Here is a 113,008-nt window from a genome sequence, read left to right on the forward strand (position 1 = left end):
TACCAGGGTCATAGACCAGCTTCGCAGGTGTCGGATCGTCCACGACGCGTGCCACTTTCACACCGCCGGTCGCTGAACCCGGAGCCGCATCGGTCTGGAAGACGACCTGCTTTGCCACGTAAGGCTTGCCATCGGGACCGGTGACGCTGTCGGCGTTTGCCAGGTTACTGGCACTGACGTTTAATCGCTGTGATTGCGCGGTCATCGCTGAGCCGGCAATGTCAAAAATATTCAGCAAGGCCATAATTATTGCCCTTGTAACACGCTCATCATGCCTTTGATCTGGCTACTGATGAGGGTGAGGTCGGTTTGATATTTCAGGCTGTTATCCGCGAACTGCGTACGCTCACGGTCCATATCTACGGTATTGCCGTCGGCAGAAGGCTGATCGGGAATGCGATAAAGCATATCCATCGATGGCGCTCCGTTTGTCTGTGCTTCAATGTGGCGAGCTGACGTGACTTTTAACGCCATGCTGCTGCCTTCCGCACGACCATTGGACATCACCCGACTCAGCTCGCTGGCAAAGTCGATATCCCGGGCCTGATAACCAGGGGTATCGGCGTTGGCAATATTTGACGCCAGGATCTCCTGACGTTGAGCACGCAGGTTGAGGGCCTCCGTTCCAAATTTCAGCGCCGCATCCAGTTTGTCGAGCATGTTTCCTCCGCGTATGAGAATTTTGAGTTCGCAGCTTAATTTGAAAAAGCAAGCCGTCATCGTCTGAATAACGCCTTAAATGACCGCTATTTTGACAATTGAGGATTTTTCTTAACGGGTACACTCGTCGCCATCATCAGTGAGGAACTGCACAATGCGTCGATATCTGACTCTGCTGACCAGCCTGCTGGTCGTGATCGCCCTTCCGGCTTCTGCCGGGGATCTCAATGCACAACTGAATCAATTTTTTAAAGCGCGTGACGCTCAGCATGCTGCAGGCATGGTGGTCGTGGTTCGCACCCCTAAAGAGCAATGGCCAGCCTGTGACATGCCAAAGTTCACTCTGCCGGGCAATAGCCGGTTATGGGGCAACATGAGCGTGGCGGCAAACTGCGATGAGAATCGCCGTTATATCCAGGTACAGGTTCAGGTCACCGGCTCCTATCTGGTGGCGACCCGGCTGCTGAGCCAGGGCAGTAGCGTCAGCGAAAGTGATTTCACGCTGCAAACCGGCCGCCTTGATGCCCTGCCTGCCCGCGCCCTGCTGAATGCGGACGCAGTCGCAGACGCCGTAGTGCTGCGTGATATACAGCCAGGACAGCCGATTAATCCCTCCACGCTGCGTCAGCCATGGCGTGTTAAAGCGGGTCAGAATGTGATGGTGATTGCCAGCGGAGACGGCTTTGACGCCAGCGGTGAGGGCAAGGCGCTGAACAACGCCGCCCGCTCGCAGTCGGTTCGCGTGAGGATGGCAAATGGCCAGATTGTCAGCGGTAAGGTGCGCGAGGATGGGAATATTCTTATAACGCTGTAAAGTGTTAAAGAAGCCCGTAGTGCTGCCGATAGAAGAATCAACAAAGCGATAACGCTATTATGATTCAGGTGGCAGACTTCCCCTGACCGTACAGGAGCCCGAATATGAGCATTGACAGAACGCAACCTCTGAAACCCGCCAGCACCGTACAGAGCCGCGACAGCAGTGAGTCTGGCAGCAGCAAAGTGCGTCAGAGTGCCAGTCCGGTATCAGCCACGACCCCTGCTGCAGCCCAGGTGAGCCTGAGCAGCGCGCAGTCGCAGCTGATGCAGCCGAGCAGCAAAGATATTAACGTCGAGCGCGTTGAACAACTGAAAACTGCCATTCGTAATGGTGAACTGAAGATGGATACCGGCAAAATCGCCGATGCGCTGATTGCCGACACTAAGGCGTATTTAGAGGGTAATTAATTCCCATGAGTAATTTGCAGACCACATTAGATAAGATGCAGGACGTGCTGGCGTCGCTTTCAGCGGTGCTGGAAGAAGAGCAGCAGCAACTGGCAGCGGGCAGTATCAACAGCAACCTGTTGCAGCGCATCACCGAAGATAAAAGTGCGCTGCTCAGTACGCTGAACTATCTGGATGAGATGCGCCGCACCGCTGAACAGAGTCAGGCGACATCGGCACCTTATCGTGGTCAGAACGACATGGCACGCCGCTGGGACAGCATTCAGCAGCATACCCGTCGTCTGCAGAATGCCAATGTTCATAATGGCATGCTGCTGCAGCATCAGATTCGCTACACGGAAAATGCACTTGAAGTGCTGAAGCCGCATCAGACTCAGGCCTTTTATGGTCCCGATGGGATGGGTAAAGGTCAGGCAACGTTAAGTCGTAAAGCCTGAGCCGAAAAGTAGCGAAAAAATCCCGCCTGGTGCGGGATTTTTTATGGGTTTAGTTTATTGTCAGTTAATCAGGCTTATACAGCCGTGCGCCGTGCATAGTCGCGTAGCCGGAAGCCCAGCAGCCCCAGCGCCAGGAAATAAGCGCCTCCGCCGACAGCACACACCGCCGCCAGACGCAGCAGTCGCCACAGCATAGCGCCCTGTTCCCAGGCCGGCATCCACTGCAGCATGCCAAACAGCGCGCCAGCCATCACCACCACGGCAATCAGCAGGCGGAGCAGGAAACTACCCCAGCCCGGCTGCGGCACAAAGATATTCTTCTTACGCAGCTGCCAGTAGAGCAGCGACGCATTCAGACAGGCCGCCAGACCAATCGACAGTGACAGACCGGCATGTTTCAGCGGGCCAATAAACGCCAGGTTCATGAGCTGCGTCATGATCAGCGTGACAATCGCGATTTTCACCGGCGTTTTGATGTCCTGACGGGAATAGAAACCGGGCGCCAGCACCTTAACCACAATCAGGCCCATCAGTCCGACGGAGTAGGCGATCAGCGCACGCTGCGTCATCAATGCATCAAAAGCTGTGAATTTACCGTACTGGAACAGCGCCACGGTCAGCGGACCGGAGAGCATGCCAAGCGCCACGGCACTCGGCAGCGCCAGCAGGAAGCAGAGTCGCAGGCCCCAGTCCATCAGTCGGGAATATTCATCATGGTTGCCGCTGGCAAAACTTTTAGCCAGCGACGGCAGCAGAATGGTGCCCAGCGCCACGCCCAGCACACCCGAAGGAAACTCCATCAGGCGATCCGCGTAGTACATCCAGGAGACCGAACCCGAAACCAGAAACGAGGCGAAGATGGTGTTGATGATCAGCGAGATCTGACTGACGGAAACGCCCAGAATAGCCGGGCCCATCTGACGCATCACTCGCCACACGCCCGCGTCGCGCAGATTAAGACGCGGCAGCACCAGCATTCCCAGCTTTTTCAGGTGGGGAAGCTGATAGCCGAGCTGCAGCACACCGCCCGCGACCACCGCCCAGGCCAGAGCCATCACCGGTGGATGAAAGTGCGGCGCAGCAAACAGCGCAAAACCAATCATGCTGACATTCAGCAGGGTTGGCGCAAACGCCGGTACCGAGAAGCGGTTCCAGGTGTTCAGCACCGCCCCCGCCAGCGACGCCAGCGAAATCAGCATAATGTAGGGAAAAGTTACCCGCAGCAGCGAACTGGTCAGTGCAAATTTATCGGCACTGTCGGCAAAGCCAGGAGCCGTGACCATAATGACCCAGGGCGCAGCGATCATCCCCGCCACCGTAACCAGCGCCAGTACCAGCGTCAGCAGGCCCGAGACATACGCCAGGAACAGTTTCGTCGCCTCTTCACCCTGCTTACTTTTATATTCAGCCAGAATCGGCACAAATGCCTGAGAAAATGCGCCTTCAGCAAAAATACGGCGCAGCAGATTGGGCAGTTTAAACGCAACAAAGAAGGCATCAGTCGCCATTCCGGCACCAAACACCCGCGCCACGATAGCATCACGGGCAAAGCCCAGTACGCGGGAAAACAGGGTCATAGAACTGACCGCTGCCAGCGATTTCAACAAATTCATAATTGACGGCGCATCCTGAAAAGAATCGGCAAAAAGGAGAATTAGCGCGGGCACCCGAGGATGCCCGGCGACAGTCTACTGCCACGGAGGGAAATGACCAGCACGGAGTGTTACAAGGCGTTATTCCTGCGTCGCCTCACGCCACAGTTTTTCCACCACACGCTGCGCCATCAGCGCCTGCTCACCGCTGGTTTCAGGCTTCGTCTGATTTTGTACGCAGTCGATAAAATGGCGTGCTGCACCGCTGAAGCCGCGCTGCGTCAGATGGCTCTGCCAGGCTGGCGGCGGGGTGATAAGCAGGCCATCACTGCGTTCTTCCTGCCAGTCACGCATCTCGCTGATGTCGATGCATTTACCGTCACACACTGCGCTGACCCGCTCGCGCTGACTGCCTGCGCGCCGGTGCATACTGGTGGTGATCGCCAGACCTTCAACAGCGAAATGGTGTTCGGCATAGAGCATCTGCCCCTGTTCATTGGTATCAATGCGTCCGTGAACCTGGCGAACAGGCTTGCCGCCCAGCCAGAGCGCGGTGTCCACCACATGCAGGTAGTCATCAAGCAGGGTAAAGCGAAGATCCCGTGGCCCGACGCTGTCGCTGCGGTGCTTTTCAATCCGCAGAGAGGCGGCATCAGCCATCTCCGTCTGCAGCTGCTGATAGCGCGGCGCGAAGCGGCGGTTAAATGCCACCATCAGTTTACGCTGACGTTTTTCTGCCAGCGCCACCAGCGCTTCAGCCTGCTCCAGGGTTTCAGCCAGCGGCTTGTCGACGCAGACATCTTTTCCTGCCAGCAGCAGCACCCTGACCACTTCATAGTGGGTGGCGGTGCTGCTGTGGACAAACACCGCGTCGCAGGCTGCGGCTAATTCATTCAGTGATCCAAAGCACTGCATGCGATAGCTGTCACAGATCGGGCGGGCTTTGGCCTGATTCGGGGAAAACGCCCCTACCAGTGTCCAGTCCGTCGCGGCCGACAGCACCGGCAGCCAGGCTTTCTGCGCAATACCACCCAATCCCACCACGCCTATACGTAATGTCATCTCAGCTCTCCGGTTGCAGCAATTGGGTAAGTTGCGCCTGAAGTGCTGCAACCTGCTGTTCCAGCGTAGTGACGCGCGCCGCCAGATCACCCTGCTCGTCAGGCGCGTCGGCAGCCTGATGCGCGTCATCTTCATCGCCCAGCAGATGCATAAAGCGGCTTTCACGCTTGCCTGGCTCACGCGCCAGGCGGATGACCTGTGCACTGTCGTCACGCTGCATCAAGCTTTCCAGCGTCTGTTCCACGTCGCCGACATCGCTGAACTCATGCAAGCGACCGCTGCGGGTTCGCAGTTCACCTGGCGTCTGGGGGCCACGCAACAGCAGCAGGGTGAGAAGAGCCACTTCCGCACTGTTGAGTTTCAGTGTGCCAAACGCGGAGTTACAAAAACGCTGCTCATATTTTACCACCCGCTGTCCGGCGGCGCTGCTGCCGGTGACCAGATGACGCTTTTCCAGCTGATCGAGCTGATTCTGTACCTCGCTTTCACTCAGCTCCATCACCGGCTCGCGATTCGATTTCTGATTACAGGCCACCACCACGCCATTCAGTGACAGCGGATACTGCTCTGGCGTGGTGACCTGCTTCTCCAGCAGGCAGCCCAGCACGCGCAACGCCTGCGCTGATAAAGCCATCTTCATGCTCACGTCCTCATTATTGTCCACGCCGGTCAGGCGTCCATTCCCGCAGAGTTAAGGCTGTCAGCACGTGATCCTGCCAGCGTCCGTCGATCAACAGATAATCTTTCGCGTAACCCTCTTTCTCAAAACCGAGTCGCGCCAGCAGATCGCCGCTGCGCTGGTTGTGCGGCATGTAGTTCGCCATGATGCGGTGAATATGCTGCTGGCGCTGCATATAACGGATAGCCGACTGCAAGGCTTCGAACATCAGCCCCTGCCCCTGCCACTTTTCACCCAGTGAATAGCCGAGATAACAGGCGTGAAAGGAACCGCGCAGCACGTTACTGAAGTTCGCCACGCCCCGCACTTCGGTTTCATCGCTGTCCATGAGAATAAAATAGAAGGCCGTTCCCTGCTTGTGCATGTCGGAAATCAGCCCGAGGCGCGCCTGCCAGCCCGAAGGGTAGCAGTGGCTATCGTCGCGCACCGGCTCCCATGGTTTTAAAAACAGTCGGTTTTCCGAATAGTAATCTGCCATTCGCCAGGCATCACGTTCGTGAACCAGACGGACCACCAGACGATCGGTGGTTAATCGCACCCGGGGCGCGGCAGAACGATAGCCAAACATCCTGACTCCTGAAATCAATGGCTGTGAGTGATAGCCGTCATTACCCGGCTTTCACTATAACCGCCGCCTGGGCTGCGGTAAAACGTTACAGCGGTTTAGCTTTAAAGAGGTTGATTTTGCTCTGTTATCACAGCGGCGAACAGTTGGTTTGTCCTACTACAGCACACATGCTGGCTGGCAGGTTTGCCCTGCAGGGTAATCTCTTCCATACTTTTTACGCGCCCGAAACAGGATGAATTGATTCACTCTGTTAAACACTAAACCTGTAAAAATCCGGGAGATCAGGATGAAACTCTATATCTATGACCATTGTCCTTTCTGCGTTAAAGCGCGAATGATTTTTGGTCTGAAAAATAAGCCGGTTGAGCTGGTGGTGATGCTCAACGACGATGAAGAGACGCCAAAACGACTGATCGGGCAGAAAATGGCACCGATTCTGCAAAAGCAGGATGGCAGCGCAATGCCTGAGAGCATGGAGATCGTGCATTACGTCGATCAGCAGGATGGCGCGCCGCTGATCACTGGCGCGCTGAACCCGGCAATTGGCGACTGGCTGCGTCACATGAACAGCTATGTCAATAAACTGCTGCTGCCGCGCATTGCCGAAGCGGCGTTTGCCGAGTTCGCGACGCCTGAGGCGCGTGACTATTTCCGCAGCAAAAAACAGGCGAGTATCGGTGATTTTGAGACGCTGAAAAGCCACTCGGCCGGGCTGATTAAGAATGTAAGTGAGGATCTGCGCAAACTGGACAAATTAATCGTTCAGCCCAATGCGGTAAACGGCGAGCTATCGCAAGATGATTTTAATCTCTTCCCGCTACTCCGCTCTCTGACGCTGGTCGCCGGAATCGACTGGCCGAGCCGGGTCGCGGACTACCGCGATAACATGGCGAAACAGACTCAGGTTAATCTGCTCTCTTCGATAGCGCATTAGTCCCGCCCCAGATGAGAGACGCTGCGGCGTTTCTCATCCCTTTCCTGATGACACCCGCCACGCATTCAGGCAGGCTATGGCCTGTTTACTGGCTCTGATATTCAGGATAAAGATCGATGAAAAAGGCTTTTTTCGGGCTGACTGCCCTGTTGATGGCGCTGCTGGTTAGCGGATGTAATCAACTGACGCAATACACCATCAGCGAACAGGAAGTAAACCAGGCGCTGCAGAAGCACAATAACTACGAGAAAGATATTGGCGTTTCCGGGCTGGTTAACGCACACATCGTGCTGAACAACCTGACCAGTCAGATTGGTCGCGAAGAACCGGGTAAAGTGACGCTCTCCGGTAATGCAAAAATCAACGTTACCTCACTGTTTGGCCCGCAGCAGGCCGATATGCAGCTGAAAATGCGTGCTCAGCCGGTTTATGATCAGCAGCAGGGCGCAATTTATCTGCGCGATCTGGAGATTGTAGACGCCCAGGTGGCCCCGGAAAAAATGGCATCCATCATGAAGACACTGACGCCTTATCTGAATCAGTCGCTGAAAAGTTATTTTGATCAAAAACCCGCCTATGTGCTCAGCGCAGACCGCAGCAAAGGCGAGTCGCTGGCGAAGAAATTTGCCAAAGGACTGGAAGTGAAGCCTGGCGAACTGGTCATTCCCTTTACGCAGTAATCCCGATTTCCGCGCCATCCGGCGCGGATTTTCTCTGGCGGCATAAAAAGCAGGTGCAAACGGTTGCCTGAATCCCTATGCTTAGACCCCGGCCAAAACATGCCTTTTGTTTCCTTTCTGCCGGAGCTTCACAGATGACAGCACAACCTCAGCAACTTACCCTGCGTCGCCCTGACGACTGGCATATTCATCTGCGTGATGATGAGATGCTCAAAACGGTCCTGCCCTATACCAGCGCGGTGAATGGTCGTGCCATTGTGATGCCAAACCTGGTGCCCCCGGTAACCAGCGTGGCGGCCGGTGAAGCGTACCGCGATCGCATTCTGGCGGCGCTACCCGCCGATCACGCCTTTACGCCGCTGATGACCTGCTACCTGACCGACTCGCTGGATCCTGATGAGCTTGAGCGCGGTTTCACCGCCGGTCTGTTCACCGCGGCGAAGCTCTATCCGGCGCACGCCACCACCAACTCCAGCCATGGCGTGACCAACATCGCGTCCATTGCTCGCGTGCTGGATCGGATGCAAAAGATCGGTATGCCACTGTTGATCCATGGTGAAGTCACTGATGCGCATATCGACATTTTTGACCGTGAAGCCCGCTTTATTGAAACCGTGATGGTGCCGCTACGCAGCCAGTTTCCGGCACTGAAAGTGGTGATGGAGCACATTACGACGCAGGATGCCGCTCAATATGTTGCCGATGCCGGTGAAACACTGGGCGCAACTATTACCCCGCAGCATCTGATGTTTAACCGCAACCACATGCTGGTGGGCGGTATTCGCCCGCACCTCTACTGTCTGCCAATCCTTAAGCGCAACGTGCATCAGGAAGCGCTGCGTAAAGTGGTGGCAAGCGGGAATCCACGCTTCTTCCTTGGCACCGACACCGCGCCGCATCTGCGTCATCTCAAAGAGTCCAGCTGCGGCTGTGCGGGCGTATTTAATGCACCGACGTCGTTGCCCGCCTACGCCACCGTTTTTGAAGAGCTGAACGCGCTGGAACATTTTGAAGCATTCTGTTCTGAAAATGGCCCGCGTTTTTACGGCCTGCCGCTGAATGAGGGGACGATCACGCTGGTGCGTGAGCCGTGGCAGGTGCCAGAGTCAATTGCACTCGGCAGCCACTCACTGGTGCCGTTCCTGGCCGGTGAAACGCTGAACTGGCGCATTGCATAATTTTACTTGCCTCCGGCTCAATGATACTGTAAATATATACAGTATCTTAATCGGAGGCTATTATGCGCGTTGAAATTACCGTATCCAATACCCGACCTCTTCCTGCTGGCGCGATTGAAGCGTTAAGCGATGAATTATCGCGCCGCATCGACGAACAGTTCCCTGATTCGACCAATCACGTCAAGGTACGTTACGCCAGTGCCAACAATCTCAGCGTGCTGGGCGGTGGAAAAGAGACGCGCGACCAGATCAGCGAAATCCTGCAGCAGACGTGGGAAAGCGCTGACGACTGGTTCATTACTGATTAACCGCCACTGTGCTTTTTTTCCGGGTGTCGCCACCCGGTTTTTTTATCTTTTCTCCCCTCTCGCACTTCTCCCTCTCTGCATCTAGACTCTTAATGATCAATGCCCTATCCTTGCGCTCGTCACGCATAACAGGAGGTGCGACACCATGACTACTGATAAACCGGAAGAGGCGATGACCTTTGGTGAGTTGTTAGCACTGATTGGTGATCAAAAGCGTCGTTTAACGGTGCTGGAAAATGCCTTTTCCAGTCTGATTTTCTGTCTTGACGATCGTGCCAGTCAGTTGCTGGTGCACAATCTGTCGCTGGAAGCCCAAAATCAAAATCATGATGAGCAGCTTCAGCAGCACTTTGCCCGTCTTGCAGAAACACTGCAAAAACGTGGCGGTGGCATTGTGCCGGAAACCCCGACACTTTAAGTTCGCTCACGCGGCTTAACCCGCTTTTACATGCCCATTGAACAGTGATAAAAATGCCTGCCCGCCAGGCATTTTATTTTTCAACGTCCTCCTTTCAAACACAAATATTCTGTGAGAAGCTGGTTCACGGCATTTTTTAAACAGTGATACCCACTTTTACTGTTATAATTGTCTCGCTATCGCAATAAAAAAGCCGCATTGAACCTCATCATGCACTTCGTTTAACGAGTAATAAGGAGGTTATAATGGACAGAAGAAAAGACGTTATCCAGACCCATCCGCTGGTGGGCTGGGACATCAGTACCGTTGATAGCTATGATGCCATGATGATCCGCCTGCACTCGCTGTCGTCGCAGGATCAAAAAGAAGAAGAAGCGGATGTTGGCCCAACCTACTGGCTGACAACGGATGTGGCAAGGCAGTTTATCTCGATCCTCGAAGCGGGCATCGCCAAGATAGAATCAGCTGAGCAACCAGAACGACTTCTTAATAAGCATTAATATCTGCCGCATCAAAGAGGCGCCCTCAGGGGTGCCTTTTTCGTTTCTGTTTCTGGTATGCTTTTGATTATCTGACTCTTAGAGTGTCGTTATCATGATTTATGATCTTATCGTCGTCGGCAGCGGTTCAGTGGGCGCGGCGGCTGGCTACTATGCTACCCAGGCAGGTTTATCGGTATTAATGATCGACAGCGGTCATCCTCCTCACAATCAGGGAACGCATCATGGTGAGAGCCGGCTGATTCGTCACGCCTATGGTGAAGGCGAACATTATGTTCCGCTGGTTCTGCGGGCGCAGACGCTGTGGGATGAGCTGGAACAGCGCGCCAGTGAGCGCATCATGCATCGCAGTGGCGTACTTAACCTTGCTCCTGAGCACTCCCCCTTTATCCGGAACGTTATCGACAGCGCGACCCGCTGGCAGCTCAATATCGAGGTGATGCAGCCTGATGAAGTACGTAAGCGCTGGCCGCAAATCAACGTGCCAGAGGGTTATCTGGGCATCTTTGAGCCGCAGTCCGGCTTTCTGAAATGTGAACAGGCGGTTCGCAGCTGGATCCAGCTGGCGGAACAGGCGGGCTGTGCGCAACTATTTAACTGCCCGGTCTCAGAGATTGGTCGTGATGGTGACCTGCAACAGGTCACTACCCTGGATGGCATCTATCGGGGCCGCAAAATGCTGATAAGCGCGGGCACCTGGGTCGGCAAATTAATTCCTGGCCTGCCGGTCGCCCCTACCCGCAAGGTATTTGCCTGGTATCAGGCAGATGGCCGCTACAGCGAGAATAATAAGTTCCCCGGCTTTACGGTTGAGATGGCAGATGGCAGCCAGTTTTACGGCTTCCCGGCGGATAACAACGCACTGAAGGTCGGTCGCCATGATGGCGGTCAGCTGATGCAGCAGCCTGAAGATCGTAAACCTTTTGGCGCAGTAGCGGCGGACGGCAGTGAGGCCTTTGGTTTTCTCCGACAGTTTTTACCTGGCGTCGGCGTCTGTCTGCATGGCGAAGCCTGCAGCTACGATTTCAGCCCGGACGAAGATTTTATTATCGACACCCTGCCGGGTGAACCTGACCGCCTGTTAATCACCGGACTCAGCGGACATGGGTTTAAATTTGCCAGCGTCTTAGGCGAGCTTGCTGCGGAATTCGCACAGCAAAAACCGTTCTCCTTTGATTTGTCCCCCTTCTGCCTCTCGCGTTTCTGACTCTGGTAACGGGTGGCATCAGTGTGATGCCACCCGGCTGACATAATCTGACGAAAACTGATTTTTCTTGACATAATGAGTGTCTTTATTTCGCCCATAGTGTTAATTACCGCCATTTAACGTTGACAACTTTCCCGCCAGAAATATCTCATTCAGTAATATTGGTCATTTCGCCATAGTTTTATTCAACCTTTTCATCCCGGAAATTAAAATTTATAGAAGCGTAAGGACGATTGCTTTTATATTTCATAATGTGGATGCTTATTTCAGATTATGTCACCATGAAATCCACATTATGTTATTACGTAATACACCTCATCAGTTTGGACTGGTTGCTGTGCTATTGCACTGGTCAATGGCGCTGGCGATTTATGCCATGTTTGCGCTGGGACTCTGGATGGTTGGCCTGGGCTACTATGACAGTTGGTATCACGACGCGCCGGAAATCCATAAAAGTATTGGCGTCATTCTGATGCTGACGCTGATTATTCGCCTGCTGTGGCGCGTTATTTCACCGCCGCCAAAGCCGCTGAGCAGCTATTCCCCGCTGGTGCGCCTCAGTTCAGTCGTGGCGCACCTGCTCCTTTATACCCTGCTGCTGGCCATTCTGATCAGTGGCTATCTCATCTCTACCGCCGATGGCAAACCCATCGCTGTATTTAACTGGTTTACGCTGCCCGCGCTGTTCAGCGGCGCAGGCGAACAGGCAGACCTGGCAGGCGACATTCATCTCTGGCTGGCCTGGACGGTTGTGGTCCTGTCGGGACTGCATGGTCTGGCTGCGCTAAAGCATCACGTTATTGATCGCGATATCACCCTAAAACGGATGTCAGGTTTCCGTCTCCCCTTACCCTCTGAAAAGGATAAATAATATGTTTAAGAAGACCTTGCTGGCGATGACCGGTGCCAGCCTGCTGCTCGGCTCAATGACTGCCGGTGCCGCAGACTATAAGATTGATAAAGAGGGCCAGCACGCCTTTATTCAATTCCGCATTCAGCATCTCGGTTACAGCTGGCTCTATGGCACCTTCAAAGATTTTGACGGCAGCTTTACCTTCGATGAGAAGAACCCGGCCGCAGATAAAGTTGACGTGACCATCAACACCAGCAGCGTTGACACCAATCATGCAGAGCGTGACAAGCACCTGCGTAGCGCTGACTTCCTGAACAGCAGCAAAAACCCACAGGCAACGTTCAAATCCACAGCAGTGAAGAAAGAGGGTGATGAGCTGAAGATTACCGGCGATCTCACGCTGAATGGCGTGACTAAACCGGTGACGCTGGAGGCAAAAATGCTGGGTGAAGGCAAAGACCCGTGGGGCGGCTACCGCGCTGGTTTTGAAGCCGAGGGAGAAATTACACTGAAAGATTTTAACATTACCAAAGATCTGGGGCCAGCTTCGCAAAAGGTGGAGCTGATGATCTCGGTTGAAGGTGTGCGCCAGTAAAACAGCAAGCCGCCTGAAGCTGACTTCAGGCGGCCACGCTTATTTCTTCACTGGCGACGGAATGGTCATGTTTAACAGGCCACGCGACTTGTTAAAGATCTTGTTGCCATTCTCACGTCCCGCCCGACGAGCGCGCTGCTCCTCCGGTGAGAGTTTCGCTTCTTCCTGACAGATCGGACTACAGCAGTTCTCAAATTTCTCTGCGCAGCTTTTGCACTGGATAAACAGCAGATGACAGCCGTCATTCACGCAATTGACATGGGTATCACAGGGTTCGCCGCACTGATGACAGTTCGACAGCACGTCGTCAGAGATCCGCTCACCCATCCGCTCATCAAACACAAAGTTTTTGCCTTTGAAGCGAACCGGTAGTCCCTGTTCACGGGCGCGTCGGGCATACTCGATGATGCCGCCTTCAATGTGGTAAACATCCTCGAAGCCGTTATGCCGCATCCAGGCGCTCGCCTTTTCACAGCGGATCCCGCCGGTGCAGTACATGACGATCTTTTTGTCTTTCTGATCCTGCAACATATCAACCGCCATCGGCAGCTGATCGCGGAAGGTATCAGCAGGTACTTCCAGCGCATTATCGAAGCGGCCCACTTCATATTCGTAGTGGTTACGCATGTCAACGAACAGGGCGTCAGGATCGTCCAGCATGGCGTTAACTTCTGCCGCTTTAAGATACTGACCCACGTCGCTGGCATCAAAACTGGCGTCATCGATACCATCCGCGACAATGCGATCGCGCACTTTAAGGCGCAATACCCAGAATGATTTTCCATCATCATCCAGCGCAATATTCATTCGCAGGTTGTTCAGCGCCGGATCAAAGCCATACAGCCACTCTTTCATCTTTTCATACTGGCTGGCGGGCACGCTGATCTGTGCATTAATACCTTCGTGCGCGACATAGACGCGGCCAAAGACCTTGAGTGACGTCAGGCCAAGGTAGAGCGCATCGCGGAATGCTTTAGGGTCGGCAATCTGGAAATATTTATAAAAAGAGACTGTGGTACGCGGCTCAGTTTCAGCCAGCATGCGCGCCTTCAGCTCTTTATTGGAAACGAGGTTATGTAACACTGGCATGGTGTTCTTTCCTGTTATCAATAGGAGAAATTTAGCGGGCACATGATACCTGATTTCACCGGGATGCAAAGACCAGTCTCGGAATCAGGCACGGGTTGCTGTTTTTTCCGGCACTATCTGACTATTTAACAGCAGCCTGCAGTAGCCTGTTCTGTCAGTGATATTTATACGCACGATAAAAACTGGCACAATGTCGTAAATCAATGAGATATCAGCACTGCATGGTGCGCGACGCAGGAAAATTAATCTTCACATGACTCAGTTGCCTCAGTTTTCACGAGAACTGCTTCACCCGCGCTATTGGCTGACCTGGCTGGGTGTCGCTTCTCTTTATCTTTTAGTGCTACTTCCTTATCCCCTGCTTTATGTGCTCGGCTGCAATATTGGTCGTATTGGGATGCGTTTTATGACGCGACGCGTCAGTATCGCCCGACGTAATCTGGAATTAACATTCCCTGATATGCCGGTTAACGAACGCGAAGCGATGGTTAAGCACAATTTTGAATCAGTCGGCATGGGGTTGATTGAGACCGGTATGGCGTGGTTCTGGCCAGACTGGCGCATCAACAAATGGCATAAGCCTTCGGGTCTGGAGCATATCCAGCAGGCGCGAGATAGTCAGCGTGGCGTGCTGCTCATCGGCATGCACTTTCTGACGCTGGAGATTGGTGCACGCATGTTTGGCATCCATAATCCTGGCATTGGTGTCTACCGCCCCAATGACAATAAACTGATCGACTGGCTGCAGGTAAAAGGTCGGATGCGGTCAAATAAAAGCATGATCGACCGTAAAGATCTTAAAGGCATGATCCGCGCACTGAAGCACGGTGACATCATCTGGTACGCACCCGATCATGATTATGGCCCGCGTAGCAGCGTCTTTGTGCCCTTTTTCGCTGTAGAAAAAGCAGCCACGACGGTGGGCACTCATCTGCTGATCCGCACCGGTAAACCGGCGGTTATCCCCTTTGTGCCGCGTCGTCTGCCCGACGGCCGGGGTTATGAACTGATGATACTGCCTGACATCAGCGCCGAATTTACGCTGGAAAGCGATGAAGTGACCGCCGCCAGGATGAATAAAGTGGTCGAAGAGGGCGTCCTGTTGGCTCCCGAACAGTACATGTGGCTCCACCGCCGCTTTAAAACACGCCCTGAAGGCGAGCCTTCACGTTATTAATCAGTGCGCGCTAAATGTCCGCCGGGCATTTAGCGCGTTTCTGACCCGACATCCTGCTAAATAAATCAGTTACTCAGCACAGAAGAATCCTTTCAGCCATATTTCAGAGCCAGCGATGAGTATGGGACTCTAACCGGAATATAATTTCTTTCTGATTACCGTTAAACTCGCTAACCAATTAATTCACCGCAAAGCGCTGCATGCTCACTTTAGCTTTTTATTAATTAATATTGCAGCGATCTCTGTTTAATTTTATCTGGCGCTATTTATTCCGTCTTCCAGGCCTAATCCTATTTAGCCGACCTTAATGATATCCCTGCGCTTATGAATCAACAAAAATTAACTTATTTTACAAACGATTAGTCAGTTAATCTGGCTTATATTCCATTTTTTATTTTTTTAACGTACTGATAGATCGTTATGGAATTTGAAGTCGTTTGTGCTTATCGGTAATTTCATTTGTAACAGTCAGACCTTTAATAGACCTGGCTAAAACTATAAAAAAGACAATACACAGCAACCTCTAACGGGACAGATGATATGAACAAAGGTCTCTACTATTACGTTACTATCGGCACCGATCAGGATAATTATCATTTTCTCCATCGAAAAGGGTGCAAACGCCTGCCAGATAAAGAAGAGCTGATATTTATCGGCACCTTATATAATCTGAGCCAGGCACTTTCGATCGCCAGAATTAATTTTAAGAAAGTGAAGCCCTGTATAAAATGTTGTATCCGCTACTCCGCACCGGTGATTCATGAGTCTGTTCAACCCGTCCTGCACTTTCCACAAAAGATGATTTGACCCAGGCTGGCGGAAAATGGCTTATTTCCCGCCAGTTGCAACGCCCTGCCCTTTCCCTCCCTCAGATTTCGTCTATCCTTCACTGAAATCAAAATAATCCGTAGTTAATGAACCCGTAAGGAGAAGAGCGATGAGCATGTACAGTACGTTAGAGGAAGCGATTGATGCTGCACGTGAGGAGTTCCTCGCTAACAACCCTGAAGTGGATGAAGAAGAAGCTTCGATCGGTCAGTTTGGTCTGCAGAAATATGTGATGCAGGATGGCGATATCATGTGGCAGGCTGAGTTCCTGGCAGATGAAGGTGATGCGGGTGAATGTCTGCCTTTCCGCAGTGGCGAAGGCGCACAGGCTATTTTTGATGCTGACTTTGATGAAGTGGAGCTGCGTCAGGAGTGGTTAGCGGAAAATACGCTGCATGAGTGGGATGATGGCGAATTCCAGCTGGAGCCGCCGCTTGACACCGAAGAGGGTGAAGCTGCGGCACAAGAGTGGGAGGATGATAACAGCGACTCCGATCGCAGTTATTCGTAAGGACCGTGACTGGCATCCACCGGTAATAACAGGGTGTCCACCACCAGTGACAGCGGCAGATCAAGGATGGTCAGAACCCGCCACCCGCTGTCACGCACATCCCACTGCACGCCGGGATAATACTGATTACCGTGCCCCTGTCCGGGCACGGTACGGCTGATAATACTGCCGCATCCGCTTAAACAGAGCACAGCCGCAATGATAACGCCTGCCTTAAATAACCCTTTCACCACTGATATCCGCCCTGATTAACCGTTTAAATCGTCACACGCTGCCTGCGATGACGCCAGCACTCAATTTATCATCCTGATGCTGTTTTAATCCGATAAAAAAAGCGGCATCGCTGCCGCTTTTTCAGATTACGCGTTTTTTGCCAGCGCGTGAGGGTTAAGCGTGAGTTTCTGATAACTCTCTACCCACTGATGATACTTGTCCGCATTTTCCCACAGTCGGGTATGAACACGGGCCAGCACCACCGGATCGCTGATCAACTGCAAACGCTGCTCGCGACCCAGTTTATCCGGAGCATCGCTCAGCGCCTGATCGACACGGCGATCGCGGGCATAGTCCAGTAACTGACTCTGCTTATGACGTGATGTCGCCAGTGCCGTTGCCAGCGCGTTAAAGGCGGGATGGAACAGGGCATGCATAAAGCCATTTTCCAGCGCGCGTTCGCGGTTCAGCAGCACGTAGCGGTCGGTATCCACCAGTTCCTGCGGCGGCGAGTACTCTTCCGGGATCAGGAACAGCTTCGCTCGCTTGCTTTTGAGGCCCAATGTTGCGCGGCTCGACATGACCGAGACAAACGGCGACAGGATCAGTGAGAAGACAATCGGTGCCAGCCACCACAGGAAGTTAAGATCCAGCAGTCCCATACCAATTGCCCATACCAGGCCCAATGCCATCTGTGAACCGTGACGTTTAAACGCTTCGCTCCACGGCGTCGCATCGTCATCACGCTGTGGAGAGTTCCAGACGACTTCCCAGCCAAGGAAAGCACTGGCCACAAACACCGTGTGGAACAGCATGCGCACCGGTGCCAGTAGCACCGAGAACAGCGTTTCCAGCACCAGTGATGCCAGCAGACGCAGTGGACCACCGTAGGCCTTAGAGCCTTTAAACCAGATCAGCACCACACTCAGCATCTTCGGCAGGAACAGAAGCACCATCGTGGTCGAGAAGAGCGCTATGGCCAGCTCGGGACGCCACTGTGGCCAGACCGGGAACAGCTGCCTGGGTTGCAGGAAGTAGGTCGGTTCCATCAGCGTATGCACCACCTGTAAGGCAGTGGAGAGCGCCAGGAACATGAACCACAGCGGAGCCGACAGGTAAGACATGACACCGGTCAGGAACACCGCACGGTGAACCGGGTGCATCCCTTTTACCAGGAACAGGCGGAAGTTCATCAGGTTGCCGTGACACCAGCGGCGATCACGCTTCAGCTCATCCAGCAGGTTCGGTGGCAGCTCTTCATAGGAACCCGGCAGGTCATAGGCAATCCAGACGCCCCAGCCGGCACGACGCATCAGCGCGGCTTCAACGAAGTCATGCGACATGATTGAACCGGCAAAGGAGCCTTCACCCGGTAACGGGGCCAGCGCGCAGTGCTCAATAAAGGGTTTCACGCGGATAATGGCGTTGTGACCCCAGTAGTGAGACTCGCCCAACTGCCAGAAGTGCAGACCAGCAGTAAATAACGGACCGTAGACGCGGGTTGCGAACTGCTGACAGCGCGCATAAAGCGTATCCATACCCGAGGCTTTCGGCGACGACTGGATGATACCGGCATTCGGATTCGCATCCATCATGCGTACCAGACCGGTGAGACACTCACCGCTCATGACGCTATCGGCATCCAGCACCACCATGTAGCTGTAGTTGCTGCCCCAGCGACGGCAGAAGTCATCAATGTTACCGCTTTTACGCTTCACACGACGACGGCGACGGCGATAGAAGATCTTGCCTGCCCCGCCGACGTCACGGACCAGTTCCATCCAGGCTTTCTGTTCGGCAACGGCGATATCCGCATCGTAGCTGTCACTGAGGATGTAGACGTCAAAGTGCTCTGCGTTACCGGTGCGAACCACAGACTCCCAGGTCGCACGCAGACCGGCGTAAACACGCTCTACGTCTTCATTACAGATCGGCATAATCAGCGCGGTGCGATGCGCCGGATTCAGCGGCTCATCCCCGACTGTGGAGTAGGAGATGCTGTATTTATCGCGCCCGATCAGCAGCTGCAGGAAGCCCATCAGGGCGGTCCAGAAACCGGCTGACACCCAGCAGAACAGAATGGCAAACAGGAACAGGATGCCGGTCTGCAGCACATACGGCAGGATCTGCATCACTGACTGCTGCCAGTTCTGGTTGATCATCTCCATCGGGTCCAGCAGCGTCCAGCCCTGATAGGGCAGAATGCTTTTCATGTACCAGGTGGCAACCACGGTCTGGAAAAGGGTCAGGATCAGCAGGATGTAGCGGCGAATCGAACCGACATGACGCCACTTCTCTTCAGCACGCTGCTCTTCCGCATTGGCATAACGCGGCACCGATTTGTGACCACGCAGTGAGTCCCAGGCACGGGCAACCGGGTTGGTACGCCAGGCTTCCGGGAACATCAGTGAGCGTTTAACCTTCGGCATCGCTTTCAGCGTGGTACGGTCAAGATAATCTTTACCCAACTGCTGGCCGTCGGCCAGCGAATCGGGCCAGGCCATTTCGACCCGCGATGAGACCGATTTTAACGGCGCATCGTCGGGGCGATCACTGGCTGCGACATCCCTGCCCAGCGCATCATGGATGAAGTGGAACTCGCCGGCATTCTGCAATGAGACGCTCAGGCGGGCCTTCCCTGCCGCATCCAGCGGCAGAGATTCCACATAACGTTGAGGTGTAAAAGTGGATTTATTCATTGGCAGGTAACTGATAGCTCCAGGTTTCCGTCAATGTCTTGTCGCCGCTTACCAGGGCCGCACGCATTTCGGTGGACTGTTTGGCATCTTTTACACGCAGACGCAACACCAGACGCCAGCCTTTGGTGACCGGGTTATAACGTACGCTCTGCTCGACCACATCAGCATTTTTGCCGACGCTGACCTGCGGTGCCACCTGGCTGTTTTCCGCCATCTTACTCATGTCTTTACCCACGAAGTCGATGGTGAAAGCCACGGTGCCATCCGGCTGACGCACGAGATTAGACTGCTTCACGTCACCCGCTGAACGGAGGGTGTTTTTGACCCAGGCCGTATCGTCGGAGTGCAGCTGGTTTTCATCGCGTGAGAAGTGCAGACGATATTTGAAGTTCATCTCTTTGCCAGGCTCTGGCAGCGTCTCTGGCGTCCAGAACGCAACGATGTTGTCGTTGGTTTCGTCGGCCGTCGGGATTTCAACCAGTTCGACCCGGCCTTTACCCCAGTCGCCGATTGGCTCAACCCAGCCGCTTGGACGCAGATCATAGCGGTCATCAAGATCCTGATAGTTGTTAAAGTCACGCCCGCGCTGCAGCAGACCAAAGCCTTTTGGATTCTCGATAGTATAGGTGCTCACCGCCAGATGACGCGGGTTATTCAGCGGACGCCAAATCCACTCCCCGTTGCCATTGTGGATTGAGAGACCGTCAGAGTCGTGCAGAGCCGGACGGAAGTTGTTCACCGTAGATGGCTGGTTCTGCCCGAACAGGAACATACTGGTCAGCGGCGCAATACCCAGTTTGCCAACGTTATCACGCAGGTAGACTTTTGACTGCACATCAACGGTTGACGCCTCACCCGGATGCAGCACAAAGCGATACGCACCCGCCGCGCGCGGCGAATCGAGCAGTGCATAGATCACCAGCTGTTTGTCCTGTGGTTTCGGACGCTGAATCCAGAACTCTTTGAAACGCGGGAACTCTTCACCAGACGGCAGCGCCGTATCGATGGCAAGTCCACGCGCCGACAGGCCATAAACCTGACCGGCACCGATCACCCGGAAGTAGCTGGCACCCAGGAAGCTGGCGATCTCATCGTTTTTACCCTTGTTGTTCAGGGGATAAAGGACTTTGAAACCGGCAAAACCGAGGTTTTTCACCGCATCCGCGTCATGTTTTACATTACCGAAATTAAAATAATCGGGGTTGTATTTAATCTCGCGCACCGCGCTGGCGGTCACTTCGTTAATCTGCACCGGGGTATCGAAGTACATGCCCTGATGATAGAACTCCAGCTTGAATGGCGTGCGCAGTTTGCCCCAATACGCTTTATCGTGGTTAAACTGGATCTGCTGATAATCAGCAAATTTCATTTCACGAAATTGAGAGGGTAAATTGCTTTTAGGCGCTTCGAAGCTTTTCCCTGCCAACGCTTTGGCTTGTTTTGCAACATCATCGATATTAAACGCCCAACTGTTATTAGCGTACAACGCCAGCAGAACTGCAGTACCAATCCAGCGTACCTTCATCAGTCCGGCTTTATTTTTTTCTTTAGTCAGCACATCCCCCCCTTTCGTGTGCTTAAATCAAACCCGTTTATCTTAAAGGATTATTCGGTTTTCCGACAGCTTATGCGCAACATTGTTCCCGCATTTAGTCAGGCTTAACGCTACTTTTAGGACAATTAGACACTACGGATTCCACTGATAGTATACCCGGTTTATCCCAGGTAGAATTTTGCCCGAGCATAATCCGGTTTCAGGGTGAAACTGGCCAAACGTACTAACGAACTGGAACTTTATGAGTACTGTAAAACCTGAACGTGAATACTTCCTCGACTCCATCCGCGCATATCTGATGTTACTGGGGGTGCCGTTTCACGTTTCCCTCATCTACTCAGCACAGAAATGGGCAGTAAACAGCCAGGAGGCCTCGGTATGGCTGACGCTGCTGAATGATTTTATTCATGCGTTTCGTATGCAGGTCTTTTTTGTCATCTCGGGTTACTTCTCCTACATGCTGTATCTGCGCTATCAGCCGCGTCGTTTCCTGAAGGTGCGTCTGGAGCGTGTCGGGATCCCCATGCTCACCGCCGTGCCGCTGATTACGCTGCCGCAATTTTTCATGCTGAAAGCCTGGACAGATAAGCTGGCAGACTGGCCCCGCTTCACCCCCTATCAGAAGTTTAATAACCTGATGTGGGAGCTGATTTCGCACCTGTGGTTTCTGGTGGTGCTGGTGATGCTGACCACGCTGGGTATGGTGACGTTTCGCTGGCTGCGCGACCAGCACCGCGCCATAGACTACACGCGGGTCGGCTGGGGTACGCTGACGGTGGGTGTACTGGCCTGGGCCCTGCTCTGGTGTGTGTTCCGCCGTCTGGTGTTTATCTTCCAGCCCGCCTGGCTGATGGATGGTCTGTTCAATATCATCGTGATGCAGACGCTCTTCTACCTGCCCTTCTTTATGCTGGGCGCACTGGCGTGGAAGCATCCGCCGCTGAAAGCGCTGTTTGTGCGGTTTAATCCGGTGATGTGGATAGGTGCAGTGCTGATGTTTGTCGCTTACTGCACAAACCAGCGTATGAGCAGTGGTGATGGCTGGCTGTATGAGCTGGATGCGCTGATTACCACGCTGATGGGGCTCTGCATGCTTAATGTCTGCTTCTGCTTTGGTCATAAGCTGTTGAATGCCCATTCACCACGCATTATGTATCTGGTTAATGCGTCGCTGTTTATCTATCTGGTGCATCATCCGCTGACGCTGCTGTATGGCATTTATGTCACGCCGCGCATCGAAAACAACACGCTGGGCTTCTTCGTTGGCCTGCTGATGGTGTTTGGCATCGCCTTTCTGCTGTATGAGATCCACCTGCGCATTCCACTGCTGCGCTTCCTGTTCTCAGGGAAGTTTGAGCGCAAACAGGTCGGACAAGGGCATTGATGGTGTTATATACAGACAGCACAAAAACTTAAAGCGATGGGAGCAAACGCCAGTAGCAAAGCATAGCGGGCCATGGACAAAAACGCCGGGAGCGTTTTTGAACAACGCAACGCGTTGGCCCGGCAACGGGCGCACCTCAGGGATGAGGTGCGTAATCGCCCGCGCTGAGCCCGCCAGGGATGGCGGGTTTTGCGTCTTTGCGAAGGGCGTATGCTCCCTGAGCCCGCGCAGGGTCCATCCTGGATCTTAAAGCAGCCACTCAATCGGCAGTCGCCACACTAACCGCACCTGCAGCCGTTGCCACCAGGAGCAGCCCGGCTCGTGTTTATGCACGATCTGTTGCGGCTCATCGGGATACTCCAGCCAGTTGACTCTTCCCCATTTATCCAGCCGCAGCGTCCATGCCCGATCACGCATCGACTGGCTGAAGCGCTGATGCGTTTCTCCGGCCAGCGCCGCACTCTCGATAACCAGTCCCATCTCGGTATTCAGCACCGCTGAACGGGGATCGAAGTTAAACGAGCCGATAAACAGCGTCTGTTGATCCACCGAAAAGGTTTTCGCATGCAGGCTGGAGCCAGAGTTACCGGTTAATCCCCGGTCGTGCGGGGCTTCAGGGACGCCCGCCTGCGGTTTCAGTTCATAGAGCGCAATGCCGTGGCGCAGCAACTTTTTACGCCATTTGGCGTACCCGGCATGAACAATCGACACATCGTTGGCTGCCAGCGAGTTGGTCAGAATGGCAATTTTCACCCTTTTGCGCTTCAGCGCCAGCAACTGGGCGACGCCTGCGCGGGTTGGTACAAAGTAGGCAGAGATGATGTCGAACTGCTCCTGCGGCGTGCCAATCACCTCCAGCATCCGCTGCGGCAGCAGGCTTCTGGCGCGCGCTTTACCCAGCCCTTTACGCGGATCGTCACTCAGCAGGCGCGCTTTTGCCCAGGTCAGCGCCAGCGTACCCTCTTCCAGCTCCTGCAGCAGCGATGAATTTTCCAGCCGCTGCAGATAGCGCTGTACCGGCTCACTGTGACGCCATTCTGCTGGCAGACTCACACTGTCCTCTTCCGGCGTCTCATCATCCAGCACCTTCTGCAGCGGGGATACCGGCTTACTATGCCAGTAGCGTTCAAAATCCTCTGCAACCTCTTTCACTACCGGGCCTATCGCCATCACGTCGAGATCGGCAAACAGCGGTTCATTACCGGTGCCGAAATATTCGTCGCCGACATTGCGGCCGCCGACTACGGTCGTCACGCCATCCACCGTAAAGCTTTTGTTATGCATGCGGCGGTTCAGACGGGCAAAATCGGTGAGATAGCCCAGTGCTCGCAGGGTGCGAAATGAGAATGGATTAAACAGCCGGACCTCAATATTGGGATGGCGATTAAGCTGGGCCAGCGTATCGTCCAGGCCCGGCGTATTATTATCATCCAGCAACAGCCGTACCTTCACGCCGCGTCGGGCTGCCTCCAGTACGGCGCTGAACAGCAGTCGGCCCGAGAGATCGTTTTGCCAGATGTAATACTGAATATCGAGTGAACACTCCGCTTTCTGCATCAGCAGATAACGGGCAGCAAAGGCATCCAGCCCATCGCTCAACTGATGGACACCGCTCAGCCCTGGGTGGCGCTGACACTGAGGCTCCAGCCGTGTTTCCAGCCAGCTGGTCTGTTCTGATGGCTGCGAGAGCTCAAACGCTTCGGTCATGAAAATTCCCTGTAAAGTGCAGTTATTTTTATTATTCCCCGGCACGGCGTCTGACGCCATACCTCTGCGCCGATTGAGTGAGCGGTCATGGGCGTTTTTTAGTCTAGACTTAACCGGACGATCTGTGACCGGCATTTGTCCGGCAGGAGAGGAATATGTCCCATCAATCCCTTACAGATGCCCGCCAGCGCTACCATCCCAGCCTGTTTCGCAGCTTTTTCCAGGGCAGTTTCCCCTGCTCCACCGCCTGCCGTACGCCAGGGAAACGGCTGGATATGGTGATCAGCAGCGGACACGATATGCTGCTGGAAAAAGATTATGCCGCACTGGCTGAGCAGCATCTGCTCACCGCCCGCGACGGTGCGCGCTGGCATCTGATTGAAAAGATTCCAGGTCATTATGACTGGCAGAGCTTTCTGCCCATGGTTGATGCCGCACGACGTCAGCAGATGGAGATTATCTGGGAGCTGGCGCACTTCGGTTATCCCGATCATCTTAATATCTGGAAAGCCGAATTTGTTGATCATTTTAGCCGGTTCGCCCGCGCGATGGCGCAACTGATGCGCGACCAGGGCATTGAGCGCCCCTTCTTTACGCCGGTGAATCAAATCTCATTCTGGTCATGGGCTGGTGCGGATGTCGCCTGGTTTAATCCTCATGCCGCACAGCGTGGTAAAGAGCTGAAGCGCCAGCTGGTCCGTGCCTCGCTGGCGGCGATTCATGCGATTCGTGAAGTCTATCCGGAGGCACGCTTTGTGCTGACCGACCCGCTGGTTCAGATTGCCCATCATCCCGATAACCCGGACAGCAAGCCTTATGCCGATGCGCATCATCAGGCGCAGTTTGAAGCCTGGGATATGCTGGCTGGCCGCGTTGATAAGGAGTTAGGCGGCAGTGAAGATTGCCTGGATATCCTCGGTCTGAACTACTATCCCGACAACCACTGGTTTTTTCCCGATCAGCCGATGCTACAGGATGATCCGGTGCGCGAGCCGCTGCATATTCTGCTGGCGCAGTGCTGGCAGCGCTTCCGGCGCCCGATGCTGATTGCCGAAACCGGCGCAGAGGGTGACTCGCGTGCGCCCTGGCTGCAGGAGGTCAGTGAGAACGTGGCGGTGGCGCTGGATCAGGGCATTGCGGTGGAGGGTATTTCGCTCTATCCCGTGGTGGAGTATCCCGCCTGGGCAGATGATCGGCGTTCGCCAGGTCCGCTGCTGGGACTCGCCGATCCTAATGGCAACCGAAACCTGCATGAGGCGTTAGCGCTGGTGTTGCGCAGTCAGCAGATTAAGTTTGCGACGCGTAATCAGACAGGCTGAGACGGTAGCTTTTTGGGATGACAGGACTGAACGTCGAGCGTGGGGTCGGCAGGATGACGAACGTCGGTCAGCCAGACCATCGTAAACAGGAACGTCACCCCGATCAGGCAGGCAGCCAGTAAACCGATAATTGCGATTAATTTATCATCTCCGGAGTCCATCGCCTTCTCCTTATTGAGTCCGTTGGAGCCCCTGTGTGCGTCAGCTCATCCAGAGCGTAATCATCAGCACAAAGATTATAAGCGTTACCGAGGTCACCGCAAGCACCACTATCGCAAAGTGCGCATCGTCAAGTGACTGGCGAATTGGCTCATCCTGATCGTCGGGCGGCAAGGGCAAAGACATAACTATCCTGTGAAAAATAGGGAGTCGCCGGACGTGATGCGGCAGGTGACAGTGTAAATGAAAGGCTTATTGCCGTCCGGTTCTTTCGTCCGAAAAATAAACCAGCCCGTGTCATTCCGGAATCAGAGCCTGCCAGTCGCCCCGTGAGTAAGCGAGTTTCATCGTTACACTCTTTTCGTCATTGGCCGGCAGGTTGCTGGCAATCTTTATACTCAAAACATCTGCCGACAGATCATGGCAACCGCGCGTACATGAGTGAGCGGCCAGGGCTGCCAGTCGTAACTGGATATCCAGATCGAGACGGGCAGTCCAGCGACTAAAGCGATGATGAATCTCGCCCTGCCCCGACGAAGTCACAGAAGACGATCCCAACTGCAAAACTCTGGCGGCGGCTGGATCGGCCAGGTTAATTACGGTGTGGCAGCGGGCGTCCAGCCACCGCCCAGCGCACGGTAGAGGTCGATCTGCGCCAGCAGCAGGTTATTTTTGACCGTCACCCGATTGAGCTGGGTGGAAAACAGGGTACGCTGCGCATCCAGTTCATCCAGATACGAGGCGTAACCGTTCTGATAGCGATTGCGGGCAATGCGCAGCGCCTCCGTTACATAGGCTTCCTGCTTTTGCAGTGCCTGGAGCTGTTCCTCACCCCGTCTGATGGCATCAATGGCATCGCTGACTTCCGAAAAGGCGTTGCGCACCACTTTTTCGTAGCCATAAAGTGCCTGATTGCGTGTCGCCATGGAGACATCCACCTGCGCCGTCAGCGCTTCACGGTTCAGCAGCGGTGCGAGAATGCTGCCACCCACGCTCCACAGCCGGAACGGGTCATCCGCCAGCTGATGCAGCACCGAACTCTGCAGGGTACCGGTGGCGGTGAGGTTCAGACCTGGCAACAGCTTCGCCCGCGACGATGCCAGGCTCGCATCTGCGGCCAGTAACTGACGCTGTGCCTGCACAATGTCCGGACGGCGATTAAGCAGCTCTGAGGGCAGCAGTGACGGCATTTGCTGCGGTAAGATCTGGTCGAACTGCTGGCGACGGGCGATGCTGCGCGGATTCATGCCCACCAGGATGCTCAGCGCATTCTCCTGCTGGGTGATCTGATGCTGCAGCTGCGGCATCTGCGCTCTGGCTGATTGATATTCCGAGGCGGCCTGCATCCACTCCAGTCTGGAGGTGTAGCCGGTTTCAAACTGACGCTGTGCCAGCTTCAGGGAGTTGTTGCGCGTCGCCAGCGTCGCCTCCGTCACCCGCAGCTGCTCATCCAGCGCACAGAGGTTAAGATATCCTGACGCCACCGAACTGGCGATGGTCAGCCCGGCCGCAGATGCGGCAGCCTGCTGCGCCGCTAAGGTCGCCTGTGCGGCCGAAATGCTACTGCTGCGCGCCCCCCAGAGATCGACCTCATAGTTTGCCTGTAATAAGCCCTGGAAAACATCGGTTTCATACGGCTGGCCCGTTACTGACGAAAGCGTGCGCTCGCGGGTCGCAGCAACCCCGGCGCTCAGGGTCGGAAAGTTATCGCCCTGCGTGGCGCGTAGCTGGGCGCGATACTGATCAACCCGGGATCGCGCCGTGAGAATATCGGGATTATTACGCAGCGCCTGCGTCACCAGCCGGTTGAGATATTCATCATGAAACGCACGCCACCACTCTGCTTCCGGTGCCGCCGTTGGCCCGACACTGTTGCGCCAGGCTTCGGGGATCGGCAGAGAGGCCGGTGCCTTTTCAACCTGCGTGGCGCAGCCTGTCAGTGCCAGCGTCAGCGCGCTGACCAGTAAGCCGCGTCGCATCATGGCGCGGCCTCAGCAGCGGGCTGAGCGGCGGTGTCGATGTTAACTTCAACTGACATCCCTGGACGCAACTGATGCATATCCTGATCGTTGATGCGGATGCGAACCGGAATACGCTGTGCGATTTTAACGAAGTTGCCGGTAGCGTTATCGGGCGAAATGGCGCTGAACTCCGAACCGGCGGCCGGTGAGATAAATTCCACCTGCCCGTTGAAGCGTTTGCCATCCAGCGCATCGACCCGAATCGTCACCGGCAGGCCGGGACGAATATTGGCCAGCTGGGTCTCTTTCAGATTCGCGATGATCCATTTGTGATTCGGGACCACCGAGGTCAGGCGCGTTCCCGCCGTGACATAGGCACCGGTGCGAACCGACAACTGACCGAGCTGGCCATCGTCGGGCGCGGTAATGCGGGTATTGGCCAGATCGATCTCAGCCAGTTCCAGCGCGGCGCGAGCGCTCCCGACATCGCCTTCAAGCGCATCACGGTTAACGATGACAGTTTGCAGGTTCTGCCGGGCGACAGCGATCTGTGCGGCAGCCTGACGCACCTGGGCCTGGGCCTGGGCATTGGCGGCTCGGGCAGCGTCACGCTCGCGCACTGACAGCGATCCATCTGCCGTAAGATTTTCAACACGCTTCAGATCAAAACCGCTTTTCAGCGCCTGGGCTTTGGCATTCTCCAGCGCCGCTTTGTTGCTCTGGATAGTTGCTTCGGCACTGCGCCGCTGCTGCAGATTATTGTTGAGTGCCGCCTGCTTCATCGCCAGCTGCGCCTGCGCCTGATGCACCCGCTGGCGATAGATACGGTCGTCAATCGTCATCAGCAGCTGCCCTTTTTTCACCGGCTGCAGGTCAATCACCTCTACCGACGTGAGATAGCCATTAACCTGCGGACTGATAAAGGTGACCTGACCGCGCACATAGGCGTTTTCGGTACTTTGTATGGCGCTGGTGAAGGGCCAGAGTTGCCAGGCGTAGAGAATAACCAGTACGCCAATCACCACAATGCCGCTGCCTGCGGCAATAGAAAGAATACGGCGGCGATTCGCGCGCTCGCGTTCCGCCGCCTGAAGCTCATCCTGCTGACTCATTGTTTCTCCGTTGATTCCTGTAACGCGGCCAGCTGTTGCTGCTCACGCAGGTTAAATTGCGCCTGACGCCAGTCAAGATAGCGACGTCGGGTTAAACGCCAGATCACCCACATCAGCGTGACCAGGGCCAGCGCGGCAGTTAACAGGTAGGTGTCGTTATAAGCGAGCACGTTGGCCTGCAGCGTGGCAACCGTCTGTAACTGGCTGGTGCTCTGCGCGCTGCGCAGAACATCGTCACCCACCAGCGAATTAAACAGCGCATTGTACTGGCTGAGCCGCTCAGTAACATTGGGATCGAGCAGTGAGAGCTGATCGCCCAGCAGACTGGAGTGATATTTTTCCCGCCAGACCTGAAAGGTGCCCAGAATCGCCGAGCCGATGAGTCCGCCCAGGTTCTGACTCATACCAAACAGCACCACAAAACTCACCAGATTTTTCGGCTGCGTGACCACGCTGCCAATACCCATCAGCATGGCGGGTGCCATGAAAAATGCGCTGCTGAAGCCCAGCAGAAACTGGCTGAAATACATCTCGGGCCCACGGGTCAGCGGACTGGATTGCGCATCCATCAGCGAGGCGATAATCATCACCACCAGCGAGGCGACAATCGGCCAGTTAAGATGTGCGGGCTTGATGGTCAGCGCACTGGCAGCGATACCCACGATAACCCCGGCCATGATTGCCAATGCCAGACCGCGCATCTGATCGTTCTGCAGGCCGATCTGCTGCAAAAAGCCGACCGCACCGGTGTTCTGCTCCGCCAGTACAATTCGGATCATGATCATCACAATGCCCAGCCGCACCATCATGCCGCTGCTCAGCCAGCGGGTATTAATCAGCGGGTTGCGCCGGTTATGCTCAATGACGATCGCCGCGACAATCAGTGTCAGGGCAATCGCGGTACAGATACCGAGCCAGGGCGTGGTAAACCACCACTCAATACGGCCCAGCGTCAGTACACCGCACAACAGCGCCATGCCGGGCGCCAGCAGGATAAAGGTGACGAAGTCCATCTTCTCAAACGTTTTGATGCGATCGCCCGGCGGCAGTTTCACCAGCAGAACCCCACCGAGCGCAATCAGCGCCAGACCGAGTTCAAAAAGATAGAGACCGCGCCACTCGTTGAGCTGCAGTAATTCCGATGAGAATAAGCGGGCCAGCGGGATAGCCAGCTGCGAGACCGTCAGGCCTATCACCAGCGCTTTCAGCCTGTGTTTCGCGGGCCAGGCCTGTACCTGGTAGTAGATACCCAGCGAGCTGAGCGCCGCAGCCACCATGCCGTGGGCCGTGCGCACAACGATTGCCGAGCTGAGGTCGTTAGCGAAAAGATGAAAGAACGCCACCAGCACATATAGCACCAGAAACGCTTCGGTAAAGACGCGCAGGCCAAACTGCTGACGGAACTTCACCAGCAGCAGGTTGATCGAGATATTACCCATTACGTAGACCGCAGGCAGCCAGGCAATCTCATTCGACCAGGCCCCAAAGGTGCCCTGCAGATTAACCAGATTTGCTGTGACCAGCGCGTTACTTAGCGCACCCGTCAACGAGATCAGTAAGCCAATCAGACCAAACGCCAGACGTTTTGGCATCGGATGCAGCGGGGTCGAGGGCGAACCCGGCAGCATCGGTTTTTCATGCGGCAACCACTCGCGGACAGCGTAGGGATTTCGCTTTGCCACTGCTACATACTTCCCATACGGCTCAGCAGTTGTTGCAGTACACGTTCGGTGACGGCCAGATCCTGCGGATCGATATCGGCCAGCATTTCAGTACGGAGTGCATCAGCCTCGGTTTTCACTTTAGCAAACGCTTCGTTGCCCTTTTCGGTCAGCACCAGGTGGCGTTTACGGCGATCTTCCGGCGGTTGTACGCGCGTCAGCAGTGACTGTTTGACCAGCCGATCCACCAGCGGCACCATGCTGGCATCTTCCAGTCCCAGCAACTGCGCCAGTTCGGTCTGAGTCATGCGTTGCGGTTCGCTGGCAATCAGCCCGATAGCCATCCAGCTGCTCATGCTTAAGCCGCTATCTTTGAGGTGACGATCCACCGCCAGCCGCCAGGCGTGGGCGGTCAGATGCAGTAAATGGGTAAAGGTACGGGTATGCTGAGACAAATGTTAGCAGCCTAATAGTAAGATTTCTAATTGAGTGGAAGCGTTATTATACGCAAAGCGAAACGCGATTGAAAAGCGTCCGGTCTGTTAAAAATTAGTGGATCACGTCAGAATGTCCAGAGGCCGCAACCGGGAGCCAGATAACATGCAACAGTCATCAGCAAACTGGGTCGATCTGCGCCGCGACGCCGTCAGTGGTATCGAGGCCCTGCGCGCCCATTTTACCGGTCACGCCTATGATCCGCACTGGCACGATAGTTATCTGATTGGCGTGACCGAGCAAGGTGTACAGCAGTTTCATTCGCGACGCAAACAGCATCAGAGTCGTCCCGGAACAGTCTTTATGCTGGAGCCGGAGGAGCTGCATGATGGGGATGCTATCAACGACAGCGGTTTCACCTACCGGATGCTCTATCTTTCTCCACAGCAGATTGCCCGCCACCTCGCCCCTGAGCAGGCTGATGCACCCTCACCGCGTGAGCTGCGGTTTGCCGCCACGCTGCGCGATGATCGCCCTCTGGCGTATGCCGTCTGGCACGCATTTGATGCGCTGTGGCACAACCATCCTGCCATCATCAAAGAGGCAGCGATGGATCGGTTGTTCGGTCAGCTTACTCCGCACCAGCAGTGGTCACTGCCCGCACAGTCCATAGACAGAGATGCCCGGCTGGCGCTGCAGGCGCGTGACTGGCTGATTGCCCATCATGCGGATAATCCTGGTCTGGCACAGATGGCACAGCATCTGCAGACAGATCGCTTCCGGCTGTCGCGCCTGTTTCAGACACACTGGGGGTTGCCACCCCACGCCTGGCTGGTGCAGTGGCGACTGAGCCAGGCACGACGCCAGCTGGCGCAGGGCCAGCCTGTCGCCGATGTCGCCGCTGCGCTGGGTTTCGCCGATCAGAGTCATCTGGGCCGCTGGTTTAAGCGCGCCTGCCAGCTCTCCCCCGCCCGTTATCAGCACGCCTGCACAAATCTTCCAGACCTGGGTTAAGCCACTTGCCACAATGCGTTTTTTCAGACAGGAGAAACGCAATGCAGAACAAACGATGTGTGATGATACTCAATGCCGCTCTGCCGCCAGGCAAAGCTACCAATGCTGCCGCTGTAATGGCGTTAACCCTGGGGCAGCGTCATCCGGCGCTGGTCGGTAACAATCTGGAAGATGCGGAGAAGCGCTCCTCTCCCGGTTTCATTACTACCGGCATTCCGGTTCTGGCGGCCACTGATGAACAACTCACTATTTTGCGTGAACAGTGCGAACAGGCGGAGTGTGATCTGGTGCTGTTTCCCGAAGCGGGTCAGAGCACCACCGATTATCAGGCGCTGGGTGACGTACTGCGGCAACAACCGCGTCAGCAGTGGCGTCTGTCTGGACTTGCTATGGTCGGTGATAAGAAAGCGCTGCGTAAGCTGACGGCAAAACTGGCGCTTTTCAGTTAGTTTTTCAGCAGGAAGCAGACTGCTGTTTCCCTTGCCTCTCCCATTCCATCAGCCGACCCCATCGCTTGTATAGGTTATTTGTACAGATTTGGGTTCGGATTAATCCTTATAAGTTGCTGATAAGTGAATAATAGCACTTTTTATCAAAGGATCGGATTGTACAGATCGCCCTTCATTGTATAAGTTTACTGCCATGAGTTGTCATGCGACTCTGTAACGAATGATGCACTTGCGTCGCCTCTGAAGGTGTCAGTGGATTTCCACCTTCAGAGGTTATTTTTTATCTGCTCAGTTTTGTAGCTGGCACCATCGCATCTGTCCATGTGATGGTTTTTTTGATCGATTTTGTCCTGACATCCGAACCGGAATCGGGCTGTTCTGAAGGGCTTACACATGCAACATAGTCTTCCCCGGACCAATCAGGAAATTGCTGATTACTTTAATCCTGCCGCCAATAAGCCAGCCAGCGAGATGGAAATGCTGGGTATCCTTGTTGCAGAGATCCTGCAATCAGGTATGCCAGTGAATAATAAGGCTATTATCTCGAAGCTTATTCACCGGCTGGAACTGGAAAACGACAGGGAGATGCTGGACATCTACCGGCAGCTGCTTGACCTGGTGGTCCACAAAACCCCGGACGATTTTTCACTGTAATCGCGACTCCACGGAGGGAGTCATTCCCCTTTTTCTGGTATCTTCGCCAGTCGCCCGGTACTATCTATCCCTCACCATTATCCAAATCTTCCCGCCCCTCGCGCGGGAGCAAAACAACTAAAGAGCCTGCAAACTTTATGACTCAAACCAATGATGTTGCCGCAACCGACGTTGTGACGGGCGATATCAGTGTGGGGCGCGTTCTGCGTTCGCCTGCGCTGCTGACCCGCGAATGCCTGGCCGGTGTGATTACCGCGCTGGCGCTGATCCCCGAAGTGATCTCCTTTTCCGTTATTGCCGGGGTTGACCCTAAAGTCAGCCTTGTCGCCTCTGTGGTGCTCTGTCTTACACTGTCGATACTGGGTGGTCGTCCGGCAATGGTCACGGCAGCGGCAGGTTCCGTAGCGCTGGTTATCGGGCCGATGGTCCATCTGCACGGTGTTGAATATATTCTGCCAGCAGTGGTGATGGGCGGCGTGATTCAGATTCTGTTTGGCGTTGCGGGTCTGGCGCGCATGATGCGCTATATCCCCCGATCGGTCATGCTGGGATTTGTGAATGCGCTCGGCGTGCTCATTTTCTTTGCTCAGGTGCCGCACGTCTGGGGGCAGCCATCCCTGGTATGGTGCTTCTTTGCCATCACCCTGGCTATCGTGCTGCTGCTACCACGCCTGTTAAAGAGTGTTCCTTCTCCTCTGGTCGCCATTGTGGTGGTGACTGCGGTCGCACTGTTAATGGGCTATCGCATGCCGAACGTGGGCGATGAAGGGCCAATGAGCCCCGGCCTGCCCGGTTTTAACAGTCTGCTGGTGCCGCTTAACTTGCAGACCCTGCAGATTATCTGGCCCACCGCACTAAGCATCGCCTTTGTCGGACTGATGGAATCGCTGCTGACCGCCAAACTGGTTGATGACCTGACCGATACCCCCTCCAGTAAGCGACGTGAAGCCTGGGGCCTTGGGGTAGCAAATATCTTTGCCGGTTTTTATGGCGGCATCGCCGGGTGCGCGATGATAGGGCAGACGATTGTCAACGTTGAGCTGGGCCGGGCGCGTAGCCGAGTCTCCACCGTAGCCGCTGGCCTGGTCCTGCTGTTGCTGGTGACCGGGCTCAGCCGGATTATGGCGCAAATCCCGATGGTGGTGCTGGCTGGGATCATGATGGTGGTGGCGGTGAAAACCGTTAACTGGCATAGCCTGCAGCCCGCTACCCTGAAACGTATGCCGTGGTCAGAGACGCTGATTATGGTGCTCACAGTGGCAGTGACGGTCTGGACAGGGAATCTGGCGCTGGGCGTGCTGGCTGGGGTGCTCCTCGCGATGCTGCTCTTTGCCCGTCGTATTGCGCACGTTATCCATGCGGAACGCCAGCTGAGCGACGATGGCAGGTCAGTGCGCTATGTGGTGCGTGGTCCGCTGTTCTTTGCCAGCAGCAACGATCTGTTTGAGCATTTCGATTATGCCCACGACCCGAAAAAGGTGACGATCGATTTAACCCACGCACAAATCTGGGATGCATCAAGCGTTGCGGCACTGGATGGCATTGAGTATCGCTATCAGCGTTATGGTGCAGAGGTGACCATTGAGGGGCTGGATCCACGCAGTACTGATTTCCATCAGCGTCTGACCGGTAATTTCGGCTAAGAGGATACGTTCTGCTGCCTCTCCGGCAGCAGAATTTACTCAGCCTGTTGTCGGCGCGCCCGATAACGGCCCACCATCGTAATCAGCGCCTGATAGATTAAACCGGCGTAGAGACTTGTCAGAATCGCCAGACCAGGCTCCTTGCCCTGCTGCTGCCATGACATAAACCACATGAATACGCCCCACAGAACAGAGAACACCAGCCAGCCGCGGACGAACTTCATCATGCCATTCATAACGACTCCTCTTAAATGAAGCGCTACCTTAGCGTGCTCCTGCCCGCAACGCATTCCCGGCTTGCAGGAGTTGAGAGGCGTCTCAAATAATCGCCATTAATTTACGCTACGCAGCGGGCGCTCAACGCTGTCTGCGCGATTTTTTGGCGATTCTCTATACTTTACGTTCCGCTTACCTGATCAGGGAATTACGATGAAACGTACGGCTTATCTGTTATCGACGCTGGCTATTCTTGCTACCCTCACCGCTTGTGCCCCACCACCGCCGGGCAGAGATGCCCCACCACCACCACCAGGCGGACAGCAGCCAGTTGGTGCACCGGGCGGTGTCGGCCCGGCAGGTCAACCGCAGGGATAATGTGTTTCAGGCCAGCCTGCGTCGCAGGCTGGCTAATGCCGGAAGGCGCAGCCACAGGCGGACATCTCACCCGGTATAACTTTGCCAGAATGGGAGTGACGCTGCTGTAATTGCCCCTCTTCACCGCTGTTTTCTGCCTGCTGCCCCAGCCAGCGATCTAACGCCCGGCCAATGAGCTGTCTGATGTCAGGTGACCAGCTGGTCAGATGCCAGGTCGGACTGCGGGCTTCCTCACTGTCGCCGAATCCAGCCACCGCCAGATGCGTACCCTGACCAAAATCGCGTACTGCCTGTATCGCACCAAACGCCAGCAGATCGCTTTCACAGAAAAGTGCCTGAATGCGCTCAGCGGCACGGGTCTTTTTCAGATACTGCATCATCGCCTGATAAGCGCCGTCACGGTCGCCAGCGCCAGCAGTCAGTTCTGCATCCAGCTTCATGCCCGCTGCCTGTAATGTGGTGCAGTAGCTCTGCTTTTGCGCCCTGTCACCGGGCTGGCTCTGCAAAAAGCCAAACCGCTGATGCCCCTGCGCGAGCAGTAACGCTGCGGTTGCTTCGCCCGCCCGCAGCGCATCCGCCTGCCATTCAGGTTCAGCGTCAATCTCCAGCACCGGCAGATTGCAGGCACTGATGGACTTGTTTCCGGGCAACAGCAGCAACCCCCGCAGCGCAAGGGATGTCGCCTGCTGGATGAGTGCAGTCAGTGCCACGTCGGTTTCGGCATTCAGCAGCACGGTGATAACCCCGCGCGCATTGAGCTGGCGCGTTACCTCATTTAGCATTTTCTGTTGACAGGGGTTGAGCAGCTGGCTGGCGACAACGCCGATAACTGGAGGTAAAGCCGGTTCCGTTAAGACAGGAATAGAAGGTGTACTCATTGGCGTTAACTTCTCTGAGACGACAAACAATCCCCCACTTTACGGTAAGCCAGGGTATTTCAACAGATTACAGAGTTCGATGCAGGCCGCAAAAATGAGTGAAATCAGATGTAAATGGGTTTGCGGTGGCAGAGCAGCAGGCGTCAAGAAGAGGTGAGAGATGGACCGGGCAGCAGGAATTGAACCCGCATCGTCAACCCATTAAGAGTTGCAGTAATACCTTTATACCATGCCCGAAAGTTTGCCAGGACAGCGCACTGTGTAAACAAGATTAGTCCTCCTTTCAGAACTCACAAGCGCAAGCGCCGTGTATTTTCAGGAATCGCTGCATAACCCCATTAACAAGGTACCGGCACCTGCAGACATTGATTATTCCGCTAATCTTAAATTTCAGGCAGCCTGTCCCGACCGGGACGTATGGCCAACACTACATAGAGGTCAAGACTATGCCTTCAGGACAATTCTACGTGGTTGATCAGCCAGAACTGAGCTTTACCGCGAACTATCGTCTGGATAGGGTCAATGATAAACCCTTTGCCTCTCGAATGGTTCTGGATATCCAGAAGCAGTCACAGCCAACAGATGTATTCGATGCTATAAGCATCGGGCATGAAGTGACCTTTGTTTCGTCCAGTGGAGAGGCGCAAAGAATGGTGCTGGTAAGTGATACGGAGGATGAACTGGTGTTCAGCTCCCGCGGCTGACGGCGGTTGATACCGCCAGTCGGATCTTTTCGTTGCCGTCATGCCAGATAACAGGCACAAAAAAACCGCCCTTGGGCGGTTACGACATTACTGCATATTACTTTGTTTTATTCTTTTTTCTGCGGCAGAAATATGGTGCCCGGGGCGGGACTTGAACCCGCACGACCTTACGATCGAGGGATTTTAAATCCCTTGTGTCTACCGATTTCACCACCCGGGCAGGGTGTAACTGGAGGCGCGTCCCGGAGTCGAACCGAGGTACACGGATTTGCAATCCGCTGCATAGCCACTCTGCCAACGCGCCTTAAACTCATGTGCCGTCAGGTTAACCTGACCTGCGAATCTGGAGCGGGAAACGAGACTCGAACTCGCGACCCCGACCTTGGCAAGGTCGTGCTCTACCAACTGAGCTATTCCCGCAATTTTCAGCAATTTCGTCGAACCTGCTGATTTTATTTATCTTCTGGCAGCCTGGCTGCCGTTCGATGCGTTGCATTCTACTTAGATGACGCAATGAGTCAATAAAATTATCCTCACAGCGCGTCCGTTTGCTGCTTTTTAAATCGTATCGATCACGGTTCGAGCAGATCGCCGCGCGCGGCGCTTAAATACTGGAACATAGACCAGAAAGTCAGCACTGCAGCAATGTATAACGCGACTACGCCAACCGCCACAACGGTGGCATCAGGTCGCCACAGCAAGGCAAACAGTGAGAACATCTGCGCGGTGGTTTTCACTTTACCAATCCAGGAAACCGACACGCTGCTGCGTTTGCCAATCTCCGCCATCCATTCACGCAGTGCGGAGATAATGATCTCGCGGGCAATCATGGTGGCTGCGGGCAGCGTGATCCACCAGGCGTGGAAATATTCCGCTACCAGCACCAACGCAATCGCCACCATCACTTTATCCGCTACTGGATCGAGAAACGCACCAAAGCGCGTGGTCTGCTTCCAGCGGCGCGCCAGAAAGCCATCAAACCAGTCAGTGATGGCAGCAAAAACGAAAATCAGTGAGGTAGCCAGCGGCGCCCAGGTGAACGGCAGATAGAAAGCCAGCACAAAGAACGGGATGAGCACGACTCGAAACAGGGTGAGACACGTCGGGATGTTTAATTGCATATGCCGGTAACTGTCTGGATATAGGTAAAATTTAGCCTATGTTCCTACATTGCCCCCCCCGTTTCAATGCTAGTGTTTCAGTGAGTAGTATATTTTTTCTGCCAGCGCGTGTGAGATACCCGGTACATTGGCGATCTCCTCTACCGACGCATTCATCAGCGGTTGCAGGCCCCCCATGTACTTGAGCAGTTGCTGACGTCGTTTTGGCCCCACCCCTTCGATGCTCTCCAGTGCACTGGTATTCTTTACTTTAGCCCGTTTTTTACGGTGGCCCGAAATAGCATGATTGTGAGCGTCGTCACGAATGTGCTGGATCACATGCAGCGCGGGCGAATCCGGTGGCAGCGAAACGCCCTCACCTTCCGCCTCAAAGAACAGCGTCTCCAGTCCGGCTTTACGATCGCTGCCTTTCGCAACGCCGAGTAAAATGGGCCGGTTTTTATCCCACGGCACATCCAGCTCTGCGAAAACCTGCTTTGCCTGAGAGAGCTGGCCTTTACCGCCATCGATCAGAATCACATCCGGGATTTTATCTTCTTCAATCGCCTTACCATACCGGCGTCGTAACACCTGATTCATGGCAGCGTAATCATCGCCCGGCGTAATGCCGGTGATATTATAGCGACGATAGTCAGCACGCAGCGGACCGTTCTGGTCAAACACCACACAGGATGCGATGGTCTGCTCACCCATGGTGTGGCTGATATCGAAACACTCCATGCGCGTGATCCGGTCGAGCTCAAGGAACTCCGCCAGTGCCATCAGCCGCTGATGAATCGTGGAGTGCTGAGACAGACGCGTGGTTAATGCCGTCGCGGCGTTGGTGCGCGCCAGTTTAAGATAACGGGCGCGATCGCCACGCGGCTTGCTCTGGATATTCACCCGGCGTCCCGCCAGTGCACTGAGCGACTCCGCCAGCAGTTCGCGCTCCGGCAAGGTAAAGTCCAGCAGAATATCACCCGGCAGCGTGCGTGCCTCGCTGCCCTGCAGATAAAACTGCCCGACAAAGGTCTGAACCACTTCGGCAAGATCGGTATCTACCGGCACTTTCGGGAAGTAGCTGCGGCTGCCTAATACTTTACCCTGACGGATAAACAGCACGTGAAGACAGGCCATGCCCGCTTCATAAGCTACACCCATCACATCCAGATCATCACCCTGATTGGAAACAAACTGCTTTTCGGTGATGCGGCGTACGGCCTGAATCTGATCCCGCAGCCGTGCTGCTTCCTCGAAGCGCAGCCCAATGCTTGCTTCTTCCATGCGTTTGACCAGCTGATTGAGAACCTGATCGTCTTTACCGGCTAAAAACAGGCGCACGTAATCAGTCTGCTGCGCATACTCCTCTTCACTGACCAGGCCCGCGACACAGGGACCAAGACAGCGACCAATCTGATATTGCAGACAGGGCCGGGAGCGATTGCGGTAAACGCTATTTTCACACTGGCGGATAGGAAAGACTTTTTGCAGCAGGCCCAGCGTTTCGCGCACCGCATAACCATTTGGAAACGGGCCAAAGTATTCACCTTTGGCATGCTTTGCGCCACGGTGCATCGCCAGCCGCGGATGGGTATCACTGCTAAGAAAAATGTAGGGATACGATTTATCGTCGCGCAGCAGTACGTTATAGCGCGGCTGATAGAGCTTGATGTAGTTATGCTCAAGCAGCAGCGCTTCGGTTTCGGTGTGGGTAACGGTGACATCGATGTGCTGGATATTGCTGACCAGCGCTTCGGTTTTGCGGCTGCCGACCTGGGTGCGGAAGTAGCTGGTGAGACGCTTCTTCAGGTCTTTGGCTTTGCCCACATAGATGACGGTGCCTGAGGCGTCATACATGCGGTAAACACCGGGTTTGCTGGTTACCGTACTCAGAAAGGCTCTGGAATCAAAAACGTCATTCACTACTGATTAACGGCTCCGCATTATAGAGGCCATGTCGAATGGCCAGATGCGTTAACTCTACGTCGCCACTGATATTCAGCTTACTGAACATCCGGTAACGGTAGCTGTTAACGGTTTTAGGACTGAGATTTAACTGCTCGGAAATTTCCGTCACCTTTTGTCCTCGGGTGATCATCAGCATAATCTGCAATTCCCTTTCCGACAAACAGCTAAAGGGCGATTCCGCTTTTTGCGGCTCAATCTGGCTCAGCGCCATCTGCTGAGCAATGTCTGACGCGATGTAGCGCTGACCGGCATTCACTGAGCGAATCGCGTTAATCACTTCCTGTGGCGCAGCACCTTTACTGAGGTAGCCTGCTGCACCCGCCTGCATAACCTTAGCAGGCAGCGGATTTTCCGTGTGAATAGTCAGCATGATAATTTTGATATCGGGATTATAACGCACGATTTTGCGCGTCGCCTCCAGTCCGCCGATCCCCGGCATGTTCATGTCCATGAGGACCACATCAACCTGATTGGTACGGCACCATCTGGCGGCATCCTCACCACAGTTGACCTCTCCGACCACAGCCAGGCCTTTCACATCCTCCAGGATGCGACGGATACCCGCGCGGACAAGTTCATGGTCATCAACAAGAAGCACACTGATCAACGGGGAAACTCCAGAGGCTAAAAAAGAAGAAGTAATTCACGATTTCAGGCGTTAATCATACCCGCTTTTACCTCAAAAGCACATCAACAAAGCAAAACAGTGTAAGTGTTACATCATTGCTGCCAGGTTCATCCAGACGAGATTGATGGACGGTTATTAACTGAGACCGGATGGCAAAAAAACCATCAAATGATAGTTTTTTCAGTGCATTATCACCGTCTCGCCTCAGGGTTTAGTGCCGTGCATCCTCGCGACTGCTGAGCCGATGAAGCTTGTGATTACTTTCAGCGATTGATTAGTTGTACTGGACAAACCAGCCTTTCCGGACGAAACGAAGCGGCCGTCTCAGCAACTTACTGCCTCTGTGATATACTCACGCACTGCTGCTCGGACAGATTGCCGACACGTTGTCATTCACCAAGGAGAAACGCATGAGCGATGAAGATTTTGCAACTTCCCAGGAAGCCCGGAAATTAGCGGATGAAATTGCGGGTCTGAAGATGATGATCACCCTGATTCTGAAAGGTATGGGACAGGCTGATGCCGGAAAAGTGATTATTAACATGGAACGCTATGTGCAGACGCTGGGCGACAAGCCTCAGGCGGAAGTGTTCAGCAATACCATCAAACAGATCAAAACAGCCTACCGTCAGTAAGCTTTTTTGCCCCCAGCAGCGGGGGCAAATACGCTAACTGTGTGCCTGCCAGTTAACTGAAACGCCCAGCGTTGGCAGCACCTCTTCCGGGCTGAAACGACGTGTTCCCCGATATTTCTCTGCCAGAGTGGGTTGAACCACCGGAATACGGATCGCAAACAGATTATCTTCTGACAGAATGAGTCCGGGCGTCAGCGGCTCATATACCACGCCATGCTCCTCAAACATCTTCTCCAGCATCGGCGTTGCCGAACTGATGATGTACTCCATGCCGTTCAGCTCTGCCAGCTGTACCGCGTGCCAGAGAATATTCAGCGGCAGTTCAGCATCGACTTCCAGCCGTGCTGAGAAGCGCGACATCTCCCACACTTTTTCATGGCTGAAAGGCAGCACAATGCCCTCACTCTGCTCAGGTTCGAACCAGGGCATCAGACGCGCGCAGCCACTAATGCCCTCGCGCACATTCCATGCGATTAGCCAGGTGACATCTGAACGATCGTAGCGATCATATTCCTGTCCTGGCGTGCTCAGGCGTGGGGGTATTGACCACCCTTCGCCGCGCGCAAAAACGCTATAACGGTAGCTGCCGAGTTCGGCAAGCAAAGAGGATGGCATATCCTTTAATTGCGTTTGCACTATTTTCATCATACGCCTCTGACATCCCCATGTTTGCAATGATTTCTTTGCGCCAGCCCGGCAAAGCCCCGGCGCAGGGTAGACAACAGACCTGTACAAAGGAACTGCCAAATGTAGCAGTTGTGTTATGTTCAAATCAGTCCGATTGCCGCTGCGTAGCAGGCAATCTGCGTTTTATTGGAAACATTGAAACGCTTTTGCATATTTTTTTGGTGAAAGTTAACGGTATGTTCAGAGATGGATAAAATTAGTGAAATTTCGACCGCCGTTTTTCCTTCGGCTGTCCATTTCATAATTTCCAGCTCGCGCTGACTAAACGCTTCTTTTAGTACCATCATTGCATCATCGCTAAAGCGTTCCAGCGTATCCAGGCTTAGTTCCGCTAAAAGGTGTAGTTTCACCTCCAGCTCAGCATGGCGGAGCTGGACAGAAATGGGCTGTTGCGACGATATAGATAATATACCAATGACGCGATTTGGTGCCATTGCGGAGCAAGAAAATCCGCTCTGCAGCCCATATTCTCTCGCCTCATGCCAAAGATTGCCGGCGTCAGCGAACTGTTCTTCTATCCAGGCCATCCCTCTGCCCGGTCGCTGACACAATGTGAGCACCGGATCGACAGCGTAATAATTCTGCTTCTCATAACGTTTAACCCATAATTTGGGATAGGTGCTATGTAAATGAATACGCGGCCGGGTAAATGGCACCGGATGCTGAATCAAAAAGGCAAAATAATCGAAGCCTAATGATTCAGTAAACTGTTGCAATAACGTCTTCAATTCAGAAGAAGCCGTTAATGCCTGAAATTTTTCTTTCACCTCACTTCGCCAGGCGAAATAGTTTTCAGTACTCATATTGCCTCAGCGTTAATTTCACTCGCCCTTCCGGTATTATTCATTCGGATTCATCGGATAAATTTAATTAATAGTAAAAAATTAATTTATCGTTGAGGTGAACCCTCACCCTATACAGCGCATAATGCCATTCACCGTTATGGCGCAGTGAAAAAATGCCCTCCCCCTGTAATGTGAGGCCGGCCGCAGCAATTTCAATCACCCCAGAAGAATAAGATTTTTCTGATAGAAATTCAATCCCTGGCAATGAATCAATTTTATCTCAGCTTTGAAAAGCTGCCGGGAATATTGAATCGGTCTACGGGATGTTGAGTAAATAATGCGTAAACAAGGCGTTAATTGCGTCCCAATAAGCGAAGCGGCAGTCGAAAACTGCTGACATATTTTTTATCAGGAAATAAGCTCTGCTCGCCAGGCGATGCCCCATTCCTGCTATCAGTCCCTCTGTATGGAAGCACACGCCTCTCTAACCGAAAAAGGTAACAGGTGCGCAGACTACATCTGCCGCCTCTCGATGCTGATTCTGCTCCCTTTTCCTTAGCTGTCTGACAGGCATAGCGAAGAGTTGTTTGATAAGAATATTCTGCCCGGCTGCAATGACTACCGCACAAATTGACCCGCTCAGCCCTTAAACAATCTTTTTGACTGCGAATAATCTGAGCCGAAAGCAGCGCATTAAAGGAAATCAGCTTTATCTGTCTCCTGCCTTAACATAATACGTGGCACAGATCACTATTTATGCCGATAGTACGTTATGGCAACAGTACGCTCAACGCTGACGCTATGTTAGTCATGAAAATCACTATACCGTTAGTCACACAACTCAATCACTGAAAAACTCAAAGGGAAAATCCCCTATCGTTATTTGATGCTGCACACTTTATCGATGCAGTTAATTTCCCCTAATTCACTTTGCAGCATCGTGAATTAATTTCATCCAGATGCTGCTCGCCCTGTTCGGATAAGACGGCGAAACTTTACCGCTGATTGCATTTATGGGCAATTTTCTGTTGTAACTCATGGCCCTGAAAAAGCCTGCCCGATCGGCCGCCTGATTTATTGCTGCTGATTGTCAGGTATGTCTGCGCTGGCAATGATAACTGGTTTGGTTTTTCCCTTACCGGCAGTTTTATTCTTAATCAAACACGGTCTTAATCCTGCCTGATGATTTATCGGCAGTAGCCCGCGCCACGCATACCCAGATGAAAATGTGAGGCGTGAGCAGCGTTGAAGTCCGGCCCCAGCGCATTGCCGAATACGTCACAGCCGCCACGCCACAGCGTGTGCAGCATGGCCGCTTTATCTTCTGGCTGTTGCCAGTGACGACTGACCTCAAGCCGCTGGCCATCAGCCAGCTGGAAGCCGGTCACATCCCAGGCATCGGCGGTGGCATGCTCACTAAGCCGCCCCTCTGCGCGATGATAAATATTACGACAGGCATAGCTGCCGACATGGGTAATTCGTACCAGTGGACTGTGCATGTCCCGGGCAATCTGTTCCCGGCTGCGCAGGGCATACATGGTGCTGGCGACGGCCATTGGACAGCTGGCGAGAAAGCTGCTGCTGAGGCTGACCGGACCAAATTTCTGAATTCGCAGTGGATGGCTGATCGGACAGTTGCCCGTGACGGCCGGACGTTCGCTGAAACTGACCCATCCCGCCTGTTGGGCACGACGCATCACCGCCAGACATTCGTCGGGATCCTGGGCCAGCCTTTTCATCTTTATCTGCGTCATCCAGCCTGGAGGATCGGTGACGGAGAGCGGTATAAAAGGATTGAACTGGGGCGGGAGATGCTGCTTAAGCCAGGGTAAGCTGACCCATCCCAGCGCAATTAACAGCAGAAACAGGATAAGCGTGCGCATAATTCCCTTTGCAGCATAATGATTAATAACTAAAAAGTGTAGAAGCACATTCCGCTTCACGCCGTCTGCCTGACATAACGTGATGAATAATTACCCAGACTGACGCAGGATTGAACGAAACTGCCCGTTATTACGACTTGCGGAGCATCAGGCTTCACAATTGATAAAAAAGCGTTACCCGATTCCGGCCCTCTTCCTCTATCTTATGCCCACTTGCCTCTCGGGCAGACGCGTTTACTAACAGCCAGCAGAGCTGACACAACATCAAGACAGGAAAGACAATTCTATGGTCGACCAATCTAAAGAAACCGCACGCGCGCACGACGCGCCCGACAAGCTACAGCGCAACCTGCATAATCGCCATATTCAGCTGATTGCCATAGGGGGTGCTATCGGTACCGGCCTGTTTATGGGTTCCGGTAAAACCATTAGTCTGGCTGGTCCCTCGATCATTTTCGTCTATATGATCATCGGCTTCATGCTGTTCTTCGTGATGCGCGCAATGGGAGAGCTGCTGCTTTCCAACCTTGAATACAAGTCTTTCAGTGATTTTGCCGCGGATCTGCTTGGACCGTGGGCGGGCTATTTTACCGGCTGGACTTACTGGTTCTGCTGGGTAGTCACCGGTATCGCCGACGTCGTGGCCATCAGCGCCTATTTCCAGCTCTGGTTCCCGGGCTTTTCAGTCTGGATGAGCGCCCTGCTCTGTGTGGTGGTTTTTCTGGCGCTGAACATCGCCACGGTTAAGCTGTTTGGTGAGTTGGAGTTCTGGTTCGCGATAATCAAAATCGTCGCCATTGTCGCGCTGATCGTCACAGGGATTGTGCTGGTATCGATTCACTACCCTTCACCCGGTGGCGGCACCGCGGCGCTGAGCAACATCTGGGATCACGGCGGGATGTTCCCGAAAGGACTCAGCGGCTTCTTTGCAGGATTCCAGATTGCGGTGTTTGCCTTTGTCGGCATTGAACTGGTCGGAACGGCAGCCGCTGAAACCCACGATCCACATAGAGTCTTACCGCGCGCGATTAACGCGATTCCACTGCGGGTCATCATGTTTTATGTGCTGGCGCTGATGGTGATCATGGCGGTGACGCCGTGGACCCAGGTGATGGCCGACCGCAGTCCGTTTGTCGAGATGTTCGTACTGATTGGCCTGCCTGCTGCGGCGAGTATCGTTAACTTTGTCGTGCTGACCTCTGCCGCCTCTTCAGCCAACAGCGGCATCTTCTCCACCAGCCGTATGCTCTATGGCCTGTCGCAGCAAGGCGTCGCGAGCCGCGCGTTTGGCCGTCTCTCTGCCCGTGCGGTCCCGACTACCGGCCTGTTCTTCTCCTGCCTGTGTCTGCTGCTCGGTGTGGCGTTGATCTACCTGATCCCGGATGTGATGAAGGTCTTTACGCTGGTGACCACCGTTTCAGCCATTCTGTTTATGTTCGTCTGGACCATCATTCTGTGCAGCTATCTGGCTTACCGTAAAAAGCATCCTGAGCGCCATGCCAGATCGGCCTTTAAGATGCCACTGGGCAAATTTATGTGCTGGGTCTGCATGGCCTTCTTTGCATTTGTGCTGGTGCTGCTGACGCTGCAGGAAGATACGCGCCAGGCGCTGATGGTCACGCCTCTCTGGTTTGTGCTGCTGGGTGTGGGCTGGACGTTGCGTCATCGCCGCAGCCGTTAATCGCTGACGGCATGTTAAAAGCCCGGTCCCCTGACCGGGCTTTTTTTACAGGCGTTCACCCAGCGCAGAGAAAATGGCGGACAACGTGGGGCGTTCATAAGGTAAGCGCTGCGGCCGGGGATCGGGCTGCTGCGGCGTGCCCAGGCCAAAGGTGAAAGTAGAGTTATCGCCTTCGCCCATGCGCAGGTCGGCTATCGTGGTCTGCCCATCCTGCTCACGCAAAGCGTAGAAGCCGTGGCTGAACCAGGCGACACGTTCTGCATACCCGCTGCCCCGGAAGGCGTCGAACAGTTCAGGGTGACGTGGATACCACGTGACCTGCAGCGGACGCGAGGGCGACAACAGTGACCAGTAAGCTTCGCCATAGCGATCCGCCGTCATAATTACGCTGCGCCAGACCAGCGTATTAAAGGCCGTAGGTGTCACCAGGACTTTATTGGCCGCAATGCCCTGCGCCGTCAGCGAATCACGAATCTGCCAGCCTGCCATGCCCTGAATGACCACACTCCAGACCAGATAAAGCGTACTCAGCGCCAGCCCGATCCGGTTCCCGCGCATGCCTCTGTCACCACGACGCCACAGCGCGACACCCAGCCCTATCAGCAACGGCAGCGTATAGAAGGGATCGACGATGTAGATACTGCCAATGGCATAAGGATAATCGGTGATCGGCAGGCCAAGCTGGGTCCCATACACCGTCATTAAATCAAGCAGCGGATGAGTAATCAGCGCCAGCCAGACCGCGGGCCACCACACCGCCCACTTCACCCGCTGACGAAAAAGTCCTGCAATCCCCCATGCCATCAGAGGGGAGATCAGCGTAAGCCAGAGCAGCGCATGTGTTTCCGTACGATGCAGGGTCATGTTGCGTATCGCATCGCCATGGTCAATAAACACATCCAGATCGGGTAAGGTGCCGCAGACGCCACCCACCAGCGCAGCCTGCCAGATCGGCACCCGACGTCCCATCACCGCCACACTGACCGAAGCACCCAACACTAACTGCGAAACAGAATCCATTGATTCACTCCGTCACCGAATTGTGAATGTGTCCTGAATTAGCGTACGCGAATTCCTTCAATGATCATGCGCTGGACGTTTTCGACGGTCTGATCGAAAAACGCCGGATCGCTGAGCGTCTGACCAGTCACGGCCTCAACCTGGGTGGCAAAGTCGGCGTAATGTTGCGTGGTGGCCCACAGCATAAAGATCAGGTGCTGTGGCTGTACGCCCGCCAGCCGTCCTTCATCAATCCAGCGTTCAATAATAGCCGCTTTGTCATCCACCAGTTGTTTGAGATCGCCCGCCAGTTCTCCTTTCAGTAAGGGTGCGCCCTGCAGCATCTCCAGGCAGAACAGCCGGGAAGCCTGCGGATGATCGCGCGATACTTCCAGCTTTAGCCGGATATAACGCCGTATGGCCACCAGCGGATCCTGATCGTGCGCCAGCGCGCGCAAGGGTGCCAGCCAGACATCCAGAATCTGTTTAAGCACCGCCACATAGAGCACTTCTTTTGAGGGAAAATAGTAGAGCAGATTAGTTTTAGAGACATCGGCCCGTTCGGCCACTTTATCGAGGCTGGTACCGTGAATGCCAAACTGTGAGAAGAAGGTTAACGCCGCTTCCAGTATGGCAGCCCGCTTCGCTGCCACCGCACGCGAACGACGCGTTGGCTTTTTTTCATCGCTATTCACACGTTTACCTCATCCTTCTGGTGTCAGCGCATCATAGCAAAGGGATGAGTCGCTGCCCAATCCGCGCCCTGCACCTTTTTTGCTCAGCCTGCATGCAAAACGTGCAGTGAATTTTGACCAGATGGTCCGAAATGGACCAGTTACTCTACTTACCTCTTTCGGGTTAATTTTAACTATTTGTTATTTATAAGAATAAAAAATGTGGCACACCATTTGCACAATTGTGACTGAGCGCAGCTTATACGGATGTAGCAGGATGCAGTGCAGCGCGTGAAACACCTTTCCCCCATCGCAACGAGGTTTCACATGAAGATAGGCGTCTTTATTCCGATTGGTAACAATGGCTGGCTGATTTCGTCCAACGCGCCGCAGTACATGCCGACCTTTGAACTGAACAAAGCCATCGTGCTGAAAGCAGAGCATTACCACTTCGACTTTGCGCTCTCGATGATCAAACTGCGCGGCTTCGGCGGAAAAACAGAGTTCTGGGATCATAACCTGGAGTCATTCACCCTGATGGCAGGCCTGGCGGCCGTCACCTCACGCATCGAAATCTACGCCACCGCTGCCACCCTGACGCTGCCTCCAGCGATCGTGGCGCGCATGGCATCCACGATTGATTCCATTTCAGGCGGTCGTTTCGGCGTTAATCTGGTGACCGGCTGGCAGAAACCTGAATATGAGCAGATGGGGATGTGGCCGGGCGATGAGTACTTCGGCAGCCGTTATTCTTATCTGACCGAGTACGTTACCGTGCTGCGCGACCTGTGGGGCACCGGAAAATCGGACTTCAAAGGTGAGTTCTTCACGATGAATGACTGCCGCGTCAGTCCACAGCCGCAGCGTCCGATGAAGGTGATCTGCGCCGGACAGAGCGATGCCGGTATGGCCTTCTCCGCTCAGCACGCCGATTACAACTTCTGCTTCGGCAAAGGGGTTAACACGCCTGCTGCGTTCAGTTCGACTTCGATTCGCATGAAGCAGGCCGCAGAAAAAGCGGGCCGCAATGTCGGCTCTTACGTGCTGTTTATGATTATTGCCGCCGAAACAGATGAAGAAGCGCGGGCTAAGTGGGAACACTACAAAGCTGGTGCAGACGAAGAGGCGCTCTCGTGGCTCACTACCCAGAGTCAACAGGATACCAAATCAGGCAGCGACACCAATGTGCGCCAGATGGCAGACCCGACCTCGGCCGTCAACATCAATATGGGTACCCTGGTGGGGTCATACGCCAGCGTCGCGCGGATGCTGGATGAAGTGGCGCAGGTTGAAGGCACTCACGGTGTGCTGCTGACCTTTGATGATTTCCTGCAAGGTATTGAGAACTTCGGACAACACATCCAGCCGCTGATGAGCTGTCGCAGCGCCCTGCTGGACGCACAGAAGGAGGTGGCATGATGAATACTGTTTACTGCGCCCACACGCCGGATGTTCCGCAGGTTGAACTGCCTGCTCGTCCGGAGCCGATCGCTTTTCCGCCAGGCCAGACGGCGCTGATTGTCGTGGATATGCAGAACGCCTATGCCACTGAAGGGGGCTACCTCGACCTGGCGGGCTTTGATGTTTCCGCAACGAAACCAGTGATTGCGAAGATCCACCAGGCGGTGACGGCGGCGCGTGCGGCCGGCGTGCAGATCATCTGGTTCCAGAACGGCTGGGACAGTGACTACGTTGAAGCCGGAGATGCCGGTTCCCCCAACTTTCACAAATCGAATGCGCTGAAAACCATGCGTAAACGGCCCGAACTGCAGGGCTCGCTGCTGTCAAAAGGCGGCTGGGATTATGCGCTGGTCGATGAGCTGGTGCCACAAGCCGGTGACATCGTGCTGCCAAAATCGCGTTACAGCGGCTTCTATAACACGCCGCTCGACAGCATGCTGCGCAGTCGCGGGATCCGTCATCTGATTTTCACCGGCATCGCCACCAATGTCTGTGTGGAATCGACGCTGCGTGACGGCTTCTTTCTGGAGTACTTCGGCGTGGTGCTGGAAGACGCCACCTATCAGGCTGGCCCGCCCTTTGCTCAGCAGGCGGCGCTGTTCAATATTGAAACCTTTTTTGGCTGGGTATCGGATGTCGATACCTTCTGCGAAAGCCTGAATGCCCGCTAACCCACGAAGAGGATGTCGTTATGCCGAAAAGTAGTATTGTGCCGCCAGGCACCACGGCCCCCATCGCCCCGTTTGTCCCCGGCACGCTGGCGGATGGCGTGGTCTATGTCTCGGGTACGCTGCCGTTTGATGGTGATAACAACGTGGTCCATGTGGGTGATGCCGCCGCGCAGACCCGTCATGTGCTGGAAACCATTAAAAAGGTGATTGAGACCGCCGGTGGCAACATGGCCGATGTGACGTTTAACTCGATCTTTATCACCGACTGGTCGAATTACGCCGCGGTTAATCAGGTTTATGCCGAATATTTCCCCGGTGAAAAGCCTGCCCGTTTCTGCATTCAGTGCGGGCTGGTCAAGCCTGACGCGCTGATTGAGATCGCCAGCGTGGCGCACATCGGCAAGCCGGAGGTCTGATGCAGCTGGATATTCTGGGTCTGCAGAATCCCGAGGCACCGACGCTGGTGCTCTCTTCCGGTCTGGGTGGCGTGGCGGGTTTCTGGCAGCCGCAGCTGGCGGCGCTGACAGCACGCTATCGGGTCGTGCTCTATGACCAGCGCGGCACCGGTCGCAGCACGGACAGCTTACCGGAAGGCTACAGCATGGCGATGATGGCGGCGGAGCTGGCCGACGCGCTGGCGCAACACGGCATTCTGCGCTTCAGCCTGATCGGTCACGCGCTGGGCGGTCTGGCAGGAATGCAGCTGGCGCTGGATTATCCGGATCGGATCGAACGGATCGTCGTGATCAATGGCTGGCTGACACTGCATCCGCATACCCGCCGCTGCTTCCAGGTGCGGCAGGATCTGCTGCTCAATGTCGGCGTCGAAGCTTTCGTCCGCGCTCAGCCGTTGTTTCTCTATCCTGCTGAATGGATGGCCGGGAATCAGACGCGTCTGGATCAGGAAGATAGCCATCACGTCACGCATTTTCAGGGGATGGAAAATCTGATGCGACGGCTGCATGCCCTGATGAGCGCCGACTTCAGCGCACGGGCTGCCGCCATTCCGCAACCGGTGCTGGTGATTGCCAGCCAGGACGATCTGCTGGTGCCGTGGAGCTGTTCAACCGAGCTGGCCGCGGCGCTGCCGAACGCGACTGAACAGATGATGACCTGGGGCGGCCACGCCATGAGCGTTACCGACCCCGAAAAATTCAATGCCCTGCTGCTGCAGTGGCTGGATCAGACTGATGACGTGCAGCCGTTGCAGCGCGTCGCCGGATAGCCCTTAACGGAGAAGACTATGAGCCTGGATACCCTTACCCCCGCCGTTGAGAAAATGGCGTTTCGTCATGCGATGTCTCGACTGGGCGCTGCGGTCAACATCATCACGACGGAAGGCCCGGCCGGACGCGCAGGCTTTACCGCTTCAGCGGTATGCAGCGTCACCGATTCGCCGCCCACGCTGCTGGTCTGCCTGAACCGCTCAGCCTCGGTCTATCCGGTGTTCCGCGAAAACATGCAGCTCTGCGTTAATACGCTGGCGGCGGGACACGAAGCGCTCTCCACTCTGTTTGGCGGGAAAACACCGATGACCGAGCGTTTTAGTGCCGCTGAGTGGTCGACGGCCGTGACCGGTTCGCCAGTACTGAGCGGCGCAGTTGCCTCCTTTGACTGCCGCATTACGCAGATTGTCAGCGTCGGTACGCATGACACGCTGTTCTGCGAAGTCGTGGGCATAGTGCGTAATGATGATACCCACGGCCTTATGTGGTTTGACCGGGGCTACCATCCCCTGATGCGGCAGGAAGCCTGATAACTCTTCCCTGAAACTTACCGGCATTCATCACGCTCTGGAGTAGACGATGGCACGATCATGGTTTCCGCAATGGCAAAAGAAGTCGGCACTGACTGAAAACGGCATTATCGCCCCGGATGAAACACTGCCGCTGGGGCAGACGCTGGTGCTGGGTTTGCAGCACGCGGTGGCGATGTTTGGCGCAACGGTGCTGATGCCGCTGCTGATGGGGCTGGATCCCAATCTGGCGATTCTGGTCTCGGGTATTGGCACCCTGCTGTTCTTCTTTATAACCGGTGGTCGCGTGCCCAGCTATCTCGGGTCGAGCGCCGCCTTTGTTGGTGTAGTGATTGCGGTGACCGGCTTCAGCGGTCAGGGACTGAATCAAAACCTCAGCGTGGCGCTGGGCGGCGTTATCGCCTGCGGCATACTCTACACGCTGATTGGGCTGGTGGTCATGAAGTCCGGCACGCGCTGGATCGAAAACCTGATGCCGCCGGTAGTGACCGGCGCGGTGGTGATGGCGATCGGGCTGAATCTGGCTCCCATCGCGGTTCATAGCGTCTCCGCCTCTTCATTCGACAGCTGGGTCGCGGTGATGACCGTGCTCTGTATCGGTCTTGTGGCGGTGTTTACCCGCGGGATGGTACAGCGTCTGCTGATTCTGGTCGGCCTGATTCTGGCCTGGGCGATCTATGCGCTGCTGACTAACGTTCTGGGGCTGGGCAAGCCGGTCGATTTTACGCTGCTGTCACAGGCAGCCTGGTTTGGCCTGCCGCATACCACCACACCGACCTTTGATCTGCAGGCGATGGTGCTGATCGCCCCCGTCGCCATTATCCTGGTGGCGGAAAATCTGGGACATCTGAAAGCCGTGGCGGGCATGACTGGCCGTAACCTCGACCCTTACATGGGACGCGCCTTTGTGGGCGATGGACTGGCCACAATGCTCTCCGGCTCGATTGGCGGTAGTGGCGTAACCACCTATGCTGAGAACATCGGGGTGATGGCCGTGACTAAGGTCTACTCCACGCTGGCGTTTGTCGCCGCAGCTGTTATCGCCATCCTCACCGGTTTCTCACCAAAGTTTGGTGCGCTGATCCACACCATTCCGGCCCCGGTGATTGGCGGCGCATCCATTGTGGTGTTTGGGCTGATTGCGGTGGCGGGCGCACGCATCTGGGTGCAGAACCACGTCGATTTAGGTCAGAACAGTAACCTGATTATGGTCGCCACCACGCTGGTGCTCGGCGCAGGGGATTTCGCGCTGAAAATCGGCTCTTTCACGCTTGGCGGGATCGGCACTGCTACCTTTGGCGCGATTATCCTCAATGCCATTCTGCGCCGACGCAGTGCGACACAGCAGGATGAACCGCTGGCGCGACAACAGGGTTAACTACTCCAGCGGTGTAGCAGCAGGCTGCACCGCTTTTTTCCGTTTCAGCCGTAGTTCACTGACGATAACCCCGCAGACAATCAGCGCTCCACCCAGCAACGCCAGCGCAGGCAGTCGCTCACCGGCAATACGCCCTACCACGCCCGCCCAGACCGGTTCCCCGGCATAAATCACCGTTGCGCGGGTTGGCGAAACGCTGCGTTGCGCCCAGTTCATGGTGACCTGAATCAGGGCGCTGGCCGCGCCCAGCCCCAGCGCGCTGAGCAGCAGTGGCGTTGAGATCGCGGGCACCGTTTCGCCATTGGGGATCATCAGCGCAAAAGCACACAGTGACGCCACCGCCAGCTGGATTAGCGTCACGCGGCGTACATCAACCTGACCGGCATAGCGGCTGATTAAGATAATCTCGGCGGCAATCGCCAGGGTACTGAGCAGTGTCGCTATTTCACCGGCGTTCAGGCTGATACGGCCATCCTGCGGCCCCGCCACCAGCAGCAGGCCGGTAAATGCCAGCACAATCCCCAGCCACGACATTAATCCCGGCGGACGGCGTAAAAACAGCCACTGCAGTAGCGGCACCACCGGAACATAAAGCGCAGTAAGAAAGGCGGACTGACTGCTGGAAATAGTCTGCATGCCCCAGGTCTGAAGACCATAACCTCCGGCAATAGACAGGCCAATCAGTGCGCCCGCTTTCACTTCCAGCCAGGTCATGCCGGCCAGATAACGGCGAAAAAAGAGCGCCAGCAGCAGTGCGGCAGTGGCAAAACGCAGGCCGACAAAGAAGAACGGGCCGGCGTGCTGCATCGCACGATGCACCACCAGAAAGGTGCCGCCCCAGATCATGGTGATAAACAGTAATACCAGCTCCTGCCGCGTCAGGCGCAGGGTTAAACCGCGGGGTGTGTCCGACATAATTCACCTGATGATGTGTCCGGACGATATTGTGGGTAGAGCGAGCGGGAAAAGCAACGACGTTAACCGCCGGCCTCAACCGGCGGCAGAGTGGGATTATGCGTCCGCTTTTTTTGGACTACTGCGCCCGCCCTTCTCACCGGCACGCGCGGCGCGCTGCGGATCGTTTTTGAAATTACCGCCGCTGTTTTTGCCCCCTTTACGCCCTGCTTCTGCGGCACGTTCACGGTTCTCAGCAAAATTTCCTGAACCTCCACGATGTGCTGTCATGATTTGCTCCTGTCGCGTAGTGCGATAAATAAGAATGAAATAGCAGAGAGCTGACGGCCAGAAGCCGAATTCAACTCATGGTTAAATAATAGCCAGATTCTGCTTTAACTCGCCCGACAGTCACATTTAGCAACAGAGTAATCACCAGCAATTTGATTAAACAACGAACATTCTGCCAGCTTACAACCGATTAGCTGCAGATTTAATGCCCGACTCATCTACTGCGGACTAACCATCGCCTGCGTAAAACGAAAGCTCTTCTATACTTTTCTGGACGCCAAAACCACCTGGAGAGATTTATGGCCAAAATTCTGGTGCTCTATTACTCGATGTACGGACATATTGAAACGATGGCGAACGCGGTTGCAGAAGGCGCTCGTCGGGTTCCCGGTGCGGAAGTGGATATCCTGCGGGTACCAGAAACGATGGAGGCCGATCGCTTTGCACAGGTGGGCGGTAAAACCAATCAGCAGGCAGCAGAAGCGACGCCTGAGGTATTGCCGCAGTATGACGCGATTATCGTCGGCACCCCGACCCGCTTTGGCAACATGTCCGGACAGATGCGCACATTCTGGGACCGCACCGGCAGTCTCTGGGCGTCAGGCGCGCTGTTTGGCAAGGTTGCCAGCGTCTTTACCTCAACCGGCACCGGCGGCGGTCAGGAACAGACCATTACCTCGGTCTGGACCACGCTGGCGCATCACGGCATGGTCATTGTGCCTATCGGCTACGGCACCAAAGAGTTGTTCGATATCTCACAGGTTCGCGGTGGCACGCCTTATGGTGCGACCACGCTGGCGGGTGGCGATGGTTCGCGTCAGCCGACAGAAGCGGAACTGAATATTGCCCGTTTCCAGGGTGAACATGTTGCCGGACTGACAGTGAAACTGCAGGACTGATTTAAACAAAGGAGAAAAATATGTCTACTGAACAATCGAAAGCACACCACGTTGGCGAATGGGCCAGTCTGCGTCATACCTCCCCTGAAATTGCCGAGGCCATTTTCGAAGTGGCCAATTACGATGAAAGACTGGCAGAAGAGATCTGGCGTCAGCAAGGCAGCGATGACGTGCTGATCCGTGCCTTCGAAAAAACCGATAAAGATCTCCTGACCTGGGATGACAAGCCCGTTGAACGTAAGAACGTCTGATTCAGGGGCGGGACCTTCCCGCCCTCATTTTTAGCTCACCAAGGAGTACGCTATGTCTTCCTATCAAAGCATTAATCCCGCCAATAACCAGTTGCTGAAAAGCTGGCCGTCGCATGATGAGGCCGCTGTCAGCCATGCCCTGGACGTCGCCGATCGCCTGTTCCATTCGTCATGGAGCAAAGGTGAAATCCAGCCACGTCTGCAGGTACTGAAAAAACTGGCTGACCTGATTGATAGCCGTGCGGAAGAACTGGCCACCATCGCCAGTAAAGAGATGGGGAAACTGATTGGTCAGAGCCGTGGCGAAGTGAAAATCTGTTCGCAGATTGCCCGCTACTACGCAGAGAATGCGGAACGTATTCTGCAGCCGCAGTCCTATCCCAGCGAACTGGGTGAAGCCTGGGTTGAGTATCACCCGATTGGTGTGTTAGTTGCTGTCGAGCCGTGGAACTTCCCTTACTACCAGCTGATGCGCGTGCTGGCCCCTAACCTGGCGCTGGGTAACCCGGTGCTGGCGAAACATGCCAATATCGTGCCGCACTGTGCCGATGTCTTTGAAAAGCTGGTGCGTGAAGCGGGTGCACCTGAAGGGGCCTGGACTAACCTGTTCATCTCCACCGATCAGGTTGCCGATCTGATTGCTGATGACCGGGTTCAGGGTGTTGCTCTGACCGGTTCCGAGCGCGCGGGCAGTGCGGTGGCTGAGCAGGCCGGTAAGCATCTGAAAAAATCGACGCTGGAACTGGGCGGCAATGATGTGTTTGTTGTGCTGGACGATGCCGATCTCGACGAAGCCGTCCGTCAGGGTGTGCAGGCGCGTCTCAGCAACTGCGGCCAGGTCTGTACCGCCGCAAAACGTTTCATTCTGCATGAGAAGATTGCCGATCGCTTTATCAGCCAGTTCAGTGCCGCACTGAGTTCCGCCACGCTGGGCGATCCGCTGGATGAGAAAACCACGCTTGGCCCGCTCTCTTCCGCTGACGCGCGCGACCGTCTGGTAAAACAGGTAGACGAAGCCGTCGCCAATGGCGCAAAACTGGTGACGGGTGGCAAAGCCGTTGAAGGTACAGGTTGCTTCTATCAGCCCACCATTCTGACTGGCATTACCCCGGATAATCCTGCCTATTATCAGGAGTTCTTCGGCCCGGTGGCGCAGGTTTATGTTGTGGGTGACGATCAGGCGGCTGTAGCGCTGGCGAACGACTCCCACTATGGACTGGGTGGGTCGGTCTGGACCCGTGACATTGCACGGGGTCGGAAACTGGCTTCCGCCATTGAAACGGGCATGGTGTTTATCAACTCTCAGAGCGATACCTCTGCTGAGCTGCCGTTTGGTGGTGTGAAACGTTCAGGCTATGGTCGTGAGCTTTCTGATCTGGGCATCAAAGAGTTTGCTAACCAGAAACTGGTGGTCGTGGCGGGTTAATCGTTCTGCAGCCATAAAAAAACCCCGTCGCGACGGGGTTTTTTATTATCGGCCGTAAAGCGCAATTACTGTGTGGCCACAGCCGCTGACGTTGAATTGTCATCTTTCGTGGTTGCAGGCGCTTTTGCAGCGTCAGCTTTGTCAGTCGTGGCTTTATTATCACTGGCTGATTCTGCTGCATTGTCGGCTTTCGATTTCTCAGCAGCGGCTTTTTCTTCTGCTGCTTTGTCAGCTTTTGCCTTTTCAGCTGCGGCTTTTTCAGCTGCAGCTTTATCCGCTTTTGCCTTTTCTGCTTTTGCCTTTTCTGCGGCAGCTTTATCGGCTGCGGCTTTATCCGCTTTCGCTTTTTCAGCAGCGGCTTTGTCCGCATCTGACTTATCAGCGGCAGCTTTATCTGCGTCAGATTTCTCTTTGGCTGCGGTTGCTTTGTCCGCTTCAGCTTTATTGGCTGCAGCATCCTGCGTCGCAGCGGCTTTCGCACTGTCATCGTCAGCCTGAGCTGCCGGTTGTGGTGCCGCAGCAGGCTGCATCGGTGTACCCTGCAGTGCAGCATTCAGCACCTGGGAGAACTGATCCCAGCTGCAATAGCCATTCGCATCGGCTTCACAACCCGCCAGCTGCAGCGTCACGCGCTTCGGTGGGTTCTTCAGGCTCAGTACATCCGCATTGCGTAGCTGATCGGCGGTCTGATAGACATACTCCACCTTGAGCAGGTCTTTATCGTTTTTTGCATCATGCCAGCGTTCGAAAACAACCTGACCGCCAATTGGCGTTTTTTCCCAGGTGTCAGGCAGCTCATAAGGCTTGACCTGCAGCGCGCTCAGCAGTGAAGCGATGTTCGAGTCATGGCCGACCATCAGCGTGATTTTCGGCGCGTTGGCTTTGTCCTGATCCACTAACTGACTGCGGATGTAATCCACCAGCGGTGCTGCCACTTCACGGGAAACGTCCGGGCTGGTGAACAGCGCATCCTGATAACCATTTTTAATCGCTGACAGCTCTTTCCACTGTTCCGGCGTTTTGATCTGGCCCCAGGCAACCTGGTCCAGCGGGAAACCTTCGTAATATTGCAGCGTGAACGCATCCATCAGCGAATTACCCACTTTCAGCGGACCGCTGACACCAGGCTCTTTACCGTTTTCAGCGCTGAAGGTGTTCTGACCACTGCTAAGGTCGCACTGCTTTTTATTGTTACAGGCAGGCGAAGCTTTGTAGTCGACAATCTTTTCCAGCCGCTGGAAGGCGGGCTTCAGCGACAGTTTTTCATTGGCAGCGGCCATGGCAGCCAGCGCTTTTTTATTGAAGGCTTCGCTGTCATCAGTGATGACCGGATTGAAGACAGGATCCATGGAACCCATTTCATCCTGATGCGTGACGGCAACGTCACAGCCTGGGAAGGCGCCATTGACAAAGAACTGCGCGGTAGCGACAGTGCGCTGCAGGCTGTTCGCATAAACAAAGACATTATTGCTGTCAGGACAGCTACCGTTCTTCACCAGGCCCTGCTGTGCCAGCCACTGACGGGTGTAGTTACCCATGTAGACTTCCAGCACACCACCTTTCGTAGTCAGCTGTCCGCCGGGAACATCCCACTGCGGCCAGCTCTTTTTGGTCGACTGCTCCAGCACGCTGCCATTATCGGCCAGCGGCGCGCGCAGATTGTGACGGCTTAACATCAGCACCTGTTGCAGCTGCATATCGCCATCAGCAGCAAATGCTACCGTTCCGACCGGCAATGCAGCGAGCACTGACAATGCGCAAAGACTCAGTTTCTTGATCATTGTGCCTATTCCATTCATTCAGTAAAGAAACACTCTGGCTATCAACCGATTAGCTCGCCTCAGAGCGATGTATTTAACAGTGTAACTCAGCTCGCCTCAGAAAAGCGCCAGATGTTTGCAAAAACAGTGAGTGGACTATAGCAGAGATGCACCGGGCAGATGAATGCGCTGCCGCGCGTCACCGGAAGAGGCGTGCTTTTTTCGGACTGGAGGAAAAACAGGAATAGCAGAAACGAAACAGGCCAGCACTATGTGCTGGCCTGTAGAATGTGGCGGAGGAGGAGAGATTCGAACTCTCGGATGGTTTCCCATCGGCGGTTTTCAAGACCGCTGCCTTAAGCCGCTCGGCCACCCCTCCGTTTTGAAACTGTACTGCTTCGGTAAACTTACTGATTTACCGCTTTATTGCCCGTGGCAGATAAAGTGGCGGAGGAGGAGAGATTCGAACTCTCGGATGGTTTCCCATCGGCGGTTTTCAAGACCGCTGCCTTAAGCCGCTCGGCCACCCCTCCGCAATGACGCGCACTATAAACATCCCGTTTAGCGATGTAAAGCATCTATCTGTCTATTCGCCTGAAAAACAGCCAGATTGCGATTTTTCGCTGTGAAAATCGCCACTCTGCTCAAACAATTAGCAGAATAGCGCGTAAAGAAGGGTAAAACGCCTTTTCCCTCTTTAATGGCCTGCGTATTCTCGGCACATATTTAGTGTTCTGCTGATTAGTGTTCTGCTTAAAGGAGCGCAACATGGAAAGAATTGTCACCTCATCGCAGTCCTCACTGCTGTCAACGCACAGAGTTCTGCGTAATACCTATTTTCTGCTGGGACTGACCCTGGCCTTTTCCGCGGTGACGGCGACAGCCAGCACTCTGCTGGCCCTGCCTGCACCGGGTCTGATCCTGATGCTGGTCGGCTTTTATGGCTTAATGTTTTTAACCTACCGTCTGGCGAACAGCCCGATGGGTATTCTGGCCGCGTTTGCGTTTACCGGCTTCCTGGGATATTGCCTGGGTCCTATCCTGAGTTCATTCCTGACCGCAGGCATGGGCGACGTGATAGCGCTGGCACTGGGCGGTACGGCGCTGGTGTTCTTCTGCTGTTCTGCTTACGTGCTGACGACCCGTCGTGATATGTCCTTCCTGGGCGGCATGATGATGGCTGGCTTTGTGGTGCTGCTGGTCGCGGTGGTTGCGAATATCTTCCTGCAGCTGCCTGCGCTGCATCTGGCTATCAGCGCCCTGTTCATCCTGTTCTCAGCCGGTGCCATTTTGTGGGAAACCAGCAACATCATTCATGGTGGCGAAACCAACTACATCCGCGCAACGGTCAGCCTCTATGTTTCGCTCTATAACATCTTCGTCAGCCTGCTGAGCCTGCTGGGTTTTGCCCGCAGCAACTAACCGGCAGTGACAGTCAGCCTGTGAAACCCCGCTTCGGCGGGGTTTTTGCTTTTACTGCCCGCCAGGTTTGCTAAACTGCGCCGTCATTTACAGAGAGGACATCACGTGAATTTTAACGGTAACGAAATCGCCGTCGATGCCGAAGGCTATCTGAAGAGTATCGACGACTGGAGTGAGGCGCTGGCGGCGCACATCGCGGAACAGGAAGGGCTTACCATGACTGAAGCACACTGGGAAGTGGTCCATTTCGTGCGCGCCTTTTATCTGGAATTTAACACCTCACCCGCCGTGCGAATGCTGGTCAAGGCAATGGCACAGAAGTATGGGGAAGAGAAAGGTAACAGCCGCTACCTGTTTCGCCTCTTTCCGGAAGGACCCGCTAAACAGGCGACGAAAATCGCCGGTCTGCCTAAACCGGCGAAATGCCTGTAATTAACCGGTTTTAAAATCGCGGGGCGGTTCTGCGGGCTGATGCGGCTCCACCAGCACCTTATCCACGCGCGCACTGCGGGGTCCGCCCGCTTTAAGCCAGGCAATCAGCGCTTCAACCTGATCCGACTCGCCCCATGCCAGCACCTCGACGCTGCCGTCATCCAGATTTCGCGCGTAACCCAGTACGCCCAGGGTTCTGGCTTCAGCCTGTGTACTATAGCGAAACCCAACGCCCTGGACGCGGCCATGAACCCATGCTTTAAAACAGGCTGCTGACATTCTTATCTCCCGCTGCTGTTCGTTGCAATTTCCCGTTATCCACCGGACAATGGCGGCTCATTTTTTCAGGTAAGCATAGCAAACTATGACAGTCAGATTGATTCTCGCAAAGGGACGTGAAAAGTCCCTGCTCCGTCGCCATCCATGGGTCTTTTCAGGTGCCGTTGCACGTCTGGAAGGTAAAGCGCAACTGGGTGAAACCATTGACGTGTGTGATAGCAACGGTAAATGGCTGGCACGTGCCGCTTATTCACCCGAGTCGCAGATCCGCGCCCGCGTCTGGAGCTGGCAGGCCGATGAATCCATCGATATCGCCTTCTTTGTGCGCCGTTTTGAACAGGCGCAGCAGTGGCGCAAATGGCTGGCGGCCCGCGATGGTCTGGATAGCTATCGCCTGATCGCCGGTGAATCAGATGGTTTACCGGGCGTTACCATCGATCGCTTTGGCAACTTTTTAGTGCTTCAGCTGCTCTCGGCAGGCGCAGAATATCAGCGTGCGGCGATCATCACTGCCCTGCAACAGTGCTTCCCTGGCTGTGCCATCTATGACCGCTCTGACGTCGCTGTGCGTAAGAAAGAGGGTCTGGAACTGACGCAGGGCACCGTCACCGGTGAACTGCCTCCGCCTCTGCTGCCGATTACCGAGCATGGCATGAAGCTGCTGGTTGATATTCAGGGCGGTCATAAAACCGGCTATTACCTTGATCAGCGTGATAGCCGTCTTGCCACACGTCGTTACGCGCAGGATGCCCGCGTGCTTAACTGCTTCTCTTATACTGGCGGCTTCGCGGTTTCTGCACTGATGGGCGGCTGTAAAGAAGTGATCAGCGTGGATACCTCACAGGAGGCGCTGGACGTTGCCCGTCAGAACGTGGAACTGAATGAGCTGGCTCTCTCTCGCGCGCGCTTTGAGCGTGATGATGTATTCAAACTGCTGCGCCGTTATCGTGACAGCGGGGAGAAATTTGATCTGATCATCATGGATCCGCCTAAGTTTGTCGAAAACAAAAGCCAGTTGATGGGTGCCTGCCGCGGCTATAAAGACATTAATATGCTCGCCATTCAGCTACTGAACCCGGGCGGCGTGCTGCTGACGTTCTCCTGTTCCGGTCTGATGGCCACCGATCTGTTCCAGAAGATCATCGCCGATGCGGCGCTGGATGCGGACCGCGAAGTGCAATTTATTGAGCAGTTCCGGCAGGCAGCGGATCATCCGGTCATCGCCAGCTATCCGGAAGGTCTCTATCTGAAAGGTTTCGCCTGCCGCGTGATGTGACTTGAAAAAACAGCTCCTGCCCCCATATTGGAAAGAGAGCTTTTTTTCGGAGGTCACTATGATTGCCAGTAAATTTGGTATTGGTCAGCAGGTTCGTCATCGTTTGTCCGGCGTTCTGGGCGTTATTGTTGATGTCGATCCTGAATACTCGCTTGATGAGCCTAAAATTGAAGATGTTGGCGCGGAAGAAAAGATGCGCACTGCGCCCTGGTATCATGTGGTGATGGAAGATGAGGAAGGCGATCAGGTTCATACCTATGTTGCCGAAATTCAGCTTTCCGGTGAAACCAGCATTGAGCATCCTGAGCAGCCTTCAATGGATGAGCTGGCGGCGTCAGTACGTCAGCAATTACAGGCACCTCATCTGCGGCATTAATCTGTGGCGGCACGCTCTGCCGCCACGCTAATTTTTAACGCGTTATCCCCAGGCGCGGAATTTCAATCTTCGGGCAGCGATCCATAATCACCGTCATACCCGCATCCTGTGCCAGTACCGCCGCCTGCTCATTAATCACACCCAGTTGGAGCCATAATGTTTTTGCACCTGCTGCAATGGCTTCCTGCGCCACGCCCCATGCGGCTTCTGAATTGCGGAAGACATCTACCATATCAATCTCGCCCGGTACATCCGCCAGGCTGCCATAAGCCTGCTGCCCCAGCAGAGTTTTACCGGCCAGTTTCGGGCTGACCGGGATCACGTCATAGCCCTGATCGAGCAGATATTTCATCACACCATAACTGGGACGGTCGGGACGATCGCTTGCCCCTACTAAGGCGATACGTTGGGTACGCGTCAGCACATCGCGAATTGTCTGGTCGTTCATCTTTATCTCCTTTCAGGTCAGTGTTGAGTGTAGTTTGGCGGATGCTTTAATCGTTAAGTCCCTGACGAAATTAATTGAACCCGCGCACGAATAAATATGTTTAAATGTAAATTAACTGCCATAATGTAAGAATTTGCTACACGCCATCTTTTACGTCACCACTTACCGGAGTTGAAATGAAGCTGTCGCTGGCCTTAACGGGGTTACTTACACTCCTTGTTTCGGCATCCTGTTCTGCCATCACATTAAAGCTCGATCCCCAAATCGATCTGCTGGTGCTGGATGGTCGAAAAATTTCAGGCTCGCTCCTCAAAGGAGCAGACAGCTTAGAGCTGGATCGCGGTCAGCATCAATTTCTGTTTCGGGTTGAGCAGCAGCGCAAAGGGCAGAAAGAGAGTGTGATCGCTTATCAGTCTGCACCGATGATCGTTACCTTTACTGCCGTGGCCAAAACCATCACCATCCGGTTACCGGCGCTGGAGACAAAACGTGAGCGCTATCATTTTGACCGCAGTCTGAATTTTCAGCTGGTGGATGAGAAAGGCAATGAGATCACCAGCGTGCGTGACCACCTGCCAGCCACCGCGACAGCTGATATGGAAAAAGCGATGCTGAATTACAATCGCACCCATCAGATTGCCTCTGTACCAAGGTTTGCAAATTCCGCTTCTGCTGCGCCCTCTTCTTCCCGCCTCACCGCCGATCTGGACTGGACAACCCAGGCTGAACTGCCCTCGCTGAATCGCTGGTTTCACCGCTTCGACGAAGCCACGCGTCAGCAATTTCTGACGCTGGTCAAAATGCTGCGTACGAGTTGATAGCGTTGAAGGGCCGGAGGTAAACTCGAGCTTTCTCTTCTTGCGCATGAGCCTTATCAGGACGCTTTTATGGAACAGACCTTTCGTACCCTTGGCACCACAAAACATATCGCGCTGGTCGCCCATGACCACTGCAAAGCCGCCCTGCTTGAATGGGTTAAACAAAACCAGCCCGCACTTGATCCACACATCCTCTATGCGACCGGCACCACCGGAAATCTGATCAATCGTCATACCGGTCTGAATGTGACAGCTATGCTGAGCGGCCCGATGGGCGGCGATCAACAGGTAGGCGCGCTGATATCGGAAGGGAAAATTGATGCGCTGATTTTTTTCTGGGATCCGCTCAACGCCGTGCCGCACGATCCGGATGTGAAAGCCCTGCTGCGTCTGGCGACCGTCTGGAATATACCGGTCGCCACGAACCGCTCCACAGCGGATTTTATTATTCAGTCACCCCTGTTTGCGCAAAACGTTGAGATTATGATCCCCGACTATCAGCGCTATCTGGCCGATCGTCTGAAATAACTCAGGCTTTACGCAGCACGGGAACGCCCAGTTCGCGGAAGTGATCGACAAACGGTGACGGCGCGGCCTTGTCAAACATCAGAAAGACCTTCTGGCGCGCGCGCGTCAGCGCCACATAGGCCAGACGGCGTTCTTCGGCATCCGGAAACGCTTCGGGCTGCGGTAACAGGCCCTGTTCGATAATCGACTCACGTCCCTCCGCCGGGAAACCCTCTTTGCCCTGCTGCAATCCCAGCAGAATAACATAATCCGCCTGCTGACCTTTGCTGGCATGGATTGTCATAAATTCCAGACTAAGTTTCGGCCAGCGGGTTCTGGCTTTATCGAGCAGCTCCGGTCGCAGATAGTGATAGCGCGCCAGTAGCAGAATGCGTTCTTCAGGCTTCGCATAACCGCTGAGTTTATTCAGCAGGGCTTCCAGCTGATCCTCCGCCAGCAGCGAAATCGACTTTTTATTGCCTTTGGTGACACTGTTCAGCGGTTTTGCCAGCTGCTGCGGATTCTGCTGGATAAACCGGTTCGCAATGTCACCGATGCGATCGTTAAAGCGATAGGTGGTGTCCAGCACGCACCGATCGCCCTCACCGAAGTAGTGATGAAATGCGGTGGTCAGCGTCATCTCTGCGCCGCTGAAGCGGTAGATAGCCTGCCAGTCATCGCCGACAGCAAACAGCGCGGTGCGCTTATTCTGCTGGCGTAGTGCGCTGAGCAATGCGGCACGCTGAGGCGAGATATCCTGGAATTCATCCACCAGAATGTGTTTCCACGGACTGATAAACCGTCCTTTTTCCAGAATCGCAATGGCCTGGTGAATGAGGCCCGAGAAATCGACCGCGCCCTCTTCTTTCAGCGCGCTTTTCCACGCTTTCAGCAGGGGTGCCATCAGTTTGATGCGTTTACTAAAGCGCTCCCGGATCTCTTCCGGCACATCCGCGATCATGGCCGCCTGTGCGCCGCCATGCATGCGCATCAGGCCGAGCCAGCGCTCAAGTCGGGACGCCAGCCGGTTTGCCAGCCTGTCGTCCTCCCAGAACGGCCCTTCCGGTAACTCCCATTCCAGTTCGTCACGGAGCCACTGACGCCAGCCATTTGCCATCGCCTTTTTATCATGGCACTGCTGCCGCCACTCCCTGAGTAGCAGTGTGCGACGCGCATCGGCATCGCTCTCCAGCTTGCTGATAACCGGCTGCTTATTGCTGCCTTCACGAATAATATGCAGAGCCAGAGAATGGAAAGTCTTTGCCTGGATGTCACCCGCAGAGAGCCGGGACTGAATACGTGCGTTCATCTCTTCAGCAGCCTGGCGGCCAAATGCCAGCAGCAGGATTTGATCGGCGCTGGCCAGCCTGCGCTCCATCAACCAACCTGCACGGGCCACCAGCACCGAGGTTTTACCGCTGCCCGCACCGGCCAGTACCAGCAGAGAATCCTCGCCATTAACCACGGCCTCACACTGCGATTGATTGAGTGGCGTGCTCTCGACGCTGGCGAAGAACGACTGATAGCGGGTTAGCATGGCAGCAGTCCAGTCGCGGTTTCGCTGCCGCAGGGCCGACTCACCCTGATCCAGCCAGTGCTGGCAAAATGCCAGGTTATTACGGCAGTCAGGAAAATCGTTTAAGCGGAGGAGCGGCATCGGTAACGCGTCGAACTGTTTGAGAATTTTTGTTTTCAGCGCCTGCAGCTCGTGGCGATTCAGCCAGCGATCCTGCGCGCTAAACGTCTCAATTTCGTCGCGCAGTGACTGGAGCACCTCGCGGCACACCGCGCTCATCTCCAGACTCCAGTTCTGCCAGGCCTGCATCAGATAGTGGTGAAAGCGCTGCGTCTCCTGCCATTCCGTTCCGTGCAGCCGGACCACTTTTTCATCGGCCAGCAAAAATTCCAGCTCGCCCCATACCAGCCCGCGCTTGCAGGCAATATCCAGTAACTGGTTAAAGGGGATCAGATACTCATGCTTATCGCCACTGACTTCGACACCCGCTGTCAGCAGACGAACACGGTTATAAGGATGCTGGGCAAGCCGTTTGCCCATTGAGGTTGCTTTCAGTTCCACGCCGACACCAACGTCAGATAACAGGATTAGGGGGAGTTTACCTGTCAGACCCTTGGCGCTCCAGCCTTAAAACAGGCTAAACTTGGCGTCACATCTTGCGGAATGCAAAAGGAAAAGAAGATCATGCGCACCGTTTTAAATATTCTTAATTTTGTCCTGGGCGGCTTTTTCACCACCCTGAGCTGGCTGTTTGCCACCTTAATCAGCATCGTGCTGGTTTTTACCCTTCCGCTGACCCGCTCCTGCTGGGAAATTACCAAACTCTCGCTGCTGCCATTTGGCAACGAGGCGGTACATGTTGATGTGCTGCGCCCTGAAAGTAAGAGCCATATTATGAACACCGGCGGGACCTTCCTGAATATCTTCTGGCTGATTTTCTTCGGCTGGTGGCTCTGCCTTTCGCATATCTCCGTCGGCATTGTGCAGTGCATCAGTATCATCGGTATTCCGGTGGGGATTGCGAACTTTAAGATCGCCGCTATTGCGCTCTGGCCGGTTGGACGCCGGGTGGTGTCAGTGGAAGAAGCGCGTGCTGCGCGCGAAGCCAATGCCCGCCGCTATTAATATGATGTCCGATGCAGTGCCTGGCTGGCGAAAATATCTGTTTAACAGTACGTGGCGCTATCTGTTGCGGATCCTGTTTGCGCTGAGTGGTTGCGCTGCCATTCCCTGGTGGCTGCATCAGATTGAGTGGACGATTCCCTTAACGCTGGGGGTGGTCGCGGCTGCGCTGGCCGATCTTGATGATCGCCTGGCCGGTCGCCTGAAGAACCTGCTGATTACCCTGCTCTGCTTCTGCATCGCCTCGGTTTCCGTAGAGCTGCTGTTTCCCTGGCCCTTCGCCTTTATGGTCGGACTGGCGATTTCGACCTGGGGCTTTATTCTGCTGGGTGCCCTGGGACAGCGCTACGCCACTATCGCTTTTGGTGCGCTGCTGATTGCGGTCTATACCATGCTCGGCATCGGGCTGTTCAGCCAGTGGTACATGCAGCCGATTCTGCTGCTGGTCGGCGCGCTCTGGTATAACCTGCTGACCCTGCTGGGTCATCTGATGTTCCCGGTCAGGCCGGTCCAGGAACAGCTGGCGGGAAGCTTTTCACAACTGGCGCGCTACCTTGATGCCAAGGCGAATCTGTTCGATCCCGATGCAGGCGAGCAGGATGATGCGGCGTTTATCGATGCAGCGATGGTGAACAGCCAGTTAGTGGCGCAGCTCAATCTGACCAAAACCACGCTGCAGAGCCGTCTGCGCGGCGATCGCGGATCGCGCGGCACCCGTCGCAGTCTGCACTACTACTTTGTGGCGCAGGATATTCATGAACGCGCCAGCTCTTCTCATCTGCAATATCACCTGCTGCGCGGCGACTGGCGCTATAACGAAATTCTGTTTCGCTTTCAGCGGCTGCTGAATATGCAGGCGCAAGCCTGTCGCCAGCTGGCACACTGCATCCTGATGCGTGAAAGATGGGTGCATGACAGCCGCTTTGAGCGCACGTTTGAACGCTTGCAGAAAGCGATTGAACGGCTTGAGCAGCACGAGCCAGAGGCTCCGCATACCCGCGCGCTGTTCTGGCTGCTGCGTAACCTGCGTGCCATTGACGCACAGCTTGCCTCCATTGAATCAGAGCAGACGCTGGCCGGTGAAGATCCGCAGCACAGTGACAATCTGTTGTCACGTGAAGGGTTGAGTGGCTGGAGTGATATCCGGCTACGCTTCAGCCGTCATCTCTCTCCCGCGTCGGCGCTGTTCCGGCATGCGGTTCGGATGTCAGTGGTACTCTGTATTGGATACGGCTTCATTCAGATAACCGGACTGGAGCGGGGATACTGGATTTTGCTGACCAGTCTGTTTGTCTGCCAGCCAAACTATAACGCCACGCAGCGACGTCTAGCCTTGCGCATCGGCGGAACGCTGGCGGGAATTGCGATTGGTTTACCCGTTTTATGGCTGGTACCCTCCATTGAAGGGCAGTTAATCCTGATTGTGATTACTGGCGTGCTGTTCTTCGCTTTCAGGCAGGTGCAGTATGCGCAGGCTACGCTGTTTATCACTCTGCTGGTGCTGCTTTGCTTCAACCTGTTAGGTGAAGGGTTTGACGTCGCCCTGCCCCGTGTCGTGGATACCTTACTCGGATGTGGTCTGGCCTGGCTGGCTGTCGCCTTTATCTGGCCTGACTGGCGCTTTCGTCAACTGCCCGCGGTGGCAGAGCGAACCCTGAAAGCGAACTGTCGCTATCTGGATGCGATCATGGAGCAATATCACCAGGGTAAAGATAACCGGCTTGCCTATCGTATCGCCCGCCGTGATGCGCATAATGCGGATGCTGAACTGGCGTCTGTCGTCTCAAATATGAGCAGTGAAAGTCGTACCAGCCAGAAGCTGCGTGATTCAGCTTTTCAGTTGCTCTGCTCCAATCACTCATTTCTGAGCTACATTTCCGCGCTGGGCGCTCACCGCGATAAAATTACTGCGCCAGACCTGCTCGCCTTACTGGATGATACGGTCTGCTATGTCGAGGATGTACTTCAGACAGACGTGGTCAGCGATGAACATGTTGAAGCGATGCGCCAGCAACTGGCACAGCGAATCAGCCAGCTGGCTGCAGATGCAGATACGCGTGCGCCGCTGGTGCTCCAGCAACTCGGTCTGCTGGTGGCATTAATGCCCGATGTGGCTCGCCTGCGCCGCACGCTCATTACTGACTAGCTTTCACTGCTTCTGAGGTTCGGGTTGGATAAAAGCGTGCGCTGGAACCATGCATTCAGCTCTGCCCGGGTTGCCTGTGGCAGCGCAGCCGCATGGTGGCCCGTAATAGCCCCCTGCAGCGCCAGTAATGTCTGAAACCCCACGTGCTGGTTGATCGCTTTTAGCTTCAGCCAGCACTGCTTGGCCCCTATCTGATAGAGATGATTGACGCTCATTACGCCCGCCTCAAAGAGCATCATCTCCATGCGTACACTGAGATTAGGCAAATCTTTCAGCCGCGGTGACGCTTGCCTGTCCTGCAACTCCAGCTGGGCGGTCTCTAAAGAGGCAGCAGAGAGCGCCAGCAGATGGGCAGAATCGCGCCATAACGCCTCATCAACCCGAAAATAATTGAGGCAGACCAGTTTTCCCCTCTTGCGAAAAATCAAGGGTTGCAGCGGGCGATCGGTAATGTATTCGCGCAACGGTTCACTGGCCCGCAGATAGAGTTCATCTTTATTAATTAAGGCAAAAACCACACTTTCGACAGCCAGAGCATACCCCCCAAACTGGGTGCGGGACTCTATGGGTCCCAATGGGGCCAGACGCGCTCTGGAGCGCTCTACGACCGGATTCACCTTTTTCATTGCACCACCTCCATGTCAGAAATATTTCTTAAATTGCCTTGGGTATCAGGCAATTAGAAGATAGAAAAAAGTGTCAGCCGGTTCAATGAATAAATAACGCTTCAACTAATCTTGTCGCGTTTTTGCGAGGCGTTTTCAGAAATTTGGGTTGATCTTTATCCAGGATGACAGTACTGTATATTCATACAGTCAACTGCTGGTGATTAACTTATGCGAACACAACATCCTGATAATACACGCTATGCTCATCATTACGCGTCCTCTTCCGTTCCGGCCTCTCAGGGCGGTGGAATTACCGAGTTACGCTGCAGCGAGCAGCCCGGTATGATGCAGATGCTGCTGTTGCCATTATTACAGCAGCTGAGTCAGCAATCACGCTGGCAGTTGTGGTTAACACCGGCACATAAACTGAATCGCACCTGGATGCAGGAGTCGGGATTACCGCTGGATAAAAGTATGCATATCGCCGATTCTGAACGTCTTAATGCGGTGGAAGCGATGGTCAAGGCATTACGTACCGGAAATTACAGTGTCGTTCTGGCATGGATTCCTTATGACCTTGACGAAGATGAGCGCCGTCAACTTGAAAATGCGGCGGCAGAAGGTGAAGCGCTGGGTTTGATTTTGCGGGCAAGCGGGACATCGGAAGCGCCTCTCAGACCGCAAAGTGCCATAAAAATTCAGTCGGATTTGTTTCATTAAGTAAAAATCAGAAGTTTCCCAAGCTATTTTTCTTATCTGTCGTCGCTAAACCACTGATTCTGTTAGTTCGAGCTGTGACAATGGTTTAGCAGGTTTTTAAGGCTTTTTGCCGCGACAATACTACCAGGCTAATTGTTAGAAATTGTGTATAAATCGCTGTTTTTTTACAGAAGCGCCTCACATCATACTTGTAAGTTTCCAATCTCGTTGTAGACTTTATCTCGCCAGGGTGCTCAATAACCTCCGTTTTTTGCGGTAGAGTCATAAGCGAGCGTTTTGACCCGGCGAAGGATTTAAACCAAGAGCAACCTTTTTGCTCATTGCCTATTTGGATGATAACGAGGCGCAAAATGAAAAAGACAGCTATCGCAATTGCAGTGGCACTGGCTGGCTTCGCTACCGTAGCGCAGGCCGCTCCGAAAGATGACACCTGGTACACCGGTGCTAAACTGGGCTGGTCTCAGTATCACGACACTGGTTACTACGGTAACGGTTACGAGAACAACAACGGTCCAACTCATGAAAGCCAGCTGGGCGCAGGTGCGTTCGTTGGTTATCAGGCAAACCCATACCTGGGCTTCGAGCTGGGCTATGACTGGCTGGGCCGCATGCCTAACAAAGGCACTGTGACTAACGGCGCATTCAAAGCACAAGGCGTTCAGCTGGCTGCTAAACTGAGCTACCCAATCTATGACGATCTGGACGTGTACACTCGTCTGGGCGGCATGGTATGGCGTGCAGATGCAACGCAGACTAACCCAACTACTGGCCGCATCAGCGACCACGACACCGGCGTATCTCCGCTGGCTGCAGTTGGTGTTGAATATGCACTGACCAAAAACTGGGCTACCCGTCTGGATTACCAGTGGGTTAACAACATCGGTGATGCACAGACCGTTGGTACCCGTCCAGACAATGGCATGCTGAGCGTAGGCGTTTCATACCGCTTCGGTCAGGATGACGTCGCTGCTCCGGCTCCAGCTCCGGCTCCAGCACCAGCTCCAGTTGTTGAAACCAAGCGTTTCACTCTGAAGTCTGACGTTCTGTTCACCTTCAACAAATCTACCCTGAAGCCAGAAGGCCAGCAGGCTCTGGATCAGCTGTACAGCCAGCTGAGCTCAATGGATCCTAAAGATGGCTCCGTTGTCGTACTGGGCTTCACCGATCGCATCGGTTCAGAGCAGTATAACCAGAAACTGTCTGAGAAACGTGCTCAGTCAGTCGTAGACTACCTGGTATCTAAAGGTATCCCTTCTAACAAGATCTCTGCACGTGGCATGGGTAAATCTAACCCAGTTACCGGCAACACCTGTGACAGCGTGAAAGGCCGTAACGCCCTGATCGACTGCCTGTCTCCGGACCGTCGTGTAGAAATCGATGTTAAAGGCATCAAAGACGTTGTAACTCAGCCACAGGCTTAAGTTCTCACGTCATAAAAACCCCGCTAAGGCGGGGTTTTTTTATGCCGGTAATCTAACGGTGACCGCACACATTCTGAAATCTCCTGCCTGCTTACTCGCTTTCTGAACCCGATTTACCCAGAATCGCCTGCAAATCCTGCTTCAGACTCGACATCTGAGTAGCATATTTCTCTTTGCGCTCCGCATCTTCTATCAGCTGAACAATCGTTTCTGAAAGCGTGCAGCCGCGCCGCTGAGCCAGGCCTGCCAGCCGCTGCCAGACCAGATACTCCAGGTCTATCGATTTTTTTCGGGTATGCTGATGTTCGGCGTTGAAATGGCGTTTCCGCCGTGCGCGGATGGTCTGTTTCAGTCGGTTATCAAGTTCGGCATGGATATGTTCTGCAATCCACTCGTTCACTGTCACCGGATTATTTTCCATCGCCAGCAGTTTATCCACTGCCGCCTGTGCCGCGCTTAATTCAAGGTGACGCGTGATCAGTTCACCTTCCCGATGTTTTTTCACCAGGTATTTCCACTTCCATCCACATTCAAGATTTTCGAGTTGCTGGTATTTCATCGGAATCTCATCGTGATCACGTAACGGGCTAAGAATAACAGCTTTTTTCCCGGATGCAGCAACGAAAAACATGCTGCCATCATCACATCTTCAACAGGAAGTCTGCAGTGCTTAACAAGGGTGAATCCTGTATAATCTCGCTTTTATTAAAACAGACAAATGCGATTATTTTGACCAGCACTCAACTTACGTGGCAGACCTTACAGCCGGATAGCGCGCAATACCAATCCGTTTTCTCCCGAATTGCAGATGAAGAAACTGATGCTCTGGCAACGGTACAGCCCCGGTTGCTGAATGCGCTGGCGCATTTACATCACCAGTCGCAGGGATTCCCATTACTGCTGGTTCGAAGCCAGGAAAATCGCGATTATCTGACATTCATCGTTCAGGCTGCGCAGCGGGTCATGGCTGACACTACCACTCTGTCCGGCGGTGATTACCATATCATAGCTGACAACGTCACGCTTCAGCCCCCATCAGATCCGCAACGCCCATTCACCAGTCAGGGTGGTATTCACTTTGCTGAGTGGATTGAGATGGAGCAGTTGTTTGGCTGCGTGCGGCAGTATAAAGATCGCATCCAGCTTGAGCCAGGGCTGATCCACCGTGCCAACGGCGGCACGCTGGTACTGTCACTGCGTAGCCTGCTGACGCAGCCAATTCTATGGCTGCGCCTGAAAAAGTGTATTGAACAAGGCTATGTGGAGTGGACTTCTCAGGATGAACGCCGCCCGCTACCTGTCTCGATTCCTTCATTACCACTCAGTCTTAACCTGGTCCTGTGTGGCGACAGGGAAGCGCTTGCGGATTTTCAGGAGCTCGACCCTGAAGCGCATGAAATGGCCATCTATACTGAATTTGAAGAGAACATTCAGGTTCTTGATGAAGATGACATGCTGGCCTGGTGTCGCTGGAGTGCTGAACTGGCGCAACAGGCGGGCCTGCCCGTGCCGGAAGTGGACTTCTGGCCAGAGCTGATCAAAGAAGGTGTCCGTTACAGCGGCGATCAGGATACGCTGCCACTCTGCCCGCGCTGGCTTCAACGTCAGATGCGCGAGTCGGCCCTGATGGGCGACGTACTCAATGCCGAAGCATTACGTGATGCGCTTGAAGCGCGCTTGTGGCGCGAGAATTATCTCAATGAACGAATGCGTGATGAGATCCTGCTGCGACAGATTCTGATTGAAACCGAAGGCGAAGTCGTCGGTCAGATTAACGGCCTGTCGGTGGTGGAATATCCTGGTCATCCCCGAGCCTGGGGTGATCCCTCTCGTATTACCTGCGTGGTACATCCCGGCGATGGCGAGTTCATGGATATTGAGCGCAAAGCGGAGCTGGGCGGTAACATTCATGCTAAAGGCATGATGATTATGCAGGCATTTTTGATTGCCGAGCTGGAGCTCGATCAGCAACTGCCCTTCTCAGCCTCAATGGTCTTTGAGCAATCCTATTCCGAGGTGGACGGTGACAGCGCTTCGCTGGCTGAACTTTGTGCCTTGATCAGCGCACTGGCGAATCAGCCGATCAATCAGCAAATCGCCGTGACTGGCTCAGTCGATCAATTTGGCAACGTACAACCGGTAGGCGGACTGAATGAGAAGATCGAAGGCTTCTTTGATATCTGTCATCAGCGGGAACTGACGGGTCAGCAGGGTGTGATCATTCCTGCCTGCAACGTGCGTCATCTCAGTCTTAACCAGGCCGTTGTGACAGCAGTTGAACAGGGTCGCTTCCATATCTGGGCGATCGACCGTGCTGATGAAGCGCTGCCGCTTCTGACCGGTAAAATCTGGAGTACTGAAGATGGCCAGGGCGACTGCCTGCTGAATACCATCCAGGAACGCATTAGCCTGTTTAACCAGCCGGACGTGCCGCAACGTCCCTGGGCGCTCCGCTGGCTTAACTGGTTCAACCACCGTTAATCCGATTTGCTCAGCGTACAACTGTTCGCTAATATTCGTGATTCACTAAAACAAGGCTTATTGAAAACATGGTAGATAAACGCGAATCCTATACCAAAGAAGATCTGATTCTGTCAGGTCGTGGTGAACTGTTTGGCGAAAATGGTCCGCCGCTTCCATCTGGCAACATGCTGATGATGGACCGCGTGGTCAAAATGACCGAAGACGGCGGCAAATATGACAAAGGCTTTGTTGAAGCCGAGCTGGATATCAATCCTGACCTCTGGTTCTTCGGCTGTCACTTTATTGGTGATCCAGTGATGCCGGGTTGTCTGGGCCTGGATGCCATGTGGCAGCTGGTCGGTTTCTATCTGGGCTGGCTGGGCGGCGAAGGTAAAGGTCGCGCGCTGGGCGTGGGTGAAGTGAAATTCACCGGACAGGTCCTGCCGGACGCGAAGAAAGTCACCTACCGCATTCACTTCAAACGCGTGATCAACCGCAAGCTGGTGATGGGCGTGGCAGATGGCGAAGTGCTGGTTGACGGTAACCTGATCTACACCGCCAGCGATCTCAAAGTGGGTCTGTTTAAAGACACCGCGGCATTCTGAGCATTCTGCACAGAAACAAAAACCTCCGCGCCAGGCGGAGGTTATTTTCCTTTTTCAGTGACATCCGGTTATGCTGCTACCGACCTGTCCTCCATGGCTTGTCGCCAACCTCCCAACCAGTGAGACTTAGCGTCAATCAACTGATACGGACACATCTCTTTTGAGCGTCCAGTAATGCCTGCCTGATAACCACGTGAATGGGCGCGTTCGAGGCGGTCTCGTTTCTGTCTCTTCATACTCCGTGTCCCTCATGTAAGGTCTGTGGAATCTGGTGGAAAGAAAAGTGGTGAATTAATGTTCAACCACCCTTATGTTCTACCCCCTGCGCACCCAAAGATCAATGCTCAATCTTCATACCAGTGTCATAAATGTGACCTTAATCGGTAAAATTAAGGACATTTTGTGATGCATACGCCAGCACTATCTTTCTGAATAAGCTAATAAAAAAGCCCCTGAATGACGCCGATAAAACACGACAATCGTTCAGGGGCTTAGCTTATTTATTCACATTTTTATTAATTTAACGCAACCACACTATTAGCAATCTTCTGTGCGGTCTGCTGCCAGCCCGCCGCCAGCGTTCTGACCATCGCATCGTAGCCATCTTCAGTCTGCGGCAGCACGAGGTTAAACGCTTGTTTGGTCACACGGCCCTGATGTTCCAGCGTCCATTCGCCACTGACAATCGCTTTACCATCGTAGCGTCCCTGGAAGCCTGTAATGGTGACATTCAGCGTGTCGTGCTGCGCGCCTAACGGAGATCCCGCCACTAATCGGCCAGGCAGCGCCTTGCTTAGATTAGTAATCAGCGTCTGCTGCAACTGCTGATCAAGCGGGCTGGCCCAGAGATTATTCGCGGCGATAACATATTTGACATCACTGGTCTGGTAAACCAGTCCATTACCTGCCAGATAGTCCGGCACCGTCACCTGCTGCACCCACAACATCGGCTGTGCTTCATTCAGCTGACTGCTGGTGACCTGCATGGACGCCGCCCCGGAGGGCAGCTGATACCAGGTATTATCAACGCTGCTGCTACACGCACTCAACACCAGCGCGGCACAAAGTATCAATCCTTTTTTCATTGTTTCGCCCTCTTCGGCTGGGGATCCTGTCCCGGTTTCGCCTCAAATACCAGCGCATTACTCTTAGTGTTAAGCGTTCTCAACACTGGCTGGAGTTCACGCAACACCTGATCCAGCCGCTGCATATCGCCGACCAGCTTGCTGTAGGCAGGCGAACCTGGCTGCAGGCCCTTCATGCTGCGGTTTAGCTCGCGCAAGGTCTGCTGTAGATCTTCCGGCAGCGTTTTCATGGCTGGGCTGGCGGTGACTTTGTTGATGTTGTCGATGGTGCGCTGCAGATCACGCATCGTCTTCTGGCTCTCTTTCAGCGTGCCGGTCGCTTCGTTGACCATACCGTTCAGTGGCAGACTGTTAATCTTATCCAGCGCCGCCATCAGTTTCTGCTGAATCTGGCTCAGTCCGCCGCTGACGGTTGGGATCACTTCATAGCCTGAGACTTTCTGCGGGCCTTTGTAGGCCGGCGCATTGTCATAGAAGTCGAGATCGACATAGAGCGCGCCCGACAACAGGTTGCCGGTTTTCAGCGTTGCGCGCAGACCCCGTTTTTTACCATCCTGCAGATGCTGCTCGAGATCGAAGTTTTCACCCAGTCGGCTGATAAAGCGATCCGGCTCGATGCGGATTAGCACCGGCACGCGGTAATCATTATTCAGTGCCTGATCCAGGCCCGCTTTCATCAGTGGCGCTTCGGAGACGGTACCCAGACGAATGCCACGGAACTCAACCGGCGCACCCGCCTGCAGACCCCTAATCGAGTCAGAGAAGAACATCACGTAGTCGATATGATTGGTGTAGAGCGAGTCCTGAATGCTGCGCTGATCGTCAAACAGATGGTAGTCAGACTTGTTCTGCGCTGGCTCGCCCAGCTCCCAGCCATCCGGCACGTCAAAACTGACACCGCCGCTGAAGAGCGTGGTAAGCGATCCCATTTCCACCCGCATCCCTGAGGCGGACATATCCACGGCGATGCCGCTGTCCTTCCAGAAGCGTACGTTGGTGGTAATCAGGCGATCGTAGGGTGCAGCGACAAACAGCTGATAGGTCATCATACGTTTGTCAGTATCAAAAACGCTGGTCTCAACCGTACCGACACGGTAGCCACGGAACAGCACCGGATCACCCGGATTAAGCTGGCCAGCCTTTTTGCTGTCCAGCACGATACGAATACCTTTGGCATCCGGTGGCGCTAACGGCGGCGCATCCAGCAGTTTAAATTGCTCGGGTGGCTGTTCTTTGGTGCCGGGCTGCAGTTCGATATAAGCACCGGACAGCAGCGTGCCAAGCCCGCTGATGCCTTCACGCCCCACCTGCGGTTTCACTACCCAGAAAACGCTGTCGCTGTGGAGCAGTTTTTCCATGCCCGCATTCAGACGCGCTTTGATTTCCACATGGTGAAGATCGTCGCTCAATACCGCGCTCTCCACCACGCCGACATCGACGCTGCGACTTTTAATCGTGGTTTTACCGGCAACAATGCCTTCGGCATTTTCGGTGATTAAGGTGACTTCCGGCCCCTGATGGCTGAAGTGATAAAAGAGAATCCAGCCGCCGATTAACAGCGTAACGATGGGGACAATCCAGACCGGCGACCAGCGCTTAATCTGTTCCACCTTTGCATGGCCGTGGTTAGTTTCCGTCAAGGCGCGACTCCTTCATATTGTTTTCGCGTACACGATCCCAGGTTAATCGCGGGTCAAAGGTCATGGCAGCGATCATGGTAATAATGACCACCATCGCAAACAATACTGCCCCCCACGCGGGATAAACATTCATTAATTGCCCCATACGCACCAGCGCAGAGAGCACGGCAATCACAAACACGTCGATCATCGACCAGCGGCCAACAAACTCGACCACTTCATAAATCTTATGCATTTTGTGGCTGTCCCGCCGTCCGCGTCCGCTGGCATCCCAGCAGAGCCAGCCAATTGCCAGCATTTTCAGCGTCGGCACCATGATGCTGGCGATAAAGATCACCAGCGCCACCGGATAGGAGCCATCAGCCCACAGCACAATCACCCCCGCCATGATATTGGAGGGATAGGCACTGCCCAGCGTCTCCGTAACCATAATCGGCATCAGGTTAGCCGGAATGTAGAGCAGCACCGAGGTGAGCAGCAGCGCCAGCGTCCATTGCAGGCTGTGCTTACGCCGCGCCTGTGCGGTAACGCCACAGCGTGGGCAGGTGTGCTCAGCTTCCGGCAGAATGGCGGTACAGCAGGGACAGGAGCGCAGGCCCTGCTCTAAACCACTGATGCCCACTTCGGGTGAATGAGGGGTAGCGGGTCGCGGGGAAAGACCGTCCCACAAGCCCCGCCGGTCAACGCACTGAAAGGCCCGCAACTGTAACAGGCAGAACATCACCCACGGCCAGAAGCTGGTTTCCAGTCCGATATCACCATAGGCCATCAGCTTGACGAAGCTGACCAGTACGCCCGCCATAAAGATTTCTGCCATGCCCCAGTTACGCAGCTGAAACAGGCTACGTGCCAGACCAGTTTTGAGGCGGACGGGCAGAGGGATCGGATTGACCAGCAGAATAATGGTGACCATGCAATAGGCCGGAACCGCCTGCACAAACAGCAGAAACAGTGTCGCCAGGCTGCTGTAATCTTCCGTCACCATCACTTGTGGGATCTGCGACAGCGTAATCTGGCTGGTCAGCCCCGCCACTTTCATGGAGACAAAAGGAAACAGATTCGCCAGCAGCAGCATAAAAAGTGCCGCCAGCGCATAGCCCGTTGGCCGTTTGCGGGGTTCGTGCCAGTTAGCCGTCAGAGAGGTATCGCAGCGCGGGCATGACGCACGGCTGCCAACGGGAATGTCCGGCAGCTTAATCATTAAATCGCATTGTGGACAGAGCATCCACGCGTTACTTTTCACTGCTGAACACATCCGTTAGCCCTGCCCTACGCGCCGTTTTTCAGTGACTCAAGCTCTTCCCAGCGCGCAAAAGCGGTTTCCAGCTCCTGCTCAGCCTGAGCCAGATTATCCAGCACTGGTTGCGTCTGATCGTGTGCCTGACTGAAGAAGTCCGGGTGACTCATTTTCGCCTGCAGTTCACCGATGCGCGCTTCCAGCTGCTCCAGTTTTTGCGGCAGCTGTTCCAGCTCACGCGCCAGATTGTAGCTGAGCTTATTCACGCTACGCTTCGCTTCACTCTTTTCGGCGGTGGGCTTAGCGGTATTCGCTGTCGCTTTTGCCGGTGAAGCAGACCTGTGCTGCCGGTAAGCGGCACGCTGCTGCTGCGCATCGTGATAACCGCCAACAAAGGTACCAATTTCGCCGTTGCCTTCAAAAATCCAGCACTCGGTGACCGTATTGTCGACGAACTGACGATCGTGGCTCACCAGTAAGACAGTGCCCTGATAACCATCAATCAGCTCTTCCAGCAGCTCCAGCGTTTCGACATCGAGGTCGTTGGTCGGTTCATCGAGGATCATCAGGTTGCTGGGACGCAGGAACAGACGCGCCAGCAGCAGGCGGTTACGTTCCCCACCAGAGAGCGCGCGCACCGGCGTCATAGCCCGTTTCGGATGGAACAGGAAGTCCTGCAGATAACCCAGAACGTGACGCGGTTTGCCGTTGACCAGCACTTCCTGCTTGCCTTCGGCCAGATTGTCCATCACGGTGCGATCCGGATCCAGCTCCGCACGGTGCTGGTCAAAATAGGCCACTTCCAGCTTGGTGCCGGAATGCACGCGGCCATGATCGGCCTTAAGCTGTTGCAGCATCAGGCGCAGCAGTGTGGTTTTACCGCAACCATTTGGCCCAATCAAAGCAATCTTGTCGCCACGCTGTACCTGGGAAGAGAAATCCTTCACCAGCACTTTGCCATCGACCGCGTAATCGACATTTTCCAGTTCAAAGACAATTTTGCCCGAGCGGGAGGCTTCGCCCACCTGCATGTTAGCCTTGCCCATCACTTCGCGGCGTTCAGAACGCTCGCGACGCAGGGCTTTCAGCGCACGCACGCGACCTTCATTGCGGGTACGACGGGCTTTGATGCCCTGACGGATCCACACCTCTTCCTGCGCCAGCTTGCGGTCAAACTCCGCGTTCTGCATCTCTTCGACGCGCAGCGCTTCCTCTTTACCCGCCAGATACTGATCGTAGTTGCCCGGCCAGGAGACCAGTTTGCCGCGGTCAAGGTCGACGATCCGCGTCGCCATGTTGCGGATAAACGAACGGTCATGGGAGATAAAGACGATGCTGCCGCTGAAGTTCTTCAGGAAGGTTTCCAGCCAGTCGATGGTTTCAATATCGAGGTGGTTGGTGGGCTCATCCAGCATCAGAACGCGCGGATTGCTCACCAGCGCACGGCCCAGCGCCGCTTTACGCAGCCAGCCGCCGGAGAGCGATGAGAGCTCGGTATCGGGCTTCAGGCCAATCTGCTCGAGCACATCATGGATACGGCTTTCCAGCTGCCACAGATTCTGATGGTCGAGAATGCTCTGCAGACGCGCCATCTCATTGAGGTTTTTATCGCTGGGATCGTCCATCACCAGATGGGAAATGGCGTGATAGGCTTTCAGATGCTCAGCCTGCTCTTCAACGCCTTCAGCCACAAAGTCATAGACCGAACCGGTAATATTGCGTGGGGGGTCCTGCTGCAGACGCGCCACGACCAGATCGGTTTCATAAATAATGCGGCCATCATCCAGGGGCTGTTCGCCATTGATGATTTTCATCAGCGTGGATTTACCCGCACCGTTACGGCCTACCAGACAGACGCGTTCATTCTCTTCGATGTGCAGTTCGGTATTGTCTAACAGCGGCGCATCGCTGAAGGAAAGATAGGCACCGTGGATACTGATTAATGACATGTAATCTTATTCCTTACCGGCATGAGTGATCAGCCAGCAGTTGTGAATCTGACGGTTACGCGCAAAGTCCTGCGACTGCGTTTTCTGGGTAATATCCTGCGCCTGCAGGCCCAGTGTTTTCAGACCATCCATGTCCATTTTGAAACCACGTTTATTATTAGAGAACATGATGGTGCCGCCGCGACGCAGCATGCGCTTCAGATTACGCATCAGCATCATATGATCGCGCTGAACGTCAAAGCTCTCTTCCATACGTTTTGAGTTGGAGAAGGTTGGCGGATCGATAAAGATCAGGTCAAAATTCTCATCGCTCTCATTCAGCCAGCTCAGGCAGTCTGCCTGCATCAGACGGTGCTGACGCCCGGTCAGCCCATTGAGACGCAGGTTGCGCTCCGCCCATTCCAGATAGGTACGCGACATATCTACCGTGGTGGTTGAGCGCGCACCGCCCAGACCGGCGTGCACACTGGCGGTGGCGGTGTAGGCAAACAGGTTCAGGAAATCTTTGCCCTGACTCATCTGACCGAGCATTTTACGGGCAATGCGGTGATCGAGGAACAGGCCGGTGTCGAGATAGTCGGTCAGGTTCACCCAGAAATGCGCATTAAACTCTTTAACTTCAAAATAGTCGCCCTTCTCGCCGAGCTTCTGATACTGCGCTTTACCTTTCTGGCGCTCACGCGTTTTCATAATCAGGCGGTCAGCGGGCAGCTGCAGTACGCTCAGTGTTGCGCTGATCACATCGAACAGGCGCTGCCGCGCTTTATTTGGATCGATGGTCTTCGGTGGCGCATACTCCTGGATAATCACCCAGTCGCCATAGCGATCGACAGCAACGTTGTAGTCTGGCAGATCGGCATCGTAAATGCGGTAGCATTCAATGCCTTCCTGGCGTGCCCACTTCTCCAGCTTCTTCACATTTTTACGCAGACGGTTTGCGTAATCTTCCGCAATCTGTCCGGCGCTTTCATGGCTGTTAACCGCCAGCTGATAGTTTTTCTGCACGCAATCCAGCGGACCATTCTTCGCTTTAAACTGGCGATCGGCTCGCAGTTGCAGGCAGCTTAGCAGTTCAGGCGAGGCGCTGAACAGCGACAGGTTCCAGCCGCCAAAATGCTGCTTCATCAGACGTCCGAGCTGGCTGTGGAGCGCAATCAGGGCCGGTTCGCTCTCCAGACGTTCACCGTACGGCGGGTTACTCAGCACCGTACCGTAAACCGCCGGATCGAGCGGATTGGTCAACTGCAGCAGGTCCTGCTGCGCAAACGTAAAGAGTTCAAAGACACCAGCACGACGGGCATTCGCCTGCGCCCACTCCAGTACCCGACCATTGTTATCGTAGCCAAAGAAGCGCGCCTGAGTCGCGGCCGTGCCTGCGCGGGCACGGTTCTGCGCCTCGGTTTTCACGTCCTGCCACAGCGCAGCATCAAACTTGTTCCAGGCAGTGAAGCCCCAGTGCTTACGTAGCAGGCCCGGTGCCCGATCGCAGGCGATCAGCGCCGCTTCAATCAGCAGCGTACCCGAACCACACATCGGGTCGATCAGCGGCGTGGTCGGCTCCCAGCCTGAACGCAGCACAATCGCCGCCGCCAGGGTCTCTTTTAACGGAGCCTGACCCGTCTGCTGGCGATAACCGCGCTGATGCAGTGAGGTGCCGCTAAGATCCAGCGCAATGCTGGCGCGATCGTCATTCAGCCAGACGTTGACACGAATATCCGCCTGCTCACGATCGACATCAGGCCGCTCGAGATTCTGACGGGTAAAGCTGTCCACGATGGCATCTTTCACTTTCAGCGCGCCGAACTGGCTGTTACGAATCGAATCGTTGGTGCCGCTGAAATGCACGACAAAGGTTTTATCGCTGCCGAACATCGACGGCCAGTCCACGCTCTGTACACCCAGATAGAGATCGAGATCGCTGTAGACGCCAAATTCTCCCAGCGGCAACAGGATGCGTGATGCTAAACGGCTCCACATCAGGCTTTGGTACATGACGCGATCGTCGGCTTCGTAGTGAACGCCTCCCTGCACCACTTGCAAATCCTGCGCGCCCAGCGCGTCCAGCTCACTTTTTAACAGCTCTTCGAGCCCACGCGCCGTGCTGGCAAACAGAGAATTCATATCGTCACTTTTTAACTCTTGAGAAAATTGTCGCGCATTATAGCGAATCGGAGACCTATGTCATAAAGTTAGCTTCTTTTGTGTCGCGCGTCGGGTTCAAGGAGAACACCATGATCACGCTTTCCCGCTTATTTATTCATCCTGTGAAGTCAATGCGGGGATTAGCGTTGTCACATGCGCTGGTCACTGACAGCGGACTGGCGTTTGATCGTCTGTTTATGGTGACCGAACCTGATGGCACCTTTATTACTGCACGCCAGCACCCGGAGATGGTGCGCTTTACACCCGCGATCCTGCCGGATGGCCTGCTGCTGGTCGCGCCGGATGGCAGCCAGTCCCTGATCCGCTTCAGCGATTTTAGTGAGCAGGATCATCCCACCGAAGTCTGGGGCAACCACTTCACTGCGCGCATTGCGCCCGAAGCAGTTAATCAGTGGCTGAGCCAGTTCTTCCCGCGTGACGTTCAGCTGCGCTGGGTCGGGCCGCAACCGACTCGCCGGGTCAAAAAGTTTGATCATATTCCGCTGAGCTTTGCCGATGGCTTTCCGTTTTTGCTGATCAACAATGCTTCGCTGCACGATCTGCAACAGCGCTGCCCGGCCAGCGTCCGTGCCGAACAGTTTCGCCCGAATCTGATCGTCAGCGGTGCGGCCGCCTGGGATGAGGATAGCTGGGCAGAGATTCAGATTGGTGACGTCATTTTTGAGGCTCCCAAGCCCTGCAGTCGCTGTGTACTTACCACGGTCAGCACCGAGACCGGACTTAAGCATCCGACCGGTCATCCGCTGGCGACACTGCAGACTTTCCGCACCGCTCAGGATGGCAGTGGTGACATCGATTTCGGTCTGAACTTAGTGGCGCGTAACAGTGGTGTGGTGCGTGTGGGTGATGAAATGATCGTCCTGAAACGTCATGCGCCGCGCAGCTATGGTGCCGGCGAAGTGGTCGAAACGCTGAAACCACAGCAACAGATTCCGGATGCCGTGACCATCACGTTTCAGGGTCAGACCTTCACCGGAGATAATCAGCAGGTATTACTGGATCAGCTGGAGATGCAGGGTTTTCGCATCCCTTACTCCTGTCGGGCAGGTCTGTGTGGTAGCTGCAAGCTGAATCTGGTGACCGGTGAGGTAAAGGCGCTTAAACAGAGTGCCCTGCGTCAGGACGGCACACTCTTAAGCTGCAGCTGTATTCCGGCAGGTGATATAGAAGTGAAGTAATCAGACCGCGCGGGCGTAGTGCGCGACATCCTGGTACCAGGGTTGCAGGCGATCGTTCATCACCTTGATGGCATCGCCGAGAACCATATTTTTACCCGCCAGGGTTAATCCTGGCTGCGCCAGCAGGCAGAGTGCCGCATTATCACCGCTCTCAACCACCAGCAGACGTGCCTGTGTGCCCTCTTCGGCCAGCGTAACCTGCACCATCTCACCGGGACGGGGCTGCATTGCAGGGGCATAAGCGGCGAAATGCCAGCTTTTTGGCATCAGTGGTTTGAGGAAACGCGCGGCGACCAGCGCATTCAGCACCAGTTCAGCGCAATGGCTGCCACTGAGTTTGCACTGACGGCAGGTCTCTTCAAAGGTGTAATACAGAGCGGCGTCATCGACACAGAAACCCGACTCAGAGAACGCATCCGGCGTGAGCATTTTGCGGGAAAAGCGGGAACGAAAAAGCATCCCGTCAGCCAGGTCGAGCATCATTCGGTCATGGCTGCTATCAAAATACCAGCGCCAGTTATCATCGGGTTTAATTTTCATCGTGTGCCCTGTATTTACCGCTGCGCCAAAAATCGCGCAGAATTCAGCGAAAAAAGAAACATAAGGAAAAGCTGAAAAAGCGTGCAACAGGACAAAATATAAACGAGCCGAGGGGATAAATAAACCCCCCGGCCAATCATTGTGAGAATTGTCTTAGAGATGCGTGACGATATCTTTAATTAATCCTGGCCCCTGATAAATAAAGCCTGAATAAATCTGAACCAGCGTTGCGCCAGCGGCGATTTTTTCACGCGCAGCGGTCAGAGAATCGATGCCGCCAACGCCGATAATGGGAAGGCGTCCCTGCAGTTCCTGAGAGAGGCGCTGGATCACTGCCGTACTGCGCGACTGCACTGGCCGTCCACTTAATCCACCCGCTTCTTCTGCATGCTTAAGACCGCTTACCAGCGTACGATCGAGCGTTGTATTGCTGGCAATGACGCCATCAATCTGATGCCGAATCAAACTGTCCGCGACCTGAATTAACTCTTCCTCAGAGAGATCGGGCGCAATTTTTACGGCCAGCGGAACATATTTAAGATGACGCTTTTCAAGCTCTTTTTGTTTTTGTTTGATGGAAGAAAGCAAATCATCCAGCGCCTCGCCATATTGCAGTGAACGCAAACCTGGCGTGTTAGGCGACGAAATATTGATGGCGATATAGCCGGCATGGGCATAGACCTTTTCCATGCAGATCAGATAATCCTCTTTGCCCTGCTCAACCGGCGTATCTTTATTTTTACCGATATTGATCCCGAGCACGCCGTTAAAACGCGCTTTTTTCACATTCTCAACCAGGTGGTCAACGCCCAGATTATTAAATCCCATCCGGTTGATAATGCCGCCGGCTTCCACCAGACGAAACATCCGCGGCTTATCATTACCTGCCTGCGCGCGCGGCGTGACGGTGCCGACTTCAACAAAACCAAACCCCATCGCCGCAAACGCATCAATGCACTCTGCGTTCTTATCCAGACCCGCAGCCAGGCCCAGGGCATTTTTAAAGGTCAGTCCCATGCAGGTAACCGGACGCGACGGCAGATTCTGGCGATAAAACCGCTCCAGCGGCGTGCCGTTCATAAAACGCAGTTGCTGAAAGGTGAGTTCGTGCGCGCGTTCGGGGTCGAGTTTAAACAGCGCCGGTCGGACGATAGGATAAAACATGCACTCTCCTGAAGGACGGAAGCAATCGTGAAAGTCGGTGCACGGGAAAATGTGCGCCAGAATGGTAAAGTGCTCTGGCGCAAAAGTAAATCGAAGGGCGGGGATGCAGAAAACTATATGAACATGCTTTGATCTTAAACGGCGGAATCGTTTACGGGCTGGTTTTTCACTTCGGAAGGAAACAGATACTCCCGCAGAATACCGTGACGTTGCATGATGCCAAAGATACCAAGACAGACAAACGCTTCAGCCCCCACCATCGACCATGCGGCACCGATAGCACCAAACTTCCACGCCAGGAAACAGCATAGCGGCACGTTTATCACGCCAGCGGCCATCATGACCCACATACGCTGACGCGCCAGACCATGTGGGATCAGAATCTGCAATCCAGCCGGATAAGCAATGTTGCCGAACAGGAAGCAGAGCACGAAGACGCGCAGCACATCCGCCGACGGAATAAAGTCTTTACCCAGTAAAATAGAGACCACCAGGTCAGCAAAGAACCAGGTAAAGATCACAATCGACAGACTCAGGGAGAACGACAGCAGCAGGCTTTTGCGCGTCGCCGCAATGGCGGCACGTTTATCCCGGCCAAACAGGTGGCTGACGCGCGGGAAGAAAGCACTGCCGATCTGCTCGGGTACAGAGTTAGCTGCTTTACGCAGACGATCTGCACCGTTGTAGATACCGACCATATAGGTAGAGGTAAAGGACGCCAGGATCACCACGTTGACGCTGTTAAACAGATTGGCACCCGCGATAGCAATAAACACATCCATACTGTCTGTGATGCGCTGTTTGATTTCGCGCGGTTCAAAGCGGTAACGGCCAATGACCTTCATCTCCAGCACAAACTTCAGCGTAATCGCTGCACTGATGATGGAGACCGTGCCAGGGATCAGCGCCGCCAGCCAGGTATCCTGCGGGGACTTCACCAGCAAAAAGGTCAGCGGAATGGCACAGAAGTTACCGAAGGTGGCAATCATCGCCGTTTTACCCAGCTTCTCAAAACCCTGCATCAGCCAGCCGAATGAAAACAGCGAGCCTATCAGCGTGGTGCAGTTTGCCAGAATGATAAAAAACAGCGGATGCCAGGCGGGATTAAACCAGGTCGCCGTCAGTAACGTGCCACTGGTTACCACCAGCAGCATCAGCTTGGCGTTAAAGGTTGACCAGAAGAGCTGACTGACGCGTTCCTTGTCATCACGATGGTGAGCAATGTCTTTAGTAGTAAAGACGTTGAATCCCCAGTCAGAGATGGTGCTGCAATAGAGCACGCAGGCGATGGCCAGCGCCAGCGTACCCATCTGCTCTACGCCCAGAACGCGGGCAAGATAGGGCAGCGTGGCCAGCGGAAACAAAAATGATGCGCCGCGGTAGGCCAGCAGCGAGAAAATATTAATAACCAGACTTTTATCAAGTACTTTTGCCATGACGCAACAACCTTATACACATTGCATGTCTCACCTTCTCATTTCGCTAAGGCATAAACAATATCGCTTCACATTTTTCAGAATCAGGCGGCGCCCCTGAGTTCTTTTTTAACCTTGTAATGCTGCAATGCAATAAACAGCTCCGGTCGGTTGAACAATAGCCACTCTTTAATATTTTCTGTTTTAACGTTACGTCCCATAAAGCGGATAGCGTTAATGACATATTCCGGAACAGGAGTTCCATTATAAAGTGATAAATAGATCATCAGGCGAAAAGATTGCAATAAATATGCTTTCTCCAGCGAATTACGCCAGTCTGATTTAGGTAACGAACTGACTAGCGTGTTGTAAGCGTGCATAAAGGCATCATAACGCTGATAGAAAAACTCATTTCCTTTGGTACTGTTAGTCAGTGAACCGCTGCGGATTCGCTGTTTATAATAAACCTGGCGACTTACCCAGGCGTGCTGACACTTCATAAAGACGGAAAGCGTAAAATTGTGGTCTTCATGAACGCGACGTACAAAGCGTAATTTGTGCTGTTCAATCACGCTTTTCCGCAGTACATAATTCCAGACGGCAGAGGTATAGCGCCCATTACGTAACAGGCGCAAAAAGACTTCCTGCGGTTTTTGCTGGCCAAAGTGATCATGTCTGACTTTGGGTGAGGTCACATCAATGTGGCCATCTTCATAGACGCAGGAGTTAAAGCAGAAGAGATCAGTTTCCGGATGCTTTTCCGCCACCATGGCCAGCTCAGTCACCAGCCCATCCACTACCACATCATCCGGATCACAGAAGAAGATAAACTGTCCCTGTGCCAGTGCGATGCCGGTATCACGCGCATTACCGAGACCGCCATTTTCAATGGTAATTACTTTTACCTGAGAAAGATGCGTATAATTCTGTTCAATTAAGGCTAATGTTCCGTCGGTGGATCCATCATTCACAATAATTATTTCATTGGGCGCTTTAACCTGACGTAATAATGAATCGACGCACTCCACAATATATTTCTCTACATTGTAGGTTGGAATAATAACTGATAACAGGATGTCAGACATATGCAATTCTCTGCTGTTAGAAAATGACATTACGATTCACCTGCCAGATGCAGGGACTGACCAGAGGCGAAACGTCGAAAAAGAGTAATACGCTACTATTATGATGGCTTTGATTGAGCCTGATTATCTTAAACCGGTTATGCGAAAAAAGACCAGTCGTAAAAATTATCTTAACGTTTCACCTGATTATCACTGTTAAAAAAAGTGCATCTATCGCCCGCGTTAATGTTAAAACCGTTGAGGAACGATTTAAATTATCCCCATCAGGCAGGCGTAACCAGAATCATGAATATGTAAGCGAACATCTGAAACCGTGAATAACTTCAGCATTCCTTCATTTTTATTACAGTTTACGCTCTGCAATTAATCCTAATGTCGTGCTGGAACATGGCTGAAATACGCTGATGTCAGGCTGCTTTACCTTCCGGTTTCGGGCTGCCGCTGTGCTTGAACATGGTTTCAGCCACAAGCAGAATGGTTAAGCAATCAGAAGAAAGATAATTTTTTCCGCCATGCGTCTTCTTTTACCCCTCTTGCATCACTGCTCTTAATGAATGGTTTCGCTGCTCGCCTTTATTTTAAGAATTTTCGGAAGCGATATTTTTATTATCTGCCACCAGCATGTCTATTTGCAGTTTTCACCCTTGCTTTGCCGGATAAATCATTTAAGCCCACTCCCCTGCTCTGACAGTATGAAGGCATAAGTTCTCAACATTTGATAATCAATAACTTTTAGTTATAAGGAGTGATGATGCGAGTTATTACGCTGGCAGGCAGCCCACGATTTCCCTCCCGCTCAACCTCATTACTGACGTTGTGTCAGCACAAGCTAGAGGCACGTGGCATTGAAGTCATTCCCTGGAATATTCACAACTTTCAGCCTGACGATCTGATTAACGCGCGCTTTGATGCGCCCGCGCTGCTGGCCCTGCGTGACGATCTGGCCTCGGCTGATGGCCTGATTGTGGCAACGCCGATTTATAAAGCGTCGTTTTCGGGCGCGCTGAAGACTTTGCTCGACCTGCTGCCTGAGCGCGCACTGGAGCACAAAGTTGTATTGCCACTCGCCAGCGGTGGCAGTGTCGGTCATATGCTGGCGCTGGACTACGCGCTGAAGCCGGTTCTTAACGCTTTAAAAGCACAGGAAATTCTGCATGGGGTCTACGCCGAAGACAGCCAGGTCACGCATTACGATCGTCAGCCTGTACTGGAAGATTCACTGGCAGAGCGTCTTGACGAAGCCGTCTCCGCTTTCTGGCTGGCGCTGACCCGTCATCACCATCCCGTTGCGCAGGCAGTATAAGGAAGCGATTGATGAAGCAGAGATTAGGAAAGTGGCTGGTGGCAGGACTGTTACTGGCTGGCCTTCAGGTACAGGCCGCCGAATCGGATCCGGCTCAGATTCGCATCGGCTATCAGAAAGGTTCAGTCAGCATGGTGCTGGCGAAGTCACATCAGTTGCTGGAGAAGCGTTTTCCCCATACTCAGATTAAGTGGATCGAGTTCCCGGCTGGTCCGCAAATGCTGGAAGCGCTGAACATCAACAGCATTGACCTCGGCAGCACGGGTGACCTTCCGCCACTGTTTGCCCAGGCCGCAGGCGCAGATCTGCTCTATGTCGGTTCAGAGCCGCCTAAACCGAAATCAGAAGTGATTCTGGTGCCGAAAAACAGCGCGCTGAAACAGGTTGCCGATCTGAAAGGCAAAAAAGTCGCTTTTCAGAAAGGTTCCAGCTCACACAACTTACTGCTGCGCGCCTTACAGCAGGCGGGCCTCACCTTCAAAGACATCACACCCGTCTATCTGACGCCCGCCGATGCGCGCGCCGCCTTCCAGCAGGGTGATGTGGATGCCTGGGCAATCTGGGATCCCTACTACTCTTCGGTGCTGCTGCAGGGTAATTCGCGCCTGCTGATTGATGGCAGCTCACTGAATCTGACCGGTTCCTTCTATCTGGCAACGCGCAGCTATGCCGAAGCCCACGGCGCGTTTATCCAGCAGGTGCTCGACACCTTCAGCAGTGCCGACGCGCTGACGATCAGCCAGCCTCAGCAGAGCACTACGCTTCTGGCGCAGGCGATGGGCCTGCCTGAACCGGTTATTGCCAGCTATCTCAGCCATCGTCCACCTACCCGGATTTCGCCGGTCAGTGCTGAAACCGCAGCCGCCCAGCAGCGTACCGCTGACCTGTTTTATGCCAATCATCTGTTGCCAGTCAAAGTGACGATCCAGGATCGCATCTGGCAACCGCATACCGTAACGCAGTAAGGAGCAATAATGAGCGTATCCATTTTCTGGTTCCTGCCGACGCATGGCGACAGCCACTATCTTGGTACCGCGGAAGGCGCGCGCCCGGTTGATCACGCCTATTTACAACAGGTGGCGCAGGCTGCTGACCGTCTCGGCTTTGGCGGGGTGCTGATCCCGACCGGCCGCTCCTGCGAAGACGCCTGGCTGGTTGCCGCCTCCCTGATTCCGGTGACGCAGCGCCTGCGTTTCCTGGTCGCACTGCGGCCCGGCGTCATTTCACCGACTCAGGCCGCGCGTCAGGCTGCCACCCTGGATCGCCTCTCCAACGGCCGTGCCCTGTTCAATCTGGTAACCGGCGGCGATCCGGAAGAGCTGGCGGGTGACGGCGTTTTCCTGGATCACCGTGAGCGATACGCAGAATCCGCTGAGTTCACCCGCGTCTGGCGTCGCGTGCTGGAAGGCGAAACCGTCGATTACGAAGGTAAGCACGTAAAGGTTCGCGGCGCACGTCTGATGTTTAAACCGGTACAGCAGCCTCGCCCACCACTCTGGTTTGGTGGCTCTTCTGAACCGGCTCAGGAACTGGCGGCCGAACAGGTCGATGTTTACCTTACCTGGGGCGAACCGCCTGCTCAGGTTCGGGAGAAGATTGAACAGGTACGCGCGAAAGCGGCCGCGCAGGGACGTACGGTGCGGTTTGGTATCCGCCTGCATGTGATTGTGCGCGAAACGAATGAAGAAGCCTGGCAGGCCGCCGACCGGCTGATTGCCAATGTCGATGACGCCACTATTGCGAAGGCACAGGCAGCGTTCCAGCGGGCCGATTCTGTGGGTCAGCGCCGGATGGCCGCGCTGCACGGTGGTCGCCGCGACAAACTCGAAATTAGCCCGAATCTGTGGGCAGGAGTGGGTCTGGTACGCAGCGGAGCCGGTACAGCGCTGGTCGGTGATGGCCCGACCGTTGCCGCACGCATCAAAGAGTATGAAGCACTGGGCATCGAGACCTTTATTTTGTCAGGTTATCCGCATCTGGAAGAGGCTTATCGCGTTGGCGAACTGCTGTTCCCGCATCTTGATCTGCAGATTCCATTGGTGCCACAACCGCGCGTCGTTCAGGCGCACGGAGAAGCGGTAGCCAACGATTTTACCCCTGAGAAAAAAGTCGCCCGGGGCTGAGGAGAGCATGATGGCCAGAACCCGAAAACGCCTTGCTGATACGCTGGTGCCGTGGCTATTGCCGACGCTGCTTGTTGTGGTGTGGCAGATTGCTTCGCAAACCGGCTGGTTATCGAACCGTATTCTGCCCGCGCCGGAGAAAATTGTGACCACTTTCTGGCAGCTGTCTGCCAGCGGTGAACTCTGGCAGCATCTGGTGATAAGCAGCTGGCGTGCACTGATCGGCTTCAGTATTGGCGGTTCTATCGGCCTGGTACTTGGGCTGATCACCGGCACCTCAAAAACTGGTGAACGCCTGCTGGATACGTCGGTACAGATGCTGCGCAACGTGCCACATCTGGCGCTGATCCCGCTGGTGATCCTCTGGTTCGGAATCGACGAGTCCGCCAAAATCTTTCTGGTGGCGCTGGGCACGCTGTTCCCGATCTACCTGAATACCTATCACGGCATCCGCAATATTGATCGCGGGCTGGTTGAGATGGCGCGCAGCTATGGCCTCTCCGGCTGGAGCCTGTTTATCCAGGTGATCCTGCCCGGCGCACTGCCGAATATTATGGTCGGCGTGCGTTTCGCGCTCGGTCTGATGTGGCTGACGCTGATTGTCGCTGAAACCATCTCCGCCAACGCGGGCATTGGCTATCTGGCAATGAACGCGCGTGAATTCCTGCAGACCGATGTGGTGGTGGTCGCCATCATTCTCTATGCCCTGCTCGGCAAACTGGCGGATGTCGCCGCGTTATTACTGGAACGCGTCTGGCTGCGCTGGCACCCCGCTTACCAACTGAAGGAGGAGAACGCATGAGCCAGACTTTCTCACCAGCACGCCTTAACACCGGCACACCGGTTGGCGTTAATGGCGTCAGCAAACAGTATGGCAGTCGTACCATTCTCAATAAGATCGACCTGCACATTCCTTCAGGTCAGTTTGTGGCGGTAGTGGGTCGCAGCGGCTGCGGTAAAAGCACCCTGCTTCGCCTGCTGGCCGGACTTGAACAAAGCTCCAGCGGTGAACTGCTGGCAGGCAATGCGCCACTGCAGTCGGCGCGCGACGATACCCGCCTGATGTTTCAGGATGCGCGACTGCTGCCGTGGAAAAAAGTGATCGATAACGTCGGGCTGGGCCTGCGCGGACGCGAATGGCGCAGTGCCGCGATGGATGCCCTGACGGCGGTGGGACTGGCCGATCGCGCCAATGAGTGGCCGGCTGCACTTTCTGGTGGGCAAAAACAGCGTGTGGCGCTGGCCCGAGCGCTGATTCATCGGCCCGGCTTACTGCTGCTGGATGAACCCCTGGGGGCGCTGGATGCCCTGACTCGTATTGAAATGCAGGGATTGATTGAGTCACTGTGGCAGCAACATCACTTCACCGTTCTGCTGGTCACGCATGATGTCAGTGAAGCGGTCGTGATGGCGGATCGCGTGTTGTTGATCGAAGAGGGTGAGATCGGTCTGGATCTGCAGGTGGATCTGCCGCGTCCGCGGCGTCGGGGATCGGCGCGGCTGGCCGAGCTGGAAGCGGAGGTGCTGGATCGGGTGATGCAGCGTACGGAACGACCGCAGCCGGTACGTTACGCGCAGCAGCGCTGAAAAAGGGAGCGTCTCAGACGCTCCCTTTTGTATTATCAGGCGTTCAGTGCCCGGGTAATTTTTTCGTAGAGATCGCCAGAGAGTTTATCCAGCTCCAGCAGCTGCTCCAGCGCCTGACGCATCATCGCCTGACGGCCTTCGTCATAACGTTTCAGACGAATCAGCGGCTCCACCATTCGTGCCGCAACCTGCGGATTGCGGGTGTTCAGATCGGTGAGCATCTCCACCAGGAACTTGTAGCCGCTGCCATCTTTAGCATGGAACGCGGCCGGGTTAGCCGAGGCAAAAGCCCCCACCAGCGAGCGAACGCGGTTTGGATTGCTCATAGTGAAGGAGCGATGATTCAGCAGCTGACGCACGTTGCGCATCACGTTAGCAGCCGGACTGGTCGCCTGCAGCACAAACCATTTGTCCATCACCAGACCATCCTGATGCCAGCGCTCATCGTAAGCCGCCAGCAGCGCATCACGGCACGGTAATTGAGCCGCCACAGCAGCGGAAAGCGCCGCGAGTGCATCGGTCATGTTGGTCGCCTGGTGATACTGCGTCTGCACCAGTTTGTCCGCCAGCTGTGCGTCGCTGAAGGCAAGATAGGTCAGGCAGATATTTTTCAGGCTGCGCTGACCAATCGCGTCATGCTCCACACGGTATTCAGGCTGCTGATTGGCGTTGTAGATCGCAAAGAACTCATCGGCCAGCTCGCGTGCCAGTGTGCGTTGCAGGGCGTCACGTACCAGCGCAATCGCCTGCGGATCGATAGTATCGAACAGCTCGGCAATCTCATTTTCTGACGGCAGCGTCAGGATCAACGCGGTCAGGGCCGGGTCACAATCGGTATCGAGCAGCACCGCGCGGAAAGCATCGGCAACATGCAGCGGCAGTGACAGATGCTGGCCCTGCTGATAGCGGGCAACGTTCAGGCGGATGTAGGTCGCCAGCAGGCTCTGAGCCGCATCCCAGCGGGAGAAGTCGTTGCGTGCATGACGCATCAGGAAAGTGAGCTGAGCATCACTCCATTTGTAGTCGAGCTTCACCGGCGCAGAGAATTCACGCAACAGCGACGGCACCGGCTGGAAGTAGACGTTATCGAAAATAAAAGTCTGGAACTCTTCGGTAACATTCAGTACATGATGCACCGGATGGCCGTTATTCTGCAGCGGGATCACCTTGCCTTCACCGTCATACAGCTCAATATCCAGCGGGATATGCAGCGGCAGTTTCTCTTTCTGATCGGCAGTGGCTGGCGTGTGCTGCGTAACGTGCAGCGTATACTGTTCAAGCTCCGGATTGTAATCATCGCGCACCGTCAGTACCGGCGTACCGGACTGGCTGTACCAGCGGCGGAACTGCGACAGATCGACATTTGAGGCATCTTCCATCGCCTGAACAAAGTCATCACAGGTGGCGGCGCTGCCGTCGTGACGATCAAAATAGAGCTTCATGCCCTTCTGGAAGTTCTCTTCTCCCAGCAGGGTGTGCATCATACGGATGACTTCAGACCCTTTTTCATACACCGTCAGGGTGTAGAAGTTGTTCATTTCGATAACCTGATCCGGGCGGATCGGGTGTGCCATCGGGCTGGCATCTTCGGCGAACTGCGCGCCGCGCACAATACGCACATTATCGATGCGGTTTACCGCACGTGAACCCAGATCGGAGCTGAACTCCTGATCGCGGAACACCGTCAGTCCCTCTTTCAGGCTGAGCTGGAACCAGTCGCGGCAGGTCACACGGTTACCGGTCCAGTTGTGGAAATATTCGTGACCGATAACCGCCTCAATGCCGAGGTAATCTTTGTCGGTCGCCGTTTCCGCTTTCGCCAGCACATATTTGGCATTGAAAACGTTCAGACCTTTGTTCTCCATGGCCCCCATGTTGAAGAAGTCCACTGCGACGATCATAAAGATGTCGAGGTCATACTCCAGGCCGAAACGCTCTTCATCCCACTTCATGCTGTTTTTCAGCGACGTCATCGCCCAGTCGGCACGGTCAAGATTCCCGCGATCAACGAAGATCTCCAGCGCCACATCACGTCCTGAACGGGTGGTGAAGCTGTCGCGCAGCACGTCGAAATCGCCCGCCACCAGCGCAAACAGGTAGCACGGTTTCGGGAACGGATCTTCCCACTTGACCCAGCTGCGGCCCTGCTCATCCCGGCCGCTGTCGATGCGGTTACCGTTGGAAAGCAGGAACGGATAACGCTCACCGTCGGCGTAAATCGTGGTGGTAAAACGTGCCAGCACATCAGGACGATCGAGATACCAGGTAATATGACGGAAGCCTTCAGCCTCACATTGGGTGCAGAGCGCCTCGCCCGATTTGTACAGCCCTTCCAGCGCGGTGTTCTGATCCGGATGAATATCATTGATGATTTTCAGGGTAAAGCTGTCCGGCAGCTGGCTGATGACCAGTGCGCCCTCTTCTTCACGAAAGGCCGTCCAGGGTTGCCCGTCGACCTCCAGCGCAATCAGCGTTAACGCTTCGCCGTCGAGTCGCAGCTCAGCCTGGCTGTCGCCCACGCGTTTAACCTGGCTGATGGCCGTTACACGGGTCGTCGACGCATCCAGTTCAAAAGTTAAATCGATATCGGTAATGGTGTAATCGGGCGCACGATAGTCGTGGCGATACTTGATTTGGGGCTGTTGCGTCATATTGCGTCTCGCGTTGTTATAAGTTTACCGGCAAAGTCTAAGCTTGTTACTACAAGCTTGCCACGCACAATGCACCTAAAGGGTGAAATGGCTACACTTTGTTAACAAAGGCACAGATTGGCCTCGACCCGTCCGACTGAAATATGCTGTGATCGGCTTCAGATAGTGAATTATACTTTTGCGTCTTTATGACTGTGTACAACACCGGGCACTGCGCCACCGAACAGGATGCTGAAACGCGCCATGACAGGACATGCTTCCCCGATACTGACCTCCCTGCTGGATACGGACGCCTACAAGCTCCATATGCAGCAGGCCGTTTTCCACCGATATCATGACGTAACGGTGGCGGCGGAGTTTCGCTGCCGCGGCGACGAACTGCTGGGTCTCTACGCTGACGAAATTCGTGACGCGATTACTGCTATGCAACACCTGGCGCTGACTGATGATGAAGCGACCTGGTTATCCCGCCTTCCCTTTTTCCAACAGGATTACCTCAGCTGGTTGCGCCAGTTCCGCTATAACCCGGAGCAGGTTGAGGTGCGCAATCACCACGGCAAACTGGAACTTCGAATCCAGGGACCGTGGCGTGAAGTGATACTGTGGGAGGTGCCACTGCTGGCGCTGATCAGCGAGATTGTGCATCGTCATCGCACGCCGCAGGTCACCACCCAGCAGGCGATCGACCATCTGCATCAGAAACTCGGCGACTTTAAGACGCAGGTGGCTGATCTTGATATGTCGCGCTTCCGCCTGATGGATTTCGGCACCCGCCGCCGCTATTCGCAGGATGTGCAGCAGTCGATTGTCTCCACGCTGAAGCAGGATTTTCCGTGGCTGATTGGCACCAGTAACTATGATCTGGCGCGCCGTCTGTCTCTGACGCCGGTTGGTACTCAGGCGCATGAGTGGTTCCAGGCCTTCCAGCAGATCAGCCCGGTTCTCGCCAACAGTCAGCGTGCTGCGCTTCAGGCGTGGCTGGACGAGTATGACGATCAGCTGGGTATCGCGCTGACCGACTGCATCGCCATGGATGCGTTCCTGCGCGATTTCGGTCCGGTGTTTGCCCGCCGCTATCAGGGACTGCGTCACGACTCCGGCGATCCGGTTGAATGGGGCGAGAAAGCGCTGGCGCACTATCAGAAGCTGGGTATCGATCCGCAAAGTAAACACCTGGTCTTTTCTGACAACCTGAATCTCGACAAAGCACTGGCGCTTTATCGCCACTTTGGCCAGCGGACGAATGTGGTTTTCGGTATCGGCACCCGCCTGACCTGCGATATCCCGGGCGTCACGCCACTGAATATCGTCATCAAACTGGTGCAGTGCAACGGCAAACCGGTGGCGAAACTCTCCGACAGCCCGGGTAAAACGATCTGTCAGGACAAAGCCTTTGTCAGAGCGCTGCGTAAAGCCTTCGACCTACCGCTGGTGAAAAAAGCGAGTTAAACCTCTTCTTATCGGGGCGTCAATACGCCCCGCCTCTGCTGTAATAAATCCGCTTTCCCCCTGAATTTTGCTTGTTTCCTGAAGACTCGCAAGTAACATAGCAAAACCCCGGATGGGGCAACTTTTAACTCACTTCTTCTATATAGAGAGATATTTATGAGCGTAGTGCCTGTAGCGGACGTACTGCACGGTCGCGTCGCGGTTGACAGTGAAGTCACCGTACGTGGTTGGGTGCGTACCCGAAGAGATTCCAAAGCCGGTCTTTCCTTCATCGCTGTCTATGACGGCTCCTGCTTTAATCCCGTTCAGGCTGTCGTCAATAATTCTCTGAATAATTATCAGGATGAAGTGCTGCGTCTGACCACGGGCTGTTCCGTTATCGTCACCGGTAAAGTGGTGTCATCACCAGGTCAGGGCCAGGCGTTTGAAATTCAGGCGACCAGCCTGGAAGTGGTCGGCTGGGTCGAAGATCCGGACAGCTACCCGATGGCGGCAAAACGCCACAGCATCGAGTATCTGCGCGAAGTGGCGCACCTGCGTCCGCGCACTAACCTGATTGGCGCGGTCGCCCGCGTTCGCCATACTCTGGCGCAGGCGCTGCATCGCTTCTTCCATGAAAATGGCTATTTCTGGGTTTCTACCCCGCTGATCACTGCCTCCGATACCGAAGGAGCTGGCGAGATGTTCCGTGTCTCGACGCTGGATATGGAAAACCTGCCGCGTAACGATCAGGGCAAAGTTGACTTCAGCGAAGATTTCTTTGGCAAAGAAGCCTTCCTGACCGTTTCCGGTCAGCTGAACGGCGAAACCTATGCCAGCGCCCTGTCGAAGATCTACACCTTCGGCCCGACGTTCCGCGCAGAGAACTCCAATACCAGCCGCCATCTGGCAGAATTCTGGATGCTGGAGCCGGAAATTGCGTTTGCCTCACTGGATGATGCGGCTGCACTGGCCGAAGCAATGCTGAAGTATGTCTTCAACGCGGTGCTGGAAGAGCGTGCCGATGACATGGCGTTCTTCGCTGAGCGCGTGGATAAAGACGCGGTTGAACGTCTTCAGCGTTTCATTACCACCGATTTTGCCCAGGTCGACTATACCGATGCGGTTGAGATCCTGATGAACTGCGGTCAGACCTTCGAGAATCCGGTTTCCTGGGGTATCGATCTCTCCTCAGAGCATGAGCGTTACCTGGCGGAAAAACACTTTAAAGCGCCGGTGGTGGTGAAAAACTATCCGAAAGACATCAAAGCGTTCTACATGCGCCTGAACGAGGATGGCAAAACCGTGGCGGCGATGGACGTTCTGGCACCGGGCATTGGTGAGATCATTGGCGGTTCACAGCGTGAAGAGCGTCTGGATGTGCTGGATGCGCGTCTGGAAGAGATGGGGCTGAATAAAGAGGATTACTGGTGGTATCGTGACCTGCGTCGCTACGGTACTGTGCCGCATTCTGGCTTTGGTCTGGGCTTTGAACGTTTAATCGCCTATGTGACTGGCGTGCAGAATGTCAGGGACGTTATCCCCTTCCCACGCACTCCTCGCAATGCGAGTTTCTGATATTCGGCATTAAATATAAGAAAATCATATATATAAAGAGGTCGGCACTGCCGGCCTTTTTTTATTTTTGTAAATTTTGAGTTCTCTCACAAAGTTCCGTCTTTTTTACATTTTGTAATACAAATTTTCCTTTAGAAACCAGATTACGAGTTTAGTAGCATTTAAGCGCTAGAATTACGGCGGGTTGGATGGAAAGATGCGTGCAGACACAGGAAGACACCAAACTTCGCTCAGGGTTCTGTAAAGATTTCCTGACGGCAGTGGCAGGTGTACAAATAACTCCAATGAGGGTAATGAATAATGATGAAGCGCAATATTCTTGCAGTGGTTATCCCTGCTCTGTTAGCCGCCGGCGCAGCAAATGCTGCAGAAATCTATAACAAAGACGGCAACAAACTGGACCTGTACGGTAAAGCAGTCGGCCTGCACTACTTCTCTGATAACGATGGCAGCGATGGCGACAAGTCATACGTTCGCTTCGGCTTCAAAGGTGAAACTCAGATTAATGACCAACTGACCGGTTACGGCCAGTGGGAATACAACATTCAGGCTAACAACTCTGAAGGTTCTGACGCTCAGAACAACAACAAAACCCGTCTGGGCTTTGCCGGTCTGAAATTCGGCGATGCGGGTTCAATCGACTACGGTCGTAACTACGGTGTGGTTTACGATGCAATCGGCTGGACCGATATGCTGCCAGAGTTCGGTGGCGACTCAGGATACTCAGATAACTTCATGAACGGTCGTAGCACCGGCCTGCTGACCTACCGCAATACCAACTTCTTCGGTCTGGTTGATGGCTGGGACTTCGCAGTTCAGTATCAGGGCAAAAATGAACGTAGTGACATTCGTCGTGCTAACGGCGACGGCTGGGGTCTCTCAACCTCTTACGTTTCACCAATCGGCGTAGGTGTTGTTGGTGCTTATAGCAGCAGCGATCGTACTGATGCACAGGCAGCCGGTGTAGCCGCTAACGGTACTGTTGTTGGTCAGGGCAAGCGCGCTGAAAACTGGGCAACCGGTCTGAAATATGACGCGAACAATGTTTATCTGGCCGCTTACTACGGTGAAACCCGTAACTCAACGCCATTCGATCTGACTATTGCTCCTGGCACCACCACAACTGCATTCGCTAACAAGGCTCAGAACATTGAGCTGGTTGCACAGTACCAGTTCGACTTCGGTCTGCGTCCTTCCGTTGCCTATGTGCAGTCTAAAGGCAAGGATATTGAAGGCGTGGGCGATGCGGACCTGGTTAAATACATCGACGTTGGCGCGACGTATTACTTCAACAAAAACATGTCTACCTATGTGGACTATCAGATCAACCAGCTGGATGACAACAACCGTCTGGGTCTGAACACAGACGACGTGGTTGGTGTTGGCCTGGTTTACCAGTTCTAATTCTGCTTTAAGCATGTTGAAAAACGGGGCTGTGGCCCCGTTTTTTTATACCTGTTATTAACTTGTCCGCGTTTCTCCCCGCCCTTTTGCTCAGCGTTAACCTCAGCTTCTCCTGATAGTGAAATCAAAGCCGCAAAATAGTGGATTTTGTCTCGCAAACGGTTGGCATTTGCCTGGCCGGGCGCTACCCTGACAGCTCTCTTGCTTACGTTCACGCTAATGGACCTGACACATGTTTGAATCGATCTCTGCTGCACCCGCCGATCCTATTCTCGGGCTGGCCGATCTGTTTCGTGCTGACGACCGCCCTGAAAAAATCAACCTGGGCATCGGCGTCTACAAAGACGAAACCGGCAAGACCCCGGTACTGACCAGTGTTAAAAAAGCTGAGCAGTACCTGCTGGAAAACGAAACCACGAAAAACTATCTCAGCATTGATGGTCTGGCGGATTTCGCTCGTTGCACACAGGCGCTGCTGTTTGGCAATCAAAGCCCGCTGATCACCGCAGGCCGCGCACGTACGGCTCAGACGCCAGGTGGCACAGGTGCGTTACGTGTAGCAGCAGATTTCCTCGCGACGCAGACCTCTGTAAAGCGGGTCTGGATCAGCAATCCGAGCTGGCCGAATCACAACAACGTATTCAATGCTGCCGGTCTTGAAGTCTGTGAATACCATTACTATGACGCAGCAAACCATACGCTGGATTTCGAGGGGATGCTGGCGTCACTGCAGCAGGTTCAGCCTGGCGACGTGGTGTTGTTCCATGGCTGCTGCCATAACCCGACCGGTATCGACCCGACGGCTGAGCAGTGGCAGCAGCTGGCGCAGCTGTCACAGACTAATGGCTGGTTACCGTTGTTCGATTTCGCCTACCAGGGCTTTGCCCGTGGTCTGGATGAAGATGCAGAAGGCCTTCGTATTTTTGCCGCGTCACATCAGGAGCTGATCGTCGCCAGCTCATACTCGAAGAATTTTGGTCTCTACAATGAGCGCGTGGGTGCCATCACGCTGGTAGCGGCCGACGCCGGCGTAGCAGAAACCGCATTCAGCCAGGTGAAATACACCATTCGTGCCAACTACTCCAACCCACCGGCGCATGGTGCTGCTGTTGTCGCCACCATTCTCGGTAACGACGCGCTGCGTACCATCTGGGAGCAGGAGCTGTCAGATATGCGTCAGCGCATTCAACGCATGCGTCAGCTGTTTGTGAACACCCTGGCGGAAAAAGGCGCGCAGCGTGACTTCAGCTTTATTATTAAACAGAACGGCATGTTCTCCTTCAGTGGCCTGACCAAAGACCAGGTGATTCGCCTGCGTGAAGAGTTCGGTGTCTATGCCGTTAACTCAGGCCGCGTGAATGTGGCGGGCATGACGCCAGACAATATGTCGGCGCTGTGCGAAGCGATTGTCGCCGTGCTGTAACGCTGACGACGAAAAAAATGGGCCATCAGGCCCATTTTTTTATTTCAGATAAAATGACAGATTGTTTACTGCAGGAAAGGATTACTGATGCGTTCATGCCCCAGTGTGGAAATCGGGCCGTGGCCAGGAACAAAAGTCACATCATCGCCCAGCGGCAGTAATTTTGTGTGGATGGCATCGATGAGTTGCTGATGATCGCCCTGTGGGAAGTCAGTACGCCCAACACCACCATTAAAAATCACATCGCCTGAAATCAGTAACCGTCCCGGACGGTCAAAGAACACGACATGGCCAGGTGAATGTCCCGGGCAGTGCAGAACGTCCAGTGTGGTCAGCCCGACCTGCACGCTCTCTCCCTCTTCCAGCCAGCGATCGGGAGTAAACGGTGCGCATTCGTCAAGTCCGAACATCCGGCTCTGAGTCGGCAGCGCTTCAAGCCAGAAGGCATCGCGCTTTTGCGGTCCGACAATCGGAATATGATAAAACGCTGCCAGTTCAACAGCGGCCCCGACATGATCAAGGTGTCCATGTGTCAGCAGAATCTGAGCGGGTTTAAGTTTTAGCTGTTCCAGCGTTTGTTTGATCAGTTCGGCATCGCCGCCTGGATCGACCAGTGCGGCTTCGCGAGTCGTATCGCACCAGATCACTGAGCAGTTCTGGGCAAAAGCGGTAACAGGAATAATGTGGTAATTCATAACGCTCCATGACCGGCTCACGCAGCGTTGCCGGTGTCACTACCAGTGCCTGATCGGACCGGTATCAATATGTACAAAGTTACTGCGGGGATAATATCCTACACCACCCGCACGCAGAGATAACGCCGCTTTGCGTACATTCGCCAGCGAAACCCCTTCAATATGAAAATCCATCGCCTGGCCTTTGGTGTGATAGCTATGTTTCGCGACTCCCGGACCACTCTCACGTAACATGTTGTTGGTTGCCAGTGAACGATAGCCGGAAATCAGCTGAATCGGTTTACGCATACCCAGCAGCGCCTGCAGGCGGAAAATCTGGTCAAACAGATGTGGATCGATGCTTTTCACTTTGTTGGCGCGATAGTCACGGAAAAAATGATTTAATCGTGACAGCTCATCCTTATCGTAACTCTTACCATTAAAAAACTCAGTTTTAAGGGTTTCACCGGTATGAAGATTATTAAGCATCAATACACGCGGGCGAGACGTAGAGAGCGAGGCCCTTGCAGAAGCGGGCAATAATGCCAGTCCGGCGGCGGCACTACCGCACAGCAGTAGTTTGCGACGAAAAGAATCAATAGTAGACATGTAACGGTTTACCTGAGAGTGAAGCCATAGAAATGTGCAAAAAGCGCACAGGCCGAACCATAACTTTCTCCCGGAGAAGCGTCAACCCATCTGCTATGAGTTTGCGAGGCGATCCCCTGAAGGATCGCCATCTGATAAAATTTTTCGTTAAGAGGATTTGCGGGGGAACGATTTAAAATCAATTACTAGAGCAGCAATTGCTCGGCCCGACTCAGGGCCTGAGTGCCCGAACGGGCAGTGTCATCGTAATTGTAAATATCTGTACGGAACTGCGGTTTGCCATCATCAGCGACCCACGCCGTCAGATAATAGAGATTGACCGGAATGCGGTGGCGAATCGGCACATAGCGGGTGTCACCCTCTTTCAGCGTGCTGGAAATTCGGGCGTCGTTCCAGCCCGCATCCTGCAACAATAACCCTGCCAGTTCAGATGCTTTGTTCACCCGCACACAGCCTGAACTGAGTGCACGGATATCACGCTGGAACAGGTTATGGTTTGGCGTGTCATGCAGGTAGATTGCATCTGAACTCGGCATATTAAATTTATACCGTCCCAGCGCATTCGCCACGCCCGGAGCCTGAATCAACCGGTAAGGGAACGATGAGGCGGTGACCATGCGCCAGTCGATCATGCTGGGATCAATCACTTCAGCGTCTGCACTCCAGCCTGACAGCAGGGTATACCCATGCTTGTAGAGATAGGTTGGATCCTGCTTCACTTTCGGAATAATGTCTTTACGCACCAGCGTTGTCGGCACATTCCACGGTGGGTTAAGCACGACATTATTCAACGCACTGCGCATGAGTGGCGTTTTACGATCGGGACGACCGACGATGACGCGCGATGAGAGAATCTTGTTGCCGTTGTTGTAGTAGATCAGCGAGTAGTTGGCGATGTTCACCATGATGCCATTGTGCATATCGTCCGGCAGCAGACGCAGGCGCTGAATATTCAGCGCCAGCAAAGAAGCACGCATCTGCGGAGAGACGTTAAGCCACTGCCGCGTTCTGGCACCGATAGCACCATCGCCATCCAGTCCCTGCCACTGCTGGAAACGTTTCACCGCCGCCACCAGCGTCTCGTCATAAATATTGGCGGTATTCCCTTCCAGCGTCGAACTCTGAACGTTACCCGGCGATTGTGGCGAAGGTGTAAGCAGATTAGTGACTGGCGCGGCGGAAGGACTCACCGCGACCGGCTGGTCGCTGTGCGTCACCGGCGACGGCGCGACAGGCACTGCATCGTCATCCGGTGCGGGGACGTTAACCTGCGCCGTTAACATACCGCTGCGCTGCAGAATTTCACGCAGAGCAGGAACGTCATCGCTGACCTGACCGGGACGCAGGGTTTCACTGCTTTTTAGTTGCGGCCAGGGCTGTTTATCGCTGAGCAGCGTTTTCAGCGCGGCGTGCATGGGCTGATACTGTGGGTGCTGCGGCTGTAATGAGACAATGAACGTGTCAGCTGAACCCGCATTAACTGCGTTTTGCCACTGATTTACCACTGCTACCGATGGCTGGGTCAGCCTGTAAGGAACGTTGCTGTAGAGCCAGGTTTCCCCCTGCGTCGGCACGTTAGAGACAAACTGCAGGTAGCCCAGCATGGCATCGGAGAGCGCGACGTCGCGGGCAAAGCCGGTAATAGCCGGGTTAGTCAGACAGTCAACCCAGCGCGTGAACTGCGGCTGGACGCCAGAGAGAGCCACCTCAGCCAGCTGCTGCTGAAACTTCTGAACCGCCTGCTCATCCTGCCAGAGCGGCTGCATGTGGCGGGACGCATAGAGCGTTGCCAGCGGTCCCAGATAAAAAGGCTGGTCGGCACTGGAAAAAGCCTGACGGATGCGGTGCTGACTTTCAGAAACGGAGATAGCCGCCTGCGTTGTCCCTGGCATCGCGGCGATGACAGCGGCCTGTGGTAGCGTAAATGGAACAGCGGTTAGCGCCAGCGCTAACAATGATAAAACGCGATGATGATTTAATTTTTTTACCAGCAACATCCCTGCCCCCTTAACTTTCAACTTCGCAATGTTCCCTGTATCCACTGCGACCGCGCCGTGACTCATAATGTGAGTATACAAACAAAAACGGCATTTGCCTCATGGGACAAATGCCGTTATCAGATTAACCAATGGTTCAGTTTTTGACTACGTTTCGGCCTGCGATTTTTCAGCAGTCAGATCGGGTAGCGCATCGGCTTCGCTTACCGCACGCACCGGTGAAGGATCGGCCGCAAAACCACGCAGCCCGACCACATGCACATGCTCGGTGTTATTAAACACTTTACGTACCAGTTTGTAGGTCGTGCCTTTCTCCGGGCTGATGTTCTCCGGCGCGGCAATCACCAGCTGCATCTCCAGTCGCTCACAGAGTTCAAACAGTGTGGCGATGGAGCGGGCATCCAGACGGGCCGCTTCATCCAGGAACAGCAGTCGGCAGGGTGAAATATCTTTGCCGCGCAGACGACGTGACTCCTCTTCCCAGCTCTGCACCACCATCACCAGAATCGACATACCGGTACCGATCGCCTCGCCCGTTGAGAGCGCACCGCTTTCTGCACGCAGCCAGCCATCGGAACCCCGGTTAACTTCAACTTCCATTTCCAGATAGTTGCGGTAGTCGAGCAGCTCCTCACCAATGGTCTGCGGCGTCCGCTGACCCATGTCGATATGCGGATTAAGACGCTGATAAAGTTTCGCCAGCGCCTCAGAGAAGGTCAGGCGGTTGCTGTTGAACAGATCCTGATGCTGCTCATGCTCTTCTGACAGCGTATCCAGCAGCATAGCGTGGGTTTCACGCACGTTCACGTTGAGCCGCACGCTGCGGACCTGACCAAAGCTGACGGTCTGCAGCCCCTGGTTGAGCTGGCGGATGCGGTTCTGTTCACGCTGGATCGTTTTGCGGATGATGTTTGCCGCACTGCGTGAACTGATCGCCAGCATCTGCTCACGCGCGGTCAGCTCTTCGGTCAGACGGTTCAGTTCGATTTCCATCTGCTCAATCGCTTCGACCGGATCGTCAGTACGAATAATATCCTGACGAATACGCTCACGCAGATGCTGATAGACCGCAATAAAGAACTGAATCTTACGTTCAGGACGTTTTGGATCTTCCGACAGCCGCAGTACGTCGCGCAGATGTTCGTTATCCGCCACCGCCAGACGCAATGCACCCAGCGCCTTATCCGACATCGAACGCAGCTCATCGCCGCTCAGATAAGCCAGTTCACGACGATGCAGACGGCGCTCAACGCCATTCTCTTTAACCAGACGCAGTACGGTACACCAGCCCGCTTTCGCGCTGACCACCTGTTCACGCACCTGATGATACTGACGCTCCAGCTGACGCAGGCGCTTCTGCAGGTTATCCATCTCCGCTTCACAGAAGGTGAGCTGTTTCTCCAGCTGATTGCGGCGGGCGCGGTTGTGGCTCAATGCAGTGTAAAGCTCGTCACGACGAACGCGCGCGCGTTCCTCTGCGCTGCTGTCAGCCTGGACGCCAATGTCCTGCATCTCCTGCTGCAACTCTTTCAGCATGTCGCGCCTGGCGTCATAAGCGCTTTTCAGCGAAGCCAGCACCTGCGAGTATTGCGTCAGCTGTGTTTGATGTTCACGCAGGCGATCGCGGCTGCGGCTGCGTTCACCCTCAGCCTGCTCAAGACGCTGACGCAGCTTATCGCTGAGGTCGTTGTTGCCGTTGAGCATGCTGGCAGAGTCGTCATAGCTGAAGTGAGCGCGACGCTGCACCACTTCTGTGAGCGCAAAGGCCTGCTGACGCGCGTTACGCTGCTGCTGCTGCGCCTGCTGATAATCCGCCTGTAGTTGCTCGTGCTGTTCCGGATCGCTCTGCAATACGGCGAGGATCGGTTCCAGTTTCGCCAGCTTCGCGCCATGCTGATGCAGGAAGCGCGCCGCGTCCTGTGCCGCATCGACCTGCTCACGGATCTCTTCGCAGCGATCGCCCAGCGTATCGTCCAGCAGCAGGTTGACGCGTGGCAGCAGTCGGTTTAACTGCGACACGCCCTCTTTCGCCAGCTCATACTGCTGCCGCTGCTGCTGATTATTGCTCTCATGCTGATTCAGCGCCCGTTCCAGTTCACCCCGACGCGCGCCCAGCTGACGGATCTGCGCTTCCGGGTCGGCATCAAAGGCAACGGCCAGATGTGTGCCGATAAAGCGGCTGAATGACTGATGCAGACGCTGCGTTTTCTGCACATCGAACGACAACGTAGCGTAACGCTCAGCCAGTTTGTCGCGCTCAAGGTGCAGCAGCTCCAGCTGATTTTCGCGCGCTGCGCGACCAAACAGCGGGATTTTCGGGAAGCGGGAGTAGCGCCACTGACGCTCTGCCACTTTCACCACGACGGCATTCTGCAACTCATCAACGCTGAAGACACTGTCATCGAATGACTGCGGATCACCCTCGATTAGATAGAGATCTTCCGGGCACTCCTCCAGACCATCCAGCATCTCACGCACGCGGGAGAGATCTGGCACCACGATCGCATGACGTGACGGACCATAGAGTGCCGAGAAGTACGGCGCATCATCCAGGGTCACATCATCATAAATCTCAGAGAGTAATACGCCGCCAAAGCGTTCGGCGAGTTGGGTCAGACGCGCATCTTCCGCTCCGCCCGGCTGACTGAGCCGCTCAATCTGCTGCTCGATATCACGTTTGCGTGCCGCCACTTCGTCGCGCTCGACGGTGGTTTCACGCTCGCGCTCCAGCAGTTGCTGCATAAATTCGGTGACGTCCTGGCTGCTGTTTAGTGCCTGGCCGGTCTGTTCGCTGAGCTGGGTCAGGATCTCCTGCGCCGCCAGCCAGTGTGGCGCACGGGCGGTCAGGCTGGTGATGCGTTCGCGCAGCTGTTCCAGCTCCTGACGCATCATCATGCGCTGCTCACCGGCATCCGAGACGCTGCTGTTGAGCTGTTCGATCTGCGCTTCAAGCTCCTGCTGCAGGCCAGCCAGCGCATCGGCTTCGTAATGCTGCCCCTGACGCTTGCAGAACTCGGCCAGAAGCCGCTCCGCCTCATGCTGCTCGCGCAGGCGCTGTTCCAGCTCATTGAGACGCAGACGCAGCGACGAGAGCTGTTCGGCGTGATGACGCTGATTGCTGGCATCACGCAGCAGTTCGCGGCCGGTCTGCCAGGCATCCTGACGGGTCACGTCACCGGCAATGCTGGTCACCAGCGCCAGCGCCTGTTCAAACTGACTGTGCGCGGCTTCGGCCACGCTCAGCTTCTGCTCCAGGCGCAGCAGGCGTTCTGTCGCCTCTTCCTCTTTAGCCTGGAAGCTCTCCTGCCATTCTGCAGCGTTATCGATGGTCAGATCGGGCAGCTGGCACAGCGTGCGGGCGCGTTCCAGCGCCTGCAAGGCCTGCTGATACTGGATGGCGCGCGTTTGCTGCACGTCGAGTGCCTGCTGGAAATCGGCCAGCTGGCTTTTCAGCTCATCGACTTCCAGCTCAGCCGCTTCGGCACGCGCTTCATTCTCTTCCTGAATTTCGCGCGCTTCGGCAACCACTTCGGTCTGCTCTTCCAGACGCAGCGTCAGATCTTCGATATCCGCATCGTAGCGCTCAATCTTCTCCTGCTGCCGCATCGCCGTCTGCACCAGATTCAGGTGATCGCTGGCAGCCTGATAATCGACTTCGAGATCGTTCTCTGCGCCACTATGCTCCGCCAGCTCGCGCGCCATCTCCACGTGACGATATTGCTCGGTGGCGAGTTGCTTACGGCTGCTGAACAGCTCACCGCGTAGCTGTAATGCGCTGTCGAGATGTCCACGGCGCTCGTTGGCGTGACGCATGTAGTCAGCCGACACGTAGCTGGTCGCCTCGGAGATGAGATGCTTGAAGAGGTCGCGGTCGGACTGGGTAACGCGGATCGCCTCCAGCGTCATACGGTTTTCGCGTAGCGCAGCTTCCATATCCTGGAACGCTTTACGCACGCCGCTGTTTTCAGGCAGCAGGTAATCACGCAGCGATCGGGTGATGGCGCTGGAGATACCGCCATAGAGCGAGGCTTCGATCAGACGATAGAACTTGCTGCGATCGCTGGCAGAGCGCAGACGACGCGGCACCACGCCCAGATCAAACAGCATGGCGTGATAATCCGTCACCGAGTTATAAGCGCGGAACTGCACGCCTTCCTGTGCCTCAACCCGCTCTTTTACCTCATTCAGCGGTAAGACGCGTGCCTGACGGCTGTTAAGCACTTCCGTCAGCATGTCGGTCGGGTTGGTGTCGGTTGGCAAACCGTGGATACTGAATGGCTTGATGTCGACCTTTTTATCGCGTCCGGCAACCTGTTGCAGACGCACACCGACCACCACACGCTGATGGCGTGAGTTCACTACGTCCAGCATTGAGTAGCAGACGCCGGCCCGCAATTTACCGTGAAGACCCTTATCACGGGATCCCGACGTCGCGCCCGCTTCGGTGGTGTTACGGAAGTGCAGCAGGGTTAAATCGGGGATCAGTGCGGTGACAAATGCCGCCATGGTGGTGGATTTACCCGCACCGTTACCGCCTGACAGCGTGGTCACTAATTCATCAAGATCAAAGGTACGGGCAAAAAAACCGTTCCAGTTGATCAGCGTAAGCGAACGAAACTTTCCGCGCTCAATCATGCCTGTTCTTCCTCTGCGTTCTCACTGTCGCCTTCCTGCCCTTCACTTTCATCGGTGTCGATCGGTGCAGTCGCATTTTCCAGTAGCATGGCTTCGCCATCACGAATCAGGCGCAGCTGCGCTTCACGGGCATCATCACCGCCGCGCACGTCTGCACCAAAGCGGAACACCGATTCCGTAATACGGAATTTGCTGCTGTCGTTACCGAAGAACCACACCATCCCAAGACGGCGCAGGCGGCTCAGAGAGGCGCGCACTTTCTCCTGCAGCTTCGTGCGATCCAGATCCGAACCGGTCGAACGCTGGTTAACCAGCTTCAACAGACGGTTCTCGTCGGCCAGCGAGAGCAGTTCGTCATACAGCTCCTGCTGGGTGAAGATCCCCTCATTCGCCAGGCGTTCCGGGCTGAGATAGAGGTAGCAGAGAATCTTCCCGACCATCATGTCCAGCTCAGAGAGCACAGAACGCGGAATCAGTGTGGTTGAACGCGGACGCAGATAGAAAAAGCCTTCCGGCGCACGAATTAACTCAACGTTATAGCGGGTGTAAAACTCTTCGAGAAATGACTGGTAGTCCATCAGAAAAGCGTGGTTATCCAGCTCTTCAATTCCGATATGGCGTCCGGCGCGTAACTGGCTGTCCAGCGCGGGAAAAATCGGGTTGGCCAGTGCCTGTGCCAGCTTAACCGGCATCACTTGTTCAATATTTGTCGATGACATGTGCCTGCACCTTGGCTCCGTAATCATTGATGGCTTGCCATTCCACAGGCAAACCGGCTAAATCAGCTTCCGCTACGCCAAGGCGTACCGCCTGGTCCACCACAATGCGCGCCAGGTCGAAATGGCGGGCGCGTGGATACTGGGCCAGGTAGTCACGCATCACTGACGCGAGGTTGAGCGGTTTTTGTTGCGATTTGTAGATCTGCAGCGCTTCTTCAATCATCGCTGCCAGCTGTTCGCGAATTTCGTTAATCTCTTCGTATTCCATCTCTGGCGGCAGTTCGCCCATCACTTCGTCATTCCGCAGCGTCAGTGCCTCATCGCGCATGTCATACAGGCGGTCGGCATTGGCGTAGGTCAGCGCCCAGGGCGCGTCGAAGTAGTTCTGTACCGATACCCGCAGGCGCTGAGCAAAGACGCGATTTTTATCCATGTCGATGGCGGTACGAATAAATTTATGGACGTGCCGGTCATAGCCGATCCACAAGTCAATCGCCTGCTGGCCCCAGCTGGTAATACGGTCGAGTTTGCTTTGCAGATCAAATACCAGCTTATCGACGAAGCCCAGGTCCGGGCTGTCCAGCGTGGCATCCTGAATGCGCAGCAGGTTTTCCTGAAGCTTGTCGCCCGCCGCTTCCAGCGTATCCTGCAGTTCACGTAGCGTCCCGGAGGTTTCAGAGAGCAGCATTTCACAGCTGGAGATCGCCGCACGCCAGTCTTTATTCAGCAGTTCAGCGATATCGTTTTTCACCGCCTGCTGCTGTTCATCCATCAGACGCTGGGTCATATCGATGCTGTCGAAGATCTCCGCCACCGAATATTTCAGCGGCGCGAAAACATTGCGATGCCAGTGAAACTCATCGCCATTTTCCTGCGCGGCATCAGCTGCCCGCTTGAGCTCGCTGGCCACAATCGACAGCTGCATCGACAGGCGCAGCGTTGAAAACTCACGCTGACGGATGTAGTAGTCGGTGATGCCGATCGCCAGCGGCGTCAGCCGATAGATAGCATTGCCTTCGGTGAGTTCACTGGTAAAGCGGTTGAGCAGGCGCTGACGCACCATGTCGTTGATGGCGTTGTTGGCACGAACCAACACGGTTTCATGGGTTTGTTCAAAAGCTTTACTGACATGACGGAAAGCGTCAATCAGATCGCCTTCGCTCATTTCGCCATCCATCCGCTCACCGTTAAGGGTGGCGATAGCCAGCAAAAAGGCCAGACGTTCCACTGGCAGCGCAAGGGAAAAATCATTTTTGCGCGCCCAGGATACCAGTTCAGGTACCGTCTGGGAAAATTCACTCATAATTCGTCCTTCTGCCCCGGTTTACGCGCGGTCACATGGATGTAGCGCCCTAAGCTTAAAAAGGGTTCCTGACGGCAGTAACGCCGCTCCATCTCAATAATTTCGTCGTCGCTTTTTGGCTCGCCTTTCGGCGGTTTCATGTAGTCACTGAATACCCGGATCCCGGCACGCTGCTCAATCACAAAGCCACACGCCTCCAGCCAGCGATAGACCTGCTCGGGGTCGCGCGGATAGTCAGGCGACAGGGTTCGTTTTTTGCGTTTAGTCAGGTTGGTGCGCAGATAGCCGAAGTTACCCAGCGTTAGGGTGCGCAATGTCAGGCCGTGCAGATTGTAAAACATCAGCGACATGACGCCCCCCGGACGCAGCAGATCGAACAGCGCTTTGAGCACCTTCTCCGGTTCAGCGACCCACTCAAGCACAGCGTGGAACAATACCAGATCCACCGGCTTATCCAAATGTTCGCCCACCTGCTGCGCGCTAATTTGTCTGAATTGCATGTTGTGGCTCACACCCTGTGCCAACGCATTTTCGGCGGCCCGGCGCAGCATCTCAGCAGAGAGGTCGCACAGCAGAACCTGATGGCCCTGTGCAGCCAGCCCGCTGGAGACCTGGCCGACACCGCCGCCAGCATCCAGTACCGACAGCGGATGGGGTGACAGGCCGGGCACTATCTTCTCCAGCTCATCCCGGAGGATGGCCTGGCGTATCTTCCCTTTGGTGGTGCCGTAAATATTTTGCGAAAATTTATCCGCGAGATCGTCAAAGTTACGATCCTGCATGGCATGCGCTCCGGTATGCTGCGGTGAGACTTGTGCTATTTTGTCACAGGCATCAGAAGAATGAACCTTTCATCCCCATCTTCCCTTCCGGGTGCTCTATTTTCGGACAACAGGACGCGTTTTCGATGTTATTTACCCTGAAAAAAGTGATAGGCGGGCTGCTTTTACCCTTGCCGTTTCTGCTTTTGCTGATGGCGCTGGGCATTTTACTGCTTTGGTTTACTGACTGGCAAAAAAGCGGCAAAACCGTGATCTCCATCAGCTGGCTGTTACTGCTGCTGCTGAGCCTGCAACCGCTAGCCGATCGGCTGCTTTTGCCGCTGGATAACCGCTATCCGACCTGGAACGGCGCAGAGAAGGTGGACTACATTGTGGTGCTGGGTGGAGGCTACACCTTCAATCCGGCATGGGCACCCAGCTCGAACCTGCTGAATAACAGTCTGCCACGCGTGGCGGAAGGTATTCGCCAATGGCAACGCAATCAACAGTCGACCCTGATTTTTACCGGTGCCGCTGGTGGCACCAATCCGAAGAGCAGCGCCTGGGTAGCCGCTCAGGTGGCAGAAAGTCTGGGCGTGCCGCGCGAACATATTCAGATTCTGGACCAACCGCGTGATACCGCGGATGAAGCGCAGGCGGTCAAAACGGTAGTCGGCGATCGCCCGATGCTGCTGGTCACCTCAGCGAATCATATGCCGCGGGCGATACG

General features: G+C 54.7%; 110 protein-coding genes and 6 tRNA genes (2 of these 116 cut by a window edge). 56 read left to right on the top strand and 60 right to left on the bottom strand.

Annotated elements, in window-relative coordinates:
• Both flgC and flgB read right to left on the bottom strand, forming a co-directional pair.
• Nucleotides 1–244: the 5' portion of a flagellar basal body rod protein FlgC gene (flgC, locus tag F3I20_RS03910; RefSeq protein WP_013357440.1), read on the bottom strand. 161 nt of this gene lie to the left of the window's left edge; 244 of the gene's 405 nt are visible here — the first part of the coding sequence; its start codon is at nt 242–244; its stop codon lies beyond the left edge, outside the window.
• A 2-nt stretch (nt 245–246) separates the two neighbouring features.
• Nucleotides 247–660 (bottom strand): flagellar basal body rod protein FlgB, encoded by a 414-nt coding sequence (flgB, locus tag F3I20_RS03915; protein ID WP_003849889.1) that lies wholly within the window; start codon nt 658–660, stop codon nt 247–249.
• Between the two features lie 154 nt (nt 661–814).
• Here flgB and flgA point away from each other — a divergent pair, with 154 nt between their 5' ends.
• The 3 genes from flgA (at nt 815) to flgN (ending at nt 2,321) form a co-directional block, all read left to right on the top strand.
• Entirely contained in the window at nt 815–1,474 is a 660-nt protein-coding gene (gene flgA / locus F3I20_RS03920; protein WP_150037747.1) for a flagellar basal body P-ring formation chaperone FlgA, read from the top strand.
• 104 nt (nt 1,475–1,578) lie between these two features.
• Nucleotides 1,579–1,884: a flagellar biosynthesis anti-sigma factor FlgM gene (flgM, locus tag F3I20_RS03925; protein ID WP_150037746.1), complete on the top strand. Its 306-nt coding sequence runs from the start codon at nt 1,579–1,581 to the stop codon at nt 1,882–1,884.
• 5 nt (nt 1,885–1,889) lie between these two features.
• The gene (gene flgN / locus F3I20_RS03930; protein WP_150037745.1) at nt 1,890–2,321 is read left to right on the top strand and encodes a flagellar export chaperone FlgN; all 432 of its coding nucleotides are present in this window, start codon (nt 1,890–1,892) and stop codon (nt 2,319–2,321) included.
• Nucleotides 2,322–2,395: 74 nt separating this feature from the next.
• Here the strand turns inward: flgN and murJ are convergent, their stop codons facing one another.
• The 4 genes from murJ to rimJ all read right to left on the bottom strand — a co-directional run bounded on the left by murJ (nt 2,396) and on the right by rimJ (nt 6,222).
• A complete protein-coding gene (gene murJ / locus F3I20_RS03935) occupies nt 2,396–3,934 on the bottom strand; it encodes a murein biosynthesis integral membrane protein MurJ (protein ID WP_150037744.1) in 1,539 nt (512 codons plus the stop codon).
• A 120-nt stretch (nt 3,935–4,054) separates the two neighbouring features.
• Nucleotides 4,055–4,975: a Gfo/Idh/MocA family protein gene (locus F3I20_RS03940; RefSeq protein ID WP_150037743.1), complete on the bottom strand. Its 921-nt coding sequence runs from the start codon at nt 4,973–4,975 to the stop codon at nt 4,055–4,057.
• Between the two features lies 1 nt (nt 4,976).
• Nucleotides 4,977–5,615, bottom strand: coding sequence for a DUF480 domain-containing protein (locus F3I20_RS03945; RefSeq protein WP_150037742.1), 639 nt, complete (start codon nt 5,613–5,615; stop codon nt 4,977–4,979).
• A 13-nt stretch (nt 5,616–5,628) separates the two neighbouring features.
• Nucleotides 5,629–6,222: a ribosomal protein S5-alanine N-acetyltransferase gene (gene rimJ / locus F3I20_RS03950; protein ID WP_150009757.1), complete on the bottom strand. Its 594-nt coding sequence runs from the start codon at nt 6,220–6,222 to the stop codon at nt 5,629–5,631.
• A 286-nt stretch (nt 6,223–6,508) separates the two neighbouring features.
• Here rimJ and grxB point away from each other — a divergent pair, with 286 nt between their 5' ends.
• From grxB to F3I20_RS03995, 9 genes are all read left to right on the top strand, one after another.
• Nucleotides 6,509–7,156 (top strand): glutaredoxin 2, encoded by a 648-nt coding sequence (grxB, locus tag F3I20_RS03955; protein ID WP_150009759.1) that lies wholly within the window; start codon nt 6,509–6,511, stop codon nt 7,154–7,156.
• A 116-nt stretch (nt 7,157–7,272) separates the two neighbouring features.
• Nucleotides 7,273–7,836, top strand: coding sequence for a lipoprotein (locus F3I20_RS03960; protein ID WP_013357430.1), 564 nt, complete (start codon nt 7,273–7,275; stop codon nt 7,834–7,836).
• 134 nt (nt 7,837–7,970) lie between these two features.
• The gene (gene pyrC, locus F3I20_RS03965; RefSeq protein ID WP_150009761.1) at nt 7,971–9,014 is read left to right on the top strand and encodes a dihydroorotase; all 1,044 of its coding nucleotides are present in this window, start codon (nt 7,971–7,973) and stop codon (nt 9,012–9,014) included.
• 62 nt (nt 9,015–9,076) lie between these two features.
• On the top strand, nt 9,077–9,322 hold the full coding sequence (gene dinI, locus F3I20_RS03970; RefSeq protein ID WP_003849907.1) for a DNA damage-inducible protein I: 246 nt from the start codon (nt 9,077–9,079) through the stop codon (nt 9,320–9,322).
• A gap of 145 nt (nt 9,323–9,467) precedes the next feature.
• Complete coding sequence (locus F3I20_RS03975) at nt 9,468–9,740, top strand: hypothetical protein (RefSeq protein ID WP_150009763.1); 273 nt, start codon at nt 9,468–9,470, stop codon at nt 9,738–9,740.
• A 245-nt stretch (nt 9,741–9,985) separates the two neighbouring features.
• Nucleotides 9,986–10,240, top strand: a complete 255-nt coding sequence (gene bssS / locus F3I20_RS03980) for a biofilm formation regulator BssS (protein WP_013357427.1) — start codon at nt 9,986–9,988, stop codon at nt 10,238–10,240.
• 94 nt (nt 10,241–10,334) lie between these two features.
• Entirely contained in the window at nt 10,335–11,447 is a 1,113-nt protein-coding gene (gene solA / locus F3I20_RS03985; protein ID WP_150037741.1) for an N-methyl-L-tryptophan oxidase, read from the top strand.
• A gap of 295 nt (nt 11,448–11,742) precedes the next feature.
• Nucleotides 11,743–12,318 (top strand): cytochrome b, encoded by a 576-nt coding sequence (locus F3I20_RS03990; protein WP_150009767.1) that lies wholly within the window; start codon nt 11,743–11,745, stop codon nt 12,316–12,318.
• A gap of 1 nt (nt 12,319) precedes the next feature.
• Complete coding sequence (locus tag F3I20_RS03995) at nt 12,320–12,895, top strand: YceI family protein (protein ID WP_098050975.1); 576 nt, start codon at nt 12,320–12,322, stop codon at nt 12,893–12,895.
• 39 nt (nt 12,896–12,934) lie between these two features.
• Here F3I20_RS03995 and trhO read toward each other — a convergent pair whose 3' ends face one another.
• Nucleotides 12,935–13,984 (bottom strand): oxygen-dependent tRNA uridine(34) hydroxylase TrhO, encoded by a 1,050-nt coding sequence (gene trhO / locus F3I20_RS04000; RefSeq protein WP_150009771.1) that lies wholly within the window; start codon nt 13,982–13,984, stop codon nt 12,935–12,937.
• Between the two features lie 253 nt (nt 13,985–14,237).
• Between trhO and F3I20_RS04005 the strand changes: the two genes are divergently transcribed.
• The 3 genes from F3I20_RS04005 (at nt 14,238) to F3I20_RS04015 (ending at nt 16,500) form a co-directional block, all read left to right on the top strand.
• Nucleotides 14,238–15,161, top strand: a complete 924-nt coding sequence (locus F3I20_RS04005) for a Kdo(2)-lipid IV(A) acyltransferase (RefSeq protein ID WP_150009773.1) — start codon at nt 14,238–14,240, stop codon at nt 15,159–15,161.
• Between the two features lie 540 nt (nt 15,162–15,701).
• Nucleotides 15,702–15,968 carry a hypothetical protein gene (locus tag F3I20_RS04010; protein ID WP_033784541.1) on the top strand — a complete coding sequence of 89 codons (267 nt, stop codon included), beginning with the start codon at nt 15,702–15,704 and terminating at the stop codon, nt 15,966–15,968.
• Between the two features lie 130 nt (nt 15,969–16,098).
• Nucleotides 16,099–16,500: a MysB family protein gene (locus F3I20_RS04015; protein WP_013357421.1), complete on the top strand. Its 402-nt coding sequence runs from the start codon at nt 16,099–16,101 to the stop codon at nt 16,498–16,500.
• Here the strand turns inward: F3I20_RS04015 and F3I20_RS04020 are convergent.
• The 3 genes from F3I20_RS04020 to F3I20_RS04030 form a co-directional block, all read right to left on the bottom strand.
• Nucleotides 16,491–16,703 (bottom strand): YceK/YidQ family lipoprotein, encoded by a 213-nt coding sequence (locus F3I20_RS04020; RefSeq protein ID WP_190285892.1) that lies wholly within the window; start codon nt 16,701–16,703, stop codon nt 16,491–16,493. The two genes, F3I20_RS04015 and F3I20_RS04020, sit on opposite strands and share 10 nt — an antisense overlap.
• Nucleotides 16,704–16,859: 156 nt before the next feature.
• Entirely contained in the window at nt 16,860–19,412 is a 2,553-nt protein-coding gene (gene mdoH, locus F3I20_RS04025; RefSeq protein ID WP_150009777.1) for a glucans biosynthesis glucosyltransferase MdoH, read from the bottom strand.
• On the bottom strand, nt 19,405–20,940 hold the full coding sequence (locus F3I20_RS04030; protein ID WP_190285891.1) for a glucan biosynthesis protein G: 1,536 nt from the start codon (nt 20,938–20,940) through the stop codon (nt 19,405–19,407). The genes mdoH and F3I20_RS04030 overlap by 8 nt, the downstream gene beginning before the upstream one ends.
• Before the next feature lie 268 nt (nt 20,941–21,208).
• Here F3I20_RS04030 and mdoC point away from each other — a divergent pair, with 268 nt between their 5' ends.
• Nucleotides 21,209–22,351, top strand: coding sequence for a glucans biosynthesis protein MdoC (gene mdoC / locus F3I20_RS04035; protein ID WP_150037740.1), 1,143 nt, complete (start codon nt 21,209–21,211; stop codon nt 22,349–22,351).
• Nucleotides 22,352–22,597: 246 nt separating this feature from the next.
• Here the strand turns inward: mdoC and F3I20_RS04040 are convergent, their stop codons facing one another.
• Complete coding sequence (locus tag F3I20_RS04040) at nt 22,598–24,058, bottom strand: phospholipase D family protein (RefSeq protein ID WP_150037739.1); 1,461 nt, start codon at nt 24,056–24,058, stop codon at nt 22,598–22,600.
• Nucleotides 24,059–24,213: 155 nt separating this feature from the next.
• On the opposite strand from F3I20_RS04040, the gene F3I20_RS04045 reads away from it, so the two are divergent.
• Entirely contained in the window at nt 24,214–25,377 is a 1,164-nt protein-coding gene (locus tag F3I20_RS04045) for a beta-glucosidase (protein ID WP_150009783.1), read from the top strand.
• Here F3I20_RS04045 and F3I20_RS23845 read toward each other — a convergent pair.
• From F3I20_RS23845 to F3I20_RS04070, 6 genes are all read right to left on the bottom strand, one after another.
• Nucleotides 25,365–25,538: a hypothetical protein gene (locus tag F3I20_RS23845; RefSeq protein ID WP_190285885.1), complete on the bottom strand. Its 174-nt coding sequence runs from the start codon at nt 25,536–25,538 to the stop codon at nt 25,365–25,367. The two genes, F3I20_RS04045 and F3I20_RS23845, sit on opposite strands and share 13 nt — an antisense overlap.
• 40 nt (nt 25,539–25,578) lie before the next feature.
• On the bottom strand, nt 25,579–25,722 hold the full coding sequence (locus F3I20_RS23850) for a hypothetical protein (protein ID WP_167498268.1): 144 nt from the start codon (nt 25,720–25,722) through the stop codon (nt 25,579–25,581).
• 410 nt (nt 25,723–26,132) lie between these two features.
• On the bottom strand, nt 26,133–27,515 hold the full coding sequence (locus F3I20_RS04055; protein ID WP_150009931.1) for an efflux transporter outer membrane subunit: 1,383 nt from the start codon (nt 27,513–27,515) through the stop codon (nt 26,133–26,135).
• Complete coding sequence (locus tag F3I20_RS04060; RefSeq protein ID WP_150009787.1) at nt 27,515–28,609, bottom strand: HlyD family secretion protein; 1,095 nt, start codon at nt 28,607–28,609, stop codon at nt 27,515–27,517. The genes F3I20_RS04055 and F3I20_RS04060 overlap by 1 nt, the downstream gene beginning before the upstream one ends.
• Nucleotides 28,606–30,291, bottom strand: a complete 1,686-nt coding sequence (locus F3I20_RS04065) for an MFS transporter (protein WP_150009789.1) — start codon at nt 30,289–30,291, stop codon at nt 28,606–28,608. The genes F3I20_RS04060 and F3I20_RS04065 overlap by 4 nt, the downstream gene beginning before the upstream one ends.
• Nucleotides 30,292–30,293: 2 nt before the next feature.
• The gene (locus F3I20_RS04070) at nt 30,294–30,725 is read right to left on the bottom strand and encodes a MarR family winged helix-turn-helix transcriptional regulator (RefSeq protein WP_013357394.1); all 432 of its coding nucleotides are present in this window, start codon (nt 30,723–30,725) and stop codon (nt 30,294–30,296) included.
• 145 nt (nt 30,726–30,870) lie between these two features.
• Between F3I20_RS04070 and F3I20_RS04075 the strand changes: the two genes are divergently transcribed.
• The 4 genes from F3I20_RS04075 to F3I20_RS04090 all read left to right on the top strand — a co-directional run bounded on the left by F3I20_RS04075 (nt 30,871) and on the right by F3I20_RS04090 (nt 34,465).
• Nucleotides 30,871–31,719, top strand: a complete 849-nt coding sequence (locus F3I20_RS04075) for an AraC family transcriptional regulator (protein WP_150009791.1) — start codon at nt 30,871–30,873, stop codon at nt 31,717–31,719.
• Nucleotides 31,720–31,760: 41 nt separating this feature from the next.
• Nucleotides 31,761–32,168, top strand: coding sequence for a DUF2000 domain-containing protein (locus F3I20_RS04080; protein ID WP_150009793.1), 408 nt, complete (start codon nt 31,761–31,763; stop codon nt 32,166–32,168).
• A gap of 393 nt (nt 32,169–32,561) precedes the next feature.
• On the top strand, nt 32,562–32,822 hold the full coding sequence (locus F3I20_RS04085) for a biofilm/acid-resistance regulator YmgB/AriR (RefSeq protein WP_150037738.1): 261 nt from the start codon (nt 32,562–32,564) through the stop codon (nt 32,820–32,822).
• A gap of 137 nt (nt 32,823–32,959) precedes the next feature.
• Nucleotides 32,960–34,465 carry a SulP family inorganic anion transporter gene (locus F3I20_RS04090; protein ID WP_190286144.1) on the top strand — a complete coding sequence of 502 codons (1,506 nt, stop codon included), beginning with the start codon at nt 32,960–32,962 and terminating at the stop codon, nt 34,463–34,465.
• Nucleotides 34,466–34,500: 35 nt separating this feature from the next.
• On the opposite strand, the gene F3I20_RS04095 is transcribed toward F3I20_RS04090, so the two are convergent.
• From F3I20_RS04095 to F3I20_RS04105, 4 genes are all read right to left on the bottom strand, one after another.
• Nucleotides 34,501–34,701 (bottom strand): DUF6404 family protein, encoded by a 201-nt coding sequence (locus F3I20_RS04095; RefSeq protein WP_010246478.1) that lies wholly within the window; start codon nt 34,699–34,701, stop codon nt 34,501–34,503.
• A 242-nt stretch (nt 34,702–34,943) separates the two neighbouring features.
• Nucleotides 34,944–35,114: a hypothetical protein gene (locus F3I20_RS23855; RefSeq protein ID WP_190286145.1), complete on the bottom strand. Its 171-nt coding sequence runs from the start codon at nt 35,112–35,114 to the stop codon at nt 34,944–34,946.
• Nucleotides 35,092–35,937, bottom strand: a complete 846-nt coding sequence (locus tag F3I20_RS04100) for a substrate-binding domain-containing protein (protein ID WP_150037737.1) — start codon at nt 35,935–35,937, stop codon at nt 35,092–35,094. Before F3I20_RS04100 ends, F3I20_RS23855 begins: the two co-directional genes overlap by 23 nt.
• A gap of 161 nt (nt 35,938–36,098) precedes the next feature.
• A tRNA-Lys gene (locus F3I20_RS04105) sits at nt 36,099–36,174 on the bottom strand.
• Between the two features lie 209 nt (nt 36,175–36,383).
• Between F3I20_RS04105 and F3I20_RS04110 the strand changes: the two genes are divergently transcribed.
• Nucleotides 36,384–36,641: a hypothetical protein gene (locus tag F3I20_RS04110; RefSeq protein WP_150009799.1), complete on the top strand. Its 258-nt coding sequence runs from the start codon at nt 36,384–36,386 to the stop codon at nt 36,639–36,641.
• Nucleotides 36,642–36,774: 133 nt separating this feature from the next.
• Here F3I20_RS04110 and F3I20_RS04115 read toward each other — a convergent pair.
• The 6 genes from F3I20_RS04115 to uvrY form a co-directional block, all read right to left on the bottom strand.
• Nucleotides 36,775–36,861 (bottom strand) — tRNA-Leu (locus F3I20_RS04115).
• A 10-nt stretch (nt 36,862–36,871) separates the two neighbouring features.
• A tRNA-Cys gene (locus F3I20_RS04120) sits at nt 36,872–36,945 on the bottom strand.
• A gap of 40 nt (nt 36,946–36,985) precedes the next feature.
• Nucleotides 36,986–37,061: transfer RNA gene (locus F3I20_RS04125), tRNA-Gly, on the bottom strand.
• 152 nt (nt 37,062–37,213) lie between these two features.
• Entirely contained in the window at nt 37,214–37,762 is a 549-nt protein-coding gene (gene pgsA, locus F3I20_RS04130) for a CDP-diacylglycerol--glycerol-3-phosphate 3-phosphatidyltransferase (RefSeq protein ID WP_150009801.1), read from the bottom strand.
• 69 nt (nt 37,763–37,831) lie between these two features.
• Nucleotides 37,832–39,664 (bottom strand): excinuclease ABC subunit UvrC, encoded by a 1,833-nt coding sequence (gene uvrC / locus F3I20_RS04135; protein ID WP_150009803.1) that lies wholly within the window; start codon nt 39,662–39,664, stop codon nt 37,832–37,834.
• A complete protein-coding gene (uvrY, locus tag F3I20_RS04140) occupies nt 39,657–40,316 on the bottom strand; it encodes a UvrY/SirA/GacA family response regulator transcription factor (protein WP_150009805.1) in 660 nt (219 codons plus the stop codon). Before uvrY ends, uvrC begins: the two co-directional genes overlap by 8 nt.
• Before the next feature lie 431 nt (nt 40,317–40,747).
• Here uvrY and F3I20_RS04145 point away from each other — a divergent pair, with 431 nt between their 5' ends.
• A complete protein-coding gene (locus tag F3I20_RS04145) occupies nt 40,748–40,972 on the top strand; it encodes a DUF2594 family protein (RefSeq protein ID WP_003849983.1) in 225 nt (74 codons plus the stop codon).
• A 33-nt stretch (nt 40,973–41,005) separates the two neighbouring features.
• Here F3I20_RS04145 and F3I20_RS04150 read toward each other — a convergent pair whose 3' ends face one another.
• The 3 genes from F3I20_RS04150 to F3I20_RS04160 all read right to left on the bottom strand — a co-directional run bounded on the left by F3I20_RS04150 (nt 41,006) and on the right by F3I20_RS04160 (nt 44,327).
• A complete protein-coding gene (locus F3I20_RS04150; RefSeq protein ID WP_150037736.1) occupies nt 41,006–41,617 on the bottom strand; it encodes an acyl-homoserine-lactone synthase in 612 nt (203 codons plus the stop codon).
• Nucleotides 41,618–41,739: 122 nt separating this feature from the next.
• Nucleotides 41,740–42,462 carry an autoinducer binding domain-containing protein gene (locus tag F3I20_RS04155; protein ID WP_150037735.1) on the bottom strand — a complete coding sequence of 241 codons (723 nt, stop codon included), beginning with the start codon at nt 42,460–42,462 and terminating at the stop codon, nt 41,740–41,742.
• A gap of 1,169 nt (nt 42,463–43,631) precedes the next feature.
• A complete protein-coding gene (locus tag F3I20_RS04160) occupies nt 43,632–44,327 on the bottom strand; it encodes an extensin-like domain-containing protein (protein ID WP_150037734.1) in 696 nt (231 codons plus the stop codon).
• Nucleotides 44,328–44,613: 286 nt separating this feature from the next.
• Here F3I20_RS04160 and cycA point away from each other — a divergent pair, with 286 nt between their 5' ends.
• Nucleotides 44,614–46,008, top strand: coding sequence for a D-serine/D-alanine/glycine transporter (gene cycA, locus F3I20_RS04165; protein WP_150009811.1), 1,395 nt, complete (start codon nt 44,614–44,616; stop codon nt 46,006–46,008).
• Nucleotides 46,009–46,053: 45 nt separating this feature from the next.
• Here cycA and F3I20_RS04170 read toward each other — a convergent pair whose 3' ends face one another.
• Nucleotides 46,054–47,028, bottom strand: a complete 975-nt coding sequence (locus tag F3I20_RS04170; RefSeq protein WP_150037733.1) for a metal-dependent hydrolase — start codon at nt 47,026–47,028, stop codon at nt 46,054–46,056.
• A gap of 38 nt (nt 47,029–47,066) precedes the next feature.
• Nucleotides 47,067–47,702 carry an HTH-type transcriptional regulator RutR gene (gene rutR / locus F3I20_RS04175; RefSeq protein ID WP_033732203.1) on the bottom strand — a complete coding sequence of 212 codons (636 nt, stop codon included), beginning with the start codon at nt 47,700–47,702 and terminating at the stop codon, nt 47,067–47,069.
• 306 nt (nt 47,703–48,008) lie between these two features.
• Between rutR and rutA the strand changes: the two genes are divergently transcribed.
• The 6 genes from rutA to rutG are packed head-to-tail and all read left to right on the top strand — an operon-like array spanning nt 48,009 to nt 52,947.
• Complete coding sequence (gene rutA / locus F3I20_RS04180) at nt 48,009–49,100, top strand: pyrimidine utilization protein A (protein ID WP_150037732.1); 1,092 nt, start codon at nt 48,009–48,011, stop codon at nt 49,098–49,100.
• Nucleotides 49,100–49,813, top strand: a complete 714-nt coding sequence (gene rutB / locus F3I20_RS04185; RefSeq protein WP_033732201.1) for a pyrimidine utilization protein B — start codon at nt 49,100–49,102, stop codon at nt 49,811–49,813. The genes rutA and rutB overlap by 1 nt, the downstream gene beginning before the upstream one ends.
• Before the next feature lie 20 nt (nt 49,814–49,833).
• On the top strand, nt 49,834–50,229 hold the full coding sequence (gene rutC, locus F3I20_RS04190; protein WP_150009817.1) for a pyrimidine utilization protein C: 396 nt from the start codon (nt 49,834–49,836) through the stop codon (nt 50,227–50,229).
• Nucleotides 50,229–51,038 carry a pyrimidine utilization protein D gene (gene rutD / locus F3I20_RS04195; protein ID WP_150037731.1) on the top strand — a complete coding sequence of 270 codons (810 nt, stop codon included), beginning with the start codon at nt 50,229–50,231 and terminating at the stop codon, nt 51,036–51,038. The genes rutC and rutD overlap by 1 nt, the downstream gene beginning before the upstream one ends.
• 18 nt (nt 51,039–51,056) lie before the next feature.
• Nucleotides 51,057–51,569 (top strand): NADH-dependent FMN reductase RutF, encoded by a 513-nt coding sequence (gene rutF, locus F3I20_RS04200; protein WP_150037730.1) that lies wholly within the window; start codon nt 51,057–51,059, stop codon nt 51,567–51,569.
• Between the two features lie 49 nt (nt 51,570–51,618).
• A complete protein-coding gene (gene rutG, locus F3I20_RS04205; protein ID WP_150037729.1) occupies nt 51,619–52,947 on the top strand; it encodes a pyrimidine utilization transport protein G in 1,329 nt (442 codons plus the stop codon).
• Here the strand turns inward: rutG and F3I20_RS04210 are convergent, their stop codons facing one another.
• Both F3I20_RS04210 and F3I20_RS04215 read right to left on the bottom strand, forming a co-directional pair.
• A complete protein-coding gene (locus F3I20_RS04210) occupies nt 52,948–53,862 on the bottom strand; it encodes a DMT family transporter (RefSeq protein ID WP_150009825.1) in 915 nt (304 codons plus the stop codon). It lies immediately after the preceding gene.
• 96 nt (nt 53,863–53,958) lie between these two features.
• Complete coding sequence (locus tag F3I20_RS04215; RefSeq protein ID WP_003850002.1) at nt 53,959–54,132, bottom strand: con-10 family general stress protein; 174 nt, start codon at nt 54,130–54,132, stop codon at nt 53,959–53,961.
• 299 nt (nt 54,133–54,431) lie between these two features.
• On the opposite strand from F3I20_RS04215, the gene wrbA reads away from it, so the two are divergent.
• The 3 genes from wrbA to F3I20_RS04230 are packed head-to-tail and all read left to right on the top strand — an operon-like array spanning nt 54,432 to nt 56,708.
• Nucleotides 54,432–55,031 carry an NAD(P)H:quinone oxidoreductase gene (gene wrbA / locus F3I20_RS04220; protein ID WP_150037728.1) on the top strand — a complete coding sequence of 200 codons (600 nt, stop codon included), beginning with the start codon at nt 54,432–54,434 and terminating at the stop codon, nt 55,029–55,031.
• A 20-nt stretch (nt 55,032–55,051) separates the two neighbouring features.
• Nucleotides 55,052–55,282 (top strand): YccJ family protein, encoded by a 231-nt coding sequence (locus F3I20_RS04225; protein ID WP_003850006.1) that lies wholly within the window; start codon nt 55,052–55,054, stop codon nt 55,280–55,282.
• A 52-nt stretch (nt 55,283–55,334) separates the two neighbouring features.
• Nucleotides 55,335–56,708, top strand: coding sequence for an NAD-dependent succinate-semialdehyde dehydrogenase (locus F3I20_RS04230; RefSeq protein WP_150009829.1), 1,374 nt, complete (start codon nt 55,335–55,337; stop codon nt 56,706–56,708).
• 65 nt (nt 56,709–56,773) lie between these two features.
• Here the strand turns inward: F3I20_RS04230 and agp are convergent, their stop codons facing one another.
• The 3 genes from agp to F3I20_RS04245 form a co-directional block, all read right to left on the bottom strand.
• On the bottom strand, nt 56,774–58,489 hold the full coding sequence (agp, locus tag F3I20_RS04235) for a bifunctional glucose-1-phosphatase/inositol phosphatase (RefSeq protein ID WP_190286146.1): 1,716 nt from the start codon (nt 58,487–58,489) through the stop codon (nt 56,774–56,776).
• A gap of 270 nt (nt 58,490–58,759) precedes the next feature.
• Nucleotides 58,760–58,847, bottom strand: a tRNA-Ser gene (locus F3I20_RS04240).
• A 66-nt stretch (nt 58,848–58,913) separates the two neighbouring features.
• A tRNA-Ser gene (locus F3I20_RS04245) sits at nt 58,914–59,001 on the bottom strand.
• A gap of 235 nt (nt 59,002–59,236) precedes the next feature.
• Here F3I20_RS04245 and yccA point away from each other — a divergent pair.
• Nucleotides 59,237–59,890, top strand: coding sequence for an FtsH protease modulator YccA (gene yccA / locus F3I20_RS04250; protein ID WP_003850014.1), 654 nt, complete (start codon nt 59,237–59,239; stop codon nt 59,888–59,890).
• A gap of 105 nt (nt 59,891–59,995) precedes the next feature.
• On the top strand, nt 59,996–60,322 hold the full coding sequence (tusE, locus tag F3I20_RS04255; protein WP_033732189.1) for a sulfurtransferase TusE: 327 nt from the start codon (nt 59,996–59,998) through the stop codon (nt 60,320–60,322).
• Here tusE and yccX read toward each other — a convergent pair whose 3' ends face one another.
• Nucleotides 60,323–60,601, bottom strand: a complete 279-nt coding sequence (yccX, locus tag F3I20_RS04260) for an acylphosphatase (protein ID WP_150037726.1) — start codon at nt 60,599–60,601, stop codon at nt 60,323–60,325. It abuts the gene before it with no gap.
• Between the two features lie 85 nt (nt 60,602–60,686).
• Between yccX and rlmI the strand changes: the two genes are divergently transcribed.
• Nucleotides 60,687–61,877, top strand: coding sequence for a 23S rRNA (cytosine(1962)-C(5))-methyltransferase RlmI (gene rlmI, locus F3I20_RS04265; RefSeq protein WP_150037725.1), 1,191 nt, complete (start codon nt 60,687–60,689; stop codon nt 61,875–61,877).
• Between the two features lie 58 nt (nt 61,878–61,935).
• The gene (hspQ, locus tag F3I20_RS04270; RefSeq protein WP_010246651.1) at nt 61,936–62,253 is read left to right on the top strand and encodes a heat shock protein HspQ; all 318 of its coding nucleotides are present in this window, start codon (nt 61,936–61,938) and stop codon (nt 62,251–62,253) included.
• 34 nt (nt 62,254–62,287) lie between these two features.
• Here the strand turns inward: hspQ and F3I20_RS04275 are convergent, their stop codons facing one another.
• Complete coding sequence (locus F3I20_RS04275) at nt 62,288–62,701, bottom strand: CoA-binding protein (RefSeq protein ID WP_150009839.1); 414 nt, start codon at nt 62,699–62,701, stop codon at nt 62,288–62,290.
• A gap of 176 nt (nt 62,702–62,877) precedes the next feature.
• Between F3I20_RS04275 and F3I20_RS04280 the strand changes: the two genes are divergently transcribed.
• The gene (locus F3I20_RS04280) at nt 62,878–63,519 is read left to right on the top strand and encodes a YccT family protein (RefSeq protein ID WP_150009841.1); all 642 of its coding nucleotides are present in this window, start codon (nt 62,878–62,880) and stop codon (nt 63,517–63,519) included.
• Between the two features lie 69 nt (nt 63,520–63,588).
• Nucleotides 63,589–64,047, top strand: coding sequence for a methylglyoxal synthase (mgsA, locus tag F3I20_RS04285; protein ID WP_150009843.1), 459 nt, complete (start codon nt 63,589–63,591; stop codon nt 64,045–64,047).
• Between the two features lies 1 nt (nt 64,048).
• Here the strand turns inward: mgsA and helD are convergent, their stop codons facing one another.
• Nucleotides 64,049–66,103 (bottom strand): DNA helicase IV, encoded by a 2,055-nt coding sequence (gene helD / locus F3I20_RS04290; protein WP_150037724.1) that lies wholly within the window; start codon nt 66,101–66,103, stop codon nt 64,049–64,051.
• A 123-nt stretch (nt 66,104–66,226) separates the two neighbouring features.
• On the opposite strand from helD, the gene F3I20_RS04295 reads away from it, so the two are divergent.
• Nucleotides 66,227–66,667: a YccF domain-containing protein gene (locus F3I20_RS04295; protein WP_013357358.1), complete on the top strand. Its 441-nt coding sequence runs from the start codon at nt 66,227–66,229 to the stop codon at nt 66,665–66,667.
• Nucleotides 66,651–68,810, top strand: coding sequence for a YccS family putative transporter (gene yccS / locus F3I20_RS04300; protein WP_150009939.1), 2,160 nt, complete (start codon nt 66,651–66,653; stop codon nt 68,808–68,810). Before F3I20_RS04295 ends, yccS begins: the two co-directional genes overlap by 17 nt.
• Here yccS and F3I20_RS04305 read toward each other — a convergent pair.
• Nucleotides 68,807–69,436: a TfoX/Sxy family DNA transformation protein gene (locus tag F3I20_RS04305; protein ID WP_150009847.1), complete on the bottom strand. Its 630-nt coding sequence runs from the start codon at nt 69,434–69,436 to the stop codon at nt 68,807–68,809. The genes yccS and F3I20_RS04305 overlap by 4 nt on opposite strands.
• Before the next feature lie 210 nt (nt 69,437–69,646).
• Here F3I20_RS04305 and sulA point away from each other — a divergent pair, with 210 nt between their 5' ends.
• Together sulA and ompA are read left to right on the top strand one after the other, a co-directional pair.
• Nucleotides 69,647–70,138: an SOS-induced cell division inhibitor SulA gene (gene sulA / locus F3I20_RS04310; protein ID WP_150009849.1), complete on the top strand. Its 492-nt coding sequence runs from the start codon at nt 69,647–69,649 to the stop codon at nt 70,136–70,138.
• 350 nt (nt 70,139–70,488) lie between these two features.
• On the top strand, nt 70,489–71,559 hold the full coding sequence (ompA, locus tag F3I20_RS04315) for a porin OmpA (RefSeq protein WP_013357354.1): 1,071 nt from the start codon (nt 70,489–70,491) through the stop codon (nt 71,557–71,559).
• Nucleotides 71,560–71,650: 91 nt separating this feature from the next.
• Here the strand turns inward: ompA and matP are convergent, their stop codons facing one another.
• Nucleotides 71,651–72,118, bottom strand: coding sequence for a macrodomain Ter protein MatP (matP, locus tag F3I20_RS04320; protein WP_150009851.1), 468 nt, complete (start codon nt 72,116–72,118; stop codon nt 71,651–71,653).
• Between the two features lie 53 nt (nt 72,119–72,171).
• Between matP and F3I20_RS04325 the strand changes: the two genes are divergently transcribed.
• Nucleotides 72,172–74,040, top strand: coding sequence for an AAA family ATPase (locus F3I20_RS04325; protein WP_150009853.1), 1,869 nt, complete (start codon nt 72,172–72,174; stop codon nt 74,038–74,040).
• Between the two features lie 68 nt (nt 74,041–74,108).
• Nucleotides 74,109–74,627, top strand: a complete 519-nt coding sequence (gene fabA / locus F3I20_RS04330) for a bifunctional 3-hydroxydecanoyl-ACP dehydratase/trans-2-decenoyl-ACP isomerase (protein WP_009091047.1) — start codon at nt 74,109–74,111, stop codon at nt 74,625–74,627.
• A gap of 68 nt (nt 74,628–74,695) precedes the next feature.
• On the opposite strand, the gene rmf is transcribed toward fabA, so the two are convergent.
• From rmf to rlmKL, 6 genes are all read right to left on the bottom strand, one after another.
• The gene (rmf, locus tag F3I20_RS04335) at nt 74,696–74,863 is read right to left on the bottom strand and encodes a ribosome modulation factor (RefSeq protein ID WP_008925875.1); all 168 of its coding nucleotides are present in this window, start codon (nt 74,861–74,863) and stop codon (nt 74,696–74,698) included.
• Between the two features lie 279 nt (nt 74,864–75,142).
• On the bottom strand, nt 75,143–75,712 hold the full coding sequence (gene pqiC / locus F3I20_RS04340; protein ID WP_150009855.1) for a membrane integrity-associated transporter subunit PqiC: 570 nt from the start codon (nt 75,710–75,712) through the stop codon (nt 75,143–75,145).
• On the bottom strand, nt 75,709–77,352 hold the full coding sequence (gene pqiB / locus F3I20_RS04345; RefSeq protein WP_150009857.1) for an intermembrane transport protein PqiB: 1,644 nt from the start codon (nt 77,350–77,352) through the stop codon (nt 75,709–75,711). Before pqiB ends, pqiC begins: the two co-directional genes overlap by 4 nt.
• Nucleotides 77,339–78,607 carry a membrane integrity-associated transporter subunit PqiA gene (pqiA, locus tag F3I20_RS04350; RefSeq protein WP_150009859.1) on the bottom strand — a complete coding sequence of 423 codons (1,269 nt, stop codon included), beginning with the start codon at nt 78,605–78,607 and terminating at the stop codon, nt 77,339–77,341. The genes pqiB and pqiA overlap by 14 nt, the downstream gene beginning before the upstream one ends.
• 14 nt (nt 78,608–78,621) lie before the next feature.
• Nucleotides 78,622–80,538, bottom strand: a complete 1,917-nt coding sequence (locus tag F3I20_RS04355) for an ABC transporter ATP-binding protein (protein WP_150009861.1) — start codon at nt 80,536–80,538, stop codon at nt 78,622–78,624.
• Between the two features lie 6 nt (nt 80,539–80,544).
• Nucleotides 80,545–82,659: a bifunctional 23S rRNA (guanine(2069)-N(7))-methyltransferase RlmK/23S rRNA (guanine(2445)-N(2))-methyltransferase RlmL gene (gene rlmKL / locus F3I20_RS04360; RefSeq protein WP_150059908.1), complete on the bottom strand. Its 2,115-nt coding sequence runs from the start codon at nt 82,657–82,659 to the stop codon at nt 80,545–80,547.
• A 110-nt stretch (nt 82,660–82,769) separates the two neighbouring features.
• Here rlmKL and F3I20_RS04365 point away from each other — a divergent pair, with 110 nt between their 5' ends.
• The gene (locus F3I20_RS04365; protein WP_150037723.1) at nt 82,770–83,879 is read left to right on the top strand and encodes a YcbX family protein; all 1,110 of its coding nucleotides are present in this window, start codon (nt 82,770–82,772) and stop codon (nt 83,877–83,879) included.
• On the opposite strand, the gene F3I20_RS04370 is transcribed toward F3I20_RS04365, so the two are convergent.
• The 4 genes from F3I20_RS04370 to F3I20_RS04385 form a co-directional block, all read right to left on the bottom strand.
• Nucleotides 83,880–84,419, bottom strand: a complete 540-nt coding sequence (locus F3I20_RS04370) for a cell division protein ZapC (RefSeq protein ID WP_150009867.1) — start codon at nt 84,417–84,419, stop codon at nt 83,880–83,882. It lies immediately after the preceding gene.
• A 153-nt stretch (nt 84,420–84,572) separates the two neighbouring features.
• A complete protein-coding gene (pyrD, locus tag F3I20_RS04375) occupies nt 84,573–85,583 on the bottom strand; it encodes a quinone-dependent dihydroorotate dehydrogenase (RefSeq protein WP_150009869.1) in 1,011 nt (336 codons plus the stop codon).
• A gap of 134 nt (nt 85,584–85,717) precedes the next feature.
• Nucleotides 85,718–87,019, bottom strand: a complete 1,302-nt coding sequence (locus F3I20_RS04380) for a flippase (protein ID WP_013357342.1) — start codon at nt 87,017–87,019, stop codon at nt 85,718–85,720.
• Between the two features lie 83 nt (nt 87,020–87,102).
• Nucleotides 87,103–88,083, bottom strand: a complete 981-nt coding sequence (locus F3I20_RS04385) for a glycosyltransferase family 2 protein (protein WP_150009941.1) — start codon at nt 88,081–88,083, stop codon at nt 87,103–87,105.
• 751 nt (nt 88,084–88,834) lie between these two features.
• Here F3I20_RS04385 and ssuE point away from each other — a divergent pair.
• Genes ssuE through ssuB form a run of 5 tightly spaced genes read left to right on the top strand, consistent with a single transcriptional unit; the run spans nt 88,835 to nt 93,096 of the window.
• Complete coding sequence (gene ssuE, locus F3I20_RS04390; protein ID WP_013357340.1) at nt 88,835–89,386, top strand: NADPH-dependent FMN reductase; 552 nt, start codon at nt 88,835–88,837, stop codon at nt 89,384–89,386.
• A gap of 11 nt (nt 89,387–89,397) precedes the next feature.
• Nucleotides 89,398–90,351 (top strand): sulfonate ABC transporter substrate-binding protein, encoded by a 954-nt coding sequence (locus F3I20_RS04395; protein WP_150009871.1) that lies wholly within the window; start codon nt 89,398–89,400, stop codon nt 90,349–90,351.
• A 9-nt stretch (nt 90,352–90,360) separates the two neighbouring features.
• Nucleotides 90,361–91,509 (top strand): FMNH2-dependent alkanesulfonate monooxygenase, encoded by a 1,149-nt coding sequence (gene ssuD, locus F3I20_RS04400; RefSeq protein WP_150037722.1) that lies wholly within the window; start codon nt 90,361–90,363, stop codon nt 91,507–91,509.
• A gap of 10 nt (nt 91,510–91,519) precedes the next feature.
• Nucleotides 91,520–92,311, top strand: coding sequence for an aliphatic sulfonate ABC transporter permease SsuC (gene ssuC, locus F3I20_RS04405; protein WP_150009943.1), 792 nt, complete (start codon nt 91,520–91,522; stop codon nt 92,309–92,311).
• Nucleotides 92,308–93,096: an aliphatic sulfonates ABC transporter ATP-binding protein gene (ssuB, locus tag F3I20_RS04410; RefSeq protein WP_150009873.1), complete on the top strand. Its 789-nt coding sequence runs from the start codon at nt 92,308–92,310 to the stop codon at nt 93,094–93,096. Before ssuC ends, ssuB begins: the two co-directional genes overlap by 4 nt.
• A 35-nt stretch (nt 93,097–93,131) precedes the next feature.
• On the opposite strand, the gene pepN is transcribed toward ssuB, so the two are convergent.
• Entirely contained in the window at nt 93,132–95,747 is a 2,616-nt protein-coding gene (pepN, locus tag F3I20_RS04415) for an aminopeptidase N (protein ID WP_150009875.1), read from the bottom strand.
• Between the two features lie 243 nt (nt 95,748–95,990).
• Here pepN and pncB point away from each other — a divergent pair, with 243 nt between their 5' ends.
• The 4 genes from pncB to F3I20_RS04435 all read left to right on the top strand — a co-directional run bounded on the left by pncB (nt 95,991) and on the right by F3I20_RS04435 (nt 101,580).
• Nucleotides 95,991–97,196: a nicotinate phosphoribosyltransferase gene (gene pncB, locus F3I20_RS04420; RefSeq protein ID WP_150009877.1), complete on the top strand. Its 1,206-nt coding sequence runs from the start codon at nt 95,991–95,993 to the stop codon at nt 97,194–97,196.
• A 156-nt stretch (nt 97,197–97,352) separates the two neighbouring features.
• Nucleotides 97,353–98,753, top strand: coding sequence for an asparagine--tRNA ligase (gene asnS, locus F3I20_RS04425; protein WP_150037721.1), 1,401 nt, complete (start codon nt 97,353–97,355; stop codon nt 98,751–98,753).
• A 300-nt stretch (nt 98,754–99,053) separates the two neighbouring features.
• Complete coding sequence (ompF, locus tag F3I20_RS04430; RefSeq protein WP_304621843.1) at nt 99,054–100,157, top strand: porin OmpF; 1,104 nt, start codon at nt 99,054–99,056, stop codon at nt 100,155–100,157.
• Nucleotides 100,158–100,389: 232 nt separating this feature from the next.
• A complete protein-coding gene (locus F3I20_RS04435) occupies nt 100,390–101,580 on the top strand; it encodes an amino acid aminotransferase (protein ID WP_150009881.1) in 1,191 nt (396 codons plus the stop codon).
• A 65-nt stretch (nt 101,581–101,645) separates the two neighbouring features.
• Here the strand turns inward: F3I20_RS04435 and F3I20_RS04440 are convergent, their stop codons facing one another.
• The 7 genes from F3I20_RS04440 to cmoM form a co-directional block, all read right to left on the bottom strand.
• Nucleotides 101,646–102,275: an MBL fold metallo-hydrolase gene (locus tag F3I20_RS04440; protein ID WP_150037720.1), complete on the bottom strand. Its 630-nt coding sequence runs from the start codon at nt 102,273–102,275 to the stop codon at nt 101,646–101,648.
• A gap of 39 nt (nt 102,276–102,314) precedes the next feature.
• The gene (gene mepK / locus F3I20_RS04445; RefSeq protein WP_150037719.1) at nt 102,315–102,863 is read right to left on the bottom strand and encodes a peptidoglycan L,D-endopeptidase MepK; all 549 of its coding nucleotides are present in this window, start codon (nt 102,861–102,863) and stop codon (nt 102,315–102,317) included.
• A 185-nt stretch (nt 102,864–103,048) separates the two neighbouring features.
• Nucleotides 103,049–104,860 (bottom strand): L,D-transpeptidase, encoded by a 1,812-nt coding sequence (gene ldtD / locus F3I20_RS04450; RefSeq protein ID WP_150037718.1) that lies wholly within the window; start codon nt 104,858–104,860, stop codon nt 103,049–103,051.
• Between the two features lie 147 nt (nt 104,861–105,007).
• Nucleotides 105,008–109,495: a chromosome partition protein MukB gene (mukB, locus tag F3I20_RS04455; protein WP_150037717.1), complete on the bottom strand. Its 4,488-nt coding sequence runs from the start codon at nt 109,493–109,495 to the stop codon at nt 105,008–105,010.
• Nucleotides 109,492–110,214: a chromosome partition protein MukE gene (gene mukE / locus F3I20_RS04460; protein WP_147788446.1), complete on the bottom strand. Its 723-nt coding sequence runs from the start codon at nt 110,212–110,214 to the stop codon at nt 109,492–109,494. Before mukE ends, mukB begins: the two co-directional genes overlap by 4 nt.
• Complete coding sequence (gene mukF / locus F3I20_RS04465; RefSeq protein WP_150009891.1) at nt 110,195–111,517, bottom strand: chromosome partition protein MukF; 1,323 nt, start codon at nt 111,515–111,517, stop codon at nt 110,195–110,197. The genes mukE and mukF overlap by 20 nt, the downstream gene beginning before the upstream one ends.
• The gene (cmoM, locus tag F3I20_RS04470) at nt 111,514–112,299 is read right to left on the bottom strand and encodes a tRNA uridine 5-oxyacetic acid(34) methyltransferase CmoM (RefSeq protein ID WP_150009893.1); all 786 of its coding nucleotides are present in this window, start codon (nt 112,297–112,299) and stop codon (nt 111,514–111,516) included. Before cmoM ends, mukF begins: the two co-directional genes overlap by 4 nt.
• A gap of 125 nt (nt 112,300–112,424) precedes the next feature.
• On the opposite strand from cmoM, the gene elyC reads away from it, so the two are divergent.
• On the top strand, nt 112,425–113,008 hold the 5' portion of the coding sequence (gene elyC, locus F3I20_RS04475) for an envelope biogenesis factor ElyC (protein WP_150009895.1). The gene runs 202 nt beyond the window's last position; only the first 584 of its 786 coding nucleotides appear in the window; its start codon is at nt 112,425–112,427; its stop codon lies off the right edge, out of view.

The organism is Candidatus Pantoea gossypiicola (assembly GCF_008632075.1).
GTDB lineage: Bacteria > Pseudomonadota > Gammaproteobacteria > Enterobacterales > Enterobacteriaceae > Pantoea > Pantoea gossypiicola.

What these genes read in the sequence shown, in the direction of transcription:
- flgB (WP_003849889.1), bottom strand. Translation starts at nt 660, where the DNA reads ATGCTCGACAAACTGGATGCGGCGCTGAAATTTGGAACGGAGGCCCTC.
- flgA (WP_150037747.1), top strand. Translation starts at nt 815, where the DNA reads ATGCGTCGATATCTGACTCTGCTGACCAGCCTGCTGGTCGTGATCGCC.
- flgM (WP_150037746.1), top strand. Translation starts at nt 1,579, where the DNA reads ATGAGCATTGACAGAACGCAACCTCTGAAACCCGCCAGCACCGTACAG.
- flgN (WP_150037745.1), top strand. Translation starts at nt 1,890, where the DNA reads ATGAGTAATTTGCAGACCACATTAGATAAGATGCAGGACGTGCTGGCG.
- murJ (WP_150037744.1), bottom strand. Translation starts at nt 3,934, where the DNA reads ATGAATTTGTTGAAATCGCTGGCAGCGGTCAGTTCTATGACCCTGTTT.
- F3I20_RS03940 (WP_150037743.1), bottom strand. Translation starts at nt 4,975, where the DNA reads ATGACATTACGTATAGGCGTGGTGGGATTGGGTGGTATTGCGCAGAAA.
- F3I20_RS03945 (WP_150037742.1), bottom strand. Translation starts at nt 5,615, where the DNA reads ATGAAGATGGCTTTATCAGCGCAGGCGTTGCGCGTGCTGGGCTGCCTG.
- rimJ (WP_150009757.1), bottom strand. Translation starts at nt 6,222, where the DNA reads ATGTTTGGCTATCGTTCTGCCGCGCCCCGGGTGCGATTAACCACCGAT.
- grxB (WP_150009759.1), top strand. Translation starts at nt 6,509, where the DNA reads ATGAAACTCTATATCTATGACCATTGTCCTTTCTGCGTTAAAGCGCGA.
- F3I20_RS03960 (WP_013357430.1), top strand. Translation starts at nt 7,273, where the DNA reads ATGAAAAAGGCTTTTTTCGGGCTGACTGCCCTGTTGATGGCGCTGCTG.
- pyrC (WP_150009761.1), top strand. Translation starts at nt 7,971, where the DNA reads ATGACAGCACAACCTCAGCAACTTACCCTGCGTCGCCCTGACGACTGG.
- dinI (WP_003849907.1), top strand. Translation starts at nt 9,077, where the DNA reads ATGCGCGTTGAAATTACCGTATCCAATACCCGACCTCTTCCTGCTGGC.
- F3I20_RS03975 (WP_150009763.1), top strand. Translation starts at nt 9,468, where the DNA reads ATGACTACTGATAAACCGGAAGAGGCGATGACCTTTGGTGAGTTGTTA.
- bssS (WP_013357427.1), top strand. Translation starts at nt 9,986, where the DNA reads ATGGACAGAAGAAAAGACGTTATCCAGACCCATCCGCTGGTGGGCTGG.
- solA (WP_150037741.1), top strand. Translation starts at nt 10,335, where the DNA reads ATGATTTATGATCTTATCGTCGTCGGCAGCGGTTCAGTGGGCGCGGCG.
- F3I20_RS03990 (WP_150009767.1), top strand. Translation starts at nt 11,743, where the DNA reads ATGTTATTACGTAATACACCTCATCAGTTTGGACTGGTTGCTGTGCTA.
- F3I20_RS03995 (WP_098050975.1), top strand. Translation starts at nt 12,320, where the DNA reads ATGTTTAAGAAGACCTTGCTGGCGATGACCGGTGCCAGCCTGCTGCTC.
- trhO (WP_150009771.1), bottom strand. Translation starts at nt 13,984, where the DNA reads ATGCCAGTGTTACATAACCTCGTTTCCAATAAAGAGCTGAAGGCGCGC.
- F3I20_RS04005 (WP_150009773.1), top strand. Translation starts at nt 14,238, where the DNA reads ATGACTCAGTTGCCTCAGTTTTCACGAGAACTGCTTCACCCGCGCTAT.
- F3I20_RS04010 (WP_033784541.1), top strand. Translation starts at nt 15,702, where the DNA reads ATGAACAAAGGTCTCTACTATTACGTTACTATCGGCACCGATCAGGAT.
- F3I20_RS04015 (WP_013357421.1), top strand. Translation starts at nt 16,099, where the DNA reads ATGAGCATGTACAGTACGTTAGAGGAAGCGATTGATGCTGCACGTGAG.
- mdoH (WP_150009777.1), bottom strand. Translation starts at nt 19,412, where the DNA reads ATGAATAAATCCACTTTTACACCTCAACGTTATGTGGAATCTCTGCCG.
- mdoC (WP_150037740.1), top strand. Translation starts at nt 21,209, where the DNA reads ATGAGTACTGTAAAACCTGAACGTGAATACTTCCTCGACTCCATCCGC.
- F3I20_RS04040 (WP_150037739.1), bottom strand. Translation starts at nt 24,058, where the DNA reads ATGACCGAAGCGTTTGAGCTCTCGCAGCCATCAGAACAGACCAGCTGG.
- F3I20_RS04045 (WP_150009783.1), top strand. Translation starts at nt 24,214, where the DNA reads ATGTCCCATCAATCCCTTACAGATGCCCGCCAGCGCTACCATCCCAGC.
- F3I20_RS23845 (WP_190285885.1), bottom strand. Translation starts at nt 25,538, where the DNA reads ATGGACTCCGGAGATGATAAATTAATCGCAATTATCGGTTTACTGGCT.
- F3I20_RS23850 (WP_167498268.1), bottom strand. Translation starts at nt 25,722, where the DNA reads ATGTCTTTGCCCTTGCCGCCCGACGATCAGGATGAGCCAATTCGCCAG.
- F3I20_RS04055 (WP_150009931.1), bottom strand. Translation starts at nt 27,515, where the DNA reads ATGCGACGCGGCTTACTGGTCAGCGCGCTGACGCTGGCACTGACAGGC.
- F3I20_RS04060 (WP_150009787.1), bottom strand. Translation starts at nt 28,609, where the DNA reads ATGAGTCAGCAGGATGAGCTTCAGGCGGCGGAACGCGAGCGCGCGAAT.
- F3I20_RS04075 (WP_150009791.1), top strand. Translation starts at nt 30,871, where the DNA reads ATGCAACAGTCATCAGCAAACTGGGTCGATCTGCGCCGCGACGCCGTC.
- F3I20_RS04080 (WP_150009793.1), top strand. Translation starts at nt 31,761, where the DNA reads ATGCAGAACAAACGATGTGTGATGATACTCAATGCCGCTCTGCCGCCA.
- F3I20_RS04085 (WP_150037738.1), top strand. Translation starts at nt 32,562, where the DNA reads ATGCAACATAGTCTTCCCCGGACCAATCAGGAAATTGCTGATTACTTT.
- F3I20_RS04090 (WP_190286144.1), top strand. Translation starts at nt 32,960, where the DNA reads ATGACTCAAACCAATGATGTTGCCGCAACCGACGTTGTGACGGGCGAT.
- F3I20_RS04095 (WP_010246478.1), bottom strand. Translation starts at nt 34,701, where the DNA reads ATGAATGGCATGATGAAGTTCGTCCGCGGCTGGCTGGTGTTCTCTGTT.
- F3I20_RS04100 (WP_150037737.1), bottom strand. Translation starts at nt 35,937, where the DNA reads ATGAGTACACCTTCTATTCCTGTCTTAACGGAACCGGCTTTACCTCCA.
- F3I20_RS04110 (WP_150009799.1), top strand. Translation starts at nt 36,384, where the DNA reads ATGCCTTCAGGACAATTCTACGTGGTTGATCAGCCAGAACTGAGCTTT.
- pgsA (WP_150009801.1), bottom strand. Translation starts at nt 37,762, where the DNA reads ATGCAATTAAACATCCCGACGTGTCTCACCCTGTTTCGAGTCGTGCTC.
- F3I20_RS04145 (WP_003849983.1), top strand. Translation starts at nt 40,748, where the DNA reads ATGAGCGATGAAGATTTTGCAACTTCCCAGGAAGCCCGGAAATTAGCG.
- F3I20_RS04150 (WP_150037736.1), bottom strand. Translation starts at nt 41,617, where the DNA reads ATGAAAATAGTGCAAACGCAATTAAAGGATATGCCATCCTCTTTGCTT.
- F3I20_RS04155 (WP_150037735.1), bottom strand. Translation starts at nt 42,462, where the DNA reads ATGAGTACTGAAAACTATTTCGCCTGGCGAAGTGAGGTGAAAGAAAAA.
- F3I20_RS04160 (WP_150037734.1), bottom strand. Translation starts at nt 44,327, where the DNA reads ATGCGCACGCTTATCCTGTTTCTGCTGTTAATTGCGCTGGGATGGGTC.
- cycA (WP_150009811.1), top strand. Translation starts at nt 44,614, where the DNA reads ATGGTCGACCAATCTAAAGAAACCGCACGCGCGCACGACGCGCCCGAC.
- F3I20_RS04170 (WP_150037733.1), bottom strand. Translation starts at nt 47,028, where the DNA reads ATGGATTCTGTTTCGCAGTTAGTGTTGGGTGCTTCGGTCAGTGTGGCG.
- rutA (WP_150037732.1), top strand. Translation starts at nt 48,009, where the DNA reads ATGAAGATAGGCGTCTTTATTCCGATTGGTAACAATGGCTGGCTGATT.
- rutB (WP_033732201.1), top strand. Translation starts at nt 49,100, where the DNA reads ATGAATACTGTTTACTGCGCCCACACGCCGGATGTTCCGCAGGTTGAA.
- rutC (WP_150009817.1), top strand. Translation starts at nt 49,834, where the DNA reads ATGCCGAAAAGTAGTATTGTGCCGCCAGGCACCACGGCCCCCATCGCC.
- rutD (WP_150037731.1), top strand. Translation starts at nt 50,229, where the DNA reads ATGCAGCTGGATATTCTGGGTCTGCAGAATCCCGAGGCACCGACGCTG.
- rutF (WP_150037730.1), top strand. Translation starts at nt 51,057, where the DNA reads ATGAGCCTGGATACCCTTACCCCCGCCGTTGAGAAAATGGCGTTTCGT.
- rutG (WP_150037729.1), top strand. Translation starts at nt 51,619, where the DNA reads ATGGCACGATCATGGTTTCCGCAATGGCAAAAGAAGTCGGCACTGACT.
- F3I20_RS04210 (WP_150009825.1), bottom strand. Translation starts at nt 53,862, where the DNA reads ATGTCGGACACACCCCGCGGTTTAACCCTGCGCCTGACGCGGCAGGAG.
- F3I20_RS04215 (WP_003850002.1), bottom strand. Translation starts at nt 54,132, where the DNA reads ATGACAGCACATCGTGGAGGTTCAGGAAATTTTGCTGAGAACCGTGAA.
- wrbA (WP_150037728.1), top strand. Translation starts at nt 54,432, where the DNA reads ATGGCCAAAATTCTGGTGCTCTATTACTCGATGTACGGACATATTGAA.
- F3I20_RS04225 (WP_003850006.1), top strand. Translation starts at nt 55,052, where the DNA reads ATGTCTACTGAACAATCGAAAGCACACCACGTTGGCGAATGGGCCAGT.
- F3I20_RS04230 (WP_150009829.1), top strand. Translation starts at nt 55,335, where the DNA reads ATGTCTTCCTATCAAAGCATTAATCCCGCCAATAACCAGTTGCTGAAA.
- agp (WP_190286146.1), bottom strand. Translation starts at nt 58,489, where the DNA reads ATGATCAAGAAACTGAGTCTTTGCGCATTGTCAGTGCTCGCTGCATTG.
- yccA (WP_003850014.1), top strand. Translation starts at nt 59,237, where the DNA reads ATGGAAAGAATTGTCACCTCATCGCAGTCCTCACTGCTGTCAACGCAC.
- yccX (WP_150037726.1), bottom strand. Translation starts at nt 60,601, where the DNA reads ATGTCAGCAGCCTGTTTTAAAGCATGGGTTCATGGCCGCGTCCAGGGC.
- rlmI (WP_150037725.1), top strand. Translation starts at nt 60,687, where the DNA reads ATGACAGTCAGATTGATTCTCGCAAAGGGACGTGAAAAGTCCCTGCTC.
- hspQ (WP_010246651.1), top strand. Translation starts at nt 61,936, where the DNA reads ATGATTGCCAGTAAATTTGGTATTGGTCAGCAGGTTCGTCATCGTTTG.
- F3I20_RS04275 (WP_150009839.1), bottom strand. Translation starts at nt 62,701, where the DNA reads ATGAACGACCAGACAATTCGCGATGTGCTGACGCGTACCCAACGTATC.
- F3I20_RS04280 (WP_150009841.1), top strand. Translation starts at nt 62,878, where the DNA reads ATGAAGCTGTCGCTGGCCTTAACGGGGTTACTTACACTCCTTGTTTCG.
- mgsA (WP_150009843.1), top strand. Translation starts at nt 63,589, where the DNA reads ATGGAACAGACCTTTCGTACCCTTGGCACCACAAAACATATCGCGCTG.
- F3I20_RS04295 (WP_013357358.1), top strand. Translation starts at nt 66,227, where the DNA reads ATGCGCACCGTTTTAAATATTCTTAATTTTGTCCTGGGCGGCTTTTTC.
- yccS (WP_150009939.1), top strand. Translation starts at nt 66,651, where the DNA reads ATGCCCGCCGCTATTAATATGATGTCCGATGCAGTGCCTGGCTGGCGA.
- F3I20_RS04305 (WP_150009847.1), bottom strand. Translation starts at nt 69,436, where the DNA reads ATGAAAAAGGTGAATCCGGTCGTAGAGCGCTCCAGAGCGCGTCTGGCC.
- sulA (WP_150009849.1), top strand. Translation starts at nt 69,647, where the DNA reads ATGCGAACACAACATCCTGATAATACACGCTATGCTCATCATTACGCG.
- ompA (WP_013357354.1), top strand. Translation starts at nt 70,489, where the DNA reads ATGAAAAAGACAGCTATCGCAATTGCAGTGGCACTGGCTGGCTTCGCT.
- matP (WP_150009851.1), bottom strand. Translation starts at nt 72,118, where the DNA reads ATGAAATACCAGCAACTCGAAAATCTTGAATGTGGATGGAAGTGGAAA.
- F3I20_RS04325 (WP_150009853.1), top strand. Translation starts at nt 72,172, where the DNA reads ATGCAGCAACGAAAAACATGCTGCCATCATCACATCTTCAACAGGAAG.
- fabA (WP_009091047.1), top strand. Translation starts at nt 74,109, where the DNA reads ATGGTAGATAAACGCGAATCCTATACCAAAGAAGATCTGATTCTGTCA.
- rmf (WP_008925875.1), bottom strand. Translation starts at nt 74,863, where the DNA reads ATGAAGAGACAGAAACGAGACCGCCTCGAACGCGCCCATTCACGTGGT.
- pqiC (WP_150009855.1), bottom strand. Translation starts at nt 75,712, where the DNA reads ATGAAAAAAGGATTGATACTTTGTGCCGCGCTGGTGTTGAGTGCGTGT.
- pqiA (WP_150009859.1), bottom strand. Translation starts at nt 78,607, where the DNA reads ATGTGTTCAGCAGTGAAAAGTAACGCGTGGATGCTCTGTCCACAATGC.
- F3I20_RS04355 (WP_150009861.1), bottom strand. Translation starts at nt 80,538, where the DNA reads ATGTCATTAATCAGTATCCACGGTGCCTATCTTTCCTTCAGCGATGCG.
- rlmKL (WP_150059908.1), bottom strand. Translation starts at nt 82,659, where the DNA reads ATGAATTCTCTGTTTGCCAGCACGGCGCGTGGGCTCGAAGAGCTGTTA.
- F3I20_RS04365 (WP_150037723.1), top strand. Translation starts at nt 82,770, where the DNA reads ATGATCACGCTTTCCCGCTTATTTATTCATCCTGTGAAGTCAATGCGG.
- F3I20_RS04370 (WP_150009867.1), bottom strand. Translation starts at nt 84,419, where the DNA reads ATGAAAATTAAACCCGATGATAACTGGCGCTGGTATTTTGATAGCAGC.
- pyrD (WP_150009869.1), bottom strand. Translation starts at nt 85,583, where the DNA reads ATGTTTTATCCTATCGTCCGACCGGCGCTGTTTAAACTCGACCCCGAA.
- F3I20_RS04380 (WP_013357342.1), bottom strand. Translation starts at nt 87,019, where the DNA reads ATGGCAAAAGTACTTGATAAAAGTCTGGTTATTAATATTTTCTCGCTG.
- F3I20_RS04385 (WP_150009941.1), bottom strand. Translation starts at nt 88,083, where the DNA reads ATGTCTGACATCCTGTTATCAGTTATTATTCCAACCTACAATGTAGAG.
- ssuE (WP_013357340.1), top strand. Translation starts at nt 88,835, where the DNA reads ATGCGAGTTATTACGCTGGCAGGCAGCCCACGATTTCCCTCCCGCTCA.
- F3I20_RS04395 (WP_150009871.1), top strand. Translation starts at nt 89,398, where the DNA reads ATGAAGCAGAGATTAGGAAAGTGGCTGGTGGCAGGACTGTTACTGGCT.
- ssuD (WP_150037722.1), top strand. Translation starts at nt 90,361, where the DNA reads ATGAGCGTATCCATTTTCTGGTTCCTGCCGACGCATGGCGACAGCCAC.
- ssuC (WP_150009943.1), top strand. Translation starts at nt 91,520, where the DNA reads ATGGCCAGAACCCGAAAACGCCTTGCTGATACGCTGGTGCCGTGGCTA.
- ssuB (WP_150009873.1), top strand. Translation starts at nt 92,308, where the DNA reads ATGAGCCAGACTTTCTCACCAGCACGCCTTAACACCGGCACACCGGTT.
- pepN (WP_150009875.1), bottom strand. Translation starts at nt 95,747, where the DNA reads ATGACGCAACAGCCCCAAATCAAGTATCGCCACGACTATCGTGCGCCC.
- pncB (WP_150009877.1), top strand. Translation starts at nt 95,991, where the DNA reads ATGACAGGACATGCTTCCCCGATACTGACCTCCCTGCTGGATACGGAC.
- asnS (WP_150037721.1), top strand. Translation starts at nt 97,353, where the DNA reads ATGAGCGTAGTGCCTGTAGCGGACGTACTGCACGGTCGCGTCGCGGTT.
- ompF (WP_304621843.1), top strand. Translation starts at nt 99,054, where the DNA reads ATGATGAAGCGCAATATTCTTGCAGTGGTTATCCCTGCTCTGTTAGCC.
- F3I20_RS04435 (WP_150009881.1), top strand. Translation starts at nt 100,390, where the DNA reads ATGTTTGAATCGATCTCTGCTGCACCCGCCGATCCTATTCTCGGGCTG.
- F3I20_RS04440 (WP_150037720.1), bottom strand. Translation starts at nt 102,275, where the DNA reads ATGAATTACCACATTATTCCTGTTACCGCTTTTGCCCAGAACTGCTCA.
- mepK (WP_150037719.1), bottom strand. Translation starts at nt 102,863, where the DNA reads ATGTCTACTATTGATTCTTTTCGTCGCAAACTACTGCTGTGCGGTAGT.
- ldtD (WP_150037718.1), bottom strand. Translation starts at nt 104,860, where the DNA reads ATGTTGCTGGTAAAAAAATTAAATCATCATCGCGTTTTATCATTGTTA.
- mukB (WP_150037717.1), bottom strand. Translation starts at nt 109,495, where the DNA reads ATGATTGAGCGCGGAAAGTTTCGTTCGCTTACGCTGATCAACTGGAAC.
- mukE (WP_147788446.1), bottom strand. Translation starts at nt 110,214, where the DNA reads ATGTCATCGACAAATATTGAACAAGTGATGCCGGTTAAGCTGGCACAG.
- mukF (WP_150009891.1), bottom strand. Translation starts at nt 111,517, where the DNA reads ATGAGTGAATTTTCCCAGACGGTACCTGAACTGGTATCCTGGGCGCGC.
- cmoM (WP_150009893.1), bottom strand. Translation starts at nt 112,299, where the DNA reads ATGCAGGATCGTAACTTTGACGATCTCGCGGATAAATTTTCGCAAAAT.